This is a genomic window from Dorea sp. BIOML-A1 (assembly GCF_009875615.1).
Classification (GTDB): Bacteria; Bacillota; Clostridia; order Lachnospirales; family Lachnospiraceae; genus Dorea_A; species Dorea_A amylophila.
This window is the reverse complement of the sequence record NZ_WWSA01000005.1, coordinates 1-115,343: the sequence shown is the minus strand read 5'-3', so window position 1 is coordinate 115,343 and position 115,343 is coordinate 1. Positions and strand designations below refer to the sequence as shown.

Annotated in this window: 113 protein-coding genes and 1 pseudogene (1 of these 114 running past the window's edge); 33 read left to right on the top strand and 81 right to left on the bottom strand. The window is 40.7% G+C overall.

Annotated elements, in window-relative coordinates; translation table 11 throughout:
* From GT508_RS03915 to GT508_RS14595, 6 genes are all read left to right on the top strand, one after another.
* Positions 1-570, top strand: the 3' portion of a protein-coding gene (locus tag GT508_RS03915; RefSeq protein ID WP_055181819.1) for a LytR/AlgR family response regulator transcription factor. It extends 147 nt beyond the left edge of the window; the window shows 570 of its 717 coding nt (coding positions 148-717); the start codon falls outside the window, past its left edge; it ends in the stop codon at positions 568-570.
* Positions 567-1,742 carry a sensor histidine kinase gene (locus GT508_RS03910; RefSeq protein WP_055181818.1) on the top strand — a complete coding sequence of 392 codons (1,176 nt, stop codon included), beginning with the start codon at positions 567-569 and terminating at the stop codon, positions 1,740-1,742. The genes GT508_RS03915 and GT508_RS03910 overlap by 4 nt, the downstream gene beginning before the upstream one ends.
* A gap of 2 nt (positions 1,743-1,744) precedes the next feature.
* Positions 1,745-4,423: an FtsX-like permease family protein gene (locus GT508_RS03905; protein WP_161143604.1), complete on the top strand. Its 2,679-nt coding sequence runs from the start codon at positions 1,745-1,747 to the stop codon at positions 4,421-4,423.
* Positions 4,423-5,217, top strand: a complete 795-nt coding sequence (locus GT508_RS03900) for an ABC transporter ATP-binding protein (protein ID WP_161143603.1) — start codon at positions 4,423-4,425, stop codon at positions 5,215-5,217. The genes GT508_RS03905 and GT508_RS03900 overlap by 1 nt, the downstream gene beginning before the upstream one ends.
* A gap of 353 nt (positions 5,218-5,570) precedes the next feature.
* Positions 5,571-5,909, top strand: coding sequence for a hypothetical protein (locus GT508_RS03895; RefSeq protein WP_161143602.1), 339 nt, complete (start codon positions 5,571-5,573; stop codon positions 5,907-5,909).
* Positions 5,910-6,008: 99 nt separating this feature from the next.
* Positions 6,009-6,158, top strand: coding sequence for a hypothetical protein (locus GT508_RS14595; protein WP_243144065.1), 150 nt, complete (start codon positions 6,009-6,011; stop codon positions 6,156-6,158).
* Positions 6,159-6,230: 72 nt separating this feature from the next.
* Here GT508_RS14595 and GT508_RS03885 read toward each other — a convergent pair whose 3' ends face one another.
* Positions 6,231-7,082 (bottom strand): DUF11 domain-containing protein, encoded by an 852-nt coding sequence (locus GT508_RS03885; RefSeq protein ID WP_161143601.1) that lies wholly within the window; start codon positions 7,080-7,082, stop codon positions 6,231-6,233.
* Positions 7,083-7,470: 388 nt separating this feature from the next.
* On the opposite strand from GT508_RS03885, the gene GT508_RS03880 reads away from it, so the two are divergent.
* From GT508_RS03880 to GT508_RS03865, 4 genes and pseudogenes are all read left to right on the top strand, one after another.
* Positions 7,471-8,328, top strand: coding sequence for an Rpn family recombination-promoting nuclease/putative transposase (locus tag GT508_RS03880; RefSeq protein ID WP_243144064.1), 858 nt, complete (start codon positions 7,471-7,473; stop codon positions 8,326-8,328).
* A 288-nt stretch (positions 8,329-8,616) separates the two neighbouring features.
* Positions 8,617-9,765, top strand: coding sequence for a sensor histidine kinase (locus GT508_RS03875; protein WP_243144063.1), 1,149 nt, complete (start codon positions 8,617-8,619; stop codon positions 9,763-9,765).
* Positions 9,766-9,778: 13 nt separating this feature from the next.
* Entirely contained in the window at positions 9,779-12,409 is a 2,631-nt protein-coding gene (locus tag GT508_RS03870; protein ID WP_161143599.1) for a hypothetical protein, read from the top strand.
* Positions 12,402-13,165, top strand: a pseudogene (locus tag GT508_RS03865) (ABC transporter ATP-binding protein). Before GT508_RS03870 ends, GT508_RS03865 begins: the two are co-directional and overlap by 8 nt.
* 54 nt (positions 13,166-13,219) lie before the next feature.
* Here the strand turns inward: GT508_RS03865 and GT508_RS03860 are convergent.
* Genes GT508_RS03860 through GT508_RS03850 form a run of 3 tightly spaced genes read right to left on the bottom strand, consistent with a single transcriptional unit; the run spans position 13,220 to position 15,213 of the window.
* Positions 13,220-14,128, bottom strand: a complete 909-nt coding sequence (locus tag GT508_RS03860; protein WP_161143598.1) for a TlpA disulfide reductase family protein — start codon at positions 14,126-14,128, stop codon at positions 13,220-13,222.
* Positions 14,129-14,168: 40 nt separating this feature from the next.
* Positions 14,169-15,077 (bottom strand): 4Fe-4S binding protein, encoded by a 909-nt coding sequence (locus GT508_RS03855; RefSeq protein ID WP_161143597.1) that lies wholly within the window; start codon positions 15,075-15,077, stop codon positions 14,169-14,171.
* Positions 15,070-15,213, bottom strand: a complete 144-nt coding sequence (locus tag GT508_RS03850; RefSeq protein ID WP_044919706.1) for a CD1871A family CXXC motif-containing protein — start codon at positions 15,211-15,213, stop codon at positions 15,070-15,072. Before GT508_RS03850 ends, GT508_RS03855 begins: the two co-directional genes overlap by 8 nt.
* Before the next feature lie 93 nt (positions 15,214-15,306).
* Between GT508_RS03850 and GT508_RS03845 the strand changes: the two genes are divergently transcribed.
* The 16 genes from GT508_RS03845 (at position 15,307) to rsfS (ending at position 27,734) form a co-directional block, all read left to right on the top strand.
* A complete protein-coding gene (locus GT508_RS03845) occupies positions 15,307-15,990 on the top strand; it encodes a response regulator transcription factor (protein ID WP_006426539.1) in 684 nt (227 codons plus the stop codon).
* Positions 15,990-17,150, top strand: a complete 1,161-nt coding sequence (locus GT508_RS03840) for a HAMP domain-containing sensor histidine kinase (RefSeq protein ID WP_161143596.1) — start codon at positions 15,990-15,992, stop codon at positions 17,148-17,150. The genes GT508_RS03845 and GT508_RS03840 overlap by 1 nt, the downstream gene beginning before the upstream one ends.
* 290 nt (positions 17,151-17,440) lie before the next feature.
* Positions 17,441-19,306: a TIGR03960 family B12-binding radical SAM protein gene (locus GT508_RS03835; protein ID WP_055284219.1), complete on the top strand. Its 1,866-nt coding sequence runs from the start codon at positions 17,441-17,443 to the stop codon at positions 19,304-19,306.
* A gap of 19 nt (positions 19,307-19,325) precedes the next feature.
* Positions 19,326-20,024, top strand: coding sequence for a TIGR03936 family radical SAM-associated protein (locus tag GT508_RS03830; RefSeq protein ID WP_243144068.1), 699 nt, complete (start codon positions 19,326-19,328; stop codon positions 20,022-20,024).
* 42 nt (positions 20,025-20,066) lie between these two features.
* Positions 20,067-20,549, top strand: coding sequence for a Cys-tRNA(Pro) deacylase (ybaK, locus tag GT508_RS03825; RefSeq protein ID WP_028085907.1), 483 nt, complete (start codon positions 20,067-20,069; stop codon positions 20,547-20,549).
* 216 nt (positions 20,550-20,765) lie between these two features.
* On the top strand, positions 20,766-22,097 hold the full coding sequence (locus GT508_RS03820; protein ID WP_161143594.1) for an aspartate kinase: 1,332 nt from the start codon (positions 20,766-20,768) through the stop codon (positions 22,095-22,097).
* 25 nt (positions 22,098-22,122) lie between these two features.
* The gene (locus GT508_RS03815; protein WP_055284222.1) at positions 22,123-22,536 is read left to right on the top strand and encodes a CBS domain-containing protein; all 414 of its coding nucleotides are present in this window, start codon (positions 22,123-22,125) and stop codon (positions 22,534-22,536) included.
* Between the two features lies 1 nt (position 22,537).
* Positions 22,538-23,326, top strand: a complete 789-nt coding sequence (locus GT508_RS03810) for an amidohydrolase family protein (RefSeq protein ID WP_161143593.1) — start codon at positions 22,538-22,540, stop codon at positions 23,324-23,326.
* Between the two features lie 146 nt (positions 23,327-23,472).
* A complete protein-coding gene (gene rplU, locus GT508_RS03805) occupies positions 23,473-23,781 on the top strand; it encodes a 50S ribosomal protein L21 (RefSeq protein ID WP_028085911.1) in 309 nt (102 codons plus the stop codon).
* Positions 23,782-23,796: 15 nt separating this feature from the next.
* Positions 23,797-24,126, top strand: coding sequence for a ribosomal-processing cysteine protease Prp (locus GT508_RS03800; protein WP_161143592.1), 330 nt, complete (start codon positions 23,797-23,799; stop codon positions 24,124-24,126).
* A gap of 5 nt (positions 24,127-24,131) precedes the next feature.
* Complete coding sequence (gene rpmA, locus GT508_RS03795) at positions 24,132-24,413, top strand: 50S ribosomal protein L27 (protein ID WP_006426549.1); 282 nt, start codon at positions 24,132-24,134, stop codon at positions 24,411-24,413.
* A gap of 104 nt (positions 24,414-24,517) precedes the next feature.
* Positions 24,518-25,798 carry a GTPase ObgE gene (gene obgE / locus GT508_RS03790; RefSeq protein ID WP_117597468.1) on the top strand — a complete coding sequence of 427 codons (1,281 nt, stop codon included), beginning with the start codon at positions 24,518-24,520 and terminating at the stop codon, positions 25,796-25,798.
* 44 nt (positions 25,799-25,842) lie between these two features.
* Positions 25,843-26,136: a ribosome assembly RNA-binding protein YhbY gene (yhbY, locus tag GT508_RS03785; protein ID WP_028085914.1), complete on the top strand. Its 294-nt coding sequence runs from the start codon at positions 25,843-25,845 to the stop codon at positions 26,134-26,136.
* Between the two features lie 18 nt (positions 26,137-26,154).
* Positions 26,155-26,760, top strand: a complete 606-nt coding sequence (gene nadD, locus GT508_RS03780) for a nicotinate-nucleotide adenylyltransferase (RefSeq protein ID WP_055284225.1) — start codon at positions 26,155-26,157, stop codon at positions 26,758-26,760.
* 33 nt (positions 26,761-26,793) lie between these two features.
* Positions 26,794-27,378, top strand: a complete 585-nt coding sequence (gene yqeK, locus GT508_RS03775) for a bis(5'-nucleosyl)-tetraphosphatase (symmetrical) YqeK (protein WP_028085916.1) — start codon at positions 26,794-26,796, stop codon at positions 27,376-27,378.
* Positions 27,379-27,380: 2 nt separating this feature from the next.
* Positions 27,381-27,734, top strand: coding sequence for a ribosome silencing factor (gene rsfS, locus GT508_RS03770; protein ID WP_028085917.1), 354 nt, complete (start codon positions 27,381-27,383; stop codon positions 27,732-27,734).
* A 137-nt stretch (positions 27,735-27,871) separates the two neighbouring features.
* On the opposite strand, the gene lexA is transcribed toward rsfS, so the two are convergent.
* On the bottom strand, positions 27,872-28,486 hold the full coding sequence (lexA, locus tag GT508_RS03765; RefSeq protein WP_055284226.1) for a transcriptional repressor LexA: 615 nt from the start codon (positions 28,484-28,486) through the stop codon (positions 27,872-27,874).
* 215 nt (positions 28,487-28,701) lie between these two features.
* On the opposite strand from lexA, the gene GT508_RS03760 reads away from it, so the two are divergent.
* Both GT508_RS03760 and GT508_RS03755 read left to right on the top strand, forming a co-directional pair.
* Positions 28,702-29,094, top strand: a complete 393-nt coding sequence (locus tag GT508_RS03760; protein ID WP_117597469.1) for a LysM peptidoglycan-binding domain-containing protein — start codon at positions 28,702-28,704, stop codon at positions 29,092-29,094.
* Between the two features lie 268 nt (positions 29,095-29,362).
* Entirely contained in the window at positions 29,363-30,463 is a 1,101-nt protein-coding gene (locus tag GT508_RS03755; protein WP_161143591.1) for a tyrosine-type recombinase/integrase, read from the top strand.
* A gap of 93 nt (positions 30,464-30,556) precedes the next feature.
* Here the strand turns inward: GT508_RS03755 and GT508_RS03750 are convergent, their stop codons facing one another.
* From GT508_RS03750 to GT508_RS03715, 8 genes are all read right to left on the bottom strand, one after another.
* Positions 30,557-31,201 carry a cytidylate kinase-like family protein gene (locus GT508_RS03750; RefSeq protein ID WP_055284228.1) on the bottom strand — a complete coding sequence of 215 codons (645 nt, stop codon included), beginning with the start codon at positions 31,199-31,201 and terminating at the stop codon, positions 30,557-30,559.
* 81 nt (positions 31,202-31,282) lie between these two features.
* Positions 31,283-32,203, bottom strand: a complete 921-nt coding sequence (locus tag GT508_RS03745) for an RluA family pseudouridine synthase (RefSeq protein WP_055284229.1) — start codon at positions 32,201-32,203, stop codon at positions 31,283-31,285.
* Positions 32,178-32,690 (bottom strand): signal peptidase II, encoded by a 513-nt coding sequence (lspA, locus tag GT508_RS03740; protein ID WP_161143590.1) that lies wholly within the window; start codon positions 32,688-32,690, stop codon positions 32,178-32,180. The genes GT508_RS03745 and lspA overlap by 26 nt, the downstream gene beginning before the upstream one ends.
* Positions 32,691-32,749: 59 nt before the next feature.
* Positions 32,750-33,505 carry a YlmH family RNA-binding protein gene (locus GT508_RS03735; RefSeq protein ID WP_161143589.1) on the bottom strand — a complete coding sequence of 252 codons (756 nt, stop codon included), beginning with the start codon at positions 33,503-33,505 and terminating at the stop codon, positions 32,750-32,752.
* Between the two features lie 2 nt (positions 33,506-33,507).
* Positions 33,508-34,071, bottom strand: coding sequence for a cell division protein SepF (locus GT508_RS03730; protein WP_161143588.1), 564 nt, complete (start codon positions 34,069-34,071; stop codon positions 33,508-33,510).
* Between the two features lie 25 nt (positions 34,072-34,096).
* Positions 34,097-34,795, bottom strand: coding sequence for a YggS family pyridoxal phosphate-dependent enzyme (locus GT508_RS03725; protein ID WP_161143587.1), 699 nt, complete (start codon positions 34,793-34,795; stop codon positions 34,097-34,099).
* A 30-nt stretch (positions 34,796-34,825) separates the two neighbouring features.
* Positions 34,826-36,202 carry an HlyD family efflux transporter periplasmic adaptor subunit gene (locus tag GT508_RS03720; protein ID WP_161143586.1) on the bottom strand — a complete coding sequence of 459 codons (1,377 nt, stop codon included), beginning with the start codon at positions 36,200-36,202 and terminating at the stop codon, positions 34,826-34,828.
* An 18-nt stretch (positions 36,203-36,220) separates the two neighbouring features.
* Positions 36,221-37,171: a TIGR01212 family radical SAM protein gene (locus GT508_RS03715; RefSeq protein WP_138376874.1), complete on the bottom strand. Its 951-nt coding sequence runs from the start codon at positions 37,169-37,171 to the stop codon at positions 36,221-36,223.
* Between the two features lie 80 nt (positions 37,172-37,251).
* On the opposite strand from GT508_RS03715, the gene GT508_RS03710 reads away from it, so the two are divergent.
* Positions 37,252-37,452 carry a DUF378 domain-containing protein gene (locus GT508_RS03710; RefSeq protein ID WP_028085928.1) on the top strand — a complete coding sequence of 67 codons (201 nt, stop codon included), beginning with the start codon at positions 37,252-37,254 and terminating at the stop codon, positions 37,450-37,452.
* A 46-nt stretch (positions 37,453-37,498) separates the two neighbouring features.
* Here the strand turns inward: GT508_RS03710 and GT508_RS03705 are convergent, their stop codons facing one another.
* From GT508_RS03705 to ppk1, 32 genes are all read right to left on the bottom strand, one after another.
* Entirely contained in the window at positions 37,499-38,479 is a 981-nt protein-coding gene (locus GT508_RS03705; RefSeq protein ID WP_330576878.1) for a D-alanyl-D-alanine carboxypeptidase family protein, read from the bottom strand.
* Positions 38,463-38,858, bottom strand: a complete 396-nt coding sequence (gene mgsA, locus GT508_RS03700; protein ID WP_006426567.1) for a methylglyoxal synthase — start codon at positions 38,856-38,858, stop codon at positions 38,463-38,465. The genes GT508_RS03705 and mgsA overlap by 17 nt, the downstream gene beginning before the upstream one ends.
* A 12-nt stretch (positions 38,859-38,870) precedes the next feature.
* Positions 38,871-39,995 (bottom strand): FtsW/RodA/SpoVE family cell cycle protein, encoded by a 1,125-nt coding sequence (locus GT508_RS03695; RefSeq protein ID WP_161143585.1) that lies wholly within the window; start codon positions 39,993-39,995, stop codon positions 38,871-38,873.
* Complete coding sequence (locus GT508_RS03690; protein WP_028085931.1) at positions 39,992-40,204, bottom strand: cell division topological specificity factor MinE; 213 nt, start codon at positions 40,202-40,204, stop codon at positions 39,992-39,994. The genes GT508_RS03695 and GT508_RS03690 overlap by 4 nt, the downstream gene beginning before the upstream one ends.
* A 12-nt stretch (positions 40,205-40,216) precedes the next feature.
* A complete protein-coding gene (minD, locus tag GT508_RS03685; RefSeq protein ID WP_055284235.1) occupies positions 40,217-41,008 on the bottom strand; it encodes a septum site-determining protein MinD in 792 nt (263 codons plus the stop codon).
* Positions 40,990-41,580 (bottom strand): septum site-determining protein MinC, encoded by a 591-nt coding sequence (locus GT508_RS14895; RefSeq protein WP_161143584.1) that lies wholly within the window; start codon positions 41,578-41,580, stop codon positions 40,990-40,992. The genes minD and GT508_RS14895 overlap by 19 nt, the downstream gene beginning before the upstream one ends.
* A gap of 17 nt (positions 41,581-41,597) precedes the next feature.
* Positions 41,598-44,537 (bottom strand): penicillin-binding transpeptidase domain-containing protein, encoded by a 2,940-nt coding sequence (locus GT508_RS03675; RefSeq protein WP_192934775.1) that lies wholly within the window; start codon positions 44,535-44,537, stop codon positions 41,598-41,600.
* Positions 44,530-45,048 (bottom strand): rod shape-determining protein MreD, encoded by a 519-nt coding sequence (gene mreD / locus GT508_RS03670; protein WP_028085935.1) that lies wholly within the window; start codon positions 45,046-45,048, stop codon positions 44,530-44,532. The genes GT508_RS03675 and mreD overlap by 8 nt, the downstream gene beginning before the upstream one ends.
* A 3-nt stretch (positions 45,049-45,051) precedes the next feature.
* Positions 45,052-45,930, bottom strand: coding sequence for a rod shape-determining protein MreC (gene mreC, locus GT508_RS03665; protein ID WP_161143582.1), 879 nt, complete (start codon positions 45,928-45,930; stop codon positions 45,052-45,054).
* Positions 45,930-46,958, bottom strand: a complete 1,029-nt coding sequence (locus tag GT508_RS03660; RefSeq protein ID WP_055284239.1) for a rod shape-determining protein — start codon at positions 46,956-46,958, stop codon at positions 45,930-45,932. The genes mreC and GT508_RS03660 overlap by 1 nt, the downstream gene beginning before the upstream one ends.
* Before the next feature lie 34 nt (positions 46,959-46,992).
* Positions 46,993-47,685 (bottom strand): RadC family protein, encoded by a 693-nt coding sequence (gene radC / locus GT508_RS03655; protein ID WP_055284240.1) that lies wholly within the window; start codon positions 47,683-47,685, stop codon positions 46,993-46,995.
* Positions 47,686-47,745: 60 nt separating this feature from the next.
* Positions 47,746-48,006, bottom strand: coding sequence for a DUF4321 domain-containing protein (locus GT508_RS03650; RefSeq protein ID WP_028085939.1), 261 nt, complete (start codon positions 48,004-48,006; stop codon positions 47,746-47,748).
* Between the two features lie 142 nt (positions 48,007-48,148).
* On the bottom strand, positions 48,149-49,780 hold the full coding sequence (locus GT508_RS03645; protein WP_161143581.1) for an NAD(P)/FAD-dependent oxidoreductase: 1,632 nt from the start codon (positions 49,778-49,780) through the stop codon (positions 48,149-48,151).
* 24 nt (positions 49,781-49,804) lie between these two features.
* Positions 49,805-51,046, bottom strand: a complete 1,242-nt coding sequence (locus tag GT508_RS03640) for an NAD(P)/FAD-dependent oxidoreductase (protein WP_161143580.1) — start codon at positions 51,044-51,046, stop codon at positions 49,805-49,807.
* 42 nt (positions 51,047-51,088) lie between these two features.
* Entirely contained in the window at positions 51,089-52,372 is a 1,284-nt protein-coding gene (locus tag GT508_RS03635) for a methionine gamma-lyase family protein (RefSeq protein WP_161143579.1), read from the bottom strand.
* A 62-nt stretch (positions 52,373-52,434) separates the two neighbouring features.
* The gene (locus GT508_RS03630) at positions 52,435-52,731 is read right to left on the bottom strand and encodes a hypothetical protein (protein ID WP_161143578.1); all 297 of its coding nucleotides are present in this window, start codon (positions 52,729-52,731) and stop codon (positions 52,435-52,437) included.
* Positions 52,725-53,669 (bottom strand): tRNA (adenosine(37)-N6)-dimethylallyltransferase MiaA, encoded by a 945-nt coding sequence (gene miaA / locus GT508_RS03625; RefSeq protein ID WP_161143577.1) that lies wholly within the window; start codon positions 53,667-53,669, stop codon positions 52,725-52,727. The genes GT508_RS03630 and miaA overlap by 7 nt, the downstream gene beginning before the upstream one ends.
* Position 53,670: 1 nt before the next feature.
* On the bottom strand, positions 53,671-55,662 hold the full coding sequence (gene mutL / locus GT508_RS03620; protein WP_161143576.1) for a DNA mismatch repair endonuclease MutL: 1,992 nt from the start codon (positions 55,660-55,662) through the stop codon (positions 53,671-53,673).
* 3 nt (positions 55,663-55,665) lie between these two features.
* Positions 55,666-58,314 carry a DNA mismatch repair protein MutS gene (gene mutS / locus GT508_RS03615; protein ID WP_330412548.1) on the bottom strand — a complete coding sequence of 883 codons (2,649 nt, stop codon included), beginning with the start codon at positions 58,312-58,314 and terminating at the stop codon, positions 55,666-55,668.
* Between the two features lie 28 nt (positions 58,315-58,342).
* A complete protein-coding gene (locus GT508_RS03610; protein WP_055284247.1) occupies positions 58,343-58,801 on the bottom strand; it encodes a putative ABC transporter permease in 459 nt (152 codons plus the stop codon).
* A 69-nt stretch (positions 58,802-58,870) separates the two neighbouring features.
* Positions 58,871-60,316, bottom strand: a complete 1,446-nt coding sequence (gene miaB, locus GT508_RS03605) for a tRNA (N6-isopentenyl adenosine(37)-C2)-methylthiotransferase MiaB (RefSeq protein WP_161143575.1) — start codon at positions 60,314-60,316, stop codon at positions 58,871-58,873.
* Between the two features lie 81 nt (positions 60,317-60,397).
* Entirely contained in the window at positions 60,398-60,580 is a 183-nt protein-coding gene (locus tag GT508_RS03600; protein ID WP_055284249.1) for a DUF4250 domain-containing protein, read from the bottom strand.
* Between the two features lie 49 nt (positions 60,581-60,629).
* Complete coding sequence (locus GT508_RS03595) at positions 60,630-61,211, bottom strand: 5-formyltetrahydrofolate cyclo-ligase (protein ID WP_226850300.1); 582 nt, start codon at positions 61,209-61,211, stop codon at positions 60,630-60,632.
* On the bottom strand, positions 61,180-61,401 hold the full coding sequence (locus GT508_RS03590) for a DUF896 domain-containing protein (protein WP_028085951.1): 222 nt from the start codon (positions 61,399-61,401) through the stop codon (positions 61,180-61,182). Before GT508_RS03590 ends, GT508_RS03595 begins: the two co-directional genes overlap by 32 nt.
* Before the next feature lie 31 nt (positions 61,402-61,432).
* Complete coding sequence (locus GT508_RS03585; RefSeq protein WP_055284251.1) at positions 61,433-61,801, bottom strand: hypothetical protein; 369 nt, start codon at positions 61,799-61,801, stop codon at positions 61,433-61,435.
* Between the two features lie 47 nt (positions 61,802-61,848).
* On the bottom strand, positions 61,849-62,670 hold the full coding sequence (locus tag GT508_RS03580; RefSeq protein ID WP_118224051.1) for a pyridoxamine kinase: 822 nt from the start codon (positions 62,668-62,670) through the stop codon (positions 61,849-61,851).
* A gap of 2 nt (positions 62,671-62,672) precedes the next feature.
* On the bottom strand, positions 62,673-64,343 hold the full coding sequence (locus GT508_RS03575) for a putative polysaccharide biosynthesis protein (RefSeq protein WP_161143574.1): 1,671 nt from the start codon (positions 64,341-64,343) through the stop codon (positions 62,673-62,675).
* A 46-nt stretch (positions 64,344-64,389) separates the two neighbouring features.
* Entirely contained in the window at positions 64,390-64,884 is a 495-nt protein-coding gene (ybeY, locus tag GT508_RS03570) for an rRNA maturation RNase YbeY (RefSeq protein ID WP_055284254.1), read from the bottom strand.
* Positions 64,881-65,894 carry a PhoH family protein gene (locus tag GT508_RS03565; protein ID WP_118224049.1) on the bottom strand — a complete coding sequence of 338 codons (1,014 nt, stop codon included), beginning with the start codon at positions 65,892-65,894 and terminating at the stop codon, positions 64,881-64,883. Before GT508_RS03565 ends, ybeY begins: the two co-directional genes overlap by 4 nt.
* A gap of 150 nt (positions 65,895-66,044) precedes the next feature.
* The gene (locus tag GT508_RS03560; RefSeq protein WP_161143573.1) at positions 66,045-67,160 is read right to left on the bottom strand and encodes a sporulation protein YqfD; all 1,116 of its coding nucleotides are present in this window, start codon (positions 67,158-67,160) and stop codon (positions 66,045-66,047) included.
* An 11-nt stretch (positions 67,161-67,171) separates the two neighbouring features.
* Positions 67,172-67,444, bottom strand: coding sequence for a YabP/YqfC family sporulation protein (locus tag GT508_RS03555; protein WP_161143572.1), 273 nt, complete (start codon positions 67,442-67,444; stop codon positions 67,172-67,174).
* A 66-nt stretch (positions 67,445-67,510) separates the two neighbouring features.
* Positions 67,511-69,553, bottom strand: a complete 2,043-nt coding sequence (gene ppk1, locus GT508_RS03550) for a polyphosphate kinase 1 (protein WP_161143571.1) — start codon at positions 69,551-69,553, stop codon at positions 67,511-67,513.
* A gap of 168 nt (positions 69,554-69,721) precedes the next feature.
* On the opposite strand from ppk1, the gene GT508_RS03545 reads away from it, so the two are divergent.
* Positions 69,722-70,123, top strand: coding sequence for a hypothetical protein (locus GT508_RS03545; RefSeq protein WP_055284259.1), 402 nt, complete (start codon positions 69,722-69,724; stop codon positions 70,121-70,123).
* Between the two features lie 18 nt (positions 70,124-70,141).
* Here the strand turns inward: GT508_RS03545 and GT508_RS03540 are convergent, their stop codons facing one another.
* The 15 genes from GT508_RS03540 to GT508_RS03470 form a co-directional block, all read right to left on the bottom strand.
* Positions 70,142-71,014 (bottom strand): YitT family protein, encoded by an 873-nt coding sequence (locus GT508_RS03540; protein ID WP_118224041.1) that lies wholly within the window; start codon positions 71,012-71,014, stop codon positions 70,142-70,144.
* A 91-nt stretch (positions 71,015-71,105) separates the two neighbouring features.
* Positions 71,106-71,585, bottom strand: coding sequence for a 23S rRNA (pseudouridine(1915)-N(3))-methyltransferase RlmH (gene rlmH / locus GT508_RS03535; RefSeq protein ID WP_028085962.1), 480 nt, complete (start codon positions 71,583-71,585; stop codon positions 71,106-71,108).
* Positions 71,586-71,605: 20 nt separating this feature from the next.
* Positions 71,606-73,648, bottom strand: a complete 2,043-nt coding sequence (locus tag GT508_RS03530) for a HelD family protein (protein ID WP_161143570.1) — start codon at positions 73,646-73,648, stop codon at positions 71,606-71,608.
* Positions 73,649-73,932: 284 nt separating this feature from the next.
* A complete protein-coding gene (gene gltA, locus GT508_RS03525) occupies positions 73,933-75,327 on the bottom strand; it encodes an NADPH-dependent glutamate synthase (RefSeq protein ID WP_055181773.1) in 1,395 nt (464 codons plus the stop codon).
* Positions 75,327-76,214, bottom strand: coding sequence for a sulfide/dihydroorotate dehydrogenase-like FAD/NAD-binding protein (locus GT508_RS03520; protein ID WP_055181772.1), 888 nt, complete (start codon positions 76,212-76,214; stop codon positions 75,327-75,329). The genes gltA and GT508_RS03520 overlap by 1 nt, the downstream gene beginning before the upstream one ends.
* 210 nt (positions 76,215-76,424) lie before the next feature.
* Positions 76,425-77,606 carry an iron-containing alcohol dehydrogenase gene (locus GT508_RS03515; protein WP_055284264.1) on the bottom strand — a complete coding sequence of 394 codons (1,182 nt, stop codon included), beginning with the start codon at positions 77,604-77,606 and terminating at the stop codon, positions 76,425-76,427.
* Between the two features lie 451 nt (positions 77,607-78,057).
* Positions 78,058-79,365 carry a site-specific integrase gene (locus tag GT508_RS03510; protein ID WP_161143569.1) on the bottom strand — a complete coding sequence of 436 codons (1,308 nt, stop codon included), beginning with the start codon at positions 79,363-79,365 and terminating at the stop codon, positions 78,058-78,060.
* A complete protein-coding gene (locus GT508_RS03505; RefSeq protein ID WP_006426610.1) occupies positions 79,362-79,805 on the bottom strand; it encodes a hypothetical protein in 444 nt (147 codons plus the stop codon). The genes GT508_RS03510 and GT508_RS03505 overlap by 4 nt, the downstream gene beginning before the upstream one ends.
* A gap of 513 nt (positions 79,806-80,318) precedes the next feature.
* Positions 80,319-81,089, bottom strand: coding sequence for an ABC transporter ATP-binding protein (locus GT508_RS03500; protein ID WP_006426611.1), 771 nt, complete (start codon positions 81,087-81,089; stop codon positions 80,319-80,321).
* Between the two features lie 2 nt (positions 81,090-81,091).
* The gene (locus GT508_RS03495) at positions 81,092-82,063 is read right to left on the bottom strand and encodes a hypothetical protein (RefSeq protein WP_161143568.1); all 972 of its coding nucleotides are present in this window, start codon (positions 82,061-82,063) and stop codon (positions 81,092-81,094) included.
* 215 nt (positions 82,064-82,278) lie between these two features.
* Positions 82,279-84,267: an ABC transporter permease gene (locus tag GT508_RS03490; RefSeq protein ID WP_243144062.1), complete on the bottom strand. Its 1,989-nt coding sequence runs from the start codon at positions 84,265-84,267 to the stop codon at positions 82,279-82,281.
* On the bottom strand, positions 84,264-84,938 hold the full coding sequence (locus tag GT508_RS03485) for an ABC transporter ATP-binding protein (RefSeq protein ID WP_055302756.1): 675 nt from the start codon (positions 84,936-84,938) through the stop codon (positions 84,264-84,266). Before GT508_RS03485 ends, GT508_RS03490 begins: the two co-directional genes overlap by 4 nt.
* 165 nt (positions 84,939-85,103) lie before the next feature.
* Positions 85,104-86,024 carry a sensor histidine kinase gene (locus GT508_RS03480; RefSeq protein WP_161143567.1) on the bottom strand — a complete coding sequence of 307 codons (921 nt, stop codon included), beginning with the start codon at positions 86,022-86,024 and terminating at the stop codon, positions 85,104-85,106.
* Complete coding sequence (locus tag GT508_RS03475) at positions 86,021-86,695, bottom strand: response regulator transcription factor (protein ID WP_117597508.1); 675 nt, start codon at positions 86,693-86,695, stop codon at positions 86,021-86,023. The genes GT508_RS03480 and GT508_RS03475 overlap by 4 nt, the downstream gene beginning before the upstream one ends.
* Before the next feature lie 196 nt (positions 86,696-86,891).
* Positions 86,892-87,059, bottom strand: coding sequence for a transposon-encoded TnpW family protein (locus GT508_RS03470; protein ID WP_080656622.1), 168 nt, complete (start codon positions 87,057-87,059; stop codon positions 86,892-86,894).
* A gap of 193 nt (positions 87,060-87,252) precedes the next feature.
* On the opposite strand from GT508_RS03470, the gene GT508_RS03465 reads away from it, so the two are divergent.
* The gene (locus GT508_RS03465) at positions 87,253-87,807 is read left to right on the top strand and encodes a hypothetical protein (RefSeq protein WP_055302749.1); all 555 of its coding nucleotides are present in this window, start codon (positions 87,253-87,255) and stop codon (positions 87,805-87,807) included.
* A gap of 375 nt (positions 87,808-88,182) precedes the next feature.
* Here the strand turns inward: GT508_RS03465 and GT508_RS03460 are convergent, their stop codons facing one another.
* The 12 genes from GT508_RS03460 to GT508_RS03405 all read right to left on the bottom strand — a co-directional run bounded on the left by GT508_RS03460 (position 88,183) and on the right by GT508_RS03405 (position 100,321).
* Positions 88,183-88,494 (bottom strand): type II toxin-antitoxin system RelE/ParE family toxin, encoded by a 312-nt coding sequence (locus tag GT508_RS03460; protein ID WP_028088194.1) that lies wholly within the window; start codon positions 88,492-88,494, stop codon positions 88,183-88,185.
* The gene (locus tag GT508_RS03455) at positions 88,484-88,744 is read right to left on the bottom strand and encodes a type II toxin-antitoxin system Phd/YefM family antitoxin (protein WP_006426651.1); all 261 of its coding nucleotides are present in this window, start codon (positions 88,742-88,744) and stop codon (positions 88,484-88,486) included. Before GT508_RS03455 ends, GT508_RS03460 begins: the two co-directional genes overlap by 11 nt.
* 880 nt (positions 88,745-89,624) lie before the next feature.
* Positions 89,625-89,816 carry a hypothetical protein gene (locus GT508_RS14590; RefSeq protein WP_242853886.1) on the bottom strand — a complete coding sequence of 64 codons (192 nt, stop codon included), beginning with the start codon at positions 89,814-89,816 and terminating at the stop codon, positions 89,625-89,627.
* A 377-nt stretch (positions 89,817-90,193) separates the two neighbouring features.
* On the bottom strand, positions 90,194-91,441 hold the full coding sequence (locus GT508_RS03445) for a chitobiase/beta-hexosaminidase C-terminal domain-containing protein (RefSeq protein ID WP_022414943.1): 1,248 nt from the start codon (positions 91,439-91,441) through the stop codon (positions 90,194-90,196).
* Positions 91,442-91,474: 33 nt separating this feature from the next.
* On the bottom strand, positions 91,475-93,994 hold the full coding sequence (locus GT508_RS03440) for an FtsK/SpoIIIE family DNA translocase (protein ID WP_055181756.1): 2,520 nt from the start codon (positions 93,992-93,994) through the stop codon (positions 91,475-91,477).
* A 63-nt stretch (positions 93,995-94,057) separates the two neighbouring features.
* Complete coding sequence (locus tag GT508_RS03435; RefSeq protein WP_022414945.1) at positions 94,058-94,768, bottom strand: ClpP family protease; 711 nt, start codon at positions 94,766-94,768, stop codon at positions 94,058-94,060.
* Between the two features lie 47 nt (positions 94,769-94,815).
* Positions 94,816-95,547 (bottom strand): YebC/PmpR family DNA-binding transcriptional regulator, encoded by a 732-nt coding sequence (locus GT508_RS03430; RefSeq protein ID WP_006426657.1) that lies wholly within the window; start codon positions 95,545-95,547, stop codon positions 94,816-94,818.
* A gap of 74 nt (positions 95,548-95,621) precedes the next feature.
* A complete protein-coding gene (locus tag GT508_RS03425) occupies positions 95,622-96,413 on the bottom strand; it encodes a hemolysin family protein (RefSeq protein WP_022414947.1) in 792 nt (263 codons plus the stop codon).
* Between the two features lie 25 nt (positions 96,414-96,438).
* Entirely contained in the window at positions 96,439-96,786 is a 348-nt protein-coding gene (locus GT508_RS03420; protein WP_022414948.1) for a type II toxin-antitoxin system PemK/MazF family toxin, read from the bottom strand.
* Between the two features lie 123 nt (positions 96,787-96,909).
* A complete protein-coding gene (gene alr / locus GT508_RS03415; protein ID WP_022414949.1) occupies positions 96,910-98,073 on the bottom strand; it encodes an alanine racemase in 1,164 nt (387 codons plus the stop codon).
* Between the two features lie 2 nt (positions 98,074-98,075).
* Complete coding sequence (locus GT508_RS03410) at positions 98,076-99,578, bottom strand: NAD(P)H-hydrate dehydratase (protein WP_055181755.1); 1,503 nt, start codon at positions 99,576-99,578, stop codon at positions 98,076-98,078.
* A gap of 101 nt (positions 99,579-99,679) precedes the next feature.
* Positions 99,680-100,321 carry a redox-sensing transcriptional repressor Rex gene (locus GT508_RS03405; protein ID WP_044919602.1) on the bottom strand — a complete coding sequence of 214 codons (642 nt, stop codon included), beginning with the start codon at positions 100,319-100,321 and terminating at the stop codon, positions 99,680-99,682.
* A 165-nt stretch (positions 100,322-100,486) separates the two neighbouring features.
* On the opposite strand from GT508_RS03405, the gene abc-f reads away from it, so the two are divergent.
* Positions 100,487-102,421: a ribosomal protection-like ABC-F family protein gene (abc-f, locus tag GT508_RS03400; protein ID WP_161143566.1), complete on the top strand. Its 1,935-nt coding sequence runs from the start codon at positions 100,487-100,489 to the stop codon at positions 102,419-102,421.
* A 111-nt stretch (positions 102,422-102,532) separates the two neighbouring features.
* Here abc-f and GT508_RS03395 read toward each other — a convergent pair whose 3' ends face one another.
* From GT508_RS03395 to plsX, 9 genes are all read right to left on the bottom strand, one after another.
* Complete coding sequence (locus GT508_RS03395; protein WP_055181060.1) at positions 102,533-103,732, bottom strand: NADP-dependent isocitrate dehydrogenase; 1,200 nt, start codon at positions 103,730-103,732, stop codon at positions 102,533-102,535.
* Positions 103,733-103,771: 39 nt separating this feature from the next.
* Entirely contained in the window at positions 103,772-104,425 is a 654-nt protein-coding gene (locus GT508_RS03390) for a GntR family transcriptional regulator (protein WP_006426665.1), read from the bottom strand.
* A gap of 14 nt (positions 104,426-104,439) precedes the next feature.
* Complete coding sequence (locus tag GT508_RS03385; RefSeq protein ID WP_006426666.1) at positions 104,440-105,831, bottom strand: 2-isopropylmalate synthase; 1,392 nt, start codon at positions 105,829-105,831, stop codon at positions 104,440-104,442.
* Positions 105,832-105,988: 157 nt separating this feature from the next.
* The gene (gene ilvA / locus GT508_RS03380) at positions 105,989-107,203 is read right to left on the bottom strand and encodes a threonine ammonia-lyase (RefSeq protein ID WP_006426667.1); all 1,215 of its coding nucleotides are present in this window, start codon (positions 107,201-107,203) and stop codon (positions 105,989-105,991) included.
* A gap of 21 nt (positions 107,204-107,224) precedes the next feature.
* Entirely contained in the window at positions 107,225-108,178 is a 954-nt protein-coding gene (gene ftsY / locus GT508_RS03375; protein WP_161143565.1) for a signal recognition particle-docking protein FtsY, read from the bottom strand.
* A 9-nt stretch (positions 108,179-108,187) separates the two neighbouring features.
* A complete protein-coding gene (smc, locus tag GT508_RS03370) occupies positions 108,188-111,748 on the bottom strand; it encodes a chromosome segregation protein SMC (RefSeq protein ID WP_055193920.1) in 3,561 nt (1,186 codons plus the stop codon).
* Between the two features lie 7 nt (positions 111,749-111,755).
* Positions 111,756-112,451: a ribonuclease III gene (gene rnc, locus GT508_RS03365; protein ID WP_022415977.1), complete on the bottom strand. Its 696-nt coding sequence runs from the start codon at positions 112,449-112,451 to the stop codon at positions 111,756-111,758.
* A gap of 66 nt (positions 112,452-112,517) precedes the next feature.
* Positions 112,518-112,754: an acyl carrier protein gene (acpP, locus tag GT508_RS03360; protein WP_006426671.1), complete on the bottom strand. Its 237-nt coding sequence runs from the start codon at positions 112,752-112,754 to the stop codon at positions 112,518-112,520.
* A gap of 36 nt (positions 112,755-112,790) precedes the next feature.
* A complete protein-coding gene (gene plsX, locus GT508_RS03355; RefSeq protein WP_243144061.1) occupies positions 112,791-113,813 on the bottom strand; it encodes a phosphate acyltransferase PlsX in 1,023 nt (340 codons plus the stop codon).
* 165 nt (positions 113,814-113,978) lie between these two features.
* On the opposite strand from plsX, the gene GT508_RS03350 reads away from it, so the two are divergent.
* Positions 113,979-115,145, top strand: a complete 1,167-nt coding sequence (locus tag GT508_RS03350) for a M20 family metallopeptidase (RefSeq protein ID WP_161143563.1) — start codon at positions 113,979-113,981, stop codon at positions 115,143-115,145.
* Positions 115,146-115,343 lie beyond the last annotated feature (198 nt).

Sequence of the window (115,343 nt, the reverse complement as noted above, 5' to 3'; positions counted from 1 at the left end):
CACTACGATGTAGTTATCTCAGATATTGATCTTCCGGGGAAAAGCGGGATCGATTTGGGAAGAATTTTAAAGGCAGAACAAAAAGATATCTGCCTGGTATTCCTGACATCGTATGCCGAATTTGCAGTGGATAGTTATGTCCTCGAGGCATATCAGTATATTTTGAAAAGAGATATGAAAGAGCGTTTGCCGGCAGTATTACAGAAAATTTATCAGGAAAAGCAAAAAGAGAGCCAGAATTTCTTCTGGATCGGTGGGGTGACGGACCAGAGAAAATTATATCATAAAGACATTATCTGTATCCGCAAGGTCAAAGGGCAGAAGTATGTTGAATTTGTAATGGTAAATGGCGCATACAAAGAACGTCTGGCACTGCATCAGATTTTTGAAGATTTGAAAAGCCCGGCTTTTATATTTGCCGGAAGAAGTTATATTATCAATATCGATCATGTGGATCGGATCACGACGGCTGCCATCTATCTGGAAGACGGGATTAAGATTCAGGCAGGGGCAGAGACTATTCAGGATGTGAAGACACAGATCATGGAATACTGGAGAAATGTAGAATGAAAGAATGGACGAGAAAGCGAAAAGCAGATGTTTGTATGGGGATTCTGCTGCAAATATATTTCTTCTTTCCATGGATCCGTATAGACGGAGGGTATCACACGATTCACGTGTATCTGATCGAGATATTCCGGAAAGAAAGCTGCATCAAGGCATATAATTATATTTTCTTATCTGGGCATCCAATCTTATGGAAATATTCCGGTTTTGCGGCAGTGACATTTACCATGATCATAGCATTTATGATTGTGATGCAGATGATCGAACTATGGCAATTGTACAGACATATGAAAGGGATCAAAACGTTTGATATACACAGGTATGTCTGGGTTCTTGCCATCGTTCTTTTTTTCTTATATCTTGATGCTTCATACATCTATCTGGATGACAGTGCGCTGTTCAAGCTTAGAATCTATATGTATATGGTGATATTCATAGGTATTATTGGAATCTGGATGTTTCTGGATATTGAGGCGGCTGCATGGGATACGGAGACGGCAAAGCATAAGACAGAACTGAAAGAGCGGGACGAACAGTTGCTGCAGGTAAAAGTGAAAGCGCTGGAAGAAAAATATCAGGAAATGTTAAAGAGCCGGAAGGTTGTACATGATATGAAAAATCACCTGCTTGCATTGAAAAAATACGATCAGGAGAGAGACTGGGAAGGACTGCACCAGTATCTGAATGAATTAAGTGATGATATGCTGGATGACAGCTATCAGATCTGGACGGGTAACCGCATGCTGGATATGATCCTCAATCAAAAGACGAAAGATGCAAAAGAGAAAGAGACGGATATGCAGATTGAGACAGAAGTATTTGCAACCCTTCCGTTTTCAGACAGGGAGATTATTTCACTTTTTGGAAACGTTCTAGATAATGCGCTGGAAGCCTGTGAACGGATCCAAGATAAAAAGCGCTGGATAAAAATTAAGATAAAAAAGAAGAATCATTTATTATATATTGAGACCTCAAATGCAATTAAAGAAATGCCGGTGCAGAATCAGAAAGGATTTGTATCAGTAAAAGAAGATGAGATACTTCATGGATATGGAATGAAGAACATACAGGATATTGTCAGAAAATATGACGGCATATTCCGATATAAAATTTACGGAGAGTATCTGGTCTGTATCATCTCGATATATGATATAAGAGGGGCGGAAGAGGAATGAGAATGGAAGAGAAAAAGAGACGGATGAATATTATTCTGGGGATCATACTTCAGATATATTTTCTGTTTCCGTGGATGAATATAACGGGAGAACGGAAGAATTTTATTATGTATGTAATTGCTGTGTTGAGAAATCACAGTTGTGCAGATACATATAACACGACGTTTTTAGACGGAGCAGCAGATGCATTACCACTGGATATTCATACACTGGCAAAAACATTCACGGTATGTGTTATGCTGTATGTCGTTCTTGAAGTAATCGAAACAATACGGCTTATCTGTAACATCAAGGGATGGGAAATAAAATTTTTATCTATCATAGAACTTATCGGATTATTTGCAATGCTGTCGGTAGTGGCCGAGATTGGACTTAACAGTTCATGGAGCAGTGCGGGTACGATACAGGTGTTCCCGATGTATCTACTTGGGTATCTGGCAGTATTTCCGATATGGACGGGGATACGGTTACTGATGCATAAATCCATGGAAGAATGGGAAGAATCCGGTGAACAGATCCTGAAAACTCAGGAAAATGATAAGCATTATAAACAGGAACGGAAAAGAAGATTATATTTTCCAGGGAAATATTCGAAGCTTTATTACCATGTGCTGTGGGAGAATTTTAAATATCACTGGAGAGATTTTTCTTTTTTATTTGTATCGGTTCTGTTATCGGCAGCATTTCTGTTCATTGGATTTGGAATGAGAGAGGCATTTTCCGGAAGCTATGGATATGATAATGAATTACTAGGGCTTGGGCTGACTGAGATTATGAAGGACTGCCTGATCGTGATCGTACTGATATCATTGTTTTTGATTACGGTTGTCATGGTATTCTACCGGAAAAAACGGATGGCGGATGATGGGATTTTCCGGACACTTGGCATGCGGAGCAATGCCGTGTTCTGGTCCTGGATCGGAGAATTACTTGCCGGATTTGCGGTGGCACTGGTGACGGCATTTGTGATTGGAAGAGCCATTTTGTTTGGCATATATGCCGCTGTTATACAGCATTTTCCTAAAATCGATATGAAATCAGAGGTATCGTGGAAGGTGTATCTGATCACGGCAATCGTGATAGCTGTTATCTGTTTGTTTGCTTTTGGTATCTCTGGGGATATCCATGCAGGAGAACGTTCCGCCGATGCCAGAAATGCAGCGGTGAAAAGTGAGAAGATTCCGGGAATATACAGAAAAGCAGGGGCGTTGATCAGCGGGCTGCTGGGAGTAATCGTCCTGTATCTGTATACACAGAGAAGATTTTCAGAGAGTATCTTTCTTTTGTGTGGGTTCTTCCTGTGTTTGTATGTTTTTCTGTATAATATAGGTGCCATGATCCTGCGTAAAAAAGAAACGTCTATGGATCAATACCTGCGAACCATTCCGGAAGAACATATGATACGACACAGATACCAGACAACTGTAAAGTATCTGACACTTATGATCGTGATACATGTATGTGTGATGTCCTTTTTCTCGGTAAAAATTGTATCTAACAGAATCGCAGATAAGACGGATACGCTGTACCCATACGACTATGTATGGCTTGCGAATAGTAATGATACAGGGATTATCGAAAAGCTTAAGCAAGAATGCAAAGCAGAAGTGACCAGTATTCCGATGGTCCGGGCAACAACGATTGATAATACAGAACGTCTGGAAGGACCATTTGATCTTGTCTGGCAGCAAGGCCAGAATATCGGTATATCAGAGAGCAGTTATCGAAAGTTAAAGAAGGCAGTCGGAGAAAAACCGAAAAAGCATCTGAATCTTGACAAGAACGGAAAGAAAATTTATGTCGTGTATCAGCAAGATCAGGGAACAAAGGCGAAACCAATTGATCACTATCAGTTGATGATACATCCGAATCTGCATATCGGACAGCCATTGTTTGGCTTTGATACAATGGAGCACCAGACTTATTATCCGGTACGGACGATTACAGGCTCCGAGACTTCGAGTCTGATCGGCGCATTCAAACAGGGAAAATACGAGAATCTTATTGTATTCGCTGATGCATATTTTGACAAAATAAAAGACTATTGGAAAACGACAGACATGAATACGGGAGAAAAAATAAAAACGTCGGATGCGGTATTGGAAGAAAATATCCATGAATGGCCGACGAAACTTGTCCTTGCAAATGTACCGGAAAAATACCAGAAAAAAGCAGATCAGTTGACAATAGATTTTGCAAAGCAACATGCATATGATGAGTCATTTGATTCGCTTGTAAAAAGTACATATACGAAGACAGAAGCAGCGAAAAAGCGGCAGATGGAGCGAATCCTTGAATGTGTGATGAATGGATTTGTGCTTATTATTTTATCTGTGATCAGTATGCTCCTACTTCATATGAAGGTTCAGATGGAACTGCCGGATATGCGGAAACGGTATCAGTTCATGAACCGTCTGGGAATGAATCGCAGGGAACGGATCTGCATCGAGAAAAAGGAAATCAGCCGGTTTGTGACGATCCCATCTGTTATTGCCGTTATAGTTACGGTACTGTATTCTGGAATTGTATTTGAACTCAGGGATTATCATCTGAATGATGTGAAGAATTATGTGATAAATGCAGGTGTACTCTGGATTATATATTTCATATTACAGTGGCTGAATCTGAAGTGGCTGGAAGATATGATTGTGAAAAAGATTGAAAAGGGAGCAGATTTGTAATGAATGAAAAATTAGAAAAGAATGAAAATAAAAAAACGACAGACGTATTAAGAGCAGAGAATCTGGTCCGTGATTATGTGCAGTATGGAGAAGATGGTGAAAAGAAGAAAGAAATCCACGTCCTGAAGGGATTAAATTTTTCTATCCAGAGACAGGAGTTTGTCGGAATTATGGGAAGATCCGGATGTGGAAAGACGACACTTTTGAAACTATTGGGTATGATAGACCGTCAGACCGGAGGAAAGCTGTTCTTTGAAGAACATGATACGGAAGATTTGTGGAAGGATGAATTTGCGGACATACGACGGAGAAAGATCGGATTCGTGTTCCAGGACTTCTATTTGATGGACAGTCTGTCCGTCAGGGAAAATATCATGCTTCCGAAGATCCTGGATAAGAAGAGTGCGAAAGAGTGTATGGAAGAATCGCAGAAATATGCAGAACAGTTCGGAATTACACATCTGATGAACAAGAAGCCGTATGAATTATCCGGAGGTGAAAAGCAGCGAGTGGCGATATCCAGAGCATTGATCAACAATCCGGATCTGATACTTGCGGATGAGCCGACCGGAAACCTCGATTCTAAGTCCGGTGATGTGGTAATCCATACACTGAGTCATATCAATCGGGAACTTGGCAAGACAATTGTTATGGTAACCCATGATCCGAAGATGGCAAGTTATTGCAGCAGGCTGATTCTTCTGAAAGATGGAATGATTCTGGAAGATATGAGAAATGGCGTGGATCAGGAAGCGTTTTATCAGGAGATTCTTGGGAAGATGAAGGAGTTGTAGAAAGTTCACAAAAAATCAGTATTTCTAGAAATTGCATTGAAAATAAAAATCAGGCATGTTATTCTAGCGGCACGCAGATAAATTCTAGCATCTGCAACGTATCTATATTTATCAATTCATTTACTTCAAGCCCAGATATTCGGGCATTAATCAAAAATGAAAACCACAGAAAACAGATAAATACATGCCTGATAAAGAAAGTTGTTCATATATACTGGTATATATATATAAAATGTATGCTATGATATTCATAAAAATAAGCAGTTTTTCTTTTAAAGGAGTTATATCTGTATAAGAAAGGAGAGCTGTTTATGAACAAATGAAAATCATTAAAAGAATTAAAAGAATTAAACTTGCTGGACAAATTTCTATTCGATGAAGCAATGGATGACCCTGAAAATGTAAAGACGATGTTAGACATCATATTAAGTAAAAAGACGAATCTGAAGCATCCACCGCAGACAGAGAAGGAACAGAGAACGTCTACGGATAATCGGCAGATCCGGTTAGATGTCTATGCTATGGATGAAGACGATGTGATATACGAAGTGGAGGCGCAGAAAGAAAATACGCATAATCTTCTGAAAAGAAGTCGTTTGTATCAGGGAATCATCGACAGTAAACTGCTGCCGCCAGGTGGTATCCCAAGAACTGATAGAACTTTTGAAATATATGGAACACAGTACAGATGAAGTGTCAGAACAGTGCAAAAGTGAACGGATTCAAAAGATGCGTAGACGAGTTTGTCGGATTAAAGCAAGTGAAAAAACAGAGGTGAAGTATATGCAGGCATGGGAAGAAATATTGCTGGAAAGACAAAAAGAGAATTGCTCAGAAAAATGAATCATAAGATGTCCATTGAGAAAATTGCAGATGTATTGGATATGGATGTTTCAGAGGTGAAACATATCATTGAGGAACAATATGATACAGAAGATTAAATCGGAAAATAATCGCAACGGGAGAGACCATCTGACATTATTCAGATGGCCTCTCCTGCCATTTTTTAATGCTTATACTGTTCCGGTAATTGTCAGAGTGCTAAATCCCGGATTAGAACTCCATTCACCGGTAGTCTCGTTGACGGTAAATGTTGCTGCAGGAACAGTAACTTTTCCGGAACCGGTAGCAAAAGTACCGGTAGTTTTATCATAAGTGTAGTCTTCACCTTCTGTCCATGTGCTTCCGTTAAAGGTGACAGTCAGATTAGAAAGTATTGGATTAAACGTATCGGTAACGATTACGGCCGTGGCTTCATTTGCAGGAACGTTTCCTTCATTCTGAATCAGGAACGTGTAGGTCAGGCTTCCGTTTTCAGTAACAGGTACCGGACTGATAGATTTTGTGATACCTAAGAGCGGCAAGGCTTCTGCATTTACCGTTTCCTTAGCGGTGATAGAAGTAATGCCGTCTCCACTTGCAGTAACCGTGTTGGTAATGAATGATTCATTGGTGAGAGGAGCGTATTGATTTACAGCTGTTTCATAGACCAGTGTCAGATTACCATTTGCAGGAACAGTTAATCCAGAGAAGACAAGCGGAGGACCTGCGGTTACAGCAGGTACAGCCTGTAACGTTCCGTTTGTATAGTATTTTACCGTGTTATCCAGATACGTTAACGGTGTCAGTGAAGTAGTAGAAAATGCATACGCACCAAGGTCATCTGTGAGTGTAAGTCCTGTAATAGGAGTGGTACCGGAGTTAACAATACTTATAATATAGGTGACAGTACCTCCCGGATGATAGGTATTTTTTACTGCAGTTTTCGAGATTGACAATACTTCGAGAATCTCACCGACGGCAATATTTGAATTAGTAACAGAATTTCCGTAACGGAGTTGTGCCTGGTTTGTAAATTGAGCCATATTTTTAACCTTCCTTTCATATATGTGTCTACAATATAATATATGTCTGTGGAGTAAAATTGCCCGGGGATAATTTGTAGAAGATTTACAAAAATTGAGCATTTCTAAAATATATATTGAAAGCATGAATAGAGCATGTTATCCTATCAACACGCAGATGAATTCTAATATCTGCAACGCATCTATATTTACCAATTCATTTATTTCAAGCCCAAACAATCGGGTAAGAATCCAAGATGAAAATCATAAAAAACAGATAAATACATGTCTGATAAAAGAAGATAACGGTATATACTGGTATATATATAAATTCTGTGTTATCATATGCATAAAGCTAAACAGTTCTTCTTTGCAGGTATTATATCTGTACAAGAGAGGAGAACTGCTTATGAACCAAAGAAAATCATTAAAAGAATTAAACTTGCTGGATAAATTTCTGTTCGATGAAGCGATGGATGATCCGGAAAATGTAAAGACGATGTTGGATATCATACTGAGTCAGAATACGAATCTAAAACATCCGCCACAGACCGAAAAAGAGCAGAGAACGTCTATAGATAATCGGCAGATCCGGCTGGATGTCTATGCGATAGATGAAGATGATGTGATATATGAAGTAGAGGCACAAAAAGAGAATACACATAATCTTCCGAAAAGAAGTCGACTCTATCAGGGAATCATCGACAGTAAGCTGCTGCCACCAGGAGTTGCTGACTTTAACTTACTGAACGAAGTACTGATTGTGCTGATCACACCATTTGATTTATTTGGATATGGTTTATATCGTTACACGTTTCAGATGAGATGTGAGGAAGTCCCCGAACTAAAGCTGGATGATGGAGCAACGAGGATATTTCTGAATACCAGGGGCAAACATCCCGAGCTGGTGTCACCAGAATTGATAGAATTGTTGAAGTATATGGAACGTAGTACGGATGAAGTGTCAGGGAAGTGTAAAAGTAAGCGGATCCAAGAGATGCATAGACGAGTTTGTCAGATCAAAGCAAGTGAAAAGACAGAGGTGAAGTATATGCAGACATGGGAAGAACAGATAATGATAAAGCAGGAGGGAATTACTGAGGGAAGAATAGAAGGCGAGAAAATTAGACGATTAAGAGGAAAAAGCGAACTCTTAGAAAAATTGTCTGATAAATTTTCGATTGAGCAAATTTCAGAAATGTTAGAGATCGATATTTCAGAATTAAAGAATATTATGAAAGAGATACAGAACGAAAAGTATCTGTAAGAAATTGTTAGTGGCAGGTTCTGTGGGTAGCAGCTTTATACTAATGCATGGTCATATTATAAGAACGGTCAGATATGTTTATCAAGACATGTCTGACCGTTCTTCGTATAGCAGAGGATGAAAGAAAACATGCGGTTTTTCTGTGTGTAATTACCACGGTAGATCCATATTTTTAAAATTTCATGGTCAGAAAACCCGCTATTCATGGCCATTATAAGGCGGAAGAAGAAAAGGCATGGTACAATAACTATAAAGATTTCATGTGAAAATAAGATGGAGACCGATAAAATGAATGGATGGACAAAAAAGAGAAAAGTAGATACTTTTATGGGGATTTTATTGCAAGTGTACTGTTTCTTTCCGTGGATGCGCATAAATAGAAAATGGAATACGATTCACATGTATGTAATTAAGACCTTTCAGGAAAATGATTACATCAAGATGTATAATCATACATTTTTAAAACAGCATATGTGGAAATGGAAACATTCACAGGTAGTTGCGTTTATATTTTTACTGATGTTAATATTCCTGATTTTGCTTCAGAGTATAGAATTGTATGAATTATACCAGTGCATAAAAAACGGGAATCAATCAACAAATTATCATGTATTTGTTTGGATTACTTATCTTGCAGCATTTTACATCTTTATGGCTATAGCATCTACCGGATTTGTAGAATTTTATTCTATGCCGATGTTTTGTTATATGATGCTGTTTCTGGCTGTCATAGGAATCTGGATATTTCTTGATATTCAGGCAGAAGCATGGGACGTTGAGACAGAACAGCACAGAGCTGAACTGGAAGAGCAGGATAAGAAGATGCTCCAGATGAAAGTAAAGGCGATGGAAGAACAATATAGGGAAATGTTAAAGAGCCGGAAGATTGTTCATGATATGAAGAATCATTTGCTTGCATTAAAGAAATATACGCAGGAACAGGACTGGAAGGGATTGGAAGAATATCTGAACGAACTCAGCCGGGACATGTTGGATTACAATTACCAGATTTGGACAGGAAACCATATGCTGGATATGATTCTTAACCAGAAAGAGAAGGAGGCAGAGAAGCAAAAGACGCAGATGCAGATCAGTACGGAAGTATTCACAACGCTTCCGTTTTCTGACAGAGAGATCATTTCACTTTTTGGAAATCTTTTGGACAATGCGTTGGAAGCATGTGAGCAGATCAAAGAAGGAGAACGCTGGATACATATAAAAATGAAAAAGAAGAATCAGCTCTTATACATCGAGATTGTAAATGCGGCTAAAAATACGGGAATACAGACAGATGAAAATTTTGTATCAAAAAAGGATGGAACGTTACATGGTTATGGAATGAAAAATATCCGGGATATTGTAGAACAATACAATGGAATGTTTCAGTGTAAAAGCCAGGAGGATCGGTTTGAGGTTGTGATTACTATTTACGGATAGGAGGCAGGTGAATATGAAAGAAACAAAGAAAAGAAGATATATTGTATCGACAATTATGTACGGTATGATTTTGATTTTTATTCAGCTTCCGTGGGTGGTTTTGAAAGGGAAGAATTACAGTATATATGCAGCATATTTCCGAATCAAAGCAAAAGGAATAAAAGCACTTTCGGAGATGGCAGCGTCTGACTGGGATGGGAATATTACGATAATCAGGATACAGTTAATACTGCTTATTGTATTTCAGATCGTGATTGTATTACATATAGTGACGCAGTGGCTGCATAAGGAATATTATCTGAATATCGCTGCGTTAGTTGTTCTAGGTGTATATATTGTGGTGAATGAATCTGGATTTGGAATGCTTGTGGATAATTCAACAAAAACGATTCTGATTTCTGCAATCATCATGATATTTGTTATGGCAGAAGTGCTGATCAGTAAAATGCTTGATGTATGGAAAGATGCCAAGGAATCAGCAGAAATATTTGCGGAAAAGGAACGGGAAGAAAAAGAAGAAGAGCGCAGGAGATTATATTTTCCGGGAAATTATACCAAACTTTTTTATCAGATGGTCTGGCACAATTTTAAATATGACTGGAAAGATTACGGCCTCCTGCTGTTCTGTGGTGTAATCGTTTCTGCATTCTCCTTTGCAGGACTTGGAATATATCAGATGATGGCGAAGGCTCACCGGGCAGAGAATTTCCTGCTGGGTGAAGGACTTGGAAGGATATTGCTGAATGCAATGCTTCCGATGGCGGTATGTGCCATCTTTTTGATGGTGTTTGTTCTCGTATTTTACATGAAAAAATGGACGCAGAATTACAGTGTATTCGTGACGCTGGGAATTCGAAAAAAAGCGTTGTATACGATTATTGGGATAGAGATCGTAGTCGCTTTTTTGTGTTCGCTGATTGCCGGCGGTCTATTGGGAAATATGATCATGTTTCTGTTCCGGAAAGTGATTTTCTCAATGCTGGCAAAAGGAATTGTTCTGTCAAAGGTGACGTGGCTTACTTATGTGAAAGGTACGTTGGTGGTGTTGGCAGTGTATATAATTGCATTGATGGCGACCAGGGATATCGTATCGGATTTCAATCTGGTCAGGGCATCGATTAGAAACATTGCAAAAGAACCTATGCCGCAGAGGAGGACAAAGTTATTCATAACAGCCGGAATCATAATCTGTATGATCGCTATATTCGAATACCGGCAGTTGAGAAATCATGAAAGTATGTATCTGCTCTTTGCATTCTTTGCGGGTATATTTTTACTGATTCGTTTTGTAGGAGCCGGATATTTGAGACGTGCAAAAAAGACACCGGTATATCTGCCACAGATGCTGAACCGGAATCATTTGTATTATAAATCAAAGACAACTGCAAGGTATGTGCTGGCACTTACAATATTGAACGTATGCGCAGTGTTTTACTTTCTGTTTCAGGTAGTTTCGGTAACGATTGCAGAGAAGCCGGAAAGTCTGTATCCGTATGATTTTGTCTGTATTGCAGATGATGGAGATGATGCGATTTTTGATAGGATAAAGAACGGTTATCAGGCAAAAATCATAGAATATCCGATGGTGCGTGTGGCAAATGCAGATAAGACAGAACAAAACGAAGGCGTGCAACAAGGAAAAAGACCGCAGGGACAACAGATCGGGATTTCTGAATCGACATACAAACAATTGAAAAAATATGTAGATCCATCGTATAAGGAAGAAGCAATGCATCTTGATCGAAATGGAAAGAAGGTATATCTGGTGCACCAACAGGATCGCTCCGTGAAGGCACAGCCGGTGGATTGGACATTTGGAAAGAAGAAACCATTTTTGCATATCGGTCTTCCGTGTGAATATTATACCTTATATTCGCCGAGCAAAGCATATCCGAAAAGAACAATAGAAGGGGAAGAAATTGGAAGTCTGATTGGATGTTTCCGTCAGGGAAAACTGGAAAATATCGTTGTATTCTCGGATGCATATTTCAAGAAAGCACAGGGAATGTGGAAATACACGAACATATTAACCGGAGACAAGATAGAAGAAAAGGCCTTGCGAATAGATGGTGTCACAATTAAGCAGGGTCCGACGAAGCTTGTACTGATCCAGGCAGACCCAAAATACCAGAAAGCAATTGAAAAGAAAATGAAAAAGCTGGAAAAGAATCATACATATGAAGCGCAGTATGATTTCGAAGTACATTGCTGGTATTCAAAAAAGACGGCAGTCAATGATCTGAAGACAGAATATACGATGAAACTGATCATAAATACATTCGTATTGCTTACAATGACCATCTCCGGCCTTTTCCTGATGTATATTAAATCGTTATCAGAAATGAGTGATAAGAAAGTAAGGGCTGACTTTTTGAAATGTATGGGAATGCGAAAGAAAGAACGAGTATCACTCCTGAAAAGAGAACTGTATTACTTTTACTGGCTGCCGGAGCTGATAACGATAGTCGTGACCAGTATCTTTATAGCAGCAACGTTTCATGCTCGGATGTATACGCATGCCGTCAGAATTGCATGGCTGAAACATGCTGTCTGGATATGGCTTATGTATCTGGCAGTACAGTGGGGATTTGCATGGATATTAGGAAGATTTATCATTCGAAAGGTGGAAGGAAAAGATGAATAAACGGGAAGTTATGAAAGTGGAGAACCTTGTCCGAAATTATAAAATGGTTCATTCTGACAGACAGGATGAAGAAGAAATTAAAGTTTTAAAAGGGCTGGATTTTACCATTGAAGAACAGGAATTTGTCGGGATCATGGGAAAATCAGGTTGCGGTAAGACAACACTTTTAAAAGTGCTTGGCTTGATCGACAAACCGACTTCCGGGAAGTTTTCTTTACGGGAAAGGATGCGTCAGAATTATGGAGTGATGAACTGGCGGATATACGAAGAAGAGAGATTGGATTTGTGTTTCAGGATTTTTATCTGTTAAATAGTCTGTCTGTAAAGGAGAACATCATGCTGCCGATGGTGTTGGACAAGGCACCGGTTGATAAGTGTTATAAGAATGTAGAAGCATATGCCGAAAACTTTGGTTTATCACACCTTCTCGAGAAGCAGCCATATGAAGTGCCCGGCGGAGAAAAACAGAGAGTTGCGATTTGCCGTGCGTTGATCAATAATCCAGATTTGATCCTTGCGGATGAGCCGACCGGAAATCTCGATTCCAAGTCCGGAAAGATTGTGATTGATGCATTGAAGGACATTAATGAACATATGGGAAAGACGATTATTATGGTCACACATGATCCGCAGATGGCAAGCTATTGCAGCCGGCTGATCCTGTTGAAAGATGGTGTGATACTGGAAGATCTGAAGAACAGTGGGGATCAGGAGGCATTTTATCAGGAGATTCTTGAGAAAATGAAAGAGTTGTAAAAGATTCACAAAAAGAGCTCTCTGTGGAATACACAGGGAGCCTTTTGCATATTTTTATTTTTTTGTGCTATCAGCATCGATGACAGACTGAATCTGTTTCATCAGAGTATCATAATTGTCTTGATTATCAATCCCGCCGAGCATCGGATCACCTACAATATTACCATTTCTATCGACCAGTATTGTTGTAGGAAATGCCATGATATCGGATGCGTATTTCCCTGCATCTGAAGAAGAGTCAATGGAAAGATTGCGATATTTAGCACCCTGCTTTTCGAGAATAGTCTTTGCTTCTTTTATAGCAGTTTTGTTTCCGTCGAAGGTTTCTGTGTTGATACCTACAACTTCTCCACCCATTGATTTGATTGCATCGTTTAATTCGTTAAGTTTAGATAATTCGGCAACACAAGGTTTGCAGCCGGTGAACCAGAAATTGATGACAGTTACTGCATTTTTGGAAAACAGGCTTTCATCAACAGAATTCCCATCATAATCCTGACCAGAGAAATTCTTGAAAGGAGATGCGTCTTTGGAACTGTTTTTCTGATCAGTCTTATCGGATCCTGTATTTTTCTTTTCAATCTCAGCGATCTGTTCCTCGATTTTTCGGATAGTTTCAATATCAGCGGTAAGTGTTTTCAGCTCGTCATCTGTAAAAGACTCCTTGTTTGATTCAACAGTGTCAGCCAGAGAATCCGCATAATTTCCATTTGGATCCGCAGCACTTTTACTCATCATGCCAAATGCTTTGTTCCATACATCTTCATGATCTGCGAAGATCTGATTTTCCTGCTGATATAAATCATTCAGTTTAGAGTCGGAATCGTCTGCAGATTTTGAGCCGGATTCAGTCTTGGTATTCTGAGATTTTTCTGTGTCTGCAGTTCCTTTCCCGCTACATGCTGTAAATAATAATGCTATGCAAAGTGTTAAAATAGAGAGAAATGTTCTTTTTGTTTTCATAAATAATTGCTCCTTAAAATAATAGTAATAAAATTAATAGTTACCGGTTGGTTATGGTTGATTGCTGCTGTTCTTTTTTGGGGCATGTTTTTCCCAGAAACTGATATTGGATCGCATCTTTTGGACAAGCCTTGATGCAAGCCCCGCATCGTATACATTCTGGATGATTCGGAGTCTTGCACACATCAATATCCATTTTACATGCCTTTGAACATTGATTGCATCCGACACATTTGCTGCCTTCAACTTTAATATTAAGAAAGCTGATCTTATTAAATAATGAATAGATCGCTCCAAGAGGACAGATCCATTTACAGAACGGCCTGTAAAACAAAATACTCAACACAACAACTGTAATTAAAATAAGACATTTAAAAGAAAAAAGTGTTCCAAGTGCAGACCTTATAGCAGTATTTCCAAGTGACAGTGGTATGGCTCCTTCCAAAACACCTTGTGGGCAAATGTATTTACAGAAGAATGGATCCCCCATCCCTATAGAGTTCGTTACAAACAATGGCAGAAGAATAACGAAAACAATGAGGATTATATATTTCAGGTATCTTAGCGGTTTCAGCCGGGCTGTGGAAAATTTTTTCCCGGGGATTTTATGAAGTAAATCCTGAAACCAGCCAAACGGGCATAAAAAACCACAGATAAATCTTCCGAGTGTCACACCAAGCAGAATGAAAAAACCGGTTATGTAATATGAAAATTTAAATCGGGAGGATCCGATAACCGCCTGAAAGGCTCCAATGGGGCAGGCTCCTGTCGCAGCAGGACAGGAATAGCAGTTTAATCCTGGCACACATACTGTTTTAATCTTGCCCTGATATATTTTGCCTTTAAGTAAATTGGGAATATGGATATTGGTAAGTAATGTGGCAATTGCCTGTATCAATCCCCGTATTCTGGCAACTTTTTTTGATAGTAATTTCGTTTTTTTATCCAATTCCAACACACTCCAGACATAATTTTATTGCTTTGCCAAAGACGGCAGCAGCTTCACCTCGGATCACACCATAGCCAATCATGGCTGTACCTGTGATGAATATTACAAATTGAAATATTTTTTTGCACTTCAAGATTTTGTTACTCCTTTCGTTGGTTGTATTTGTTGACCAGCTGACTTCGGTATTATACAATAGTCAGTGTGAAATTTTCGTTAAGAAGAGGGTGGAATGATTTTGAGATTATTAATAGTTGAAGATGAAAAACAAATATGTGATGCGGTTGCGAAAAGTCTGTATGATGCCGGGTACGAGGTGGATACCTGTTATGATGGGGAAGAGGCATTGGAATACATCCTGACAGAAAATTATGATTTGATTGTTCTGGATCTGAATCTGCCCGGCATGGATGGGATGGAAATCCTAAAAGAACTCAGACAGAGCAATGAGGAGACAAAGGTTCTTATATTATCGGCAAGAGGGCAGATTGCAGATAAAGTCGAAGGGTTGGATGCTGGTGCGAATGATTATATGGAAAAGCCGTTTCATCTACAGGAACTTGAGGCTCGTATCAGAAGTCTGACAAGAAGGAAATTTGTACAAAAGGATGTATGTCTGGAAAGTGGCGATATCATGTTCGACACGATAAAACGTGAGGCATATGCAAAGGAAACAAAGATTTCCCTGACAAGAAAAGAAAAAGGAATTTTGGAATATTTGCTTCTTAACCTGGGAAGACCGGTAAGTCAGGAGGAATTGATGGAGCATGTCTGGGATGCATCTGTGGATAGCTTCAGTGGAGCCATCCGGGTGCATATGTCTTCGCTAAGGAGAAAGCTTAAGGCAGTGCTTGGATATGATGCAATTATGAATAAGGTTGGAGAAGGATATAAAATACGAGAGGAGTCTGATTGATGAAAAAAATGTCACTGCAGTGGAGACTTACGTGTATAACTACATTGTGTATTGCGATTATATGTGGGTGCCTGACAATGTTTGTCTATAAAAATGGTGTGTATTATATGGATTCCCTGCAAAAGGCTGTTGACGCTCAGGGAGATGACAGCGGAGGTGGTTCGGAAGAAATATACATCAGCATACCAGAGGATAAGTGGGATGAGTTCTCAAATGATTTTTCTGTTCAAGTGTACAATAATAAAGAAGACTACAAAAGAAACAGTCTGATAGTTTCGGCTTTATTGGCTCTCCTTGGTGGAGTGGCCGCATATTTTATAAGTGGACATGCGCTTAAACCAATTCGTGAGTTTTCTGATAAAATTGAAGAAGTGCAGGCTCAAAACCTGGCAGATTCGGGAATAGAAGAATGTAAGATTAAAGAACTGAATCAGCTTAGTGTTTCGTATAACAAGATGCTTGAACGCCTCTCGGATGCATTTGAGATACAGAGACAATTTACTGCGAGTGCAGCACATGAGCTTCGAACTCCATTATCGTTAATGCAGGTACAGCTTGACTTGTATCATTCCACTCAGCATCCGGGCAGTGATGCAGACACCGTACAGATGATAAAGATGTTGACGGAACAAAATGACAGGCTTGGCAAGATGGTAAAAACACTTCTTGACATGAGTGAGCTTCAGACTGTAGGACGGGATGAAAAAATTATCCTTAATGATCTCGTTGACGAGGTATTGGAAGATTTGGAACCTCTTGCACAGGAAAAGAATATAAAACTTATTGGAAAATATAAGAATATAACGATGATTGGAAGTGATATCCTTATTTATAGGCTGGTATACAATCTTGTTGAGAATGCTATAAAATACAATCATTCAGATGGACAGGTTACAGTAAATGCATACAAAAACCAAAAACATATTTACCTGTTAGTAGAGGATACCGGAAGCGGAATTCCGAAAGAACTCAGGGAACGTGTATTTGAACCATTCTTTCGCGTGGATAAATCCAGAAGCCGAGAGCTTGGTGGTGTAGGACTTGGACTTGCTCTGGTTCATGAGATTGTGAGAGTGCACGATGGCAGTATCAGCATTAAGTCAAACCCTGCAGGTGGAACAATCTTTGAGGTGATTTTTGAACAGAAATCAAAGGAATAGTTATTCAAAAAAAGAACAAAAAAAGATGCTTGTAAATAGGATTGACTCCTAACTGATTACCATATATTATTATATATTGGTAAACATTACTGAACGTTGATAAACGTTAGTCAGCATTTAGTGTTTTACAGGTTTTGTAGTAATTTACGATTTTGATTCCAAAATGCAATGAAAAACAGTAAAAAAACAGGCAGAAAAAAAGCCCCAAAAAAAAGAAAATAATTAAAGATTTATGAAAAAAACAATAAGAAAATTATTGTGCAACATGTACAAAAATACAAGGAGATTTAATGAGAAAGCTTGCGTTAAATGATGAAATATTACTAAAAATAGAGAAACCGGCACGTTATATCGGGAATGAAGTGAATTCGGTCATGAAAGACCCTGAAAAGGTGTCTATTAGATTTGCCATGTGCTTCCCGGATGTCTACGAAATAGGAATGTCGCATCTGGGAATACAGATCCTTTATGACATGTTCAACCGCCGGGATGATGTGTGGTGTGAACGTGTCTATTCGCCGTGGACCGATCTGGATCAGATTATGAGAGAACAGAAGATTCCGCTGTTCGCACTGGAGTCGCAGGATCCGATTAAGGATTTCGATTTTCTTGGAATCACGATCCAGTATGAGATGTGTTACACCAACATTTTACAGGTGCTGGACTTAAGTGGGATTCCGATGCAGGCAGCAGACCGTACCTGGGATGATCCAATTGTGATCGGTGGGGGACCTTGTACGTATAATCCGGAACCGCTGGCGGAGTTTTTTGATCTTTTTTACATGGGGGAAGGCGAGACAGTCTATGATGAACTGCTAAATGTCTACAAAGAGAACAAGAAACGTGGCGGGACGAGAAAAGAATTTCTGGAGATGGCAGCAGAAATCGAAGGAATCTATGTGCCTGCGTTCTATGATGTGACATATAAGGAAGACGGAACGATTGAGAGCTTCCGTCCGAATAATCCACATGCAAAAGAAAAAATCAAAAAGCAGGTGGTTATGGACATGACCAGTGCAACGTATCCGGAGAAACCGGTCGTACCGTTTATCAAGGCAACACAGGATAGAGTTGTTCTTGAGATTCAGAGAGGCTGTATCCGCGGATGCCGTTTCTGCCAGGCCGGAATGTTATATCGTCCGACCCGCGAAAAGGATGTAGAAGTCTTAAAAGATTATGCATATAAGATGTTAAAGAGTACCGGACACGAGGAAATTTCCCTCAGTTCATTAAGCTCCAGTGATTACAGCCATTTAAGAGAACTGGTAACTTTCCTGATCGATGAGTTCAAATCACAGGGAATCAATATCAGTCTTCCGTCTCTACGTATAGATGCATTTTCACTGGATGTGATGGGACAGGTACAGGATATCCGAAAGAGCAGCCTGACATTTGCACCGGAAGCCGGGTCGCAGAGAATGCGTAATGTGATCAACAAAGGCCTTACGGTAGAGGACATCATTGGGGGAGCCGGACAGGCGTTTGACGGTGGCTGGAATAAGGTAAAACTTTACTTTATGCTGGGACTTCCGACTGAAACCGAAGAGGACATGCGGGCAATCCCGGAACTTGCAGATCAGATTGCCAGACGTTACTATGAGATCCCGAAAGAGCAGCGGAATGGAAAATGTCAGATTACAACGAGTACATCATTCTTCATTCCAAAGCCGTTCACACCATTCCAGTGGGCAAGAATGTATACGAATGAAGAATACATTTCCAGAGCAGCGATCGTAAAGCATGCATTTAATGAACAGCTTAACCGAAAGAGCCTGAAGTATCACTGGCACGATGCGGAAGTTACTGTTCTGGAAGGTGTATTTGCAAGAGGTGATAGAAAAACTTCTGAAGTCATCAAAGAAGCTTACCGTCTGGGATGTCTGTATGACTCCTGGAGCGATCAGTTTGATAATGACAAATGGATGCAGGCATTTGAAAATACGGGCATTGATATCGCATTCTATAATCTCAGGGAAAGGCCTTTAGATGAGGTGTTTCCATGGGATTTCATCGATATCGGCGTAACAAAAGAATTCCTGAAACAAGAGTGGAATCATGCAATGAATGCAGAAGTAACACCGAACTGCCGTATGAAATGTTCCGGCTGCGGTGTTGCAAAATGGAAAGGAGGTGTCTGTATTGAAAGTAAGAATTAAATTCCGCAAATATGGAGTCATGCGTTTCATCGGACACCTGGATGTGATGCGTTATTTCCAGAAGGCGATCCGCAGGGCAGAGATTCCGATTGCATTTACAACTGGATACAGCCCGCATATGATCATGTCATTCGCACAGCCGCTCGGAGTCGGTGTGACAAGTGACGGGGAATATTTTGATATCGAGATCACGAAACCGATTTCTTCCGAAAACGCGGTTGCGCAGTTGAATGCAGTGATGGTGGAAGGAATAGAAGTCATAAGCTTCCGTGAGATTTCATCGGATAAGAAAGCCAGTGGTATGACGATCGTTGCTGCCGCAGATTATAAAGTAACATTTCCTGAGACGTTCAGGCATGCAGAAGAGATCCGCGTGCTCCCGGAAAGCTGGAAAGGAAAGGTGGAGGCATTCATGGCGCAGCCGGAGATCGTGGTGTTGAAAAAGACCAAGCGAAGTGAAAAAGAAGTTGATATCAAACCGATGATCTACAAAATGGCTGCACTGGACGATGGCATCTATCTGTATCTTGCAACCGGAAGTGAGCAGAATCTGAAGCCGGATCTGGTGGCAGAAGCGTTCTTGAAATTTGCAGGAGAAGATCCGGAAGAAACACCAGTGCATATTCATAGAATTGATGTGTATGCAAAGAATCCGGACGCAGAAGAAGGAAAGACAGAGTTCATTTCGCTGGATGGACTTGGGAAAGATATTTTATAAAGATATAACGGACTTCCATCAATCTGACAGGAGTGATTAAACATGAGTAAAAAGGAAGTAAAGACAAATGCCATGCGTATGCTGGACCGCGCAAAGGTTTCATATAGTTATGAAGAATATGAATGCGATGATTTTACAGACGGTATCCAGACCGCAGACAAACTTGGATATGACCACAAGCTGGTCTATAAGACGCTGGTAACAACAGGAAAAACAGGGAACCATTATGTATTCGTGATTCCGATCGAAGCCGAGATTGATTTTAAGAAAGCGGCAAAAGTTGTTGGTGAGAAATCACTGGAGATGCTGCATTTAAAGGATCTGACGAAAGTGACCGGATATGTCCGCGGGGGCTGCACGGCGATCGGCATGAAGAAGCAGTTCCCTACCGTGATTCAGGAAGATGCAAAGGAACTGGAATATATGCATGTCAGCGGCGGGAAACTTGGAATGCAGATCCGGCTTGCACCACAGGATCTTCAGAAGGTTGCAAAAGCAGAATTTGCAGATGTAATCCGCCCATAACCGCATGCAGTGATGCTGTGGGGAGAATCAGAGAGTACCTGAAAAGCATGTATATTTATGCAGTAGTTCTAAAAATCAATCGTTATTCCCGCACATATTAACACATTATTGCATTGAAGTGCGCGCAAAAATGATGTAAGATAAATACAGTTACGTTTTTATAGCGAAAGAATATGAATGCATTTCAGAAAATACTTGGTTGGAGGAATACGAAAAGTGAAAAAAGTTGTAAAATTTGGTGGTAGTTCGCTTGCAAGTGCCGAGCAGTTTAAAAAAGTAGGTAACATTATCAGAAAAGAGGAATCCAGAAGATATGTCATTCCGTCTGCACCTGGTAAACGTACGCCGGATGATACAAAAGTAACGGATATGTTATACAGTTGTTATGGACAGGCAATCCTTGGGGAAGATGCGGAAAAAGACTTTGAAGAGCAGTTAGAAGCAATCAAAGAGAGATATAACAGCATTATCAGAGGATTGGATCTGGAACTGAGTCTGGATGAGGAATTTAAGACAATCCGTACAAACTTCAGCAAGAAAATCGGAAGAGATTATGCGGCTTCCCGTGGAGAATATCTGAATGGTATCATTATGGCAGCATATCTTGGATATGAATTTATTGATGCTGCAGAAGTGATCGTATTTGATGAGAATGGTAATTTTGACGGAGATAAGACGCATGAGATCCTGTCTGCAAGACTGGAGAATACGGAACGTGCAGTCATCCCGGGATTCTACGGGGCAAAACCTGACGGAAGTATCCAGACATTTTCCCGTGGCGGATCTGATATTACAGGATCGATCGTTGCAAAGGCTGTGCATGCAGACATGTATGAGAACTGGACCGATGTATCTGGTTTCCTGATCGCTGATCCTAGAATCATCAAGAATCCAAAGCCGATCGATGTGATCACATACAGAGAACTGCGCGAGTTATCTTATATGGGAGCAACCGTACTTCATGAGGATGCGATCTTCCCTGTACGTAAAGAGGGAATACCGATCAATATCCGTAATACAAATGCACCGGAAGATAAGGGAACGCTGATCGTAGAAGACACATGCAGAAAACCTCGTTTTACGATCACAGGTATTGCCGGTAAGAAGGATTTCGCTTCTATCACAATCGAAAAAGCAATGATGAACTCAGAAGTCGGATTCTGCCGCAAGGTATTAGAAGTTTTTGAAAATAATCATATTTCTATTGAACACATGCCGTCAGGAATCGATACTATGACGATCTTCGTTCACAGAGATGAATTTGAAGAAAAAGAACAGGATGTCATTGCGGGAATCCACAGAGCCGTAGAGCCTGACTTTCTGGAACTGGAGTCAGATCTGGCACTGATTGCTGTTGTAGGAAGAGGTATGCGTGCGACCAGGGGAACTTCCGGACGTATATTTGCAGCACTTGCACATGCAAATGTCAATGTCAAGATGATCGATCAGGGTTCCAGTGAGCTGAATATCATCATTGGTGTCAGAAGCCATGATTTTGATGCTGCTATCAATGCGGTTTATGATATTTTTGTAAATACAATAGTTTAATAAATTGGGGAGGCTTTCATTAGCTATGAATATTATGTTTTTTCTGAAGCCGAAAAGTGATCTTGCTTACATTTATGATTATCACACTTTGCGACAGGCTTTGGAGATTATGGAATATCACAAGTATTCCTGTGTACCGATATTAAATAAAGAGGGGAAATATGTCGGTTCTATCACAGAGGGAGATCTTTTATGGTCACTGAAGGAGCTGGATCTATTTAATATTAAAGAGGCAGAATCAATCAGTATCATGAAGATTAAAAGACGTGTGGATTATCAGTGCGTGACAGCAGAATCGAATATGGAAGATCTGATCGGACGCGCAATGGAACAGAATTTTGTTCCAGTGATCGATGATCAGGGACATTTCATCGGAATTATCACTAGAAGAGATATTATAGGTTACTGTTATGACAGATTAAAAGAATGTGGAGAGTAAAATGATCATTGATTTTCATACACACATATTTCCAGATAAGATAGCCGGGCGGACGCTCGACTATCTTTCTGACATTTTTGGAGCAAGTCCGTTTGCAGACGGAACACATATCGGACTTTGTGATTCTATGAAGAAAGCGGGAGTTGATGTTTCTGTTTCACTTCCGGCGGTGACGAAAGTATCGCAGGTAGAATCTATTAACCGTTTTGCGTCTGCTTTTACAGAAGGGGCAGTTATTTCATTCGGAGGAATCCATCCGGAATGTGAAAATTATAAAGAAATATTAAAAGAGATCAAAAATCTGGGATTGAAGGGAATCAAACTTCATCCGGATTATCAGGATATGTATTTTGATGATATCCGCTATGAACATATTGTCGATACAGCATCGGAACTTGGACTTATCACGGTAGTCCATGCCGGAGCGGATCCGAAATGTCCAAAAGATGTACATTGCACGCCAAAGATGGCAAGAAAGCTTCTGGATGATGTAAAGCCGGAAAAACTGGTACTTGCCCATATGGGTGGAAACGAAATGTGGGATGAGGTGGAAAAATATTTGGTAGGGCAGAATGTATATTTTGATACGGGTGTCATTCTGGATAGAATGCCGGAGGAACAGTTCTTGCGGATGGTACATATGCATGGCGCAGACAGGATCCTGTTCGGAACGGATTCTCCATGGGCTGATCAGAAGAAATTTGTGACATTATTCGATCAGATGCCGTTGACAGAGGAAGAGAAGATGGCAGTCTTTTCAGGAAATGCGAAAAAACTGCTTGGAATATAAAAGATTAAAAATATTTCTGATAATGCTTGCATTTTCGAGAAACATATGCTATTATCTTCTAGTATGCCGCACAGTGAGGTTGAAGTTCTGCCGGAATCATCAGTCAGACACCGTAACTGGCGAGTAATGATAATAGGAGGTGCCATATGTACGCAATTATAGCAACAGGTGGTAAACAGTACAAAGTAGCCGAAGGCGATATCATTAAAGTAGAGAAACTTGGCGTAGAGGCTGGAGAGACTTTTACATTTGACCAGGTTCTTGCAGTAAGTGACAACGGATTAAAAGTTGGTAATCCGACAGTTGCAGGTGCAACAGTTGAAGCTTCTGTAGTTGAAAACGGTAAAGCTAGAAAAGTTATCGTTTACAAGTACAAGAGAAAATCTGGATACCACAAGAAAAACGGTCACAGACAGCAGTATACTGCAGTTAAGATTGAAAAAATCAACGCTTAATATTGGAGAGCATCCATGATTCATGTAACGATCTTTCAGAACAAGTATAAAGAGTGTGTAGGTTTTCAGACGGAAGGACATGCCGAATATGCAAGTCCGGGACAGGATATTGTATGTGCCGCTGCTTCTATTCTGGTAATCAACACAATAAATGCAATTGAAGAATTTACGGAAGATGACGCAAGTCTGATTTCGGAAGATGAGACGGGAATGATTTCTTATCATCTGAATCATCCTTCAAAAGATGCAAGGCTTTTGCTGAATGCAATGATTCTTGGCCTGGAACAGATGGTAGATGATGACAACTATGCAGAATATATTGATTTAACATTCGAGGAGGTGTAACAACCATGATGAAATTAAACCTTCAGTTTTTCGCTCATAAAAAAGGTGTAGGTTCTACAAAGAACGGTAGAGATTCTGAGTCTAAAAGACTTGGTGCTAAAAGAGCTGACGGACAGTTTGTAAAAGCTGGTAACATTCTTTACAGACAGCGCGGAACAAAGATTCACCCGGGAATCAATGTAGGACGCGGCGGTGACGATACATTATTCGCACTCGTTGATGGCGTTGTAAGATTTGAAAGAAAAGGAAAAGATAAGAAACAGGTTTCTATCTATCCAGTAGCTTAATTATGAGTTGAAAAAGTGCGTTGCAATGATTAACTTCTTTCGGTTATGATGCAGCGCGCTTTTTTTGACTTCCGTTTATTTATTATAGATGAAAGGAATACAGTATGTTTGCAGACAGAGCAAGGATATTTATTAGAGCAGGAAAAGGCGGAGACGGTCATGTGAGTTTCCGGCGCGAGAAGTATGTAGCGAATGGAGGTCCGGATGGCGGTGACGGCGGACGTGGCGGAGACGTTATATTTGAAGTCGACGAAGGACTGAATACGCTTCAGGACTACAGGCACAAGAGAAAATTTACAGCAAGAGACGGTGAACAGGGCGGTAAGCGCAGATGCCATGGTGCGGACGGTGAAGATATTGTCCTGAAAGTTCCGGAGGGAACGGTTATTAAAGAATCAGAATCCGGTAAAGTCATCGCAGATATGTCCGGAGACAACCGCAGACAGATCATCTTAAAAGGTGGCAAAGGTGGTCTTGGAAACCAGCATTTTGCAACTGCAACCATGCAGGTTCCAAAGTATGCACAGCCGGGACAGCCTGCAAAAGAATTGTATGTTGATCTGGAATTAAAAGTGATCGCTGATGTAGGGCTTGTGGGATTTCCGAATGTCGGAAAGTCTACGTTCTTATCACGCGTAACTAACGCACAGCCGAAGATTGCCAATTATCATTTTACAACACTGAATCCAAATCTTGGTGTTGTAGATCTTCCGGATGCGAATGGATTTGTAATCGCAGATATTCCAGGACTGATCGAAGGAGCATCAGAGGGTGTCGGACTTGGACATCAGTTCCTGCGTCATATCGAACGCACCAAACTGATGATCCATGTAGTAGATGCGGCTGGAACAGAAGGACGGGATCCGGTAGATGATATCTATAAGATCAACAACGAATTAAAGGCATATAATGCTGACATTGCGAACCGTCCACAGGTGATCGCAGCGAATAAGATTGATGCGATCTTTACAGAGGATGATCCGGTACAGCGCCTGAAAGACGAATTCGAACCACAGGGAGTAAAGGTATTTCCGATTTCCGGAGTAACCGGACAGGGAATTAAGGAATTACTTTATTATGTATCGAACGAATTACAGCATCTGGATCAGGAGACAATTGTATTTGAACAGGAATATTTCCCTGAGGAAGAGATTCCTATGAACGATCTTCCGTATACAGTCGAAAAAGAAGACGATATGTACGTGGTAGAAGGGCCGAAGATCGAAAAGATGCTGGGATATACAAATCTGGATTCCGAGAGAGGATTTGCATTTTTCCAGAAATTCCTCAAGGATTCAGGAATTCTGGAGCAGCTTGAAGAAGCTGGTATCCAGGAGGGAGATACAGTACGAATGTATGGCCTGCAGTTTGACTATTACAAATAATAGTTCAGATGCGGTCCGTTGATGGTATAAAGAGGAGATTAAAGATGACAACAAAACAGAGAGCTTATTTAAAAGGTCTTGCTATGAATTTAGATCCAATCTTCCAGATTGGAAAGAACAGCATGACACCGGAAGTTACCAAAGCTATCCAGGAGGCACTGGACGCAAGAGAACTGATCAAAGTCAGTGTACTTAAGAACTGCGCAGATGATCCGCGTGCACTTGCAGAAGTGATCGCAGAACGTACACATTCACAGGTCGTACAGGTAATCGGTAAGAAGATCGTATTATATAAAGAAGGCAAAGACAAACACAAGAAGATAGAGCTGCCAAAATAATACAGGTAGGAGATTCAAATGAAGATAGGGATTATGGGAGGAACCTTTGATCCGGTCCATAACGGGCATCTGATGCTGGGACATGCTGCATATGAAGCATTTTCCCTGGATCAGATCTGGTTTATGCCGAACGGGAATCCTCCGCATAAAAAGAGCGAGACAATAAAATCCACTGCAGAAGACCGGATGAAGATGACCAGTCTTGCGATTGCACCGTTTCCAGAGTTTGTTCTGCAGCCATACGAGGCATTGAGAGCGGAAGTATCCTGTTCTTACCAGACGATGGAACATTTTAGCAAAATATATCCGGACGATGAATTCTATTTTATCATTGGTGCGGACTCTCTTATGGCAATCGAGACGTGGGTACATCCGGAACGAATCTTTCCGACATGTACAATTCTTGCTACCTATCGCAATGAGGTGAAGACAAAAGAGGAGATGAACAGACAGATACAATATTTGTCTGAAAAATATCATGCAAAGATACGTCTGCTGGAGACGCCTCTTATGCCTGTCTCATCTCATGAACTGCGTGCCAGTCTTCAGTCCGGGGATTCCGTCTCGGAATATATGCCGGCTGCTGTATGCAGTTATATAAAGCAGCATCATTTATATCGATAGTATCAGAGAAAAAACAAAAGAAGGAATACGGTAATGGATGAAAGAATCATAAAAATACAGCATGTGCTAAAGAAAGAACTGGACGATAACCGCTACCAGCATACTCTGGGTGTGATGTATACGGCCGCTTCGATGGCTATGCGTTATGATGTGGACGTGCTGAAAGCCCTGTATGCCGGTTTGTTGCATGACTGCGCAAAATGTATCCCAAATGATAAGAAACTGCATCTGTGCGGGAAATACGGCTTTACAGTATCAGACATAGAAAGAGAGAACCCAAGTCTGCTGCATGCAAAACTGGGTGCCTGTCTGGCTCATGAAAAATATGGTGTGACAGATAAAGAGATTATTCATGCGATTGAAAGCCATACAACAGGGTGTCCGGCTATGACGATGCTGGAAAAAATCATATACATTGCGGATTATATCGAGCCGGGCAGAAGAGAACTGCCGAATATGGCGGACGTAAGACGGCTTGCTTTTCAGAATATTGATGAATGTCTGTACCGGATTTTAAAAGATTCACTGGTATACCTGAACAGCAGGAAGATTGCGGTGGATCCTATGACACAAAAAACGTATGATTATTATAAAAAAGAAATGGGAAAGGAGGATTAAGTATGGATCAGGCAAAGGAAATGGCAAAAATCGCATTTGAAGCGTTAGAAGATAAAAAGGGTGAAAATGTATGTGCGATTGATATTTCATCGGTATCTGTTCTTGCAGATTATTTTGTAATTGCAAATGGTAACAGTGACAGTCAGGTACGTGCACTTGTTGAGAATGTAGAAGAAAAGATGCATAAAGCAGGATATGCTGCAAAAGAGACAGAAGGACACAGAAGCGGAGCGTGGGTGTTGATCGACTTCGGTGATGTGATCGTACACATTTTTGACAGAGAAAACCGTCAGTTCTATAATCTGGAGCGTATCTGGAATGATGGAAAGAGAATTGATGATGTAAATGAATTATAAAGTATCATAAAATAAAAGTTTGTTAGTATTTAGTATGTAGAATGAACTTTTGTTAAAGACCCCAGGCAAATATATCATGTAAAACAGAAATCCGTTTTTTGATATATTGCCTGGGGTCTTTTTCTGAAAAATATCGTTTAGAAGAAACGGAAAACTCCGATCACTTTTCCCATAATCTGAAGATCACGGACGATAATTGGTTCCAACGCATCATTTTCCGGTTGTAAACGGAAGATACCTTCTTCTTTGTAAAATCTTTTGACGGTGGCACTGTCTTCAAGCAATGCGACTACAATATCTCCATTATCGGCAACAGCAGACTGTTCGACCAGTACAAAATCTCCATCAAGAATACCAGCATTGATCATACTTTCGCCATGTACTTTGAGCATAAAAGTCTGTTTGTTAGGCATATATTCCATCGGGATAGGGAAGTAGTTCTCTATGTTCTGTTCTGCGAGAAGTGGTTCTCCTGCGGCAACATGTCCGATGACAGGCACATTTACCATTTCGCGGCGGTTAAAATTAAAAGAGTCATCCAGGATCTCAATCGCACGTGGTTTGGTTGGATCCCTTCTGATATATCCATTCTTCTCAAGAGTTTCCAGATGAGAGTGAACAGAAGAAGTAGATTTCAGATGAACTGCTTCACAGATATCTCTGACTGATGGCGGGAAGCCACGCTCCAGTATCTGGGATTTGATATATTCTAATATTTCTTCCTGCTTTGCAGTTATTTTCCCCTGCGCCATATTATGTCCTCCTTAAGATGGATTGTAAATTCGTTAATTATTATATATTTAATGATAACACAGGATATCGGAAAACGCAAACAGATGTTTAGAAAATATGTTCGAAATATATGGCGGAATCTATTGACAAACATTTGTTCGACTTGTATAATAGATGACGTAGAGAACAAATGTTCGTGCAAAACTGTTTTGAAGAATAGATGGAGGGGTACGAGATGGATACAAAGAGAATCTATAGAGAAAGCAGAGGAAGTAATTATACCGGTTACAACAGGGCAAGCAGCCGAAGAAAAAGAAGTGTACATGTAAAGAAGCTATTTGTTGGTATTTTTTCTTTGTTTATGATTCTTGGACTCAGTGCATTTTATGGGAGCGGTCTTGTGAGTGCACATGATAATGTCAAGGATGATCCGGTAAGATGCAAGTACTATAAAAGTATTCAGATTCATTCAGGAGATACTCTTTGGAATATTGCAGAGGAATATATAACTGAAGATTATGAATCTTTCAATGCTTATATTACAGAAGTAAAAAAGATCAATAAGCTTTCATCCGATCAGATTCAGGACAGTCAGTATCTGACCGTTCCATATTACGATTACAGATGATTTTTTAAATCATTCTTTAAAACAGAATCATTCCGATATATATGCTGAAAGGCTTATATATATTATACTCACCCACGGCAATGAATGAAAAATAGTAGTTCATTGCCATTTTGTTATTGGTACATATCTATACGACAAATACCGATTTTTCCAAAAGATATAGACGGAAATAACGAATTCTGCTATAATTATATTGTTTTATGAGGAATTTTTATTATTTTATTGATACTTTTATTCCATCATTTCTATTCAGGAGGTTTTCTATTACATGATTGATTCATCTACCAACCTAACAAACACGGCATCAAACAAACCGCATAATTATCATGAACAGAGTCAGATTGATCAGACGTTACGCCTTCGTGAAGTCTTAAAGACTTTGCCGCCTTTTGCGAAGGACTATTTCCGTGCTATGGAACCAAAATCATCTGCACGTACCCGCATTAACTACGCTTACGATATCCGTGTGTTTTTCCATTTCCTTATGGAAAATAATCCTGTGTATAAGAATTATACGATGGACCGTTTTATGCCCCGGGATCTGGAGAACCTTGAACCTGTAGATATTGAGGAATATCTGGAATACCTGAAAGTATATAAACGCGATGAGGACGGTGAATTGATCACCAATGGGGAAAAAGGGCTGGCACGTAAAATGTCTGCTCTTAGAAGTTTTTACGGATATTATTTCAAACATCAGATCATACAGAAGAATCCGACACTTCTGGTAGATATGCCAAAACTACATGATAAAGCAATTATACGTCTAGATACCGATGAAGTTGCTTTGTTGTTGGATTTTGTGGAATCTGCAGGCGATCACCTGACCGGACAGGCACTGAATTACTATAAGAAAACGCGGGACCGTGATATTGCTATTCTTACGCTGTTATTAGGAACCGGTATCCGTGTGTCCGAATGTGTCGGACTGGATCTCAAGGATGTAGATTTTAAGAACAATGGAATTACGGTTACCAGAAAAGGTGGCAATCAGATGGTTGTGTATTTTGGCGATGAAGTTGCCGGAGCACTTGAAAATTATATAACGGGTGACCGCGAGGCAGCTACTCCCCTCTCCGGCCATGAACAGGCATTGTTCTTATCGACACAGAGAAAGCGTATGGGTGTCCAGGCAGTTGAAAATATGGTGAAAAAGTATGCCAGACAGGTAACGCCGAATAAGAAGATCACACCGCACAAACTTCGCAGTACCTATGGCACATCATTATATAAAGAGACCGGTGATATTTATCTTGTGGCGGATGTTCTGGGACATAAAGATGTAAATACGACGAAAAAGCACTATGCCGCAATAGATGACAACCGCCGCCGTAAAGCAGCTTCAGCAGTTAAATTGCGGGAATTGTAAGATATACAGAATCGAACATTTTCATGCCGTAACATGCAAAAAATCTCTGACATAAAATATACAATTTATATTTATACGTCAGAGATTTTTGATTTACAATTTTCTGTCTGTAACAGTTTCTTTTAATGCTACTAACTGTTCGATTGCCTTTGCTGTCCCGTCAATTCCAAGAAGAGAACTGTCAAGGCAGATATTATAGCTTTCGGCAGCACCCCATTTTTTATTGCTGTAATAGTTATAATAGCTGGAACGTCTCTTATCAGTCTTTTTAATCAGATCTTTGGCTTTTGCATCTGTCAGATCATAGATCCGTGCGATTCTGCGGACTCTTGCGTCCATGTCGGCATGAATGAATACACTTAAGACATTATTAAATTCTTCCAGTGCATAGTCGGCACAACGTCCAACAAGAATACAAGGACCTTCCGATGCGATCTTGCGGATGGTATCAAATTGTGCGAGAAAAATTTTATGATTGATCGGCATGTCTGTATAACTGGATGAAGGATATCCGAATGAGTAGGAATCCATAACCAGAGAATACAGAAAACTGTTCGTAGGTTTTTCATCGTGTGTTTCAAAAAGTTCTTCGCAGATACCACTTTCCTTTGCTGCGCGTTCCAACATTTCTCTGTCGTATAATTTGATTCCGAGATCTTCAGCAACTTTATATCCGATCTGGCGTCCGGCACTACCATATTCACGGCCGATCGTAATGATTGTATTTGTCTTTGCCATATATACCACGCTCCTATACATAAATTAATATAAACATATTATACAGCAAACTCGGAGAAATGTATAGAATTTTCACATAATTTACCTGCAAATATTCCTTAGTCTGTCTAATAGTTCGATAAAATATTCCGGAAGGGGTGCGTTGACTTCCAGGTATTCCCCGGTAGATGGGTGTATGATACCAAGAGTGCGTGCATGTAAAGTCTGTCCCTGCAATCCTTTAAAAGGACACTTTTTCGGCCCATAAACTTCGTCACCGACCAGAGGATGACCGATGCTCGCCATATGGACACGGATCTGATGGGTTCGTCCGGTTTCAAGCTCACATTGGATATAGGTATAATCTCCGAAACGTTCCAGAACTTTGTAGTGGGTAATGGCCTCCCGTCCGTTTTTACAGTGAGTACTCATTTTCTTACGGTCTGTCGGATGACGTCCGACCGGTGCATTAACCGTACCGGAATCTTCTTTGATATTACCATGTACGATTGCAACATAGATACGACGGATAGAGTGTACCTTTAATTGTTCGGAAAGGCTCTGATGAGCTTTATCGTTCTTGCAGATGACCAGTGAACCCGTGGTGTCCATATCAATGCGGTGAACAATTCCGGGACGCATACAGCCGTTGATACCGGACAGTTCATTTCCGCAGTGATACATCAGTGCATTGACCAGTGTTCCGCTGTAATGTCCTGGAGCAGGGTGAACAACCATCTGTTTCGGTTTATTGATCATAATAATATCCTGATCCTCATATAAGATATCCAGTGGAATGTTCTCAGGCACGATATCAGGCTCTTTTGCTTCTGGAAGGGTAACTTCTACCCTGTCATCAAAAGAAAGCCTGTAATTGGATTTTACAGGCTTCTGGTTTACTTTTACATATCCATCTTTGATGATTTTCTGAATATAAGATCTTGATCTGTCTTCGAACTGTTCGGAAAGATAGAGGTCAATCCGCTGGCCTTCGGCATTAAGATCGATGGAAAATTCTTTCAAGGTCTTCCTCCTTATAGTAAACGAGTATTAATATAACTAACAGGAATGCTGCAACGGTAACATAGATATCTGCAACATTAAAAATCGGAAAGTCGATCAGTTTGAAATAAAAGAAATCGACTACATAATTCAGGCGGATACGGTCAATACAGTTACCGAAAGCTCCGCCAACGATCAATACCGCACAGATACGAAGCGGCAGATATTTTTTTCCCATAGGTACTTTGCTGTAGAACCAGATCACAGCTGCGGTAATCAGGAGTACACTGATGTAAAAGAAAACTCTCTGGTTTTGCAGTATACCGAATGCAGCTCCTCTGTTTTCGAGATATTCTAATTGGAATATATTTCTGATCAGCACATAAGCCGGCCGGCCTTTTAAGTGTCCGACAACAAGATATTTTGTAAACTGGTCTATGCATACCAGTACAACAACACTGATCAGTGCTGTGATATAATGTGTGATACGTTTTGTATTTGTATTCATGATACTCCTTGCCGATCATACTATGAATCTATAACTTTTTTGAATTCATAGTACAAAAACTATATATATTTGCATACAGAAATCATATAACGTCCTTTTTTTGTCTCAGACAGGATCCCATTATAGGCAATACGACCCATTTTACGAACGGAAATTATATCATTCTCTTTTAACCGGTATCCGTTACTGGTAATCAGTTTTCCATTCACAAACACTTTTCCGGCTTCAATCTGAGACGTGATCTTACTTCTGGAAAGAGGATATGCCAAAGCGAGAACACTATCGAGACGGATGGATGATACGGTTCCTTTTAATTCTTCGTATCTCGGTTCATAATCAACCTGAAAACCGGTACCGATCGTTGCTTTTACATGAGTATGTCTGATCTGAGTCAGATTATCGGTGACATATTCTGCCATTTCTTCTTTGACAAATATCAGCGCTTTATGATCTTCTGCAATAATATCTCCGATCTTACAACGTTCAATACCAAGATTCATCAGTGCACCAAGATAATCGCGGTGAGTAAGATCTTCGGAAAACTTCTTATTCAGCGGGCTGACTTCTATTGTCTGAATCGGATATTCATACTCATAATAAAGAGCATCAGGTAGAAATACAGCCATCTGACGCTCTGATAAGTCATATCCACCATACGTCTTATACTGGGATAAGAACATGTCTTTCGGTGTCGTATGAAGAATATTCAATTCATTCAAATTAAGAAAGTCAGAAAATACAACAATTCCTCTGTTATATGCAAGTCTGGAAAGTTCAACCAGACGTTTCTGTAACATACTTTCTTCTTTGTTCATAATTAAAATCTTGTCCTCATAGATGAAGAATCCAAAGAAGTGTTCAACAGATCCTGAAGATCTCCCGAAATATCTACATTTGTAGGTGTTACCAGGAATATGTAATTCGAAATCTTCTGCAGGTTACCACTGATTGCAAATGTAGCACCTGAAGTAAAATCAATAATACGCTGTGCAATCTCAAGATCCAGTCCCTCCAGATTAAGGATCACTGTGCGTCCGCTTAACAGAGTCTCTGTGATCTCTCTGGAATCTTCAACAGAAGTTGGCTTAATTACACATACTTCCATATTTACACTGCTTCTTCTTGCAGGCTGACGCATAGGTGTTACTTTATTATTAGAGAATGAAGATTTCTGCTTTACAGGTGCTGTATATTCCTCCTCGTCATTCTCATCAAAATCTTTATCACTATCTTTTGTGCTTTTATGAAAGAGGCTTCTCTTGGGCTTTTCTTCATAATCATCATCATCATATTCGTCATCGTCGAAGAATTCATCATCATCGTATTCATCGTCTCCGTCGTCTAACTTCATGATACTTAAGAACTTATCTAATACTCCCATTTTTAATAAATCTCCTATCTTCCGTTTATACTTGATGAGTATAGTCTCGTGCTCCGAAGATTCCGGTACCAACACGGACCATGGTAGCTCCTTCTTCTATGGCTACCTGATAGTCATTTGTCATACCCATAGAAAGAATACTCATAGTAATATTATCAATGTTTTTCTTTGCGATGTCAACAGATAATTTGCGTAAATGAGCAAAAACAGGGCGATTATCCTCAGGATTTTCTACAAATGGAGCAATTGTCATAAGACCTTTTACACGGATATGTGAAAATTTTGATATCTGCTCTACGAATGCAGGAACTTCTTCCGGCATAAGTCCGAACTTACTTTCTTCTTTCGCAACATTCACTTCGATCAGTATATTGGCTGTAACGTTATGTTTTGCTGCTTCTTTATCAATTGTTTCAGCCAATCGGACAGAATCTACAGAATGAATAAGATCTACTTTATCAATAATATATTTGACCTTATTACGCTGCATATGACCGATCATATGCCAGTGGATGTCTTTTGGCAGAACTTCATATTTGGAAGCGAGTTCCTGTGCTTTGTTCTCTCCATTGATACGAACACCCAGATCATATGCTTCCTGCAGCATCTCTACAGGTTTTGTTTTGCTTACTGCGATCAACGTAACCTCTTCTCTCTTACGGCCGGCGCGGTCGCATGCAGCCTGTATATTTTCTTCTACTTTTGCAAGATTTTCTTTTAACATAATTTCTAGCTCCTTTTCTCTTATATCAAATTAAGAAATGACATCACCCTCATGTACGTCTTTTCCTGTCAGTGCAATGTGGTCATAATTGGACAGACCATAATCATTTCCACTTTGTACAATATAGTAATCATCGCTTTCGCATAAAATCTGTACCTGACGGAATACCGCATACCCCCGGTTGATATTATAAACTCCCTTTAATTGCTTTGTTTCTGATAATTGATAAATATCTGAAGAGCCTGCTTTTTTTAAGGTTGTATTTTTTTCAAAATCATCCGGATTAACATAGACAGAACCGGTCTGTGTATCGCGGTAATAGATATCAACAGCCTGAAATTCTGCATTCTCTTTCCCGGTATCGATCAATACACCGGTACTGTTACTATTTCCGCCCTGAGTAAGATAATCTTCCGGAATTACATAGAAGTCCTTCTTTGTAATCGCTGATTTTGGTATTTTAAGTCCGGACTGATCTTCGAGTATCAGTTCTACGTCAACAAAACGATCCTGGGCATAGCGTACCATCGAAGAATCAAATGCAAGATATCCGAGATAAGACCCTTTTACTTTTTTCATGGAAAATGCAGCGGTCATAGTTTCATTATCTTTCGGAAAACGTACATGGACACTAGAAGAATCTTTCAACTCTTTTGCACACTCTTTGGTTAAAGGAATAACCAAAGTCCAGTCATCATCTTTGATTAATTTGTATACCGGGGTGCCGGATTTAATCCGGGTATTGTTCTTCTGCTCTTTTTTATGATAGCCTTCTTTGCTTAACATATCCGGGGTTACATCATCCGCAGTAGTTTTTTCGAATCCGTCCACATAATAACATATGATACCGTCAGAATCCGCAGAAAACACATGAAGTCCGTCGGTATCTGCATCGGTCAGAGCAGCAAGCTGAGTCTGACGGTTCTGATTTGATTTTCCATCCAGCACATTTGAGATATTACTTTTTAATGTATATACATCTCCGAAACTTTCATCAGAATAATTTTCGCAGAAAGTCTGGGTCTTCTGACGTATATTGTTCTGCTCAACGGAGGTTAATTTCTGACTTTTTCCTGATTTTGATTCAAACTGTAACTTGTGGTCAGAAAGAGAATAAATCTGTGTTTTAGCACCGACTTTACTACCGGCTGAAACAAAGTAATTAACGTATCCATTGTCTTCGGAGCGGATTACTGTTTCATTACGGATGGCAAGACCGGTATAGGAATTGTCTTTGAGAATGGATCCTTCCCGAACCTCATAAACAGAAATATGTTTTTCTGTCAGATACATTAATACAGTTACAACAAGATAAATAAATATAACACCAAAAATGATGATCCCAATATTTAAATGTTTTTTCTTCTGATATACTTTTATATTTGATGATTGCGTGTTTCCAGCCAAATTTCCGGCCTCCTATCTTTATTGCTTTAACATACGTAACGCTGATCCATTTAAATAGTGAAATGCCTTTCCCTGATAACTTTGCCTTTCTGTCATGATTTCAAATAGTTCATCTCTTAACTTCCACCAGCTGGTGTCCCAGTTACAGAATACAGCATCCTTTTCCGGAATACGGCTGAACAGGCGCTCAATTGCAATATCCGGTCTCAGATATTCCAGAAACAGGATGAGGCGGTTCAGGTACTCTTCTTTTTTACATAGAGATATTGTACCATTTTCATACGCTTCGCACAACTTTGTATTCTTAGCAATATAAAGAGAATGTGCCTTTACGATCTGTACCGGAAGTGCAGATAATATTTTTGCCGTTTCAATGCTGTCATCCAGATCATCTCCCGGAAGATTCAGGATTACATGGGTACAGATATCGAAAGAATATTTGTTGATATGCAGGACCGCATCGATAAATTCCGCAAGAGAATGACCTCTTGATATTTGTTTTAAGGTATGATAATTCACTGTTTGAAGTCCGAGTTCGATCGTAATCTGGATTCCGGTTTTTTCCCGGACTGTATGTAATACATCCAGGTAGTCATCCCGTATACAATCCGGACGTGTAGAGACGGCAATTTCAACAATATCAGGAACGCGGGATGCTTCCTCGATATATGAACGGAATATTTCAAGCGGTAAAAATGTATTCGTAAAGTTTTGAAAATACGCAATAAACTTATGCGCATGATAACGTTTCTCAATGTAGTCGCGAGTCCTAAGAAGCTGTTCTGTGACAGATACGGCAGAGTCCATTGCTTCAAATCCGGTTCCCTTTTCTGCACAGAACGAACAGCCGTTTCCGTTAATTCTATTTGGACAGCTGACCGGGAGGTTTACCGGAAGTTTATATACTTTTTCTCCATATCTTTCTTTGAGATATTGTGAATATGGATAATATTTTTCACTTTTATCCATGATAAAAATCCTTTCCGCAATGTATAATTCCACTTTTCCCGGCAATACTATTATCATTCGATAAAAGGAGGATTACTCAGATGAAATGGTTTGATAACACTGCATTGACGCTTGTGATCATCGGTGCACTTAACTGGCTTCTGGTTGGTATATTTAAACTGGACATCGTAGCCGTAATCTTTGGAAATCTCACATGGATTTCCAGAATTATTTATACCATTATCGGTCTATGTGGACTTTATCTCATCAGCCTTTATGGAAGAATCGGAAGTTCATCCTAAAAAAGGGGTATCCGTATTATGGATGCCCCTTCTATATTTTTACATATTATTTTTCAGGAATTGCTTCCACAATTGCTGTCATATCTTTATAAAGCAATGGCTTTGTATCAGCATTCATTACAATAGAGATATATGGATGATTGTTCTCATCTTCTGTAAGAAGGACGAGACAATTCCCGGCCAGCTTGGTTGTTCCTGTTTTTCCGCCGATGACAGTTACATTATCTGGTTTTTCTGCTTCACCGGTAGCATAAAAATTAGTAGGTTCCCAGGTAATACTTCTTACAGCACCACTACTTCCGGTAACCTTTGCGGTATGTGATTTTGATTTGATGATTTTGACAAAATCATCATTTTTAATGCATTCATTAAAAATGAGATAAAGGTCATAAGCAGTTGTATAATGGTCGTCATTATGAAGACCATTAGAATTTACAAAATGTGTGCCTGTTGCCATTAACTTTTTCGCTTCTTTATTCATCATTTTGGCAAATCCATCCATACTTCCGCCCACATATTCTGCAATTGCTGTTGCATTGTCATTTCCGGAATGAAGTAACAGACCATATAATAAATCGGATAATGTAATCTTATCGCCAGCCTGTATTCCGCAAGTTGCTTCGTCAGCAGCAAAGCTGTTCATATCGGCATTCTGAGACACTGTGACAACGTCTGACAGATCAGCGTTTTCCAAAGCAACCAGAGCAGTCATAAGCTTGGTTGTACTTGCCGGATAGATTTTATCAAACATCTGATAGGAAAAGTCAACTTTTTTCCCGTCAACATCAAACAAGGCTGCTGAATGAAGTGTATCTGTTTCGGTAGAGGTAATCCCTTTCAGATTGACATCACCAGATGCAACACACAGATCAGAAGCAAATAAATCACCTGTATACAGATTTGTGTTATAATTTTCGATTTCATAATCTGCTACTACATTCTTTGAACCAAAACCACAACCGGTTGTCACCATTGCCGTCAATGACAGCACAGCTATTAATTTTGAGTATTTACCGATACATTTCACGCCAGTCTAAATCTCCTCTGTCAATTGCTAAGATAATAATTTCTGCTGTTGCAAGATTCGTTGCCAGCGGAATATTATAAGTGTCGCACATACGGATCACATCATTAAGATCCGGGTCGTGAGGTTTTGGATTGGAAGGCTCTCTCAAAAAGATCAGAGCATCAATATCATTCTGCGCAATCTGCGCTCCTAACTGCTGCTTTCCGCCTAAGGGACCGGCCAGATATTTATGAACTTTCAGGTTTGTAACTTCTTCAATTAATCTCCCTGTCGTTCCTGTAGCATAAAGACTGTGTTTGCTTAAAATTCCTCTATATGCGATACAGAAATTTTGCATCAGTGCTTTTTTTGAATCATGTGCTATCAGACCTATATTCATATTATTCACTCCTTACTGGTATTTTTTCGGTTGTAATCCTACGTTCAAGACTAATCCAATTCCAATATATAAACTTACAAGAGATGTCAGTCCATAACTTACAAAAGGTAATGGTACTCCAGTATTAGGTAATATCTTGGTGGCAACACCAATGTTAATAAAACTTTGTATGCCAATCAGTCCCCCAACACCACAGCATATGATTCTTCCTGCAAGGTCTTGCGATCGTATCCCAACTAAAATACATTGTATCATAATTAATAGTAATAACGCAATAATTATACAACCTCCGACAAAACCTAATTCTTCACCAATGATCGCGAAAATGAAATCTGTCTGTGGTTCAAGAATGAAATTACCGTTTTTTACGGATGTGGTCGTGTTATTATCCAGCCCTTTTCCTGTTAGCTGACCGGAACCAATTGCCATGACAGAGTTTTTCTGCTGGTAAGCTTCATCACTTTCATATTTTTCGGGTTCGATAAAAGCAAGGATACGCTTCTGCTGATAATCCTTTAAAAGCTTCTGGTCAGGCTGAACAACGATACTTAAAAAGATGACTGCGACCGGTATTAATATGACAAGGACGGTACCGATGAATTTATAACTTAGTCCGGCTACATAGATCATAAGACAGATCATAAGAGCGGTACAAATGGTTGTGGACAGGTTTGGCTCAATTAAGATCAATACCAGCGGAATACCTGCGAGGACAGCATATTTCAACAGTGTAAATTTATCATTGATATCTTCTTCGTGTTCCATCAAAAATTTTGCAAAAAATATGATCAGTAATATTTTTGCAAGTTCTGAAGGCTGGAATTGGATAAAGCCTACCTTGATCCAGCGGGTTGCACCATTTACATTCTCACCAAATAATTTTACTGCAGTAAGCATAATGATAGAAAGTATATACAATACCCAATAAAAATTTATGATCCACATATAGTCAATCAGTGACACGATGATCATAGCCGCAAGACCTATCACGACACCAAGAATCTGTTTGTTCTGAAGAGATTCTTTTGCACTGCCTACGACTAAGATACCGAAAATGGATAAAATACCTACAAGTGCAACAATTCCGAATTTGTAATTTTTCCAGTTATATGGTTTTGTAAATCTATGTGATCTCACGTTTCTTCTCCTGCTATTCTTATCACTATCTGTGAACGGTTAATCTCTACTTGAAAATCATCTTCTGTAAGTTCCACGTATTTGGAAAGGGTTTGATATAAGTCCCGGCAGATATGATCATAAACGGAAGGCGTACATTGTACCCGATCCGATACGACCAATGCGCGGAGACGGTTTTTTGCAATGGATACGGAAGAGCTTTTCAACATATTCAGGGCCTCCTAATTCTTCTTGAATACATGTGAGATCCTTGAGAAGAATCCCTTTCCGGTATCAAGATTTATATAAGGAACTTCCAATCCCAGAATACGCTTACAAATATTTAAATATCCTTTTCCTGCCGTTGAATCGAGACCAATTACCGGTTCCCCCTGGTTAGTCCCGATAACAACCTGTTCGTCATCAGGAAGGATTCCGATTAAAGGTACCGAGAGGATTTCGGTGACATCATCAACGGACATCATATCTCCCCGCTTCACCATGTCCATCCGGATGCGGTTGATGATCAGGTCAATCTTACGGATCTGATTCTGTTCCAGAAGTCCAATGATACGGTCAGCATCACGAATGGATGATACTTCCGGAGTTGTAACAACTAATGCACGGTCAGCACCGGCAATGGCATTTTGAAAGCCTTGTTCAATACCGGCCGGACAATCCAAAAGTATGTAGTCAAATTCTTCTTTTAATTCAGAAGTGAGCTTTTTCATCTGTTCCGGTGATACCGCCGACTTGTCTTTTGTCTGGGCGGACGGAAGCAGATATAGATTTTCATATCGGCTGTCACGGATCAATGCCTGTTTCAGGCGGCATCCGCCGGTCACAACATCGACCAGATTATATACGACCAGATTTTCCATGCCCATCACAACATCTAGATTCCGGAGCCCTAGATCAGTATCTATGATCACTACCTTTTTGCCAAGCTTCGATAAACCGGCTCCTACATTTGCAGTTGTAGTCGTTTTTCCAACTCCACCTTTTCCTGATGTAATTACGATAACTTCGCCCATGAATAACTTCCTCCTATAACTGGTTTTACTTTTACTTCTCCTATCCGCAGTTTTTTCGGCTGCATACGGAGAGCTGCAATGACAGCATCTCTGCGTCCGGAGGCACCTGCGATCACCGTACCGTATATGGTACCGATTACAATTACATTTCCTTTGGATGCAACGGTAGCACCTTCTTCGATATCACCTATGATCACAATGCTCTGTTCGGACTCAAGAACCTGCCTTCCTCTTAATGTACCCTTATAGAACTGCCCGTCTTTTTCATGGATGGCTTCAAGGCTTTCGTCCAGCATTTTTTTATGGACTTGTTCTGTAACAGTATTTTTCTCAATGATACAAAGTATTTCGATATTGGCAGCTGATTCAATTTCTCTTGTCAGCTGCCGCTCTTCATCTTCTGTGAAAGAACGGCCTTCATATTCCACAGCCATTTTTGCGTGAGCAAAGAACCTGGAAGCAGATTGGAATTTCTTTTTTACGACTTCCAGAAGTTCCTCGAATGAAATGTCTGAATCAAAATAAATAGTGATGCCGTATTTGTTACTCTTGATGAGCACCTGGTCTTTCACATAGAATCATCCTTTCTTTAATCTCCACCATTTGATCCGGTACCAATATCTGATGCAGATCCCGTGATCAATTCATTTTCCGGTGTGACTTTATAGTAGTACTCCATGACATCATTACCGACTTCAGCTGCAAATGTCGAACTGTAGCCGTTGGCAATACGGATTGCAAATGCAATCTGTGGGCTGTCACTAGGAGCAAATCCTACAAACAGACCGTGGTCTGGATGAGTCTGACTTTGCTGTGCAGTTCCGGTTTTACCGGATAATGCAATACCACTCGAATTTAATTTCGTAAAAATATCTTTATCTTCTGAAGTTACAACTGCTCTCATACCTTCATGGACTGCCTGCCATGTAGAGGCGGACACATCGGTAACTTTATTTTTCACTTCAGGAGTATAGTCTTTGATCGTTTTCCCTTTAGGGCTTGTAACCTTATCTAAAAGACTTAAGTTGTATACGGTTCCCTCATTTGCAACTGCTGTGATATATCTTGCAAGCTGACTGGTAGTATAGTTGTTGGTACCCTGTCCGATAGCAGATAATACAGAGTTGTCATCGGATATCTGCGGGTCAGATTCGGGAATTTCCATACCCGAAGTATCTCCAAGACCAAATTCTTCCGCATATTTTTGAAGTTTTGCAATACCACGTTCGCTTGAATAATAATTCTGTGTATTCTTTCCATCTGAGGTATCACTGTCCAGCTTTGAATCACCGGCATTATTGAGCCCTAGTCTGTAACCGACTTCATAGAAAAAGTCATTACAAGAATGCTGAATACCCTGTGATACATTCAGGTTACCATGTGATGACGGATAAATCCAGCATTTTGGATTCGGTGTGACTTTCTTATATACTCCGGCACATGGAAGATATGTGTTAACGTCAATGACACCTTCGGTCAGACCGGCAATTGCAGATAATGGTTTGTAAGTGGAACCAGGTGCTGTCTTTTCCTGTGTTGCATTGTTGTAGAATGGACGGGACTGATTGGTAAGCAGTTTGCTGTAGTAATCAGAATCCATGGTATTTGCAAGACGGTTGTTGTCATATCCGGGATAAGAGACGCATGCAAGTACTTCACCGGTGTTCGGATCTGTTGCAACCAATGAACCGGTACAAGGCTCCAGTCCTAACTGTCCGGGTGTAATCGCCAAAGACTGGATTTTACTCCGCATAAAGTCATATGCACCGACATTTCCTGCTTTCAGACCGTTATACTGCTCATCATCCTGATCCAGTATTCCCTGTTCATAGAGCATCATGCATACCTGCCTGCCGGTAATTGTTCCGGATTTTATCATATAGCGGTAGATCAGTTTGTCAAAACTATTGTCTGAATCAACATAATCCAAAATATAATTAATAATTCCCTGATATACTTCACTGGAATCAGAATACTGTTCATTTGATTTTATATAATCTTTCAATAGTGAAGTATCTATCCAGTTCTTTGAAATAGCATAATTCAGATAGTTATATACATTAATAGATTCATCATCTTTCCAGGCTTTATAAGTATCATCTTTGGTATTGATGGATTTTGACATTACTACACCTGTTCCGTTTGTCAGCACATCCGATACCAGATAGGTGAGGTACGCCTGTATTTCTTTCGGCTGATCTTTATATGCTGCTGCATTGGAATCGCTGAATATTTTCGTAAGAGAATTCTTCACTTCTTCTTTTCTTACGGCGAATGCAGATGCAACCTCTTTTTCGGCTTCACCGGCATTTGCATCTGTAAAATGCGTCATATCAAGTACGTCATTGTTGATCATAGCGTTATATACATCACCAATCGGAATGATAACGTCACTTCCGTCTTCAACTTTGTTACGGTCAAAATCCAGATTGTTTTGTATTTTGGCAAGCAGAACGCCCGCAAGTTCCTGCTCCAGAATGTTATAAGCGGCTTTTTGAAGATTGGCATCAATCGTCAGATACAGGTCATTTCCGGCTTTGGGATTTGTGCCCTTTACGGTTTTTATTACTTTTCCGACGTTATTAACATAAAGCTTCTCACTTCCCTTTTTTCCCTGAAGCTGGGAATCCAGTGCCTTTTCAAGACCAGCTTTACCGACGGTGTCTGTTTTGCTGTATCTTTCCTGATCTGCGTCACTTAATGCATCATACTCTTCCTGAGAAATCTGACCGGTATATCCTATGATGTTTGCAAAGCAGTTACTGTCAGCATATTTTCTCAGTGACTCTTCTTCTACATTGATACCGGACAATTTGTCCAGATTTTCCATGATGTCTGCGACTGTTGCATCACTGACATCTTCGGCAATTGTAGTTGAAATGTATTTCTGATAACTGTTCAGCCAGATCTGATAACGGATATTGATCATTTTTAATACCATGGACTTGTCCATAGATTTTTCATCAATACCGAATTTCTGCTTATTTGTACACAGATAATGAATCAGTTCATCGGCAGTAGTCTCTTTCTGTTTTTTGGAAAGCTTATCAATTGTAGATTTACCGTATACATCAGCGATAAAACGTAATTTCTGCGTTTCATTCTGTGCAACAAACTGATACATATTATTACTGTCCAAAATGATTCCAAAGTTATTGATCACGGTATCGCCATTGGATTCTACCATTTTAATAACAGAAGAAATCGTCTTGTTTAAAACTTTATTCTGCTGTGCAATACTGTCATAAGAACCATTGTCTTCAATTGTGACAGAGTATGCCAGTTCATTATAAGCCAGTAGGTTGCCGTTACGGTCATATATATTACCACGGGTTCCCTGAATCTCTTTTGTTTTCTGAATCTGCAGTTTATAATCGTCAAGGTATTCCTGTCCTTTTACAATCTGAAGATAAAATATCCGCTGTACCAGAATTGCCGATGTAATACAAAAGACAATGATCAGCACGAATATTCGAGATTGTACGAATTCTGCAATGCCGGATTTGATCCGTTCCCATAAACTATACAAATTTACTTGCACTCCTTTGCTCTTCTGCTTCCAGTTTCTTGTTAATGTGTAATATGATCTGATACAGAATCAGTGTGACCAGGATTGTATATACAAGCTCAGGCATAATGATCTGTCTCAGGTATGCTTCAAAAGCAAAATCCCCCCGCAAAAGATACATACAGAAGTATGTAACTAAACCATAGATCAATTCGCTGACTGCGATCAGTGCGATTGGAAGTTTAATGTCATCATCATAAAAAAGTCTTCGGAATGATCCGTTCAGATATCCGATCACTGAGAAAAGTAACGTATAGAATCCAAGTGTATTCCCCCAGAATACATCCGTCAAAAAGCCGGAAAGGAATCCTACGGCAAGCCCCTCTTTCTTTCCACGCATAAATCCGAACGATGAAGTGATGATAATCAGCAGGTTCGGTTTGATGGATGCAAAAGACAATCGGTGGAAGATGGTGCATTCCATTAAAAAGCATATGATGATAATACAAAATGTAATCAACTTTCGTTTCATGAATTACTCTCCCTTTGTATTTGCGGATTCTTGTTTGATCAGGTCGTTTTTCGTTGTGGTAATAACGAGAACCTCCTGCAGTTTAGTGAAATCTACAGCAGGTGTAATATATCCGGACCGGGTCAGGTTATTAGAATCCACTTTCACTTCACTGACGTATCCGACAAAAAGTCCCTGAAGGAACCGGTCACTGACATGAGATGTAACAACCTGTTCTCCGACTTCAATCTTATTATCGTTATTGGCAAGTTTTTCAAACCGGATCCTGCCGTTTTCCATCTGTTTCAAGTCTCCTCTGACTACGCAGGTGTCAGAAGTTGAAAGGAGCATTGCACTGATATTACTTTCGTCGTCAATAATGGAACGTACTCTCGCATAATGCGGGCCAACCTCCGTTACAATTCCGACCAGTCCGCTTCCGGCGAGGACATTACAATTCTTTTTAATGCCGTCCTTCTTTCCTTTGTCGATCGTAAAATCACTGAACCAGTTGGAGCCGTTATTGGAAATGACGTGTGCACCTACTTTTTTGTAATCAGAATAATTTTCATCCAGTTTATATAATTCTCTCAGCCTCTCCAGTTCATATTGATCCTGGCGTAGTCGCGTGTTGTCGATCGTAAGGTCATCTACTTTGGACTGTAATTTTCTATTTTCTTTTTTCATGTCCTGCAGTGTTTCAAAGTTATCGGAAAGATCGCTCATATAGCGTCCAACATATCCGATCCCTTTCTGCATAGGAATGACTGTATAGTTTGCAACGAAACTGATTGGTCCGTTCCCTCCGGTAATACGTTCCACACCCATCAGGATGACACAGATGACGATTACGATGATCAGCCAGTATTTACTTGGAAGGGAAGATTGATTTTTTGTCTTCATTATCTCATCCACCTATAATTATCTTCTATCATTGAAAATGTCAGTTTTCTTAAGTCTTTCGACATAATAATACGTTTCAGGCCATTGACTGCACAGGTATCCGGTTCCAGGGCAGTTCTTGATTTAATGCCTACCATCTGTTCGATATAAATTTCAAGACCGGGCATATTTGCAAGTCCGCCAGTGAGGAAAATACCATTCTCATAGATTGCTTTGCGGACTTCCGGAGGTGTTCTATCAAGAAGGGAATGGATGGCTTTGACGCATTCCAGTAACGGATCTTTCATTGCAGCACGGATCAGCATGATAGAAACCGGCTTCCGCATCGGCACACCTGTGATCAGGTCTCTGCCAGCTACCGATAAGATAGAATCAGAATCTCCGGTAAAGACATTGAAATTCCGTCTCAGTACTTCAGCAGTCTGCCGACCGATCAGGAAGTCGTGACTGTGCTTTACAAGATTGATAATCCCCTGATCAAACGTATGTCCGCCTACTTTTACGAGACGGTTCAGTACCATTCCGCCTCCGGCCAGTACAGACAGTTCGGTAGTTTCACCACCGAAATTCGCGATCATGATTCCTTTTGTATTCTGAATATCCAGATTTAATCCGACTGCATCGGCAATCGAACGTTCTACGATATTTACTTCTTTTGCTTTGGCTGTTGAATGGATCACAAGATCAAAGAACGCCTTCTTTTCTACTTCGGTAACATCTGTTGGAACAGCAATTACATATTCAGAACCACGGGAAAACTGTCTTCCTCTTTTTAATAAGTTCTGAAGAAGAAACTGCATGTCGTTAAATCTGGAAATAACGCCCTCTTTCATCGGAAATGTGATCTCGATGTTTGAGGGAGCTTTCCCATACATACTAAATGCATCATCACCAACCGCAAAAATATCACGGTCACGATTGTCTTTAAATGCGATCACGTTCTTCTCTTTCCAGATCGTGTCTTTTTTCTTATCATAGACCTTGATGTCATAAGACCCAAGATCCAGTCCGTATACATTTCTTGCCATCTGACAGAATCCTTTCTATCTTGGTTGCAGAATTTTACAGCATTCCCTCTTCACGAAAACTTATATAACAATTATTGCCAATTATAATATGGTCTAACAGCTCAATTCCAATTAATGCACCTGCATCCTGAATCCTTTTTGTTGTCAGCATATCTTCCCGGCTTGGAGACGGATCTCCGCTTGGATGATTGTGTAAGATGATAATGGATACTGCATTTTTCTGCAATGCTTCTATAAAAAGCTCTCTTGGCGTGACCAGGGATGCATTCACAGTCCCTTTGGAAATGGTAGTTTCACCAAGCAGCTTTGCCTTCGAGTTTAACATTAATAATTTCATATGTTCCTGTTTCTCATGTCTTAAATCTTCCATATAATATTGCGCAATCGTTTTTGGATCGGTAAAACATACTGTATCCTGATAAGACGCTTTTGCAAGCCTTTTTGCAAGTTCAGATATACATGATATCTGAATTGCTTTTACGTTGCCAATCCCTTTGATCTGCTTCAGACGTTCAGCGTTAAACTGATGAATTCCGAGAATGCCGATTCCGCCGGCATGATAAAGAATTCTTCCTGCAAGTTCCAATGCATTTTCACCGCGGGTACCGGTTCGTAACAGCACTGCCAGCAATTCAACGTCACTTAAATGTTCGGCTCCGAGACGGGAACACTTTTCATATGGTCGCTCGTCTCTCGGCATTTCTCTTATGGTATTTGATTGATTCATATTATTCTTCAGATTCGCACGACATTTTTACAGACTCAGTCAAAAGACAGATTCTGTAAATTATAAGAAACGATATATGATAATGGAAAGAATCACGCCAATGATACTTGCCATGGTTATCTTTATCGATAGACCAAATGTTATGACCATTACTCCGAGATTCAGAACGATCGGATCGTCTATCCCGAAAGATTGTCCATAGCCCAGCCAGGATAAAGCCGGCACCCCTTTTGCCAGTTCACCAATAAAGCCACCAAGAACTACTCCTGCCAGCAGAAGCAGAAATAAAGCCCAGGCGTTTTTACTTCCTGCACCTTTCATATGTACTCCTCCTCGTTTTTCCTATCTAAAAAACTCAATACATTTTATCACATTTCAGAAAAAGTGTATAGGTTTATGATATTAAAAAATTCTTAAACTTCTTTTCATTTTTTTACATAAAATGATCAGATTAGATAAAAAATTAAGATTCCATCTTGAACGGATGATAAACGGAAGCAATCATTTCGGCTGCTTTGATTCCGTCCATAGCCGCAGAGGTAATCCCGCCTGCATAGCCTGCGCCTTCGCCGCAAGGATAGATCCCGCGGATTTCGCTCTGAAGGGATTGGTCTCTTATGAGTCGTACAGGCGAAGAAGTCCGGCTTTCTACTCCCGAGATGACGGCATCGCACCGCGCATATCCGGGAAGCTTGTGGTCAAAGATCTGAATTCCTTCTGTCAGCGACTCTGCAATGAATTCCGGAAAAATATTTCTGACGTTTGCAAGCTGATACATACCTTTTATATGCGGAGTGACTGTACCCAGCTGCACAGAAGGTCTGTTTTCACAGAAATCCCCAAATAACTGTACCGGAACTTTGCCGTTTCCCTCGAGATATGCTGCTTCTTCAAGCTTTCTCTGGAATTCGACACCAGCGAGCGGATGATCACTTCCAAAATCATCGGGTGAAACAGTAACGATCACTGCAGTATTGGCATTCTGGCTATCCCGGCGGCTGTAACTCATTCCGTTAACGGCAAGCCGGTGTTCTTCGGAAGAAGCATTTACGACATATCCGCCCGGACACATACAGAAGGTATATACGCCTCTTCCATTATCGAGGTTAGCGGTCAGTTTATACGGTGCTGCCGGAAGAAAGGAAGGATAATTCTTACCGTATTGATCCTGATTGATCATTTTCTGCGGATGCTCGATTCGTACACCAACAGCAAATGCCTTCGGCTGCATTGGAAGGCCATGCTGATATAACATGGAAAAAGTATCCCGTGCACTGTGACCAATGGCAAAAACTGCAAGATCTGTATCGAGCAGATATGTTTCCTTCTTTTGCGAATCGTAGATTTTAAGTTTGCGGAGAATCTTTTGACCGTTGTCGGAATGTGTCTGAATATCAGTGACTTGTGAGTGAAACCGCACTTCTCCACCATGAGCACAGATATATTTCCGCATTTCTTTTACAACTGCAGAGAGCACATCGGTACCGATATGAGGTTTGCTTTCGTAGGTGATGGATTCCGGAGCACCGTGTTCGGCAAAGATACGTAGTACTTCATGGTTGCGTCCGAATTTGTCTTTTACCAGAGTGTTCAGTTTTCCGTCAGAAAATGTTCCGGCGCCACCCTCACCGAACTGAACATTTGATGAAAGATTCAGCCGCCCGTTTTCCCAGAATGTTTCCACATCTTTTGTACGCTGATCTACATCGGCTCCGCGTTCCAGAAGAATTGGCTGATATCCGTGCGTAGCGAGCATATAACCACAGAACAGTCCGGCAGGACCTGTTCCGATAATGACCGGCCGGTGTGTCAGTTCCTTTGTCCCTTTTACTTCGAAATGGTAGCTGTCCGGCTTAACCTGGAATTGTATCTGATTATTTTTGACCGTTTTCTTAACTTTTGCTTCATCTCTTACCTGGACATCTACAGAATAGACATAGTAAAGAACAGGCTTTTTTCTGGCATCGATCGACTGTTTGCAGATTTGAAAGCCCTGAAGTTCCTCTTTTTTTATGCAAAGTGTTTTTAAAATCTTGCGTTCAAAGTCGTCTGATGTATGTTCAATGTTCAGTTTCATCTGGTTGATCCGAATCATATGTTTTTACTCCTTTACAGTTTGTCATCTATCTGATGATATATCGTTTGCAGCAGCAGTTCCGGCAAGATAACCGGTCGCCCAGGCCCATTGCAGATTGTACCCTCCGCAGATGCCGTCCACATCCAGCAATTCCCCGGCAAGATAAAGGTGCCGGACATAACGGGATTCCATAGTGTCGGGAGTGATTTCTTCTGTTGAGATTCCGCCGGCACAGACTTGTGCATTATCAAAACCATTAGTGGTATCAATTGTTACTACGTTATTCTTAACTACCTGAACAAGACTTTTTATCTGTGTATCCGACAGATCACCTGTCAGTGTATGCATCCGGATGCGTGCCTGCTCTAAAAATCTTGGGATCAGCTTCCGGTGAAAGATTCCAAGAAGATAATCTGCGCAGGTCATCTGCTCTCTTCCGTTTTTACGTTTCAGCAAGAACTCAAAAAATGCCTCTTCCGTAAAAGCGGGCAGAAAATCAATGTTCACTTTTGCATCCTGTTTTAAATACAGAGATTTGGCAATATAGCGGCTGATCTGGAAAACCGGTATTCCGGAAATGCCGTAAGCCGTAAGCTGTAATTCCCCGTGATCGGAAGCTGCCGGTTGTCCATGGCATACTGCAGTTACGACAGCATCCGTACGGACCCCTGCGGCTTTGGCAAACGGATGATTCTTTACTTTTAATTGAACCAGAGCAGGTACGACCGGAACCATCGTATGTCCGAGCTGCTTTGCAAGTGCATAACCACTTCCGTCGGATCCGAGCTTGGAATTCGCTTTCCCGCCGCAGGCAAGGATTACAGCATCTGCCTTTTGCTTTTGATGATCTGTCAGGACCGTAAAACCATGAGATGTTGGACTAATACCCGTCACCGTCACATCAGTGGTTATTTTTACATGCAGACGATCCAGTTCTGATTTCAACAAATCAAGAACGGTGGAAGCCTGGTCGGAATAAGGATAGACGTAATTTCCTCTTGCCTTTGTCAGAAGCCCAAGAGATGTGAAAAACGCAATGGTGTCTTCATAGCCGAATTTCTGTAATACTTCTTCTACAACGGAAAGATTGTCGCTGTGGAAATAAGAGGCGTTCATATCTTTGTTTGTCAGGTTGCATCTCCCGTTTCCGGTTGCAAGGATTTTTTTGCCTGCGCTGTCTTTCTTTTCGTATATCAGGATCTGTGCCTGCGGGTTCGTCCTTGCGGCTGCAATTGCCGCCACAAGACCGGAAGCACCGCCGCCAATGATTGCTATTTTCTTCATATCTATTCTTCCAAATATTACAATGATTATATATATTGAGGGTTACAAAGTTACAATTCCGGCACGTACCAGATACTCTAATGACATCAGTATTCCAAGCTTGGCATGCGGCCAGGTGAGACCTCCCTGAAAATATACGGCATACGGCGGTTTGATCGGTCCGTCTGCGCTCAATTCGATGGATGATCCCTGAACGAAAGCACCTGCTGCCATGATAACGTCAGAATCATATCCCGGCATCGGCCATGGTTCCGGAGTCACATAGGAATCGACCGGTGCTGCTGCCTGAATTCCTTTGCAGAACTCAATGACGCCTTCCGGAATTCCAAATTCTACAGCCTGAATGATATCGTGTCTGCTTTCTGTGCTGTTTGGAATAACAGGGAACCCCAGTTTTTCATAAATATTAGCTGCAAAGATCGCACCTTTTAGTGCAGCTGCTGCCACTGTCGGGGCAAGGAATAATCCCTGGTAAAAATCTTTCATGATACCAAGAGATGCACCAACCTCTCTTCCGAGGCCCGGGGAAGTCAGTCGGTATCCGCATGCATCGATCAGATCTTCGCGACCCGCGATATACCCGCCAATCGGGGCAAGTCCCCCGCCGGGGTTCTTGATCAGTGAGCCGACTGTCATATCTGCACCGACATCACTTGGTTCGATCGTTTCGACAAACTCACCGTAACAGTTGTCCACCATACAGATCAGATCCGGTTTGAGCCGTTTGACAAATGCGATCAGCTCGCCAATCTGCTCAACCGAAAAGCTCGGTCGTGTCTGATAGCCTTTGGAGCGCTGGATTGCAACCATCTTTGTTTTCTCGTTGATTGCTTTTTTGATATTTTCGTAATCAAAGGTTCCGTCTTCCAGAAGATCTACCTGAGAGTAAGTAATGCCATATTCTGCAAGGGATCCATTTGACGGGCGGATACCAATGACTTCTTCCAGTGTATCATATGGTTTTCCGGCAGGTGCCAGAAGCTCATCACCCGGTCTTAGGTTTGCTGCAAGAGCCAGTGCCAGTGCATGTGTTCCGCAAGTGATCTGCGGACGTACCAGAGCGCTTTCGGTATGGAAAATAGACGCATATACTTTTTCGAGGGTATCTCTTCCCTGGTCATCATAACCATAACCGCTGGCATAGTTAAAACATCCTGCGCTGACGCGGTTATCCTGCATTGCTTTTACTACTTTTAACTGATTGTATTCGGCAATCTTATCAATTTTTTCAAAACGGTTTTTCAGGTCTTTTTCTATTGTATTTCCGAACGAAAGGACTGTTTCGCGGATGCCCATTTCGCTGTAAATTGTGTTGATTGGTGTCATAATCTATATTTATCCTTCTTTCTGATTTTTTATTTTGATTTGTCGTAAATATTTTGAGAAAATCACCGGATTTCCAGCAGCTTGAAACGCAGGGATTCACACATAGCATCAAATGTTGGATTAATGGATGGAATCTGTTTCAGAACCGTTTCTGCCTCACGGTATCTTCCCATGTCATATAAAAGAGAAGCTTTATTAAGATCAAACATTGCCTGCTCGCCTTCGTACCGGATCATGGATTCCAGGCCGAGCAGTTCACGGTAAGCAAAAGCAGTGTCCTGATTACGTGAATATATTTCCATCAGTTCATTCATTTTTCTCAAAAATTTGGATTTTCCTCTTAACTTTTTCTTCAGCATATTTTTCCCTCCAGATGCGAGAGCATTGCCTTTAGGATCCTGTCTTCATCATAATCATACGCTTCTTTCTGAATCCACGTCACCTGACGTTCGCGCCGGAACCAGGTGAGCTGACGTTTGGCAAAATGACGGGTGTCACGTTTGATGGTATAGACAGCTGTGTCCAGATCACATTCCCCGTCAAGATATGCCAGGATTTCTTTATAACCGAGCCCCTGCATAGAAACCATCTCTTTCGTACAGCCAAGTTCTTTCAAATGTTTTACTTCGTCAACGAGTCCCTCTTCTATCATCTGGTCTACACGTCTGTCAATTCTTGCATACAGCTGCTCTCTTGGCGCATTCAGAACAAAATAGACGAATTCATACGGGGATTCTTTCCGACGTTCCTCTTCGTTGTGCTCTGACATTTTCTGCCCGGTCTGACGGTAATATTCCAGCGCACGGATCACTCGTTTCACATTATTGGCATGAATATCTTCTGCGGATTTCGGATCAACTTTTCGCAGCATATTATGCAGGTATGCTGCCCCCTTTTCCTTTACAAGATTTTCCAGCTCTGCCCGGTAAGTGTCATCCTGGGCGGTATCGGTGAAATCAATATCGTACAGTAATGCCTGGATATAGAATCCTGTTCCGCCGACAACGATTGGAATATGTCCGTTGGCATAAATCTGTTCCATTGCATTTTTAGCCATCTGTTGAAATCGGACGACATGGAATTCATCCCATGGTTTCAAATCATCTATCAGATAATGAGGAACACCCTGCATCTCTTCCGGGCGTATCTTGGCAGAACCAATATTCATGTATTCGTATACCTGCATGGAATCGGCAGAAATAATCTCCCCGCCAATCACTTTTGCTAGTCCGATCGAAGCTTTTGTCTTCCCGACGGCCGTAGGCCCTGTTAGTACTACTAGTGGTTTCTTCTTCATTTTATACGATCCTCTTGAATTTCTTTTCTAATTCTCTCTTTGTCATTGCGATAATGGTTGGTCTTCCATGCGGGCAATGATAGGGGTTGTCCAATGATAACAGTTCACCGATCAACGCATCAACTTCTTGCACGGATAATTTCATATTTCCTTTTACGGCAGCCTTGCATGACATCGAAGCAATCTTTTCATCAATGAGATCCGGAGACTGATTGCGGGCAATCTCATCCGAAAGGCTGTCCAGCATTTGGATCAGTAGTTCTTTTTTCGCAATACTGAACAGATTATCCGGAACAGCACGGACTGCATAAGAGTCCTGTCCGAACTCTTCAATCTCGAACCCTATCCTTGTAAACCGGTCCATATAAGTGTTCAGCAATTCTGCTTCCCGCATACTTAAATTCAATACAATCGGCGGACTGATCATCTGCGAGGTGAATTCCCTGGTTTGCATAGATTTCAGAGTTTTTTCATACAGAACCCGTTCATGCGCTGCATGCTGATCGATAATATACAGACTGTTATCGTATTCTACCAGCCAGTAGGTTTCGAATACTTGACCGACTATTTTATATTTCTGCATGGCCTCTCTGGTAAGCAGATGATCTTCGAAAAGTTCCATTTGTTTTGGTGGTTCTGGCGCAGTTGTCTGTGTTGATATTTGCGGTCTGACGGCAGTATTCTGCATGTAAAGTGTTTTTTCTTCTGCAATAGTTTGTATCGTATTTACCGGTTGTTTTGTTACAGCCTCTTCTTTTTTCTTCTTTTCTTCATGCTCTGCCAGTACCCGTTCTTTCATTTTGGACATGAAGTATTCCAGATTATGTTCCGGAGCAGATCGGACGGCAGTCTTTGGTTCCGGAGTAGATTGGGCGACAGGCTTTGATTCCGGTGTAGACTGGACGGCTGTCTTTGGTTCCGGAGCAGATTGGACAGCAGGCTTTGGTTCCGGTGTAGACTGGACGGCAGGCTTTGGTTCCGGCATCTCTACATGCGGAATCAGTTCTTTTTCGTGAAGTCCCTGATCAACTGCCGAATAGATAGCGTTATAGACTTCCTGTTGATTGTTAAAGCGTAGTTCCATCTTCGTCGGATGTACATTGACATCTACATGTTCTCCGTCAATCTCTATATGCAGTACCACAAACGGATACTTATGCTGCATGGTAAAATCCTTATATGCATCCTCGATGGCTCTGGAAATGATACTGTTTCTGGCATACCGGCCATTCACATAATAATTTTCAAAATTCCGGTTTCCTCTGGAGATGATTGGTTTTCCTAAAAATCCGGTGATTTTAAGTCCCGGTGTATCGTATTCTGCTTGCAGAAGATTTGAAGCAATTTCGCGTCCGTAAATGTGATAGATGACATCTTTCAACTTTCCGTTACCGGATGTATGTAATTTGGATTGTCCGTTATTAATAAACTGAAACGAAATGTGTGGATGAGAAAGTGCAAGTCGCGTCATCAGGTCTCCGACATGGCTCGCTTCGGTCATCGGTGTTTTCAAAAACTTCCTTCGGGCAGGTGTGTTATAAAACAACTGCCGTATGATAAAGGTTGTTCCATCCGGTGCACCGGTATCTTCCAGAGTTTCTTCTTTGCCGCCTGCAATACGGTATAACGTGCCAAATGTCTGATCTTTTGTTTTTGTGATCAGTTCTACCTGTGCAACTGCCGAGATACTGGAAAGTGCCTCTCCGCGGAATCCCAGTGAACCGATGTGAAGCAGATCATCGACAGAACGGATCTTACTCGTTGAGTGCCGCAAAAACGCAGAGCGTACATCTTCCCGGTCTATTCCGCAGCCATTGTCTGTAATACGCATGAACGAGATTCCGCCATCCTTAATCTCTACGACAACTGCTGTAGCACCGGCATCAATGGCATTTTCCACCAGCTCTTTTACAACAGAAGCCGGTCGTTCGATCACTTCTCCTGCTGCAATCTTATCAATTGTAATCGGGTCTAACACCTGAATTTTACTCATCGTTTACCACCTGTTTTTTAGTTTGTTCTGAAGTTGATATAATGTATTCAATGCATCGATCGGAGTCAGATTGGCAAGATCCAGTTCTTTGATCTCCTTGATGACATCATCATCTTTTACAGTATCAAAAAGTGACATCTGGGCAAGATCTACCTCATCAAAATGCTTTGCCTTTGGTTTGGATGCTTCCTGCCCCTGCACTTCGATCTCTTTGATCTTACCGGTTACATCTGCCTGTACCAGTTCTTCTACGATCTCTTTTGCCCTGTCTGTAACTGACTGCGGAACACCTGCAAGCCTTGCAACCTGGATTCCGTAACTTTTATCCGCACCGCCCTTGACAATCTTACGCAGGAAGATGATATCGTCACCTTTTTCCTTTACTGCAATACAGTAATTGTTAACATTTTCAATTTTTCCTTCCAGTTCAGTCAGCTCATGATAATGTGTTGCAAATAAAGTTTTTGCTCCTAACAATTTGCTGTTACTGATATATTCAATCACTGCCCAGGCGATACTCAAACCGTCAAAGGTACTGGTACCGCGCCCAATCTCATCAAGGATCAGAAGGCTCTTATTCGTCGCATTTCGGAGAATATTGGCCACTTCTGTCATCTCCACCATGAAGGTACTCTGTCCGCTTGCAAGGTCATCTGAAGCACCTACACGGGTAAAGATACGGTCAACCACACCGATATTTGCCGAAGAAGCAGGGACAAACGAACCGATCTGTGCCATCAGGACAATCAGGGCTGTCTGTCTCATGTATGTTGATTTACCGGCCATATTCGGACCCGTAATAATGGAAATCCGTTCCTTTTTGTCATTCAGATATGTATCGTTACAGATGAACATGTCATTGGAGATCATCTTTTCGACTACCGGATGACGGCCGTCTTTGATATCAATGAGTCCTTTGTCATTCATCTTTGGTCTGACATAATTATTTTGTTCTGCAACCAGTGCAAGAGAGGCAAATGCGTCTAATTTTGCAATGGCTTTAGCCGTCTTCTGGATGCGGACAACTTCTTTTCCGATAGTATCTCTGACCTCGGAATAAAGCTGGTATTCAAGAGCATACAACTTATCTTCTGCACCAAGAATCGTATCTTCCAGCTCTTTTAATTCCGGTATGATATAGCGCTCTGCATTGGCAAGCGTCTGTTTTCTTGTGTAATAATCCGGCACCAGATTTTTGAATGAATTGGTAACTTCCAGATAATAGCCGAATACTTTGTTATATTTAATACGCAGGTTCTTGATACCGGTCTTTTCACGTTCTTCTGTTTCCAGCTTTGCCAGCCAGTCTTTCCCGTCAGATTTGGCGTTGCGGAGTTTGTCCACTTCTGCATTGTAACCGTCTTTGATAATGCCGCCTTCTTTCATGGCGATCGGCGGATCTTCTTTGATGGAATCACTGACCAGCTTGCATAGATCTCCGAGCGTATCCAGTTCTTCATTCAATTCCTTTAAAAGAGGTGTCTGCATATCATTCAAGATATATTTTATATGCGGAAGCATTGCAAGAGAACTTTGGAATGCGATCAGATCTCTTGGATTCGCAGACTGATATGTGATCCTGCACACAAGCCGTTCCAGATCATAGACCGGTGAAAGGTATTCACGGATCTCCTCTCTGGAAATTGCATTTTTCACTAATTCATCTACAGCATCCAGTCGTTTTTCAATAGCGCTCTTGTCAATCAACGGCTGTTCAATATATTTGCGCAGGGTTCTTGCACCCATGGCAGTCTTCGTCTTATCCAGCACCCACAGGAGGGAACCTCTTTTCTGTTTGTCACGCAGTGTTTCACACAGCTCCAGATTTCGTCTGGTTGAGCTGTCCAAAAGCATATATTTTCCAGAAGCATAGATTGTCAGGTGGGAAATGTGTGATAAATCTCGTTTTTGTGTCTCCACCAAATACTGCATGAGTGCACCGGCTGCAATTACACCGCAGTCATAATCGGTAAGTCCCAGTCCTTCAATCGTACCGGCATGGAAATGTTCTTTCAAAACACGTTCACAGACTGCATCGTCGAAATACCATGAATCCAGAGAATATACGGTAATTCCAAGCTTTTCTTTTAACAATTCAAAATCCATACCGCTCATATAAAAGGCTTCATTACAGATCAGCTCTGACGGCATGAACTTATAGATCTCGTCAAACAATTTCTCAGAATTTTCAATCTCGGTTACCATGTACTCGCCGGTTGATACATCGGCGACAGATACGCCGTAATGATCCGATGCGTAAGCGATACACATGATATAATTATTCTTTGTTTCATCCAGTGCCTGCGTGTCCAGGTTGGTTCCAGGGGTTACGATTCTTACAACATCTCTTTTTACAATTCCTTTTGCAGCAGCCGGATCTTCCAACTGTTCACAGATGGCCACTTTATAACCTTTGGATACCAGTCTGTTCAGATATCCGTCCACTGCGTGATACGGGACACCGCACATTGGTGCGCGTTCTTTCAGTCCGCAGTTCTTTCCGGTTAATGTAATCTCCAGTTCTTTGGATGCAGTCAACGCATCGTCAAAGAACATTTCATAAAAGTCTCCCAATCTATAAAAGAGGATGCAGTCCGGATATTCTTTTTTCGTCTGCATATATTGCTGCATCATTGGTGTTAATTCTGCCACTTTTTTTACTCCTCTGATCATTTAAATTTTACATTTCATTATAGCATTTATATTTTGAATTTAAAAGGATAGATTTTTTCAAAAACTGAGGCTTTTCTTCATCATACAGAAGATAAAGAATATTGGCGCTCAGATAGATCCCTGCTGCGCAGAGACATGTAAATAGCATGGTGTACGGCAGACATATCTGACCAAACAACTGAAATGGCATACAGCTGTAATCCCATACATGAAGCGCAAACCATTTATTTACGATAATACCTGTAATGAATTCTGCTGCTGTTACAAAGATGCTGCAGCGGAATACCTGCAGAAGAAAATCATCCTGCCAGTGTACCTGCTGTCCCTGATAGGAGAAAAACATCATACAGATCCCGCCCAGCACGAACATGGACCAGTGGGAAAAACCACGGAAAAGAATTTCCAGCGTATAATAGATCCAGCCACCGATCCCCCACAAAAATAAATACTCACTGATTTTTTTCATACAAAAACGCCCTCACTATCTTGTTGATATTACATAGTTTGAGCGTTTTCATGGTTAATTATAATACATTTATTCTGCCAGTTCTCCCAGATAATAGAAACCTTTGCATTCCGTCAGTCTGACATCGGCAAGCCGTCCGATCATTCCCTTATCACCTTTGATGTGTACCAGCAGATTATTACTTAAACGTCCTGTTACCATGGATGGGTCGTGTTCACTTACCGATTCGATCAGAGCGGTCTGAATGCTTCCTTCATGTACAGCGCATACTTCTGCCGCAATCGTATGTACTTCTTTCAGCAGTCGGTCAAAACGGTTTTTGACCACATCTTCCGGTATCTGGTCTTCCATCACGGCGGCAGGTGTTCCGGTACGTTTTGAATAGATGAAAGTGAATACGCTGTCATAACGCACTTTTCTTACAATATCCATAGTTTCTTCGAAGTCTTCTTCTGTCTCTCCCGGGAAACCAACGATGATATCAGTTGTAAGAGACACATCCGGAACATTCTTGCGGATTTTTTCTACCAGTTCCAGATACTGCTCTTTTGTATAATGACGATTCATCTTCTTTAAGATCCTGCTGCTTCCGGACTGTACCGGCAGATGCAGGTGTTTGCAGATCTTTTTGGATCTTCCCATAACTTCAATGAGTTCATCAGATAAATCCTTTGGATGAGACGTCATAAAACGGATACGCTCCAATCCTTCGATCTGCTCGATCTTTTCCAAAAGCTGGGCAAACGTAATCGGATTTTCCAGATTCTTTCCGTATGAATTAACGTTCTGACCAAGCAGCATGACTTCAACCACACCATCTGCAACCAGCTGGCGGATTTCCGATAGGATTGCCTCCGGGTCACGGCTTCTTTCTCTTCCACGTACATATGGGACGATACAGTAACTGCAGAAATTATTGCATCCGAACATGATATTTACTCCGGATTTAAAGGAATATTTGCGGTCATTCGGAAGGTTTTCAACAATCTTGTCGGTATCTTTCCAGATATCGATCACCATACGTTGTGATTCAAACCGTGTCACGATCAGTTCGGCAAATTTGAAAATATTATGTGTTCCGAAGATAATATCCACATAGCGGTAACTTGTTTTCAGCTTTTCTACAACCTCCGGTTCCTGCATCATACAGCCGCAGAGACCGATCATCATATGCGGATTTTTCTTCTTTCTTGGTTTTAACTGTCCGAGACGTCCGTAGACACGCATGTTGGCGTTCTCTCTTACCGTACAGGTGTTGAAAATGATAAAGTCAGCCTCATCTTCAGGCGCTTCTACATAACCGATCTTTTCCAGGATTCCACAGAGTTTTTCGGAATCACGGGCGTTCATCTGACAACCGAATGTTGTGACACAGAATGTCAGCGGACGTCCCAGTTCTTCGGATTCGCGCTGTACATAAGCTTTTGCTTTTTCGATAAAATAATACTGACGGGCAGTATCATCCGCAGGCGGTTCTTTTGTAATATCTATATCGTAATTCATAGTATTAAGCATTCTCTTTGCTCCTTTGTATTATTCATTATTAATCTTTCACAGAAAGTGAAGACAACAGCTTTTTGCAGAATGTATGGCAATCTAGACAAATTGCTGTATGTCTGAATCATATGCATAATCAATCAACTTCAAAGCACTTATAATTTCTTCTTTATTGACATTCATATCGTCACATAAAGCATCCAGGCTGTGATAATAGTCTCTTAGTTTTGTATTGACCACACTGAGTAACAGCATGGGATCTCTGGGTAATCCGTTTGCCATTCTGGCTCACTCCTTTAAGTATTATATTTTTTCATATCTTAATCAGAAATTACAAAAAACATTCACCTGATTCCAATGGATAGATATGCTTTTCTGTAATAACTTTTTCCGGTTTTATATCATGTTCCTCAAAAGGCAGTTCTCTGTACATCTGCAATTCAAAAGCAACTGCAATCGTATGCAGATCCGGATGTTTTTCCAGATATTTGTCATAAAAACCGCCGCCATATCCGATTCGGTGACATTCTTCGTCAAAAGCGACACCCGGCATGATCAGAAGTCCGTCATATCCGTCGGCTTTGTATTCACCTGTCGGTTCCAGAATTCCATATGCACCAGGCTGCAGATCCTCTTTTTGTTCTACCAGATAAAAATTCATCTCGCTGCCCTCGACTCTTGGAAACCATACACTTTTACCCAGTTTCCAGGCTTCCTCCATGATTGCCAAGGTTCCGGTTTCGCCATTGTAATTCGCATAACAGTAGATGTCAGTCGCTTCTAAAAACAGTGGATGATTAATCACTGTTTCCGTGATAGTATTGGTGGCCTGTTGCCACACAAGCGGATCCATCTCTTTTCTGAGACGGATGATCTTATGTCTAATTTCCTTTTTTGTTTCCAAATTTCTCACCCAAATTCGTAATACTTCCGTCTTTTTCCTTTATAGAAATGTTGTTTAGCTGTCCGCGCAGATTTCTTTTGAAAGAATCAATGTATTCTTTTCTCAATATCTGCTGTTCTTTTAATTCCTCCGGTGTCAGACCTTCGGCTTTAGACTTGTGATATAATTCATTGATTCTTGCTACTTTCTTATCATCCATTATCTTTTGTCCTTCCTTAATATACTCAGATTTAACTCGAATAATTCTCGAGAAATCCGTATAGGGCTGCTGATGTCTCAACGTATTTTCCATTATGGATCTCCTGCTGCAGTGTCTCAGGAAGACCATCCAGTGGAATATCTGTGTATTCATATACCGTTTTTTTATCATTCAGATATACGACTACATAGCCATTCAGAGATTTCAGATAGTAACAGTCTTCTTTTAAAGCCTGTCCATCTGCGGCAATAGAAAGATCTTGTGTTTTTTGCTTCTCCGCTGTTTTCTCTGCCTGAATTTCACGTTTTCCCCTGTTTAAGCTAAGCTGATAAGCACAGGTGATTCCGAATACGATGAGGATCAGAAACAGTAAAAAGCCAATACCATACTTGTTTTTCATAATGAAGACTCCTTTTTTGAGTACAGTATTCGCTCAACTCACCCTATTTATACAATTTTCTTCAATGTTCTTTCAATTAAAAGGCCTTCCCGTTCCGGATAGTCATACTTTTCGCTTTCTCTGATACAGGCACAAACAAACGCATGCGAAGCCTGTACACTTTCCAAAAGGGAATTTCCCTGCAGAAGCTTTGCCAGGAACATTCCGTCAAATGCGTCTCCGGCTCCATGAAATTCTTTCAGGTTTTCACCATTTCCGATATAAAGAAATGCATTGTCTTCGTATAACACGATACCCTTTTTACAGTCGTCTTTTGGAACGCTGGTAATGATCATGTTTTTTGCTCCCAATTCACGGAGGATTTCACACAAATGCAGTACATTTCTGTGATTGCCTGTGAGCTGATATTCTTTTCCGGCGAGCAGATACATTTCTGTCAGATTTGGCAGAATTATGTCTGCATACGGAAGGATTTTCCGCATTGCAGCACCATAAGATTCGTCAAAATTTGTATAATAAACTCCGTGATCACCCATGATAGGATCTAAAATAACCTTTGTGTCCGGAAATTGACTAATGAAATAGATGACGGCATCAATTACATCAGCTTTTCCAAGGTATCCGACAAAAATAGCATCAAATGTAATATGTTCTTTCTTGTAATGATCTGCACATGCACGTATATAGTCTCCGGGTACATGGCAGACCGCCGGAGTGCCATAGCCACCGGTATGTGTTGATAACAGTACTGTCGGTACCGGACATACCTCGATTCCCATCATGCTTAAGATCGGTGTCATATTCATCATGGCTGCCTTGCCGACACCGCAGATATCATGTAACAGAGCAATTTTTTTTACTGGTCTCATACTTACTTGTATTCCCCTCTTATCAAATGTAGTCTCCGGCATATTGTCACAAGGGCTGCTCCTTTTGGCATGCCAAGTAATTCTTCTTCCGTAATCCCGCCAAGTGCAACGATAGATACTCCATATGCTGCAACGGCTGCCAGAAGTGCAATGATTGTTGCAATATACGGACCAGCGAATAATTCGAAGATCAGATGAATCACAATTGCGATCACACCCATGATCAGGGAAGCAAGTGTCGGGATTAAGAATGTTTTCTTTTTCTCCTGAACATAACCGATTCTGTCACGAAGTGCTTTCGCGTTCAGTATGCAGATTGCTCCGGAGAATATGATCTTACTTAATACAACCGCATAAATGTTCCATTTTAGTACTACCAGCATCAGGAATAATGTCACGATATGGATCACCAGTGAAATTGCCGCATTTTTTACCGGTGTCATCATATCATCCAGTCCCTGTAATACAGAGTTGGTCACTGTTGACAGACAGAAAAAGACAACTGAAAGCGCCCCCATCTGAAGCATCCGTGCTGCTGTAGTATTATCCTGTGTAAAATATAATAAATTCAGGATCGGTTTTGCAAGTGTGATAAATCCAACTGCACATGGGATTGCGATCAACATGTTGAAACGGCTTACAGTATTAATCTTGTTATGTACCTGCTTACGGTTACCGGTCTGTACAGTGGCAACCAGGCTCGGCACCAGTGAGGCGGCAAGTGCACTTGAAATAGAGAGCGGCACATTGATCATTGTACTGTACTGTCCCTGAAAGATTCCAAGAAGACTTGCGTATTCTTTTTTGCTGAATCCCTGGGCAGCCATGACATTGTTAAAAAGTGCAGTATCTACAAAATCACTGATATTATATACCGTTGCACTTAAAATGACAGGTGCGATGGTCACAAACAACACTTTGTATACGGTTCTGTAACTTTCTCTTTTCCCTGAATGATCGCGTTTCATTTTCTTTTTGAATACTTTGTGGTATGCGAGAAAAATGAATCCGACAAATATCAAGGCGCTCAATGCACCAAGGACTGTTCCGAGTGTTCCGCCTGCTGCCGCATAGGCAGGACCGAAGGATTTATCGCCTCTGGTCTTTCCGACAGCTCTTCCTGCATTGAATAATAAATATGCACCTGCGATCGATACAACAGCATTTACAATCTGCTCGATCACCTGTGAGATTGCTGTCGGGATCATAGATCCCATTCCCTGGAAAAATCCGCGTAACACCCCGAGAAGTGCTACGATCAGGATACACGGTGCGAGAACACGGAGCGCATAGGCACTCATGTCAAGATGCATAATGGTTGTTGCAATAAAATCTGCTCCGAAAAATACCAGAAGAGAGACAATTCCACCGGCAAGAAGTGCAAAGGTCATAGCACCCCGGAAGATTTTGTTTGCATTTTTATATTCGCCGACAGCCACTCTTGCCGATACAAGCTTTGACACAGCTAACGGCAGACTGTACGAAGTCAGCATCAATGCAACTGAATAAATTGAAAATGCAACCGAATAATATCCGTTTCCTTCTGTTCCGATAATATTCAAAAGCGGAATCCGGTAAAAGGCTCCGATCAGCTTTGTGATAACTCCGGCAATTGCAAGAATCGATCCCTGTATCAGGAAATTTTTTTCATTTTTTTTATGTTGTTCCGACATACAGCTTTAACTCCATCGTTTTGTAAAAAATTATTAAGATCAATGATTATCTCAGAATGTCCAGGCGTTCCATGATCTCACGCTGTTTCTGTTCCATTACCTGACGTTCTTCCTCTTCCATATGGTCATAACCTGTTAAGTGTAACACAGAATGGGCAATAAGAAAAGCATATTCTCTCTTTGGACTATGCCCGTACTCTTCTGCCTGCGAAAGAACTTTTTCTTTTGATATCACGATATCCCCCAGCGTCAGTTCTCCGCTTTCCGGATCAAAACAATCTTCTTCCTCTTCCAGAAAATCAAATGTTCCGGGTTCCGGATAGTCGATCATCGGAAAAGACAGTACATCGGTCGCACGGTCAATGCCTCTGAATTCTCTGTTCATTTCATGAATCTGTTCATTTTCTGTCAGTAGCAGATTCACCTGTGCTTCGTACGGACAATTTACATAATCCAATGCTTCTTCTACTACTTTCTTTGCAAGTGTTTCGCATTCCAGAGGAAGCTTTATTTCGCCTTCTTCTTCAAAGTATAATGTCATGATTTTCGCCTCTTATCTTTTCCTTTGTATTTTGCGTCATTACCGCGACGATTTTGTCTGCTTTCGTAATCTTCGTATGCTTTTACGATTTTTTGTACCAGTGGATGACGTACAACGTCCTTGCTGGTAAGGTGACAGATACTGATATCTTCGATATCTTTTATAACTTTTGCCGCCACATCAAGACCGGACACCTGTCCGGACGGAAGGTCTTTTTGTGTTGCGTCACCAGTGATCACGACTTTTGAGCCGAAACCGATTCGGGTAAGAAACATCTTCATCTGTGCCGGTGTTGTGTTCTGTGCTTCATCCAGAATAATAAAGGCATTATCTAATGTACGGCCACGCATGTAAGCAAGCGGAGCAACCTCGATCAGACCTTTTTCCGAATTCTTTATAAAGCTTTCCGCACCCATGATCTGATACAGTGCATCATAGAGGGGACGCAAATAAGGATCGATCTTACTCTGAAGGTCGCCCGGAAGGAATCCAAGCTTCTCTCCTGCTTCGATTGCCGGACGTGTCAGTATGATACGTCCTACTTCATTGTTCTTGAATGCAGTGATCGCCATTGCCATCGCAAGGTAAGTCTTACCGGTACCGGCCGGTCCGAGTCCGAATACGATCATCTGTTTACGGATTGCATCGACGTATTTTTTCTGACCGAGTGTCTTCGGCTTGATCGGTTTTCCCTGTAAGGTATGGCAGATAATATCTTTATCGATCTCCAGTACGTTTTCTTCGCTGTCTTCCATAACCAGTGCCAGAGTGTAATCTACATTCTGTTCCTGGATCGTGTTGCCTCTCTTTGAAAGTTCTACAAGCTGATCCAGCACTTTTTTTGCTTTTTCTACTTTCAAAGCATCTCCCATGATCTTGACACTTTCACCTCTTGCGATCAGTGTTACATGAAGAGCGCGTTCTATTTTTTTTGCATATGCATCGAACTGTCCGAACACATTGGCTTCGTGTTCTGCAGGTATATCGATGACTGTCTCCATTAATCCCATGCATTAGTCTCCATTCTTTGTGTCGTCTTCCGCAATATAGTCCGGCGGAAGCGGTGTGGACGGAACCTGCTTTCCAACGGAGCATCTGACCTTCAGTGTTCCTTTTGCAGAGTACGTCTCAGACCCTGTGTATATTTTAACATCATTTCTTCAAATTTCTACCCCTTTTTTCTTCATTTCTTTACAGTAATTCTGAAAATCTCCGGATAATATCTTCCGGATTTGCGTTTTTGTATAATTCTTATGTCTTTTCCGGTAAGGAGTTACTGTAATTTCTTCGAAGGTAAGAGGGAATATATTCAACGGCCTGAACTGCCACTGGAAGATGTGCTTTTCAAAATAAGGATATGTGTTTTTTACAGAACCTATTCGGATCATATATCTTCCTGCCCGGACTGCATATTCTTTTTTCTGGATAAAATGATATCTTGATTTGTAATATTCTTTTTCGAAATAGTTTTTTGAGAGCGTCTTTTGATACGGAATACAGGTTTCGCCGGATATGTCAGCATCCGATCTGCAGGGTGAGTACCCTGTGATTTCTTTTGCATCATTGCAGATGGGAATCTGTCCTGATACCAGAAGATCACCTTTTTTTACCTGTACACCTTTTTTTACCTGTGCGATGCCGGTTCTGGTAGTAATACTTGTGATGGTGCAGTCAATGTCGGCAATGATATCTGTAGACTGGTCGTTTATCCGGGATATAATGCTGTTATCCGCAAGGCCGTCTTCGTTTTCTTTTATCTGAATGACCAGCCTGCAGCCATCTATGGAAGCAGATACCCATATGATCCCGTCATATGTGCGCCTTAGATCCCGGACAATCTTCTGACAGTCTACATTTGTCTTTTTCATACCATTTTTAATCTGTTCGGATGCCAGAAATTTCTTTAAAGTATCATCCGTATACGACAGGTTCCCGCGGATATCAATTCCCCAGATATAACGTGTCATAAAAAGGATAAGACAAATACAGAGAATAAATCCGGAAAACAGTATATGACGTTTCCGGTAGCGGTGAAAAAGAAAAGGAAGACCGCTGCGGCGGATGATACAAACCTTTGTGCCGGTCTTCCTTATAATTTCCTTCAGTCTGCGATACCCACTGACTGATAGATTCATTTCATATGCTCCACAGACACGTTTTAGATCCCATATATAGATGTTTTTATAACGGCAGGCGTTCAGAAAACGTTCGGGTGAATATCCTGACACACGTATCCGGACATAGCCTTTCAGATACCAGATGAACTGTTCAAACACAGCGGTCCCTCCTATGTTTGGTATTCGATCGTCCTGATGTGACCGTGAATCATCATCTCATCATTGGTGTAATAGATGATTTCCAGTTTCCTGCCGCCGATTTTAATCTGTCCGCATTTGGTCTGCAGCCGGATAATCTGATCTGTATATTCCGTTATTCCTCTGTAATTTTCCACACATAGTTCATCCGTACCGGTAATCGTAAGAATCGGGAGCCCCATTGCTACATCTTTTGGGACTCCCGACATTTCCGCCGCTTTTTCTTTCCATTCCTGACGATTCATATCCATACCACTTCTGTGATTTATATCACTTTATGCATTCCGGCACGGATATATACCTGCCCGGATTTAAGGAATCTCGTGGTATGCCTCAGCGTAAAAATATTCCTGTGCATTTACCGGTGTAAGATCATTACTCACACGGTGATAATTTCCATCTGCTTCCAGTTTTCTTGCTTTCTGATTATCAGAAAGCATAACGTCGAACATTTCCTGTAATTTTGTTTTCAGTTTGTCATTATATACCGGTGCAGCAACCTCTACACGCCGTACAGTATTTCTGGTCATGAAATCTGCAGATGCAATGTAATATTTCCTTCTTTCTTTGCTTCCGAAGATATAGATTCTGGAATGTTCCAGGAATCTTCCGACAATGCTGATGATACGGATGTTTTCTGTCTTTCCTTCCACTCCGGGGATCAGGCAGCAGATACCGCGGATGATCATATTGATCTTGACTCCGGCCTCAGAAGCCTCGATCAGTTTGTCGATGATCTTTTTATCCGTAAGGGAATTCAGTTTGAATCCTGCATAAGCTTCTTCTCCGTTTCTTGCATGTGCGATCTCTTCGTCCAGCATACCCAGCACTTTATTCTGCAGACACTTCGGTGCTACAAGAAGATGCCTAGTATGTTCAACAACTTCTCCCTTCGACAGTGCCTGAAATACATTGGAAGCTTCCAGCCCGATCTCTACATTGGATGTCATCAAAGAGAGATCCGTATATAATCGGGAAGTTTTTTCATTATAATTACCGGTACCAATCCGGGTGATATATTCTACCTGTCCTGCATTTTTTCTAGTGATCAGGCAGAGTTTTGAATGCACTTTATATCCGTCTAATCCATAGATTACCTGACATCCGGCATCTTCCAGACGTCTGGACCATTCAATATTATTTTCTTCATCAAAGCGGGCACGAAGTTCAACTAATACAACGACCTCTTTTCCATTTTCTGCGGCCTCTATCAATGCCTCTACAACTTTACTCTGCTTTGCAACACGGTATAAGGTCATTTTGATCGAGATAACATCCGGGTCTTCGGCAGCTTCTGTCAGCAAATGCAAAAACGGACGGATGGATTCATAAGGATAAGATAACAGTTTATCTTCTTCTTTGATCTGTGCTATAATGCTCTTTCCATCCTGAAACTGATCAGATTTCTGAGGTGTTCTTTTTGGAAAATATAATTCCGGATTTTTTCTCAGTAGATCCTGGATCTGGAATACGAACGAAAGATCCAATGGTGTTGAGGACATGAATACATGATTTTCATCCAGTTCCAGATACTCGCACAATACGGCAATTCCTTTTTTGTCCATATCTCTGGAAAGTTCCAGACGGATCGGAGCCAGTTTCTTACGCTGTTTGATCAGACCTGCCATGAATTCGCGGTAGTCCAGATCTTCATCGTATAAAGCATCCGCATCAATGTCAGCATTTCTTGTGATGCGCAGCAAAGATTTGGATTTGATCTTATACCCTTTGAATACAACCGGTGCAAAATGAAGGATCAGTTCTTCAGCTAGCATATATGTGCCAGGCATACCCGGTACTGCGATCAGACGTCCGAAAATATTGCTTGTACATGGAATGATTCCGAGACGGTCTTTTTTCCCTTTTGCACCGAGTACCGCTACCGCATAGATCTCTTTGTTTTTCAAAAATGGAAATGGCTGTCTCCTTCCGATAACAGTAGGCGAAATAAGCGGTGCGATCTCTGACTTAAAATAACCTTCCAGATAACGGGCACCGTCTTCATCCAGTTCATTAAAACGCAAAATACGGATTCCCTGCTCTGCCACACATGCCATCAGTTCTTCGTATACGGCTTCTTTTCTCTTGTTGATCAATTTAGTCTGCTTTAAAATTGCATCAATCTGTTCCTGCGATGTCATTCCTGTCTTGTTTTCGCAGATCTTCTTATCGAGAAGTGTCTGATCATATAAAGAGCCCACACGCACCATGAAGAATTCATCCAGATTGCTCTGATAAATCGATGCGAATGTCAGTCTTTCGCACAACGGAACTTCCGGGTTCTCTGCCTCCTCAAGAACACGTTCATTAAACTTTAACCAGGAAAGTTCCCGGTTCATATATATCTTACTCATAACTTTTTCACCTTTCTTTGTATTGCATTTTCAATGTTTCTAATGTATCATAGTATTTCCAAACGATTATTAGATTTACGTTAAATCTATGTAAAATCAGCCTGCATCATTGCATCAAGGTCAGATAGTATGGTTTTGAAATCCATATATTTTAAGGAGGTTTTTTCTATGCATACATCATTTCTTGTTTTGATCATATTGGCACTTGTTATTGTTGCATCGATCATCACATCCATTGTTACGTATCTTATCCTTGCGGGGAGAAACAAAAGAATCCGTCTTGCCGAGCAGTACCGGCAGATCGGGATTACCGATGGCTATCTGAGCATTCAGGAAGAGATAGAGAAAAATATCAAATCGGAACACATTAAGTTTACAACAGTTTCTCCTGTAAAAGCTCCGGATTTTGCGGATGAAGAACATACAGAACAGGAATCCGATCCAAAAGATATCTGGGTTGTTGTCCGGGGAAAAGATAGTAATACATCCGAAAAGATCTTTGAATACTGGCATTTTATATATCAGGATTCCAGATGGATCTGTAAAGAACGTAAGAAAAAAGCTGGCTAAAAATACCAGCTTTTTTTCTTATCTTTCTTCCTGTTCTTTTTTATAGACTTTCTGCTGTGAAAATCCTCTTCCTCGTACTTCATTTACATTTCCGATAATCATAAATGCATGTGGATCAGTCTCCTGTACCAGCTGGTTCAGCCGCATCAGTTCGCGGTTGGATACAACGGTAAGGATCATCGGCTGATCATTTTTCAGATATCCGGTCTGTGTGTAGACAAGTGTTGTTCCACGGTCAAGCTGCTCCTGGATCAGACGGTTCAGCTCTTCATATTTTTCTGTCATGATCTCTACTTTTGTACGTGTAGATCCCATCAGAAGCACCTTGTCTAAAATGACTGTGTAAATCAGTACCAACAAGATACCATATACAATCTCTTCTTTATTGGTGAAGAGCATCTGTGAGATTAAGATAACAAAATCAAATGCGTACAGCATCACAGATACCGGAAGACCAAACTTCTTGTTCAGAACCAGCGGCGGAATATCCATTCCTCCGGTAGAGGCTCCGCACCGGATCACGACGCCGATCCCCATCCCGATCATCAGACCACCGCATATAGTAGATAACATCTTATCGTCTGTTACATTCTGAAGTGCAGGCATTTGCTCCAGCACTCCCAGAATAACCGGATAATAAAAGGTACTGACCAATGTTGTAAGTGCAAATTTCATTCCAAGGACAGCCGCTCCGAGCAGGAACATCAGTGTATTGAATAGCAATACAAAACTATGGATTGGAAGTCCGAAATAATGATGGATCGCAATACCAAGCCCTGTTGTCCCGCCTGTGATCATATTATTTGGCAGAATAAACATGACGATTGCAAGTGCATAGATCGTATTCCCAAGTAAGATCATGCACAGATTTTTGAAATTTAAGTGTTTCATAGTTATATCATACCCTCTCCTGACATTTTCATCCATATTAGTATAAAGGATGATGGATTTTGATACAAGATTTTTCTTCTATTTCGGCAGTTTACTTATGATATGGCTCATGGCTGATAATACGGTAGCTTCTGTAAATCTGTTCCAGCAGAATTACCCGCATTAGCTGATGTGGAAATGTCATCTTTGAAAAACTCAGTGCATAGTCTGAACGTTTCAGCACTTCTTTTCCAAGTCCGATCGAACCACCAATGATAAATATAATGTGACTGGATCCCTGGATTCCTAGTGTATCGATCTTTTCTGCCAATTCTTCGGATGTCAACAGTTTTCCCTTGATTTCAAGTGTAATGACATAGGCATCATCTTTGACATATTTGAGAATCCGTTCACCTTCTTTATCACGGATGCCGTCTTCTACAGTCTCACTTGCGTTATCCGGTGTCTTTTCATCTGCTACTTCGATGATCTCTAGTTTGCAGTAACGGCTCAGACGTTTGCTGTATTCTGCAATCGCGTCTTTTAAGTATTTTTCTTTTATTTTTCCTACTGTGATTAATGTTATCTTCATTCTATTGTTCTTTCTATATACTATTCTGTTATCTGATACATATATAATTCATGCAATGCTCTTGTTGCACAGATATATTTTGCCTGGTTCTGCATCGGATTTTCAATATCCCGGAAGATTCCGAATACCTGATCGAATTCCAGTCCTTTCGCAAGATAAAAGGTTGTGACGGTAAGCCCTTTTTTGAATGCAGAACTGTTGCGGTCAATATAGTGCACTTCTTCGCCGCGGGCTTTTAACATCTGATACAATGTGAACGCTTCTGCTTCCGTCATGGTAATAATGGCAGCAGTCTCATACTTGTCTTCTCCAAGTTTTGCTTTTAAAAAGATCTCATCCAGCACAGCATCTTCATTTTGGAAATTCTCTTCAATGACTTCTTTTCCATGACGCTTTAAAAGTTCCACGTCTTTTACACCGGTTAGTTTTTCAGCGTATCTGGCAATCTCCATCGTATTTCTGTAACTTTTATTCATTACAATCTTATGGATCTTCTGATCGAACACCCCCGGAAGGAACTGTAATACATCTCGCATCTGTTCATCCAGTGTCTGGGCCTTATCGCCGAGGATTGTCATCCGGCATTTGAAGATCTGATTCAGGATCACATACTGCAGATAAGAATAATCCTGCATTTCATCAATGACCAGATGCTTGATGTGGTTATGCACAGCTTTTCCGGTCAGACGGTACTTCAGATATAACACCGGAAATACATCTTCGTATTCCAGCTTGCGCTTTTCGTATTCGACATCCGGAAGTGCCGGATAGCCGCATTCTTCCAGAAACCATCCGTAGATCTTATAGATATCTTTTGTCACATACATCTTGTCAAACTTATTCTGCACGATCAGAAGTTCCTCTTCGCTAAGGTCACGTCCAAGTAATGTCTCATATTCATCCACACAATAATCCCGGATCGCATCCATACGGCTAAGCAACGGGGCATTCTGGAACTTGAAATAAAACAGATTAATAAGCTCTTCTTCCGTCTTTTGAATTCCTTTATATTCAATCGTTCGAAAATCCATCAGTTCATCTTCCAGGCTTGCGAGAAATCCTTCCATCATTCCGACAAAGCCTTCCAACTGCTTCTCTTCAAAGCGTTCTGTCAGATACGGGTCCTGAAGCTTCATGGTTCTTTCCAGCTGGTCATAGCGATCTTCACAGTCCGGAACGATACCTTTCAATTCCCGGTATGCGAACAGATCAAAACTCATCTCCTGAATATTTTCCTCGCCCAGTTCCGGAAGAATATGAGAAATATAGTCCGAAAAAACACTGTTGGGAGAAAGGATCAGTATATTAGAGGATTTTAAATGTTCTCTGTCGTGATACAACAGGTATGCGATCCTGTGTAATGCAACGGAAGTCTTGCCGCTTCCGGCCGCCCCCTGAATTGCAAGGATCCGATCCTGTGTATTACGAATGATGGCATTTTGTTCTTTCTGGATCGTACGTACGATATTTTTCAGCTGCACATCACTGTTGGTTCCCAGTTCCTGTTTTAAAATATCGTCATCAATCTTGGTATCGCTTTCAAATGCATAGACCATTTTTCCATTTTTTACTTTATACTGCCATTTGGCGGCAATTTCACCTTCGATCAGTCCGGCTGGTGCCTCATAAGATCCAGGGCCTTTGTCATAATCGTAAAAAAGCCCGCTGACCGGTGCTCTCCAGTCATAGATCAAAGGCAGCATACCCGTACGTTCCGCAAAGTTACCGATGCCGATATAGAATATCTCCGGTTCGTCTTCGCCATCATAGATAAAATCCACACGTCCGAAAAACGGAGCTTCCAACATTTTACGAAGCCGGTGCTGCATCTTCAGTTTTTCCTGATTGTCATTGACCTGGTGTAAAAGAGCTTGCTGGTTGTCATAATTTTCATAGCCGTATTCATCCATCTCGGTGTAATTCTCCCAGTAGTATTCATTCATACTCTGGATGTCTTTCTGTCCGGCTTCGATGGATGCATCTACTTCGGCCAGGCGTGTGCGGATCTTCTCTGTTACTTTATTTAAAAATATCTTTCCGTCTGTTAAATCTAATTCTGTCATAATCTCCAACCTGTCTTTTTTTGTTTTATCCTTACATATCAGCAGGATTGATTTTCAGCTGTTTTCAGTATTAAATGTGTCTTACAATCATACCACATATATATGTTTTTATTCAAGTCCGGATGTACTGTCTGCAGGACCTGCTACTGGCAGCTTTTTGCGAACGCATGGCAAGCAAAAAGAGATATACACCAGAATCATTCTCATGTATATCTCTTATATAATTACGTGTTGTACATATTTATGAATGCTTATAATATCATCTTTTCACTGTGCACAAAGAATTAAGCATTCTTCTTAGACAGATATTCGTGGATACCTTTTGCACCTGCTTTACCTGCACCCATAGCAAGAATTACAGTTGCAGCACCTGTTACGGCATCGCCGCCTGCGAATACGGCAGCTTTTGAAGTCTGTCCGTTCTCTTCTTCTGCTACGATACATTTTCTCTTGTTCGTCTCAAGACCCTTTGTTGTAGAAGAAATCAATGGGTTTGGAGAGGTTCCAAGGGACATGATAACAGTGTCTAATTCAATCTCATATTCAGATCCAGGAATTTCGATCGGACGTCTTCTTCCGGAAGCATCCGGCTCACCAAGTTCCATCTTGATCACTTTCATACCTTTAACCCATCCGTTTTCATCGACAAGGATTTCTTTTGGATTGGTAAGGAGGTCGAACTGAACACCTTCTTCTTTTGCATGATGTACTTCTTCTACTCGTGCAGGAAGTTCTGCTTCGCTTCGACGGTATACGATATGTACTTCCGCACCAAGACGAAGTGCTGTTCTGGCAGCATCCATAGCTACGTTACCACCACCTACAACGGCAACTTTCTTACCTGCTGCGATCGGTGTATCGTAAGAATCATCAAATGCCTTCATCAGGTTACTTCTTGTCAGGTATTCATTTGCTGAGAATACTCCGTTGGCTGTCTCGCCAGGGATTCCCATGAACATCGGAAGACCTGCTCCGGAACCGATGAATACAGCTTCAAAATCTTCCTCTTCCATCAACTGGTCGATGGTTGTAGATTTACCGATAACAACGTTTGTCTCGAATTTAACACCAAGCTCTTTGACTTTTTCGATTTCTTTCTTAACAACTTTCTGCTTTGGAAGACGGAATTCAGGAATACCATATACCAGAACACCGCCAAGTTCATGCAGTGCTTCGAATACAGTTACTTCGTATCCGAGTTTTGCAAGGTCGCCGGCACAGGTAAGTCCTGACGGACCGGAACCGATGACTGCTACTTTATGTCCGTTTGTCTTTTCCGGTTTTTCCGGTTTGATATCATTTTCCAGTGCATAATCTGCGACAAATCTTTCCAGTTTACCGATAGATACTGCATCACCTTTGATACCACGAACACACTTGCTCTCGCACTGTGACTCTTGTGGACATACACGTCCGCAGATAGCAGGAAGTGCAGAAGATTGACCGATCACTTTGTAAGCCTCTTCGATATTGCCTTCTTTGATCTCTGCGATAAATGCAGGAATATTAATGGATACAGGACATCCCTGGATACATCTTGCATTCTTACAGTTCAGACATCTGGTTGCTTCTTCCATTGCTTCTTCTTTATTATATCCGTAACATACTTCTTCAAAATTCGTAGCACGAACCTTTGGCTCCTGTTCTCTTACAGGAACTTTCTTTAATACATCTGCCATTACTCGTCACCTCCGCACTGACCACATCCGCCATGATGTGTGTCACCTTCCTGTAATTTCAGCATTGCACGGCCTTCCTGGGTCTTGTACATCTGCTGTCTCTTCATAGCCTCATCGAAGTTGACAAGGTGTCCGTCAAATTCTGGACCATCTACGCATGCGAACTTGATCTCATCTCCTACATGCAGACGACAGGCTCCGCACATACCCGTTCCATCTACCATGATCGGATTCATACTTACAACAGTAGGGATTTCCAGTTTCTTTGTAAGGAGACATACGAATTTCATCATGATCATTGGTCCGATTGCGATACATACGTCATATTTGTTTCCTTTTTCCACCAGTTCTTCTACCATTGTTGTTACCATTCCGGCATGACCGTAAGAACCATCATCTGTACATGGATAATAATTTCCAGATACTGCTTCCATCTCTTTTTCCAGGATCAGCATGTCCTTTGTCTTGGAACCGATGATAACATCAGCATCAACACCGTGTTCATGGAGCCATTTCACCTGTGGATATACAGGTGCTGCTCCGACACCGCCTCCGACAAACAGGATCTTTTTCTTCTTCAGTTCTTCGATATCTTCCTCTACGAGTTCTGAAGCATTTCCCAACGGACCTGTGAAATCGCGGAAATAATCTCCTGCTTTTAATTCTTTCATCTTGGTTGTGGATGCTCCGACCGGCTGGAATACGATTGTGATCGTTCCGGCTTCTCTGTCATAATCACAGATTGTGAGAGGGATTCTTTCCCCTTTTTCATCCATCTTTACAATGACAAACTGTCCCGGTTCACAATGTCTTGCTACACGAGGAGCTTCTACATCCATCAGAAAGATGTTAGCAGTTAATTGTTCTGCTTTTAAAATTTTGTACATCTTATTTCCTCCTAATTCCCAATATTACTATTATCATAATACGGCTTGTTCTATTTCGCAAGTAAAACCATATTTTTCAAAAAATGTCGATAAAATTGTTCAAGATTCGCTCTGTTGTATATGGAATAGATTTTAATTTTTATACCAAAGTACGCAAAATGGCTGCCACATAAACCTATGTGACAGCCGCCGTTATCTGATTTTTGTTATTTAAAAATCAACTTCTGTTCCATAATATGTACATGTAAATAATTTAGCCATGGTTGCAGGATCAATTGCTCTTGGGTTAGATCCTGTACAGGCATCACCAACTGCAAGTTCTGCAATCTTATCCAGTTTTTCTTTAAACTCATCTTCGTTAATGCCGAACTCTTTCAGAGTCTTAGGAATATTCATCTTCGCATTGAACTCGTCAATCTTTGCACATAAGCTGTTGATCAGAGCTTTTTCAGATGTTCCAGGAAGTCCCATTCTGCGTGCAATCTCTGCATAACGAGATGCAGCTACTTTATCTTTTGCATTGTATTTGATTACATATGGCAGATAGATCGCATTGGCACATCCGTGAGGAATATGTCCGGTTGAGAATGCTGCACCTGTCTTATGAGCCATAGAATGTACGATTCCAAGTAATGCATTCGAGAATGCCATTCCTGCAAGACATTGTGCATAGTGCATCTGCTCTCTTGCTTCCATGTTAAGGTTATAAGATGCTGGCAGATAATCCAGAACCATCTCGATTGCCTGTAATGCAAGTGGATCTGTAAATGGGCAGTTCAGTGTTGATACATAAGCCTCGATTGCATGTGTCAGTGCATCCATTCCTGTATAAGCAACCTGTTTCTGAGGAAGTCCTGCTACCAGTTCCGGATCAACGATTGCAACATCTGGTGTGATATTAAAGTCTGCCAGAGGATATTTGATTCCTGTATTGTAATCTGTGATTACGGAGAATGCTGTTACTTCTGTTGCAGTTCCTGATGTAGATGGGATAGCTGCAAATTTCGCTTTCTGACGAAGTTCAGGGAAACTGAATGGTGTGATAATATTCTCGAATGTCTCATCCGGATACTCATAGAATACCCACATAGCTTTAGCCGCATCGATTGGAGATCCGCCGCCCATTGCTACGATCCAATCAGGCTCGAACTCCTGCATTACTTTTGCACCTTTCATAACAGTCTCTACAGACGGGTCTGGTTCTACACCTTCGATCAGTTTGACTTCCATTCCGCCTTCTTTCAGGTAGTTCACTGCTTTGTCCAGGAATCCTTGACGCTTCATAGATCCGCCGCCGACTACGAGGACAGCTTTTTTACCTTTCAGATTCTTTAATTCGGATAAACATCCTTTTCCGTGATAAACATCTCTTGGTAGTGTAAATCTTGCCATTTCAAACACGCTCCTTTTAAAATATTGTGTTAATCTTTTAACACAATTGTACTACTCGCAAATTTCTTTTTCAAGTCTTTGGGGCGATAAAATTGTAATTTTTTTTAATATTATATTGTATTTCTTCTATCTGTTTGTTACTTCTATATAACAAATGTATATTTAGAAGAATTTTTTTCGATTTATAGCTTTTTGATGTTTGTTAAAATATCTCTTATCTTAACTACTTTTAGTTGTATTTTTGTTGCTTTTCTGTTGTAACAAAATATCTTAGTTTTAAAAATTTTAAAATCTGCAAAAATTCTTTTCTGTTTCAAAAGATTTCGCTTATTTAATAACGATTAAAAATCATTGATAAGCATTAAGTATTACATATTTTTGCTAAAAGCTCTGTTAAAAATGTAACACTAAAATTAAATTAATAAATAAAAATTCGAATTGTCAGAATAGTTTAAAATAAATATTCCTGAATGAACGAAATATCATATACAGGTATGGTTCTTTCTGTTGAATCCAGTTTTAATGACTCAATAAATGAGTTCATTACTTCACTTGTATCATAGATGATGACTTCTGGTTTATGAATGACATAAACTTCATTTGTAAATTCTTCTGAATAATGACCTAATATCTCCGATACTACTTTCATGTTCATATTGTTTTGATCTAACAGTGTTGCATAAGTGTGCCGTAAATCGTGCCATACATGTTTTGTACAATCAATATTACATTTCTTCATCAGTTTCTTAAAATAATAATACGGTCTTGCGATTGCCTTCCCATGATCCCTAAACAAAACAAAATCTAAGTTTTCATCAAATTCCGGATCATTTTTCAGTGTTTCTTCATATCGTGCTCTTGCCAGATACAGCTCATCCATAATAAAATCAGGAAGCGGGACGTATCTTTTACTGTTAAGAGTTTTTAATGTCCTCTTTTGAGAAAGTAACGTATTGTCATCGAACCCCTCATTATCATATCCTCTTCCCAACTGACAGTCGATTAAGAGTTGTTTTTTTTGAAAGTCGATTTTTGAAAAACAGATCGCTCTCGTTTCACTTACACGTGCTCCTGTTGAAGCAGACAGCAGTAAAAATAAATAGAATGTATAATCCATTTTTCTTGCGGTCAATAATAAATTCATAAGTTCGTTCAGCGTAAATGCGTTTTTCTTAGTAGGTGGTTTAGTAATCTTCTTTTCTTTTTTGCAAATTTCTATTGCCAGTGGTGCCGGATTTGATATAATAATCTGCTGATTCTTTGCATATTGAAAAGAATTTTGAATCATTTGCATCATAGCTTTGTATGCGCTAAAAGTTTCGCACTTGTTGATGAAATTTTTTAAATCTGTTGTGGTTATAGAATCCATATAGGTGTCTGGTCTAAAATATTCACAAAACCTTTTAACCGGTGTTGCATAGTATTTAAACGTATTATAAGCATATTTACATCCATCTATAATGTAGTAATATAACCAGTAATTGTAAAATTCCTTTAAAGTAAATCGGTATGGCATATATTGATTTTGGGTAAGTTTTACAATTAGATTGTCACGATATTTCATAGCTTCCTTCGCAGAAGCAAACCCACCCTTTTGACGGTTCAATGTAGAACCATCACCCAAAATCAGAGTAAAACGGATACAGTATTTTCCATGTTGAAAAGTCGGGTTTTGCGGAAAATTCCAGTTAATAATATTTAACTGGTCAAATCGTGAATCATAAGGTGGACGAATAAATTGTTTTTGATTCTTATTCATAGCTTCACCCTGCCTTTCTTGCAAGATGAGTAATCCATTACCTCTGTTGTCATTTTTTTTACTGGATATTTTTTATCTTTTTCATAACAATATGGGCATCTAAAATTGCAATTCATTGTCGGAATTAGAGTCATTGTTAATGCTTTATTCGCACCAAATCTTCCTCTATAATGCATAGATTTAATAACATTAAACTCATCAAAATTCTTAGGAATTATAAAACCGCCTTCCATTAATTGATTAATTATTGCGTTTGGAAGTTCTGCTAACTCTTTCATCGAATCTAATTTTTTAAAATCACATTTATCAAAATTATCTCTATACTCCTCATCAACACTAGCATACCCACCCGTCAATGCGTTATATAGAAATAATTTGCCCGATAATTCTACTTTTTGATTGTACCTTGAAAATTTTAACTCTTGTAATCCACTTTCCATTTGCTTTTCCTCCTATTTTTTTGTATATACCAACAACTCCAAACTCTCTGTATGGTATATACAATTTTTGTAAGTATAATAATATAACATAATCCTACTGTTTTTTTTCACATGTAAAAAAACAGTAGAATTATGTTATATTTTCTCTCTTGATAAAAAAATCCCCCATGAATCTATATGCTCATTACATATAATAATTTGATTCACTCTATATTTTCGATAAATTCTAAAGCTTTATTTATAAACTAGAATATTTAGTCCTATAAAACCAATATCTTATTCATGCTCAAAAAAGAATGGCGTAGCAATTAAACTACTACGCCATAAAACTCTAACTCCCTTAAATTTCTTCACCCATCACAAGCTTTTTTAATTTATATTGATCCGCAAACAATTCGCACCACTCAATAAATGAAATATCATTCTTCGAGTCTAATATATCAAGCCATTATACATATTTCATATATAATTTTATATTAACATAAAATTATTATATCTTATCTTTTGCTTATTTTATAAATTTTTCATCCTCTTTAATATCTCTTGATAAAACATCTCCTTATTATCAGCTCTTTTCAAATTTTCAATTACTTGTCCATCTTTTAAAAAGATAATCCTTTTACAAAAACTAGCAATCATAGGATCGTGAGTTACCAAAAGAATTGTTTTTCCCATTTCTCCATTTATGCTTTCCAAAGTACGCATTACAACTTCTGAAGAATTTGAATCCAAATTTCCAGTAGGTTCGTCTGCTAAAATAATTTGAGGATTATTAATTAATGCTCTGCAAATGGCAACCCTTTGTTTTTCTCCACCAGATAACTCATATGGTTTTTTATTTAGCAATTTATTAATATTAAATTTTTTTGTTAGATTTTCACAAATTTTCTTGCTTTCCTCTATTTCTGCTTCATCTAATATTCGTGGAAGCAAAATATTATCTTTTATCGATAAACTGTCCATAAGACAAAAGTCCTGAAAAATAAAAGAAAGTTCTGTTCGTCTGATTTTTGCCAGTTCTGTTCCATATATTTCTTTTGTATCTTTTCCTTTATAAAACACCGTTCCTTTTTCAGGTTTATCAAGCATCCCTAGAACTTTTAATAATGTTGTTTTTCCACATCCTGAACGTCCCATAATACCAACAAATTCTTTGGGTTCTATCTGAAAAGAAATATTTTCTAATACAGGACAACTCACTTTTTCCCCCTTACTCGATATATAATTATAACCTTTTTCCAAATGATCTACTGCTAAAATGTTTTGATATTCTACCGGCTTCATCTTTACTCCTCTCTTTCAATTCTTATAATATTTCTAATTCCAAAACAAATACTAATAAAAAGAAAAAGAAATATAATTCCAGTTATCGTCCCCATTAATTTCACCGCATATTGCTTGATCCATTCTAGCGATAATTTCTTTAAATATACCTCTGTCCCCATAAAAATAGTTGAAATTACTACTCCAAATATAATTGGAATTCCTCCTGTCCAAAAACTTTCTTTCATAATACTTTTTCTTATATTCCTATGCGTCATGCCTCCTTGAGAATAAAATATATATTTCCCTTTCTGTTCTGGGAAATCACATTCCATCTTAATGCTTAAAACAAAAAAGGAACATATTAAAAGAACGAATATATTAATAATTGCCGCCGATACATTAATAATTTTTGTTTTACTTATTTGTAACAATAAATTTTTTTTCTCGTAAACGATTCCGCTCCCATTTGTATAAGCACATATTTCTTCAATAACCTTCTCATAATTTTTCGGTATCTGCACCATAACTATAAGGTTGGGACCCTCAACCCTATTACATACCTTTTGATAATATGAATCTGAGAACACAATAATATGTTCCGAAATTTTATTTCCAAACACACCTGTAAGAATTTTTTCTTCTTCTCCTACAATATTAAAAGATGTATCAAATTTGTTACTTGGCATAGGGACTCCAGCTACATACTGCCATAGATCATCCTTTGCTTCCCCCATATAAATTCTTGGTTTCTTTGTACCAAAATCAATTCCCAAATAATTTCTTTCTGATCTTTCTCTCTGATAAACAACATATATTTCATTGTCTTTCAAATCTAATGATTCTTTTGTCCATTTTTCATATGCTGAAGCAGAAATTCCCATATGCTCCCCTTGATCAGTTGTTGTCACTCTAATACAAGGTTGTTTTTTTACTTTTATCTCATACTTTTGTTTCAGTTCGTCTATAAATGCTATATCTTTGTCACTTGCCATCCATACTACATCATAAGGATAATTCTGTGGTTCATTAACCGGAATATTATCGAATATAACTATAGAAAACCCATATAATGTAACTATAATAAATTCAGTAATTATAAAAGACATATTAATATTATAAAAAAATCTATGATACCAATTATCTAACCATGTAATTTTTTTATAATATTTATTTTCCTTTTTTCTTAGATAGCACAAATAATATGCCCCTATACACTGTACTCCACCTCCTTTGCCTCTTCCTCATGGTATTCCAAATACTCCTCAGGCGTGGTCTGTTGGTCTGCCCGCTCGCCGGTTCGGCTGTCTATGTCATATCCAATCTGGTAGTTTACGGTATAAGTGTCTCCCAGCTCAGGGTAGTTGTCCAAATTTACTATATTGCCGTAATCGTCTGTGGATACAGCTACAGCGATTGCGTGGCTATCCGGGTCAGATAGTGGCTCCAGGGAGCCTTTTACTACAGTAAGCTTATCAAAAAGTCCATCGTCAAAGCCCTCTATACTGACGTCGACAAGTATGCTGTCACCTTTCTGCTCGTAGTGGGAGATTTCCTCCTGCAGCTCTTTGCCGCTTAGATAGTTTTCTGCCAGTTTACTATACTGGTCTGTCTCCATCCACATCATAGGGGATATGTCTGCCAGGTCATAGCCGCTTCCAGAGACAGTCTCATCTGTGTTTTCCTTTATCTCATCAATGGTATCTGCTCCTATATATTCATCTGCCGTATTATAGCGGAAATAATCTGTACTGCTCACGATAAAGTCTGCACAGGTTGACCTGTCCACATATTTATCCATGTCAAAGCCGTTGACAAGTGAAAAAAGCACATTTAAAAGAGTTACGGAAAGTGTCAGCGAGACTACAACCAGGATAGTTTTCTTCTTATTTCTGCCAAGATTGGCAAAAGCCATCTGATATACCTTAGCCCCACGGCTGTGGCGCTTTTTCTTTTTGCCGGTCATACCTTCTGTATATTTTGCTGCCTCAACAGGCGATACCTTTGCAGCCATTTTGCCGGGCTTCCTGCAGGACAAAAAGACAGTGATAATGGCAAATACAGCAGAACCGATAAAAATAAGCGGCGAGCTGCTGATAGCAGCCTTTGTGCCTATAATACTTGTGGTTTCTAATGCAATAGGAGTTAAAACCGCACCAATGCCATAGCCCAGAAGCAATCCTACAGGAATACCGATAATACACAAAAACAGAGCTTCCTGTGTAATTATGTGCCTTAATTGTCTTGGGGTGGTACCGATTGTCTTTAGCAGGCCATAAAACCTGATGTCCCCAGTCACTGAAATCTGGAATATATTGTATATAATCAGATAGCCTGTAAATATAATAAGCAGGAAAAAAGCAAGGATTGCAGCTACCAGTGAGAAATCTATGTCAGAGCTTACAGATGAGGCAGTAAGTCCCCAGTTCACACCGATTCTGGCGCTGTTCTCCTGGTCTCTTGTATTCCAGTCATAGCCTAAGTCTGTATCTATTTTTTCCATCTGCTCCCTGATATTAAGCTTGGAAGGAAGCATGACATTTAAGTCTATGTCAAGAGCTTCATCACCAGCGGCTATACACTTTTCGTTGATTTTATCTACATAGGCTTTTGATACGTTGATATAGTGAACAGGCATCAAATCGTCATACTCCCAATAGCCGACGAGGATAAAGCTGTCGGTCTGTGGTATCCCGGTGTCTGTTCCATTACCAGCCTGATAAGTAATCGTCACATTTGTTCCCAGCTTCGGTTCTACGCCAAGGAGTCTTAAGGCTGTAGTGTCCATGGCTATTTCATTTTCTTTTTGAGGCTCCTTTCCCGTGGTTGGGGTGGCATAGCTCCACTTGGTACAGTTTTTATCCATGTAGCTTACTTCCGCCGCTACCTTGCCGAATACGTCAGAGGAGCTGAAGCCGCACACGATACGCTCACCAGATGCCTTGATTCCCTTGTGGGCGGCTATTTTATCAGCCTGTTCTCTTGATAAATCCTTAAAGCTGCCATCGCTATAGCCACCTGCCTGTCTGAAATTGTAGGTCTCATAGCTTGAGTTTACAGACAGCATAATGGTAAATAATGATGTAAACATCAAAGTTGTGAGTGCTATAGCACAAATTGCAATAATATTTCTTTTTCTGGATGCCCACAGAGACTTGAAGCTAAGTCTGCGGATACATTTTCTGTTCTTTACTCTCATACTGCTCTCTCCTGAATATGTCCATCCTCAATTCTTATTATGCGATCCGCAAGCTGGGCGATTTCCTCGTTGTGGGTAATCATCACAATCGTCTGCGAGAACTTCTGGCTTGTCACCTTCAGAAGACCCAATACGTCCTGACTTGTACGTCCGTCTAAGTTTCCGGTGGGTTCATCCGCAAGAATTATGGCAGGCTCTGCCGCCAATGCTCTGGCTATGGCAACTCTCTGCTGTTGTCCTCCTGAGAGCTGATTTGGAAGAGCGTCAAGTCTCTGGTCGAGCCCCAGTGTCTCTGTTATTTTTTTTACAAATTCCTTATCGACTTTACCGCCATCCAGTTCGATTGGAAGCACGATGTTTTCGTATACATTTAGTACAGGCACCAGATTATATGCCTGAAATACAAAGCCGATTTTTCTTCGTCTGAAAATGGTAAGTTCCTCATCCTTCAGGGAAAAGATATCTTTGCCATCCACGAATACTTTGCCGGAGCTTGGTCTGTCCAGACCACCCAGCATATGTAAGAGGGTGGATTTGCCACTGCCGCTTGTGCCCACAATAGCCACAAACTCTCCTTTTTCTACATTGAGACTCACGCCATCTAAGGCATGTACACAGGCCTCACCTGTTCCATAGGTTTTCTTCAAATCACATGCTTGTAAAATGTCCATATATCCTCCTTAAAAACGAGATAAAATACGCTTTGCGAATTTGACTCGTTGCCCGCGTAAACTAAAAAAACTGTATGCAGCATTTTTCGCTACATACAGATTATTACACAATATTCTTTCCAGATTCTTTCCGGAACTAATTAAATTATTACAGTTTTGAAAGATTTAAGCCGATTTTGGCAGAAACACAGAAAAAGTACTGCCCTGTCCATATACGGAGGACACCTTTATGTAGCCGCCCTCTTCACTTAGAATCTGCCTGCTTAAATACAGTCCTATGCCCACACCTTCCATATTTTTGGTATCTTCTGAGCGGTAAAATCTTGAAAAGATCTTAGGAAGCTCCTCCTCTTTTATGCCGATTCCGCTGTCTTTTATATCAATTCTTACAAACATTTCATATGCAGTAACAGATAGGCTTATAGTGCCCTCGTTTGTGTATTTTAAAGCATTATCGAGGATATTGCAGATGGCTTCCAAAGTCCACTTGCTGTCAAAATAAGCTTTTTCATCAGTATCATGAAGTATAAGCTCAAGCCCTTTAGCCCTGGCTTTGAACTCTGTCTCTTTTACAGCCAGTGTCAGCATGGACTTAAGAGCTTCTTCCTGTGGGGAGAGCTGCAATATGCCGTTTTCAAGCCTTGACAGCTTCACCAGAGAGGCGATTAAAAACTGCAATTTTTCCGACTGGGCATGAAGCTGGACAATATTTTCACGCATCTGGACTGATAAATTGTCAGTATCATCCTCAAGCAATAGCTCGCTGTATAAGAGCAGATTGGCTATGGGAGTCTTGGTCTGGTGGGAAATATCCGCAATTAACGACTTAATCTTGTCCTTTTCCAGCTCCACATTTCTGGCAGAGACCACAGAAGCACTCAGATAATGGGCGAACCTGGACTCAAGCGAGGACAAGCGTGTCTCGTCAAAGCTTTTTTCAGAAAAATTCCCTTTGGCTGCCTCATTTAACATATTTTCTATTCTATCAATGGTTTTCTTCGTGCGCAGATGGTTGATGAAAATTACAAGTGCTATAATTACAAGGCATATGCCCACGATACAGATGGCTGTATTATAGTTATTCATTCAAATCTATATCCTATTCCATATACTGTTTTAATGCTGTCCGGTGTGCCAAGCTTGTCCCTGAGCCTCTTGACAGACACAGAGAGGGCATTGGCATCCACAAATTCCGCGCTGTCATTCCAGACTCTGTCCAGAAGAAAATCTCTGCGGAGGTTTATGCCCTCATTTTGAACCAGAAGCCTTAAAAGACGCTGCTCAGTCTTACTAAGCTCGATTTCCTGTCCATCTACTAAAAATATCATTCTCTCAAAATCAAATTCATAGCAGCCCTTCTTATATACACTGGCAGAGGTATGTGCCTGTAAGCTTTCCGCCTTTCTAAGCTGGGTATTTACCCTTGCCCTTAATACTGACAGTGAAAAAGGCTTTGTGATGTAGTCATCTGCGCCAAGCTCCAGCCCCTTTACTATATCCATGTCGGTATCGTTTGCGGTCAGGAGAATAACCGGTATAGTTGGATAGTTTCTCTTTAGTTCCTGTAAAAAATCAAGCCCGCTTCCATCCGGCAGATTTATGTCAAGTAATATGAGAGACGGACAGCCGCACAGGAGCTGGTCTCTTGCAGCTTTTATAGTCTCACAGGAGACTATCTTTCTGTTCTCTGTCTTTAATGCCTTGCACAAACCCTGATTTAAGGCTATATCGTCCTCTAGGATTAGTATTTGCTCCATCTGTATTTCCTCATAGTCAATCAATATTTTAGACTATTATAGCACAGGAGAATTTTATCTGCAGTAAAACTTGCTGAAATTACTAATCTTTCAAGTATTCCTTGCTTGATGCCATATTTCCACCTCAAACTCTGATTTAGTGTTCAAATCATATCACATTCCCAAACATATCTCAATTCCAATTGTCTCTGTCCATCTATTGCATTGCCTTTCGGCTTGCTTCTGTAACCAGCATCCGGTTAATCTTCTCCTGCATGGTTTCCTTTGCATCTTCATTAAAATGATAACGGACAACATAGACTGTCTGCCCGATTTTCTTTGTAAATGTGTTCCCCTCTGTTTTTGTATTCATCATTTTTTCCATAATCATTTTTCCTTTCCTTTTGGATCCCCAGCAGAGAGTCATTCCATTGGTCTCTGTCAGGACATTATTCTTTAAATTAGGCCCCAAATGGGCACTTCCAGTTTCGCAGGCTACCTATATATAGCCTTTTCATTTTTGCTTGCAAAAAGCCTTATGATCACAGCACTTTTTTAACGTAAAAAGCGTTTTATATATGATGCAGCCAACGACAAGAAGCATGACTCCCACGGAATTTTGTGATGAACTGCTCTGCTCTATTGGCGGCAGAAAAACTCCAGGTGGACGTCGTCTGTTAAAAGGTGCTGGGATTTATTATCAGCTAACGGGACTTATTGGAACGGCGCTTCTTTCTTTGGTTTTCTTAATTTCTCTATTTTTGACGATTGTGATTCCTTCGGAACTGGGATTGGAAGGGGTAATTCTTCTATTTGTTGCAATAATCGGTCTGATATTTTTTGGGGCATTTTTATTATTTGGAAATATCGCCGAACGCAATTGTGGCGCAACCGAAAAATCTGCACAGCTCGTGAATAATGGGAAGATTTTGTTGGTAACTGCAGTTATCTTCGATATCGTAGTTACTCTTTATATGATTTTTAATGCTGGAGCGTCTGTAGGACATTTTAATTATAAGCTTCCGCTTCTTATGCAGGTTATTATCTTTTTCTCCTGTTATATGCCGGCAATTCTGTATATTATCGGTGCGAAGAGGAATCTGCCACGAGAGTACGTTTTAAATGAGCTATAGTAATACCTAATTATATGTAGAAAAGTCAGGAAGATTAAATATAATCAACCTGACTTTTTTATCAAAGATTATGATCAGTTTCTCTCTTTTCCTGCTGGGCAAAACCTCTCGAATTGCTTTCATGCAATTTGGTCAAAAAGAAAGACCCTGTACAAACAGATTCTCCCTGCATTTTCTTTTGAAAATATGTGTATTCTCTAGCCAAATTGTGGTAAATGCTAAACCCTTATAAAGTTCGTAAGGCACTGACCTCTGGCACAACAAACCTTACTTCTTCGCTTGACAGACACTCAAGTTGTCTGTTGTTATTATTACAATAAATTTCATACAAATTTATGTCAATTGCTCTTTAATATAATACATCATTTTCTTATATTACAATTTGCTTAGATAATTCTCTAATTGATGAAAAATACCAACTATATTTACAATATCTTTTCTTACATCAAATATCACGATATAATTCATTTGTGGAATAACCGCCTCATAATATCCTTTTTTTGCCAAATACATATCCCGACTTTTCGGAAATTGGTATGGATTCTCCACCAATCGGTCATAAATACTTTCTACACTATCTAACAAATGTTTTGCAGCTTCTTTGCTTTTCAGGCGGTAAATCAAATGATACACAAGATTATCAAGTAATTCGTCTGCATGATCTGTAACATTTAATTTATAAACCATACTTTGCCCTCATTTCACCCAGTGCCTTTCTTGCATCTTTTACCTGCCCTGTTTCGATCTGCCTTTCAGATATTTCAATATCGCGATACATTGCAAGCTGTTTCATTGTCGATTCATAATTCTCCATACTCATGATAACCATATCTCCATATCCATTTTTTGTAATATAGATAGGTTCCTCTGTCCTATGACACATCTCAGAAATTTCAGAAGTATTTTTCAATTCTTTTATAGGAATTATTTGTGGCATAACCAGCACCTCCTTTTATGGTTTAATTATACCATAATTATGTCCTTTTTCAATCTTAATATACTATTATATGATAATAATCCAATTCCCCCAATTTTTCGGTTCAATAACAGATTATTTTTCTTGTAAATCTATTTTCTGGTGTAAAAGACTTCTGATCTTATTTCTTAATTGTGTCTATTGTGTATTTCCTTTTTTGGTTCATACAGTTCATATACTTATAGTTAAATACTAAAAAAGACACAAGATTTTACTCTCATGTCATTTTATTGAATTTGATTTTAACTGTTGTTTCAAATATTTTTTGAAGACATCTACAACACTTTTGCAACAAAAATCCAGATTTGCAACCTTATTGATCTTTATTATTCTTTATCAATCCTTCCCAAAAATGTGATTAAATAAGGCTTTTTAATATTCTTTAATAATCTTTAATAGCTAAAAAAAGAAGCCTGAAACATCACGTGGCAGTGTAAATCTTGCCATATCAAACACGCTCCTTTTATTATGTATTGATGCATTGTATAACTTGATAATATTTTTTATCAAGAAAGCATCGTTAATCTTTTAACACAATTGTACTACTAAGGAATTTATTTTTCAAGTGGTTGAAATGTTAAATTTGTGTTTTTTTCTACTTCCCCAGTTGAAATTCATTTATTTGTATGTATTTTTTACAAAAATTCAAAATATGCAGAGCCGATCACAGTATTAATTTTTCTTTTATGCATTTGAAGCTTGTTAAAAACATTATACAATTCGACTTATACTTCTCTTGCATACTTTGACGTCTACAGAACCTAAAATCGGAAGCATCTTTTGAACGCATAACGATAAAAACGATCAGACATATCTTCCGGAATATATCTGACCGCTTTTATTATTTTGCAAGTTCTTTTATTATATTTTCTACTTCAGAAATATCAATTTCCAGCATTTCTGCAATTTGTTCGATTGAGAATTTATTAGACAACTTTCTCATAAGTTCTTGCTTCTCTTCTAATTTTCCTTCTAATATTCCTTCTGCAATACCTTCCTGTTTTATAAGTATCTTTTCTTCCCACGACTGCATATATTTCACCTCTGTCTTTTCACTTGCTTTGATCTGACAAATCCGTCTATGCATCTTTTGAATTCGTTCACTTTTACATACTTCTGACACTTCATCCGTACTATGTTCCATATACTTCAAAAGTTCTATCAATTCTGGTGACACCAGCTCAAAACTTCATTCAATAAATTGAAATCAACAACTCCCGGTGGCAACAATTTACTGTCGATGATTCCCTGATACAGCCGACTCCTTTTCGGAAGATTATATGTATTCTCTTTTTGGGCCTCCACTTCATATATCACATCATCTTCATCTACGGCATAGACATCTAATCGAATCTGTCGGTTGTGTATCTTGATATGTCCCCAGTCTACTTGACCGGGGACATATCGATCTTAATTCAATACATAATTTCTGGTCGTAATTCCGCTCACTCTTCCCTTGGCATTGACCAATACTGCCTTAAAGATGGTCTCTCCTTCCGGCATCTCTACCGGTCCGGTGTACTTCGTAGAAGAAGTCGTCGGTTCTGATTTATCTGTCGTATAATACGCCGTATATCCATCCGGTACTTTAATCTCAATCTCCTGAGCAGTGCTGTACTGTCCGGTTGACGGGGACACTGCCGGTGCATCTTCGATCGGAAGTTCAACGGTATATGATTTTTTCACCGGAAGGCTTGGAATGCCCGCCTTATTTACTGCTATTGCATAGATCGTTGTGTCTCCCTCTTCAATCTGAATCGGACTATTGTACTTATGGCTGCCTGTGGTTGGCTTCTTCTTATTCTTCGTATAATATATCTTATTTCCCGATTCTGCCGTCAGTTTTAACTGCTGAACATCATCATAATCCTCACCGTCATCCAGACTGAATTTCGGAGTCTTCACTACATATTCCGGTAATTCATCTGTGATCGTCGAAGTCGCATTATCCAGAAGCTCCGGAATCTTCTCTTTCTGATCAGAACGGATATAGAATTTGATGCACGCACGATGTAATTCGATATTATCTTCCTGTTTTTTCAGTGCATCCGAGAACAGACGCTCTGCTTTTTCTGTATTATCCTGTGCCTGATAAACTTTTGAAAGGCCTGTGTATGCTTCCGGTCTGGTGTCATCTTTTGCCATGGCATTTCTGAAGCAGTCTTCTGCCTCTGTATAATCATTTCTTTCGAGTGCTTTATTTCCCTTGTTGACCGCACCAATATATGATGTCATATAAGCAAATATTCCAACAATTCCTATGATAAGTAACAGGGACAATGCGAGAAGCAGTGCACGTTTTTTCTTTTTTTTGCGAAGTGCTTTTTGTCTTGCACGCTCACGGTTACGGCGTCTGCGTTCATCCTCATTCATCTGTCTGCTTCTGTTTCTTGTATTATTTCTTGCCACACCTGTACTGCGTCTTTCATTTCCTCTACGACTGCCGGTTGTAGATCTTCCAGCTGCATCTCTGTTACGTGAAGGCCGGGAATAATACATCTCATCCTCATAGCCATCACTGTCTATTGCACCTTTTATCTGTGCTGTAAGCATATCATCTAATGGGTTGTAGTCCGGAACAATGCGGACCTCTTTTCCACAATGTCTGCAATACAATTCCCCTTCAGGTATTCTCTGACCACAATACCTACATCTCATCTTATGCCATCCTCCTACTGTGAATTCTATCTCTTATCCATTCTTCTCATTCAAATATTGTTCAAATTCTTCCGAAGACATCAGAACTTTTCGAGGTTTTGTTCCTTCCTCCGGTCCTACGGCGCCTGCCTCACATAACTGATCCATGATTCTTGCAGCCCTGTTAAATCCTATCTTAAAAGCTCGCTGGAGCATTCCGATAGATGCTTTTTCCTTCTCAATAATCAGTCTTCCGGCATCTGCAAAATATGCATCATTTTCATTACCTTCACTTCCGCCGGATCCTGATGCCGGATTTCCGGTAGGAATGGTATTCATATGCGTCTCTATATCCTGATTGTATGTAACATCGCCGTTATGTTCACGCAGATATTCTACTACCTGCTGTACTTCCTTATCTGTAACAAATGATCCCTGTACTCTGGCCGGTTTCTGATATCCTGACGGATAAAAAAGCATATCTCCTTTTCCCAGAAGCTTCTCTGCACCGTTCATATCTATAATCGTCCGGGAATCTACACCGGATGATACTGAGAATGCGATTCTCGAAGGCATATTCGCCTTAATAAGTCCGGTGATAACGTTAACTGACGGTCTCTGTGTCGCAAGCACCAGGTGGATCCCTGCGGCTCTCGCAAGCTGTGCCAGACGGCAGATTGCTTCCTCTACATCTCCCGGAGCTACCATCATCAAATCCGCAAGCTCATCAACAATAATAATGATCTGTGGCATAGGCTCCAGTTTATCGCCTTCTTCGGTCTGGACTCCAAGACTTTTGATCTTTTCGTTATATCCTTTCATATCTCTGACATTATATTTGGCAAATGCCTGATAACGTCTTGACATCTCTCCCACTGCCCAGTTCAGTGCGCCTGCCGCTTTTTTCGGATCAGTGACTACCGGAATCAGAAGGTGTGGAATACCATTATACACACTCAATTCTACAACCTTCGGATCGATCATGATCAGTTTTACTTCATTAGGGTCTGCCTTATATAAGACACTCATGATCAACGTATTGATACATACGGATTTACCAGATCCGGTAGCGCCGGCGATCAGTACGTGCGGCATCTTGGCAATATCTGCTACCACAGTCTTTCCGCCGATGTCCTTTCCTACTGCGAAAGATATCTTGGAAGAACTGTTCTTAAATTCCGGCGATTCCAGAAGATCACGGAGCATGACTGCACTGTTTTCTTTGTTCGGTACTTCAATCCCTACTGCCGCTTTTCCCGGAATCGGAGCCTCAATACGGATATCTGCCGCTGCAAGATTCAGTTTGATATCATCGGCAAGACCTACGATCTTACTGACTTTGACTCCCATTTCAGGCTGTAATTCATATCTTGTAACCGAAGGTCCACAACTTACATTGGTAATGGTAACTTTTACCCCAAAGTTCTCGAGTGTCTGCTGCAGCTTCATAGCGGTCTCTCTTAAATGCGCATCTGATTCTCCTCCGCCGCGTTTTCCTCTCTGAAGCAGAGATAACGGCGGATACTGATACTCTTTTTTCGGCTTTACAGAATCTGCGGCAACGCTTGCAGCAACATCTGCTACTTCATCTGCCATTCCTGCCGCCCCCATCTTCGGATTCTTACGTCTTGCAGGTTTTTCCTGTGTCTTTGGATCATTTTCAGATTCCGGAGTCTTCTGTTCCGGTTCATTCGTCATGTCTTCTTTTCCATAATCTGCCGGCTCAGGATCCGCACGGTGTATGATAAATTCCGGTTTCTCCGGTCCTTTTGCTGTCTTTGGATCGATTGGAAGTTCTCTTACTTCCGGAGATTTCTTAGCGATAGACGTATCGAAAGATACTCCTTCCACATGCTTGTCTCTCCGCCTGTGCATGCCGCTGTCTGCCGCAGCCGCAGCACGTTCCTTTTCACGTTGTTCACGCTGTTCCATGCGTTCACGTTTTCTGACTTCTGCATGCTCTTTATGTCTTCTTGCATCTTCTTTTGCCCTTGCATATGCTTTATCACTGCCGGCCTTCACACCTTTTAATGCAGACTTTCCTGTAATGATCACCAGACAGATGATCATAAGGATCACTGTGACAACATATGTTCCGGCTACACCGATTGCCGGCGTTAATACAGATGCCAGTCCCTTTCCGATCTTTCCGCCAAGTTCGTCCACGAGCTGCAGCAAAATTTCAGCAAGGAACAGCAAAAGCACTGCAATTACTGTCTTCATGTAAGCATACCGGTTGCCTTTATTAGACACCTGAAAAGATACCAGACCAAACAAAACGAATGGAATGATATAGGCCACGGCCCCGAATATCTCCCACAAAACTCCGGATACGGCATCTCCTAAAAATCCTGCAACACCAAAATTACTGATCAGAAGAATGATACTGACCGCAAGTGTTATCCATATCAGGATTTCATCCATCAGAAAACTATTACCGGACTTTGCGGTTCTGGTAGATCTGGTTGTTTTTTTTGTATTTTTCTTTGTTGTTTTTTTATTAGAAGTCGACTTTTTTGAAGTCGTACCTGTTTTTTTTCTGTTCGTCTTACTCTTTGTAGACTTCGCCGTCATGAAAACTCCCCCTTATGATGGCAATACTAATTATAATTATAGCATTTAGGGGAATTGCTGTCATTACACATTTTCGTTCTTTTTTTGATTTCTGTCACTGATCATTTCGTGCAATTTATTCAATGCATCACTTAATCCGCCTACAGCATCAATGAGTCCCTCTCTTACAGCATCCTTTCCTTCCAGAAGTGTCCCAACATCTTTGACCAGCTCTGTAGGGTTTAACATTAACTCTTCGATCCGCTCCTGCTTCATAGAAGAATGTTCTGACAAAAATCTTGTGATCCGGTCCTGCGTACGTATCATGTTATCGAGACTTTGCTGAACTCCGATAAACATCCCGTTAGACCGCACCGGATGTATCACCATTGTTCCGCTTGGCACGATAAATGAATAGTCGGCCGACACTGCCAGTGGTCCGCCGATCGAATGACTGCCGCCAAGCACCAGGGATACTGTAGGTTTACTCAAAGAAGCGATCATTTCTGCAATCGAAAGTCCCGCCTCTACATCTCCTCCAAGTGTATTCAGAAGAATCAGAAGACCATCAATCTTACTGCTGTCTTCGACTTCGGCCAGCATAGGAAGCAGATGTTCATACTTTGTGGCCTTTGTATTCCCGGATACCGCTTCATGTCCCTCAATTTCACCCACTATCGTAAGAAGTTTGATTCTGTGGTTGTCCCGGCTTCCTTCAAGATTCGCACTACCGGTTTCTTTTAATTCTTCTGTCGGCTCTGCACTTTTTTCTTTTTCTTTTTTCTCTTCGCTCATAAAAACACCTCCATACTTTTTATTAGTATGGAGGTGTTGCATACATTTTATTCATCCCAGTTGTGATATACATCCTGGACATCATCGTCATCATCCAGCATATCCAGCGTCTTCTGGATATTGGCAATGTCTTTTGGATCTGTCAGTTCTACATATGTCTGAGGGATCATTGTTACTTCTGCAGATACCATCGGGATTCCTGCTTCTTCCATTGCAAGACGTACCGCACTGAAATCATCAGGATCTGTCAGTACTTCAAAGCTGTCTTCTTCTTCTACAAAGTCCTCTGCTCCTGCATCCAGTACCTGCATCATCAGTTCATCTGCATCGCCTTCATATTCTTCTTTGTCAATCACGATCTGACCTTTCTTGTCGAACATGAATGATACACATCCAGGTGTTCCTACGTTACCGCTTCCCTTTGTGAATGCATTCTTTACATTAGATGCTGTACGGTTCTTGTTATCTGTAAGAGTTTCTACGATGATAGCTGTACCGTTCGGTCCGTATCCTTCATATGTAATGTGCTCATAGTTTGCTGCACTCATATCTCCGGATGCACGTTTGATATTTCTTTCAATTGTATCGTTTGGCATGTTGTTGGATTTTGCTTTTGCGATTACATCTCTCAATCTGCTGTTATTAGAAGGATCTGAACTTCCGCCTTCTTTTACTGCTACTGCGATCTCTTTACCGATCTTTGTAAAGATCTTTCCTTTGGCAGCATCATTTTTCTCTTTCTTATGCTTAATATTGGCAAATTTTGAATGTCCTGACATGTCTTTTACCTCTCTTTATCTATTTTGTTTTATCTTTTATAAAAATTGTATTATTACACACTTTATCTATTCTATCACGCTTCGGGAAGTTTTTCAATCTTAACTGTCTGAATTATATTATTATCTACCTGTAAAGCGGTAAAACGATATCCTTCATAGTCTACTACGCACTTTTCATCTTCACCCGGAATGTGTTCCAGTTCATCGATCAGAAAACCATTTAACGTCTCATAATCTTCTTTGTCGAATGTAACAGGAATGAGATCCTCCAGATCCTCAAGCTCTGTCAGGCCATTTGCGATCATGCTTCCGTCATTCTGCTTCTGGATCATCTCATCTTCTTCATCATATTCATCCAGGATATTTCCGACGATCTCTTCCAGAATATCCTCCATAGCAACAAGTCCGGACGTCTGGCCGTATTCATCCAGAACAATCACCATATGATTCTTTGTGGACTGCATCTCCTTAAATAAAGTATCGATGCTTTTGGTTTCAGGAATATATGTAACCGGACGGAGATATTCTTTCAATTCTTTCACCGGACAGCCTCTCTTTGATTCATCCAGATAACCGGATGTTGCATCTCTTAAATGGATAATACCTATGATCTCGTCAATATCCTCCTGATATACCGGGAACCTTGAAAATCTTTCATCCAGCATGAATTTTAATGCTTCTTCCAGAGACCAGTCTCCGTCAATTGCAACAATGTTCTTACGGTGGGTCATAATGTCTTTCGCATCTTTATCCATATAGCGGAAAATATTGCGGATCAGCGCTGCAGCTTCTTTCTGCATCTCTTCATCCATTTCATCTTCATGAAATATCTGTTTCATTCGTTGGAACAAACTTCCCTCTTCCATAATTAATTATCCTTAACTCCTTCTTCTATGTATGAAGCTCGAAACTGATTCGGATCGCCTCATCTACTTTGTTCATTATCTCTTCATCCAGATGACATACCAGATCTCTAAGTCTTTGTTTGTCGATCGTGCGGATCTGTTCCAGTAAAACCACTGAATTCTTTACAATATGATATCTTCTTGCATCGATTTCTACATGCGTTGGCAGTTTGGCCTTATTCATCCGGGATGTGATAGCGGCACAGATAACAGTTGGGCTGTGTCTGTTTCCCACATCATTCTGAATGATCAGAACCGGACGGATTCCTCCCTGTTCCGATCCCACCACCGGACTTAAATCTGCATAATAGATATCTCCTCGTTTCACCTGCACTTTGCTTCACACTCCGATTCTTAAGATATACTAAGTATTTCCTTTTTTCTCAGATGTATTCTGCAAAGTTTTACGATATCTACAGAACCTGCCACCGGCAGCTGCTGTACGAATGCACGGCAATTAAAAACTGTCTACCTGTTCTACGACTTCTCCGTGGCGGATATATTCTCTTGGAATACGTTTGTTCAATACACACACGAATTCATAATTAAATCTTCCGGAAAGCTCTCCCAGCGTATCAACTGACAGGAACTCCTTTCCGTCACGTCCGAATATTACAACTTTATCTCCAAATTCCACGTCCTCGATAGCTGTCACATCAACCATGAACTGATCCATACATACACGTCCGATGATCGGTGCTTTCTGCCCGTGGATCAGCACATATCCTTTATTAGACAGACTTCTTGGATATCCGTCTCCATAACCGACCGGAATCGTAGCCACTTTTGTCGGACGGGTTGTAACATACGTTCCGCCATAGCTTACAGGCTTTCCTTCTGTCAGCCATTTTACATGGGCAACATGACTGATAAGTTCCATTGCCGGTTTTAACGGAACCCGTTCTTTCTCTACTTCATCTGACGGATACATGCCATATGTAGTGATACCCGCACGTACAATATCCATATTCGCTTCTTTCAGATCAATGATACCTGCGCTGTTGGAGCAATGATAATACTGGAACGTAACACCTCTTTTTTTCAGTTCTTCTTTCATCCAGAGATATTTATCAAGCTGCTCATTGGTAAATGTCTTATCTGCTTCATCAGACTTGGAAAAATGTGTAAACATTCCTTCCATTACCAGGTTCGGCAGTTTACTGATCTTTGCGATTTCTTCGGCATTCTCCTCTGTAATCTGGAATCCCAGTCTTGCCATTCCAGTGTCAAGCTTAATATGTACATAGACTTTACAGCCCATGGCTTCTGCAAGCTCTGACACTTCTTTTGCCATCTCATAACTATAGACAGTCATACGTACTTCATTGCGGATCATCGTATCCCACTGATCCGGGAAAATGCATCCAAGAACCAATACCGGTTTCTTCAAACATGCATCTTTTAATAAAATAGCTTCATCCAGCGTAGCTACTGCATAACCCCAGATATAATCCTTGGGTTCCAGAAGCTTTGCAATCTGAACGGCACCATGTCCATAACCATCCATCTTGATGACTGCCATCATCTGTGTATCTTTCTGAATATTTTTCTTCATCATCTCTATATTATATTCAACCGCATCTAAATCGACTCTGGCTAAAACTCTTGTATAATGTTTCACTGCTATTCATCCTCCAGTTTCATTAATGCTTTACTGATATATTCTATCAGATCTCTTGCCATTACACTATATACGCCTTTTTCAAATTTTGCAAGGTCACCGGCCAAACCATGTACATATGTACCTAATCTGGCTGCTTTTTTCGTATCTTTTTCCTGCACCATAAAGCCTGCGATCACACCGGCCAGCACATCTCCCGAACCGGCTTTTGCCATCGCACTGTTCCCGGTAAGATTCAGGCAGATTTCATTTGCCTTATCTGCGATCAGTGTTCTGGAATCTTTTAATACACAGGTTACCTGATATCCGTCAGCGAATTTCTTCAGGATCTGTATCCGGTCTTCTCTAAGATCTTCCACAGGGATGCCTGTAAGTCTAGACATCTCTTTCATATGCGGCGTAAATATGAACTTCCGGTCTGCCAGCCGATCAAGAAGATCTTTGTTATCTGACAGAAGATTTAACCCGTCTGCATCGATCAGGCATGGAACATCCACGTACTCTATAACCGTCCGCAATAACTTCTCCGATGTTGTACTTCTTCCAATGCCGGAACCAATACACACACCGTCTGCCCACTTAAGAAGCTTTAGTACTTCTTCTTTATTAAATTCATCATAAGCCGTTATGATTGCTTCCGGCAGAAGTGTCTGCAATATCTCGCGGTTGTCCTTTGGTGTATAGATTCTGACAAGCCCGGCTCCTGTCATATAAGCCGCATGAGCATTCAAATATGCTGCACCTGCCATACCCTTACTTCCAGCGATCACAAGAAGCCTTCCATAACTTCCCTTATTAGAATCTTCCGGTCTTTCCGGAAGCATTCTACGATATTCTTCTCTTCCAAAAGAATGGATCACATCTGCATCCTGTAATAACGGCTCATGCGAAATGCCAATCTCTGCTACTGTCACTCTTCCTGCATATGCTCTGCCCTGCGCCAGCTCAAGGCCGATCTTTTTCACCTCGAATGTCACTGTATCATCTGCGTGGAATGCACAACCAAGCACACATCCCGTAGAGGCTGAAAGTCCTGATGGGATATCTACTGCAAATTTTGTACCCTGCATCTGATTCATACGTTCAATCACCTGACGATATGTACCTTCAATCTTACGGCTCAGTCCGACTCCGAACACGGCGTCTATCACTATGCTGTAGCTGTTATCCTGCGGGATATCTTCCGTGATCTTACCACCACATTCTTTAAGACGTCTTATCTGTTCCCGTGTCTCCGGTGTACAATGCTCTGGATTGCCGACCAGATAAGTATCCACAGAACACCCCATATTCTTCAAGATCCTGGCGATGGCAAATCCATCTCCACCATTATTCCCTGATCCACATACCACACAGACAGAAGAAAGATCCAGATTCTCACTTTGCATCGTCTGTACACAGGCATTTGCTGCACGCTCCATTAATTCCAGTGATGCAATGCCCAGTTCCTGAATCGTGTACTGATCGGCAGCCTTCATCTGCGCAGCATTAACCAGAAGTTTCATATATTCATTCATCTCCCATCAGATATATCTCTGCAACAAAAGAACGTGTAAAAATATGTCCGTATTCCAGACTACTCCTACACGCTTTCTTGTATTATAGTTTATTTATGGTCCTCTTTGTAACGACTGATATTGTATGACAACTGCATCAGACTTTCTGACAGATGCACATTCTCAACAACAACATTATCCGGAAGGTTCAAATCTGTATGTGCAAAGTTCCAGATCGCACGTACTCCGTTCTCAACCAGCATATTCGCAACTTCAATTGCTTTCTCTTTCGGAATCGTCAGAACTGCAATATCAATCTCATTATTCTGAACGAACGTTTTAAGATCATCCATCATACGGATCGGAACTCCACGGATGGATACTCCCTGAAGTCTTGGATTCACATCAAAGATTCCTTTCAGAATGAATCCACGGTTCTCGAAGGCTGCATAATTAGCCAGTGCCTGCCCAAGATTACCTGCACCAATGATAATAATATTGTGGTCTTCTTCCAATCCTAATATCTTTCCAATCTCTGTGTATAAATACTTAACATTATAACCGTATCCCTGTTGTCCGAATCCTCCGAAATTATTAAGATCCTGACGGATCTGGGATGCTGTTACTTTCATCCGCTTACTCAGATCGTTCGAAGAAATCCGCTCTACACCATTTTCCAACAGTTCGCCCAAATATCTGTAATACCTCGGCAATCTTCTTATGACCGCACGAGAAATCTCTCTTTCTTCCAATGTTTTCACCCTTCCAATCATAGTCTAAAATAATTATATAAAATTGAAAGATTATTGTCAAACTATTGTTGAATTTTATGCAATTTCCGTTATAATAAAGTAGCATGTGTAAATGCATTTTGAGAATACCAACGTATCAATTATCCATAACTCAGGAGGAAATATATGATATTAGCATGTCACGGGATCCAGAAATCTTTCGGTGAACACCTCATCGTCAGAGATGGATCCTTCCATATAGAAGATCACGAAAAAGCAGCTCTTGTCGGACCGAACGGTGCCGGTAAGTCCACTCTGCTCAAAATGATTGTAGGCGAATCAGCCCCGGATGACGGCAACGTCATCCTGACAAAAGGTAAGACACTTGGCTATCTTGCCCAGCATCAAGAGATGCAAAGCGGTAATACGATCTATGAAGAAGTCCGCACCGCAAAGGCCGATATAATCGCTATGGAGCGCCGTATCCGCGAGATCGAGATGGAACTTAAGCATCTCTCCGGCGACGCCCTGAACGACCGTCTGGAAACTTACAACCGCCTTACGGCCGCTTTCGAACGTGAGAACGGCTATTCTTGCGAAAGTGAGATCACCGGTGTGTTAAAGGGACTTGGATTTACGGAAAATGATTTCACCAAACCCGTCGACACTCTCTCCGGAGGACAGAAAACCCGTGTATCTCTCGGCAAGCTTCTGTTAACGAAACCAGACATTTTGCTTCTTGATGAGCCAACCAACCATCTGGATCTGAATTCAATTGCATGGCTTGAATCCTATCTTCTAAACTATCAGGGAGCTGTGCTGATCGTGTCTCATGACCGTTATTTTTTGAACAAAGTTGTCACTAAAGTTCTTGAAATCGAGCTTGGAGAACTTCGTACTTATATGGGAAATTACAGCGACTATGCAGCAAAGAAGCAGCAGCTTCGCGACATACGCCTGAAGGAATATCTTAACCAGCAGCAGGAAATCAAGCATCAGGAAGCGGTTATCGAAAAGCTTCGTTCTTTCAACCGCGAAAAATCCATCAAACGTGCCGAAAGCCGCGAAAAGATGTTGGAAAAGATGCAGACCATCGAAAAACCGATAGAAGTTAATACAGATATACATCTGAAACTGGAACCATCCTGTGTAAGCGGCAATGATGTTCTGACTATTGAACATTTAAGCAAATCTTTCCCCGGACAGGAACTTTTTACAGACGTTAATCTCGAGATCAAACGTGGTGAACATGTCGCAGTAATCGGTGATAACGGAACAGGAAAGACTACGCTTCTTAAGATCTTAAACCGAGTGGTATCTGCTGATTCCGGTACTTATACACTTGGCTCCAATGTTAAGATTGGCTACTACGATCAGGAACATCATGTCCTTCATATGGAGAAAACAATTTTTGACGAGATTTCCGATGATTATCCGACTCTTACGAATACGGAAATCCGGAATGTGCTTGCAGCATTTCTTTTTACCGGTGATGATGTCTTCAAACAGATCAGTTCTTTGAGCGGTGGGGAACGCGGACGTGTATCTCTTGCGAAACTGATGCTCTCTGAAGCAAATTTCCTGATCCTCGACGAGCCGACCAACCACTTGGACATCGCATCCAAAGAAATCCTTGAGAATGCTTTGAATGATTATACCGGCACTGTACTTTATGTCTCTCATGACCGTTATTTCATCAATCAGACTGCATCACGGATTCTGGATCTTGTCAATCATACATTTGTAAATTATATCGGAAATTATGACTATTATCTGGAGAAAAAAGAAGAACTCACTACTGCATATGCCGGAGAAGCCTCTACACCTTCATCCGTTTCAGATAACAGTACAGACAAGAATGTATCCGAGTCAAAACTCAGCTGGCAGGAGCAAAAGGAAGCCCAGGCAAGACTTCGCAAACGTCAGAATGAACTAAAAAAGACTGAAGAACGTATCGGCGAACTGGAAGACCGTGATAGTGAGATCGATGCCCTGATGATTCAGGAAGATATCTTCACCAACTCTGTAAAATGCCAGGAACTTGCAAAAGAAAAAGCCGCAATAGCGGAAGAATTAGAAGAATTATACATGAAATGGGAGGAATTAGCGGAAGACGCTTAAACGCCTGATTTATAACTTTTTAACCCGCTCCAGAAGCTTCTGGGGCGGGCTTTTATATTGCCATGCATTCGTAAGGAGCTGCCGGTGGCAGGTCCTGTAGATATATATTATCTATTTTAATTTTTCAGCAATTGCCTTAATAAATCCTTCGCTGTTCAATACGGTTGGATTTTCCAGTGTCGTGATCAATGCCAAATCTTTCGTCATCTTACCTTCTTCAATGGTATCAATGGTTGCTTTTTCAAGCTTATCTGCGAATGCTGCCAATTCGGCATTTCCATCCATCTCACCACGTTTTCTAAGAGCACCTGTCCATGCAAAAATTGTAGCTACAGAGTTTGTAGAAGTCTCTTCCCCTTTCAGATGCTTGTAATAATGACGTTGTACAGTTCCATGAGCTGCCTCATATTCATAATTTCCATCCGGTGATACCAGAACAGATGTCATCATTGCAAGAGAACCAAATGCGGAAGAAACCATATCACTCATTACATCTCCGTCATAGTTCTTACATGCCCAGATATATCCGCCTTCTGATTTCATAACTCTTGCAACCGCATCATCGATCAAAGTATAGAAATATGTAATTCCGGCTTCTTTGAACTTCTCGGCATAATCTTTGTCAAAGATTTCCTGGAAAATATCTTTGAATGTATGGTCATACTTCTTAGAGATCGTATCTTTTGTTGCGAACCACAGATCCTGCTTTGTATCCAATGCATAATTAAAGCAGCTTCTCGCAAAGCTTTCAATAGATCCGCATAAGTTATGCATTCCCTGTGCAACACCCGGTCCTGCATAGTTGTGTACCAGTTCCCTGGTCTCTGTGCCGTCTTCTGCCGTGTATACCAGTTCTACTTTTCCAGGTCCAGGAATCTTCATCTCTGTATTTTTATATACATCTCCATATGCATGTCTTGCAATAGTGATTGGTTTTTTCCAGTTTTTTACACATGGCTCAATGCCTTTTACAACAATCGGTGCACGAAATACAGTTCCGTCAAGTATTGCACGGATCGTTCCGTTCGGACTCTTCCACATTTCTTTCAAATCATACTCTTTCATACGTGCCGCATTCGGTGTGATTGTTGCACATTTTACTGCAACTTTATATTTCTTGGTTGCATTAGCAGCATCGATTGTTACCTGATCATCTGTCTCATTTCTATGTTCCAGACCCAGATCATAATATTCTGTGTTCAGTTCAATATATGGCTCCAGAAGATCTTCTTTGATCATCTTCCAGAGAATTCTTGTCATCTCGTCTCCGTCCATCTCTACGATCGGTGTTGTCATTTTAATTTTTGCCATGGTATTTGTCTCCTTTCTATCTGTTCGCGGCATCTTTTATTATTCTTCCAGATGCAGATTTTCCATCACGTGTAATATATGTTCATTTGCAAGCTGTTCTGCTTTTGCCGCATCTTTTGCCTTGATTGCTTCCAGGATTTCTCTGTGTTCTTCTATTGATTTCTCGGCACGCTCCGGTGCTTCAATAGACATCGTCCTGGCAAGCTGTACATACTTGTGAAAATCTGTTAATACATGTTCCAGGATCCTGCTGTTGGATGCCTCATACAATATCTTATGAAACTTACCATCCATTTCTGACATCTGTTCAATCTGTCCGGATCCCTTCTTATGCAAATGAAATTCTGACAGAAGAATCACTTCTTCCAGTTCTTCAATCTGCGCATCCGTAATATATTTCGTTGCCCAGTTGGCACACAGCCCTTCCAGTTGCGAACGTATCTTATAGATATCTTTCACATCTTTTCTGGTAATGGCTGTCACATACGCACCTTTATTCGGAATGATCGTAACCAGTCCTTCTAACTCCAATTGTCTTAAGGCTTCTCTTACCGGTGTTCTGCTTACCCCCAGTTCTTCACCGATTGTTACTTCCCTTAATTCTTCATGATTTTTATATACCCCATTCAGAATATCTTCCCGCAGATGCCGGAACACTCTTCCTCGTAAGGATCTGTCCTGATATTCTTCCATTAAAAACACCTCTGCTATATCAATTCCACACCAATTCTCTTACAGTTTTCGTCGATAACTCTGATCAACTCATCGTCTGTAAGAACGGTTACTCGTCCTTCTTCATACTGCTTATCTACCCATTCTTTTACAGAACTTACAAGTTCTGAGTTCTTATCTACTTTCTTGTCCTCCGGCAGCTTAAAATATGTATTGATCCAGTGTGCAATACCTGCAAGTCCGGATGTGTTAGATATTGCAACAAGCGGAGGACGGTTCAGGAATTTTCCGGTATCAAATACGTTGTAGATCTCTTCATTCTTCAATAAACCATCTGCATGGATTCCAGCCCTTGTTACATTAAAGTTCTTACCAACAAAAGGTGTTCTTGAAGGAATATGATATCCGATCTCTTTCTCATAATAATCTGCAAGCTCTGTGATAACTGTTGTATCCATCCCATCCAGTGTGCCACGAAGCTGTGCATATTCGAACACCATCGCTTCCAGTGGTGTATTACCGGTACGCTCTCCGATTCCAAAAAGTGAACAGTTCACACCGCACGCACCATAAAGCCATGCTGTCGATGAATTGCTGACTGCCTTATAGAAATCATTATGTCCGTGAAATTCGATCAGTTCGCTTGGAACACCGGCATGTACTCTGAGTCCATAGATGATTCCCGGAATAGATCTTGGTATTACAGCTCCCGGATAGTTGACCCCGTATCCCATGGTATCACAGACACGGATCTTGACCGGAATCTTATACTCATCCATCAATTTCATAAGTTCCAGACAGAATGGAATGACGAATCCATAGATGTCGGAACGTGTGATATCTTCCAGATGACATCTCGGGCTGATTCCTGTCTCAAGACATTCTCTTACGATAGACAGATAATGTTCCATTGCCTCACGTCTTGTCATCTTTAGTTTATAGAATATATGATAGTCCGAACAGCTTACCAGAATACCAGTCTCTTTCATTCCGATCTCTTTCACCAGTTCGAAATCTTTCTTGCTCGCACGGATCCAGCTTGTTATCTCCGGGAATTTATAATCCTTTTCCATGCATTTGTAGACTGCGTCTCTGTCCTTTTTACTATAGAGGAAGAATTCACACTGTCTGATCTTTCCCTTCGGACCACCCAGACGATGAAAATAATCATATAATGTTACGATCTGCTCAGTACTGTACGGGGCACGTGATTGTTGGCCATCTCTGAATGTTGTATCTGTGATCCAGATCTCATCCGGCATACAATGCGGAACAATTCGGTCATTGAATGCGATTTTCGGAATCTCGTCATAATGGAACAGATTACGAAATACATTCGGTGTCTTCACATCCACCAACGGGTACATGTGCTCTTCCAGTTGCAATAAATTTGTATGATCATCCAGGTATACTTTCCTGTTTTCCATTTTCCATCGCCTGCTTTCTAAAATATTTTTTCGTAGTAAAGTACTAAATTCAACATGTATAATTGTATACAATAATACATGTGTTGTCAAGTTCTATTATGGATATTTATTCAAAAAAAATGATTATGGGGATTCCATAATCATTTTTTATATATTATTAATAAAGTTTTGCGTTAACTTCTCTTGGACTTAAGCCCTCGTCTTCTAAGGCTTTCATAATCTGGTGTTTGTGTTCGGTTCCGAATGCTTCCAGAGTGATTCGAAGTTCTACTGCTGCGTTTCGGTTGGTACTTACGAACTGGTTATGCTCCAGTTTGATTACATTACCATTTGCTTTGGCGATTGTAGCTGCAACGCGTACCAGTTCACCCGGCTTGTCCGGAAGAAGTACAGATACAGAGAAGATTCTGTCTCTCTGGATCAGTCCGTGCTGTACGATCGAGGACATTGTAATCACATCCATATTACCACCACTTAAGATGGATACGACTTTCTTTCCTTTCAGATCAAGCTGTCTGAGCGCCGCTACTGTCAGAAGGCCTGAATTTTCTACGATCATCTTGTGATTCTCTACTACATCGAGGAATGCACCGATCAGATCATCATCTGCAACTGTAATAACTTCATCTATATTCTTTTCTGCATATGGGAAGATCTTTTCTCCGACACGTTTTACAGCTGTACCATCAGCGATCGTATTGGCACTTGCAAGTGTTACCGGATGTCTTTCTTTCAATGCCTCTGTCATGCTTGCAGCGGCAGCCGGTTCTACACCGATTACTTTGACATTCGGATTCAGCATCTTGGTAAGTGTCGAAACTCCTGTGATCAGACCGCCGCCACCGATTGGTGCGAGAATATAATCTACGTCCGGAAGTTCTTCAAAGATTTCCATTGCAATACTTCCCTGTCCCGTTGCAACATCCAGATCATCGAAAGGATGTACGAATGTGTATCCTTCTTCTTCTGCAAGTTTCATTGCATATGCACAGGCATCATCATAGACATCTCCGTGTAATACGACTTCTGCTCCATAGCTCTTTGTACGATTTACTTTGATCAATGGTGTAACTGTCGGCATAACTACCGTTGCCTTGCAGCCGAATTTCTTTGCTGCATATGCCACGCCCTGTGCATGGTTACCTGCAGACGCAGTTACAAGACCTTTCTTTCTGTCTTCTTCGCTCATTGTACTGATCTTGTAATATGCACCACGTACTTTATAAGCACCTGTATACTGCATATTCTCTGGTTTCAGATAGACATCAGCACCTGTCTGTTTGCTTAAGTATTCACTGTATACCAGCTTAGTTGGCAGGGTTACTTCTTTTACGATTGCACTCGCCTGTTTGAATTTTTCTAATGTTAACATCTCGTACTTCCTCTCTTCCTCTTATTCGTTTTCTGAAACCTCTTCTGAAGCCTCATCATCTTTCGGTCTTTCGAATAACGCATTCACGAAATCATCTGCATCAAATTTCTGCAAATCGTCAATAGTCTCTCCCACACCGATATATTTTACCGGAACGCCCAGCTCTGCATGGATGGCAACTGCGATTCCTCCTTTTGCGGTTCCATCCATCTTTGTCAAAACGATCCCTGTAATCTCTGCCACATCGTTGAATTCCTTCGCCTGCTGCAGGGCATTCTGTCCTGTTGTTGCATCCAGAACAACCAATGTCTCTCTGTATGCCTCAGGGAATTCCCGGTCAATGATCTTATTCATCTTTCTGAGTTCTTCCATCAGATTCTTTTTATTGTGCAGACGTCCGGCTGTATCGATCATCAGCACATCTGCATGCCGCGCCTTTGCTGCCGCAACAGCATCAAACACAACCGATGCCGGATCAGATCCCTCCTGTCCGCCGATCAGCTCTGCCTGCGAACGGTTCGCCCATTCTTTTAACTGTTCTCCGGCCGCCGCACGGAATGTATCGGCCGCTGCAATTACAACTTTCTTATTCTCTGCACGAAGCTTTCCTGCAAGCTTTCCGATCGTTGTAGTCTTTCCTACACCATTGACACCGATTACCATCACTACGGATGTGCGGTTTTCAAATTCATATGCTGTTTCTCCGATGTCCATCTGTTCTTTGATACTTTCGATCAGAAGTTCCCGGCATTCCATTGGTTCTTTGATGTGTTTTTCTTTTACTTTTGCCTTCAGATCATCCAGAATATCATATGTTGCCTGTACACCAAGATCTCCCATGATCAGAACCTCTTCCAGCTCCTCGTAAAAGTCATCATCGATACGGGAGAATCCGTGAAAGATGCTGTCCATTCCTGATACAATATTGTCTCTGGTCTTACCAAGACCGGCAACCAGTTTTTCAAAAAATCCCATATCTTCCTCCTATTTATCCAGTTCATTTTCAAGCAGGCTGACAGATACCAGTGTAGATACACCTTTTTCCTGCATAGTGATACCATACAGTCTGTCTGCCGCCGTCATTGTTCCACGTCGATGTGTGATTACTATGAACTGCGTATACTTTGTTAACTTGTGCAAATATTGTGCAAAACGGTCTACGTTATTATCATCCAGTGCCGCTTCGATCTCATCCAGCAGACAGAACGGTGACGGCTTCAGATTCTGGATCGCAAAAAGAAGTGCTATCGCTGTCAATGCTTTTTCTCCACCGGACAACTGCATCATATTCTGCAGCTTCTTTCCAGGCGGCTGGGCAATGATCCGGATACCCGCCTCCAGAATATCCTCATCTTCCATAAGTTCCAGCGTTCCTTTTCCGCCTCCGAACATTTCCTTGAATACCTGATCGAACTCGGCTGCAATTCTGGCGAACTGCTCTTTGAACTGCTTACGCATGGCATTATCAAGTTCCTCGATAATCTGTTCCAGTGTTTCGGCTGCTTCTACCAGATCATCATGCTGGCCTTTCAGGAATTCATAACGCTCGGATACACTTTTATATTCTTCTATCGCATTAACATTGACATTACCCAGTGCACGGATCTCACCTTTTAACTCCTGGATCCGTCTCTTCATATCTGCAAGATCGGTCAGGTTCGGATTCCTAAGTTCTTTTGCGTGATTCAGTGTGAGTTCATATTCCTCCCACATATAATTAATCTGCTTTTCAGAAGCTTCTTCGTACCCTTCCCTCTGACTTTCCAGACGATAAACCTCTTTATCAAGATCTGTCATATGTTTTGAGATCTCTTCACGTTTTTCGAAAAATGATTTGTGCCGTTTATTCAATTCCTCACGTTCTCTTTTTGAACGTTCAATCTGAAGTTTGATTTCATCAAACAGATCCCCGGAATTATCAATTGTTGTTTTCAATTCCTGGATCTTCTTCTCTTTTTCGGCAATTTCCTGAGAATTTCCACCCTTATTCTTTGTCAGTTCTTCCAATTCTGCCCGGAATTTATCCATCTCTTCACGGATACGGATAATATTTTCCGTAATAAATGTATACTTCTGCTCTAATCCTGCATATTCCAGATGAATCTGTTCTGATTTTCTGGTCTTAAAGCTTTCCTTTGCGTGGATCTCTTCCAGCTCTTTTTGTTCTTTCTCAATGTTGATATTCAGATCATTTTCCAGACTTTCTGACGTATCCAGTTCTATATTAATAGACTCCTGATTGTCCATTATCTCGTTGATCTGTGTATCCAGTTTTGCAGCTTCATTTCGCAGATTATCGAATTGTTGTTTGAAGCTCTGGATCTTTGCAGATGACTGATCTGCATTCATCTTTGCGGTATTCTGTACGACATACGCTTTCTGAAGCTCTGCACTGATTGCGTCAGTCTTTTCATAATACCCTGCGCGTTCATCTTTCAGGCCACAGATCTGCTGTTCCGTCTCCGTCATCTCCTGTTTTAATTTCTGAACGGTCTTTTCAAACTCTTCGATTTCTCTTCGTCTGCTCAGAAGATTACTGGAATTCTTAAATGCTCCACCGGTCATGGAACCACCCGGATTGATCAGTTCCCCTTCCAGTGTAACGATACGGATTGACTGGTGGTATTTTCTTGCGATCATTGTTGCATGATCAATATGATCTACTACCAGTGTTCTTCCCAGCAGATAATCTGCGAGAGTTTTATATTTATTCTCTACCTGAACCAGTTTGTTGGCTGTTCCGACAACTCCCGGTTCTTTAAGTGCTTCCGGACGATTGATCCCGGAATTCGCACGGATTGATGTTAAAGGCAGGAATGTTGCACGGCCGAACTTATTCTTCTTCAGGAAATTGATCATACGTTTTGCCGTATCTTCATCCTCGGTTACGATATTCTGGATATTACCGCCAAGTGCGGTCTCAATAGCAATCTCATAGTCTTTTTCAACCTTTACGATATCTGCTACTACACCCAGAAGTCCCTTCTCACGGTCCTTATTATCCATAACTTTACGAATACTGTTACCGTATCCGTCATAACGTTCTGTAATATTCTTAAGGGATTCCAGTCTTGACTGCTCCCGGTGGAAAGCAGACTGACCAATCTGTAATTTCTGAGACTCTCTGGATATCTGCGCCTGTAACGTCTTAATGTTACTTTCATATTCTTTATTTTCATTGTTCAGGGCTATGATCTTGTCTGAGATAACTTTTAATTCCATCTGATACTTGTTCAGATTTTCATTTTCTTCTGCAATCTCACTGTCATTAGCAAGGATCTCTCGGTTGATCTGCGACTTTCTAACCTGGATCTGTTCCATCATCGTATCAAATTTCTGGATCTGAGCTTTCGTAGATGCTCTGTTATTCAGTATCTCCATGATATGATTCTTCTTTTCATCAACGGATCCGGTAATCTGCGCTATCTTCGCCTGTAATTCCGTCAGTTCATTCTTAATCTGATCTTCTTCCGACTGTTTTTCTTCCATCTGTTTTACAATGGAAACTTTCTCCGTCTGAAGTTCTTTCATCTGTCCTTCACGGACATCCATCTCGGAATCAATCACGCTGGCCCGCTGTTCGAAATGTTCATCGTTCATCCGTGCACTGTGAATCTGTTCCTTTAACAGTGCGATCTGGTTCTCTAACTGCTGCTTCAGAATCGTCGTCTCATTTAATTGACGGTTAGCCTTTTCGACAGAAGCGTCAATCACTTCCACCTGTTCTTCAATCGCCTCATATTCCGTCTTCGTATCCGCATATTGTCTGGTTGCTTCTTCAAGCTCCCCTTTTGTAATACGAAGCTTCTCTTCCAGCCCCCGAATCTGATCTCGGATACGTTCCATTTCCAGCAGGAACATGTTGATATCGTATGTTTTTAATTCTTCCTTCCGTTTCAGATACTCCCTCGCCTTTTCAGACTGACGTTCTAACGGCCCAACCTGCTTTTCCAGCTCAGACAGAATATCATTGACACGGACCAGATTCTGGCGTTCATCTTCTAACTTTTTGACCGACATACTTTTTCTTCGTTTGAATTTGACAATTCCTGCTGCTTCATCAAAAAGCTCTCGCCTTTCATCCGGCTTACCACTTAAGATCTTATCAATCTGTCCCTGTCCGATAATCGAATACCCTTCTTTTCCGATACCTGTATCATAGAAAAGTTCATTTACATCTTTTAATCTGCATGCTCTTCCATTGATCAGATATTCGCTTTCTCCGGAACGGTATAGCTTTCTTGCTACCGTAACTTCTTCGTAATCAACCGGAAGCTTATGGTCTGAATTGTCCAGAGTGATCGCCACCGATGCATAACTAAGCGGCTTTCTGTTCTCAGTACCGGAAAAAATAACATCCTGCATGTTGCCGCCTCTTAACTGCTTCACACGCTGTTCCCCAAGCACCCATCTGACCGCATCTGCTACGTTACTTTTTCCACTTCCGTTCGGACCGACAATGCCGGTGATTCCATTATGGAATTCGAATTTAATTTTATTGGCAAATGATTTAAATCCCTGCACTTCTATGCTTTTTAAATACATTCCACACCTACTTTATATTCTTTTCATGCAGTTTCAAAATGCTGATATATGCAGCCTCCTGCTCTGCTGCTTTCTTCGTCCGGCCTTCTCCGACTCCGTATTCTTCTTCTCCGATATGTACCGCAACACGGAAAATCTTATTATGATCCGGTCCCTCTTCACCAATCAGATGATACGAGATTACTTCTTTAAAATTCGCCTGCACGATTTCCTGCAGGATAGTCTTGCTATCAAAAAAGAGTTTCTTGTTCTCCAAATCTTTCAAAATAAATCGATGTATAAACTCTTTTGCATTAGCAAAACCACCATCAAGATAAATTGCTCCGATCAGAGCCTCCATTGCATCCGATGTTACAGATTCTCTCTTTCGTCCTCCGGTAGCATCTTCTCCTTTACCAAGCAAAAGGTATTCGCCAAGATCCAGATCTCTTGCACAGAATGCCAACGCCGGTTCACATACCATACTTGCCCTCGTCTTCGTAAGTTCCCCTTCCGGAAGCTTCGGATTATTGTGAAACAGGAATTCGCTGGACACCAGTTCAAGGACCGCATCTCCCAGAAATTCCAGACGTTCATTACACTCATACTTTGGCAGATGCTTTTCGTTGGCATAAGAGCTGTGAATCATCGCCTTTGTAAACAGGGTAAAGTCATCAAATTTGTAACCAATCTTTCCTTCTAATTCTTTAAGGTCTTTGCTCATTGTAAACTCCATCCTAAAGAACGAAAAAAGCCCCTGGCAGGGCTCTTTCGTTCTTTTTATATCTGCCTAGTTATTATTTGTTGCATTCTTGATCTGCTCAACAGCATCTCCAACTGTAGAGATCTGCTCAGCGTCATCATTATCAATCTCAATGTCAAATGTTTCTTCTATTCCCATAATAATCTGGAAGATATCAAGGGAGTCTGCTCCCAGATCATCTACAAATGTTGTGTCCTCTGTAATATCATTCACTTCTACATTTAATACATCAGCGATGATTTCTTTTAATTTTTCAAGTTCCATATCAAATCTCCTTTTCTCATCATAATTAGTAATATATTATTCAGCGGATTTTTGCTCCGATTGAATACTTTCTTTGATCTTTTCATTAATTTTCTGCTTTTTAAATGTCACACATTGGATCAGTGTATTGCTGACTTCTTTTGCTTTCGAGCTTCCATGTGTCTTTACGACCAGACCGTTTAATCCAAGCAATGGTGCACCGCCATACTCACTTGCATCAAATGACTTTAAAGTTGTTTTTAACGCCGGTTTGATAAGCAATGCTCCGATCTTGCTTCTGAGTGTGGACATCAGTCCTTCTTTTACCTTACTGATCAGTACCGCTCCGACACCTTCATATAGCTTAAGGATTACATTGCCCGAAAATGCTTCTGTCACAATGACATCAGCCTGTCCATGCGGAATCTCTCTTGCTTCTACACTTCCGATAAAATTCAGTTCTTTTTCTTCTTTTAAAAGAGGGAACGTCTCCTTTACCAGTGCATTACCTTTTTCTTCTTCTGCTCCGATATTTACAATCCCAACTTTCGGATTCTTAATACCAACTACATGTTCCATATAGATAGAACCCATCTTAGCAAACTGAACCAGATGTGAGGCTCTGGCATCTACATTCGCTCCACAGTCGATCAGAAGTGCTACACCCTTCTCTGTCGGGATCAGTGACGCAAGTGGTGGCCGCTCTACACCTTTGATCCTTCCAACGATTACCTGTCCACCTACCAGAATTGCTCCGGAACTTCCGGCAGATACAAATGCATCAGCCTTTCCTTCCTTTACCATCTTCATTCCGACTACGATGGAAGAGTCTTTCTTTCTTCTGATCGCATTCACCGGAGGTTCGGCAGTTTCTATAACTTCGGTTGTATTCACAACTTCCAGTCTGTTCTTATCATAAGTGTACTTCTGTAATTCAGCATTCACCATATCTTCTTTGCCAAGCAGATATACTTTTATGTCCTGTTCACGTCCAAGGGCATCGACTGCCCCTTTTACCATCTCACCCGGTGCATTGTCCCCGCCCATAGCGTCCAATGCGATCACCGTAATTTCTGACATATTTCTTCCTCCTAATATTACTGAATTTATTCTACTAAACATCCATGCAAAAATCAATATTTTCAAAAATATTTATCAGAAGTTTGATAATATATGATCCGGTTGGTATAATACCTTTTATCATCAAAATTAGATATGGAATTATAGAAAGAAAGGGATCAATAAATGGATTATTATAAGAGAGCTCTTGAACTCAACGATGAAACCATAAAAAACAGACGTTACTTTCATATGAATGCAGAGGCCGGTCTTCATATGCCAATGGCCTGCGTATATGTAATGGACAAATTAACCGAATATGGATTGGTGCCTTCGAGGTGCGGAGAAGGTGTGACTGCTACTGTCGGAAATGGCGGTAAAGTCTTATTATTACGTGCGGACATGGATGCCCTCCCAATGCCGGAAGAAAGTGGACTTCCATTTGCCTGCCCGACCGGAAAAGAAGCACATGCCTGCGGACATGATTTTCACGCTGCCATGTTACTGACCGCTGCAAAAATGCTAAAAGAAAATGAGGCCGAGTTAAAAGGCACAGTCAAATTTATGTTCCAGCCTGCGGAAGAAACATTCGAAGGCAGTAAAAATATGATAGAACATGGTATCCTGGAGAATCCGAAAGTAGATGCGGCACTGGCCTATCATGTATCTCCAGGGCAGATGCCGGTTGGAATCTACATGTATAACAGTACAGGAACTATGATGTACTCCGTTGACGGTTTTCATATCGAAATCAAAGGAAAGGGAGCACATGGTGCCTATCCTCAGAATTCCGTTGATCCGATCAATATTGCAGCCCATGTATATTTTGCACTGCAGTCTGTAATCGCCCGTGAGACAGATCCTTCCAAAGCCTGTCTTATGACCGTCGGTAAATTCCAGGCCGGAACCGTCGCCAATATCATTCCTGATACTGCCGTTCTCGAAGGAACTATTCGAACGAACGATAAAAATTCCAGAGAACTTCTGGTACGAAGAATGAAGGAAACGGCAATCCGGACAGCCGAAACTTTCGGAGGAACAGCCAAAATCACTATGATCTCGGAAGTACCGCCTCTGATCTGCAATCCGGAATTTACCGAACAGATCGTCGGCTTCATGAAGGAACTGGATATTCCGAAACTAACCCCTTACCCAGGCATATCCGCAAGTGCTTCTGAAGATTTTGCAAATATTGCAGAACAGGTACCATCCGCTTTCATGTATCTGTCTGCCGGATATATGGATGATCGCGGGAAGTATTCTGCACATAACCCAAAGGTACAGTTTAATGAGGATGTGTGTCCGATCGGGGCTGCGTGTCTGGCACACTGTGCGACCCGTTATTTAAATTGATTTGGGATTTAATTTAGAAGGCATGACTACCCGGACCTGCATAAAAAGTAGAAAGCCGTTCCTGTTCAGGTTCCGTCGGTGGGAAATACTAAAGCGTCAAAATTATGCTAAAAACGGGCTCCCGAAATTTGCAACTCGCCATTCGGCTCAAACAGGCAAATTTCGAAAACCCAACGCATAATTTTGACGCTTAACTAT

Bases quoted from the DNA above. Each gene is read 5' to 3' on its own strand.
- GT508_RS03910 (WP_055181818.1), top strand. From the start codon at position 567: ATGAAAGAATGGACGAGAAAGCGAAAAGCAGATGTTTGTATGGGGATT.
- GT508_RS03905 (WP_161143604.1), top strand. From the start codon at position 1,745: ATGGAAGAGAAAAAGAGACGGATGAATATTATTCTGGGGATCATACTT.
- GT508_RS03900 (WP_161143603.1), top strand. From the start codon at position 4,423: ATGAATGAAAAATTAGAAAAGAATGAAAATAAAAAAACGACAGACGTA.
- GT508_RS14595 (WP_243144065.1), top strand. From the start codon at position 6,009: ATGGGAAGAAATATTGCTGGAAAGACAAAAAGAGAATTGCTCAGAAAA.
- GT508_RS03885 (WP_161143601.1), bottom strand. From the start codon at position 7,082: ATGGCTCAATTTACAAACCAGGCACAACTCCGTTACGGAAATTCTGTT.
- GT508_RS03880 (WP_243144064.1), top strand. From the start codon at position 7,471: ATGAACCAAAGAAAATCATTAAAAGAATTAAACTTGCTGGATAAATTT.
- GT508_RS03875 (WP_243144063.1), top strand. From the start codon at position 8,617: ATGAATGGATGGACAAAAAAGAGAAAAGTAGATACTTTTATGGGGATT.
- GT508_RS03870 (WP_161143599.1), top strand. From the start codon at position 9,779: ATGAAAGAAACAAAGAAAAGAAGATATATTGTATCGACAATTATGTAC.
- GT508_RS03860 (WP_161143598.1), bottom strand. From the start codon at position 14,128: ATGAAAACAAAAAGAACATTTCTCTCTATTTTAACACTTTGCATAGCA.
- GT508_RS03845 (WP_006426539.1), top strand. From the start codon at position 15,307: ATGATTTTGAGATTATTAATAGTTGAAGATGAAAAACAAATATGTGAT.
- GT508_RS03840 (WP_161143596.1), top strand. From the start codon at position 15,990: ATGAAAAAAATGTCACTGCAGTGGAGACTTACGTGTATAACTACATTG.
- GT508_RS03835 (WP_055284219.1), top strand. From the start codon at position 17,441: ATGAGAAAGCTTGCGTTAAATGATGAAATATTACTAAAAATAGAGAAA.
- GT508_RS03830 (WP_243144068.1), top strand. From the start codon at position 19,326: ATGCGTTTCATCGGACACCTGGATGTGATGCGTTATTTCCAGAAGGCG.
- ybaK (WP_028085907.1), top strand. From the start codon at position 20,067: ATGAGTAAAAAGGAAGTAAAGACAAATGCCATGCGTATGCTGGACCGC.
- GT508_RS03815 (WP_055284222.1), top strand. From the start codon at position 22,123: ATGAATATTATGTTTTTTCTGAAGCCGAAAAGTGATCTTGCTTACATT.
- GT508_RS03810 (WP_161143593.1), top strand. From the start codon at position 22,538: ATGATCATTGATTTTCATACACACATATTTCCAGATAAGATAGCCGGG.
- rplU (WP_028085911.1), top strand. From the start codon at position 23,473: ATGTACGCAATTATAGCAACAGGTGGTAAACAGTACAAAGTAGCCGAA.
- GT508_RS03800 (WP_161143592.1), top strand. From the start codon at position 23,797: ATGATTCATGTAACGATCTTTCAGAACAAGTATAAAGAGTGTGTAGGT.
- rpmA (WP_006426549.1), top strand. From the start codon at position 24,132: ATGATGAAATTAAACCTTCAGTTTTTCGCTCATAAAAAAGGTGTAGGT.
- obgE (WP_117597468.1), top strand. From the start codon at position 24,518: ATGTTTGCAGACAGAGCAAGGATATTTATTAGAGCAGGAAAAGGCGGA.
- yhbY (WP_028085914.1), top strand. From the start codon at position 25,843: ATGACAACAAAACAGAGAGCTTATTTAAAAGGTCTTGCTATGAATTTA.
- nadD (WP_055284225.1), top strand. From the start codon at position 26,155: ATGAAGATAGGGATTATGGGAGGAACCTTTGATCCGGTCCATAACGGG.
- yqeK (WP_028085916.1), top strand. From the start codon at position 26,794: ATGGATGAAAGAATCATAAAAATACAGCATGTGCTAAAGAAAGAACTG.
- rsfS (WP_028085917.1), top strand. From the start codon at position 27,381: ATGGATCAGGCAAAGGAAATGGCAAAAATCGCATTTGAAGCGTTAGAA.
- lexA (WP_055284226.1), bottom strand. From the start codon at position 28,486: ATGGCGCAGGGGAAAATAACTGCAAAGCAGGAAGAAATATTAGAATAT.
- GT508_RS03760 (WP_117597469.1), top strand. From the start codon at position 28,702: ATGGATACAAAGAGAATCTATAGAGAAAGCAGAGGAAGTAATTATACC.
- GT508_RS03755 (WP_161143591.1), top strand. From the start codon at position 29,363: ATGATTGATTCATCTACCAACCTAACAAACACGGCATCAAACAAACCG.
- GT508_RS03750 (WP_055284228.1), bottom strand. From the start codon at position 31,201: ATGGCAAAGACAAATACAATCATTACGATCGGCCGTGAATATGGTAGT.
- lspA (WP_161143590.1), bottom strand. From the start codon at position 32,690: ATGAATACAAATACAAAACGTATCACACATTATATCACAGCACTGATC.
- GT508_RS03735 (WP_161143589.1), bottom strand. From the start codon at position 33,505: ATGAACAAAGAAGAAAGTATGTTACAGAAACGTCTGGTTGAACTTTCC.
- GT508_RS03730 (WP_161143588.1), bottom strand. From the start codon at position 34,071: ATGGGAGTATTAGATAAGTTCTTAAGTATCATGAAGTTAGACGACGGA.
- GT508_RS03725 (WP_161143587.1), bottom strand. From the start codon at position 34,795: ATGTTAAAAGAAAATCTTGCAAAAGTAGAAGAAAATATACAGGCTGCA.
- GT508_RS03715 (WP_138376874.1), bottom strand. From the start codon at position 37,171: ATGGATAAAAGTGAAAAATATTATCCATATTCACAATATCTCAAAGAA.
- GT508_RS03710 (WP_028085928.1), top strand. From the start codon at position 37,252: ATGAAATGGTTTGATAACACTGCATTGACGCTTGTGATCATCGGTGCA.
- mgsA (WP_006426567.1), bottom strand. From the start codon at position 38,858: ATGAATATAGGTCTGATAGCACATGATTCAAAAAAAGCACTGATGCAA.
- GT508_RS03690 (WP_028085931.1), bottom strand. From the start codon at position 40,204: ATGTTGAAAAGCTCTTCCGTATCCATTGCAAAAAACCGTCTCCGCGCA.
- minD (WP_055284235.1), bottom strand. From the start codon at position 41,008: ATGGGCGAAGTTATCGTAATTACATCAGGAAAAGGTGGAGTTGGAAAA.
- mreD (WP_028085935.1), bottom strand. From the start codon at position 45,048: ATGAAACGAAAGTTGATTACATTTTGTATTATCATCATATGCTTTTTA.
- mreC (WP_161143582.1), bottom strand. From the start codon at position 45,930: ATGAAGACAAAAAATCAATCTTCCCTTCCAAGTAAATACTGGCTGATC.
- GT508_RS03660 (WP_055284239.1), bottom strand. From the start codon at position 46,958: ATGGCAAGAAATGTATACGGACTGGATCTTGGGTCTTATGACATCAAG.
- radC (WP_055284240.1), bottom strand. From the start codon at position 47,685: ATGAATCAATCAAATACCATAAGAGAAATGCCGAGAGACGAGCGACCA.
- GT508_RS03650 (WP_028085939.1), bottom strand. From the start codon at position 48,006: ATGAAAGGTGCAGGAAGTAAAAACGCCTGGGCTTTATTTCTGCTTCTG.
- GT508_RS03645 (WP_161143581.1), bottom strand. From the start codon at position 49,780: ATGATTCGGATCAACCAGATGAAACTGAACATTGAACATACATCAGAC.
- GT508_RS03640 (WP_161143580.1), bottom strand. From the start codon at position 51,046: ATGAAGAAAATAGCAATCATTGGCGGCGGTGCTTCCGGTCTTGTGGCG.
- GT508_RS03635 (WP_161143579.1), bottom strand. From the start codon at position 52,372: ATGACACCAATCAACACAATTTACAGCGAAATGGGCATCCGCGAAACA.
- GT508_RS03630 (WP_161143578.1), bottom strand. From the start codon at position 52,731: ATGCTGAAGAAAAAGTTAAGAGGAAAATCCAAATTTTTGAGAAAAATG.
- miaA (WP_161143577.1), bottom strand. From the start codon at position 53,669: ATGAAGAAGAAACCACTAGTAGTACTAACAGGGCCTACGGCCGTCGGG.
- mutL (WP_161143576.1), bottom strand. From the start codon at position 55,662: ATGAGTAAAATTCAGGTGTTAGACCCGATTACAATTGATAAGATTGCA.
- GT508_RS03610 (WP_055284247.1), bottom strand. From the start codon at position 58,801: ATGAAAAAAATCAGTGAGTATTTATTTTTGTGGGGGATCGGTGGCTGG.
- miaB (WP_161143575.1), bottom strand. From the start codon at position 60,316: ATGCTTAATACTATGAATTACGATATAGATATTACAAAAGAACCGCCT.
- GT508_RS03600 (WP_055284249.1), bottom strand. From the start codon at position 60,580: ATGGCAAACGGATTACCCAGAGATCCCATGCTGTTACTCAGTGTGGTC.
- GT508_RS03590 (WP_028085951.1), bottom strand. From the start codon at position 61,401: ATGGATGATAAGAAAGTAGCAAGAATCAATGAATTATATCACAAGTCT.
- GT508_RS03585 (WP_055284251.1), bottom strand. From the start codon at position 61,801: ATGAAAAACAAGTATGGTATTGGCTTTTTACTGTTTCTGATCCTCATC.
- GT508_RS03580 (WP_118224051.1), bottom strand. From the start codon at position 62,670: ATGAGACCAGTAAAAAAAATTGCTCTGTTACATGATATCTGCGGTGTC.
- GT508_RS03575 (WP_161143574.1), bottom strand. From the start codon at position 64,343: ATGTCGGAACAACATAAAAAAAATGAAAAAAATTTCCTGATACAGGGA.
- ybeY (WP_055284254.1), bottom strand. From the start codon at position 64,884: ATGACATTATACTTTGAAGAAGAAGGCGAAATAAAGCTTCCTCTGGAA.
- GT508_RS03565 (WP_118224049.1), bottom strand. From the start codon at position 65,894: ATGGGATTAATGGAGACAGTCATCGATATACCTGCAGAACACGAAGCC.
- GT508_RS03555 (WP_161143572.1), bottom strand. From the start codon at position 67,444: ATGAATCGTCAGGAATGGAAAGAAAAAGCGGCGGAAATGTCGGGAGTC.
- ppk1 (WP_161143571.1), bottom strand. From the start codon at position 69,553: ATGAGTAAGATATATATGAACCGGGAACTTTCCTGGTTAAAGTTTAAT.
- GT508_RS03545 (WP_055284259.1), top strand. From the start codon at position 69,722: ATGCATACATCATTTCTTGTTTTGATCATATTGGCACTTGTTATTGTT.
- GT508_RS03540 (WP_118224041.1), bottom strand. From the start codon at position 71,014: ATGAAACACTTAAATTTCAAAAATCTGTGCATGATCTTACTTGGGAAT.
- rlmH (WP_028085962.1), bottom strand. From the start codon at position 71,585: ATGAAGATAACATTAATCACAGTAGGAAAAATAAAAGAAAAATACTTA.
- GT508_RS03530 (WP_161143570.1), bottom strand. From the start codon at position 73,648: ATGACAGAATTAGATTTAACAGACGGAAAGATATTTTTAAATAAAGTA.
- gltA (WP_055181773.1), bottom strand. From the start codon at position 75,327: ATGGCAGATGTATTAAAGAAAGTTCCTGTAAGAGAACAGGAGCCAAAG.
- GT508_RS03520 (WP_055181772.1), bottom strand. From the start codon at position 76,214: ATGTACAAAATTTTAAAAGCAGAACAATTAACTGCTAACATCTTTCTG.
- GT508_RS03515 (WP_055284264.1), bottom strand. From the start codon at position 77,606: ATGGCAAGATTTACACTACCAAGAGATGTTTATCACGGAAAAGGATGT.
- GT508_RS03510 (WP_161143569.1), bottom strand. From the start codon at position 79,365: ATGAATAAGAATCAAAAACAATTTATTCGTCCACCTTATGATTCACGA.
- GT508_RS03505 (WP_006426610.1), bottom strand. From the start codon at position 79,805: ATGGAAAGTGGATTACAAGAGTTAAAATTTTCAAGGTACAATCAAAAA.
- GT508_RS03500 (WP_006426611.1), bottom strand. From the start codon at position 81,089: ATGAAGCCGGTAGAATATCAAAACATTTTAGCAGTAGATCATTTGGAA.
- GT508_RS03495 (WP_161143568.1), bottom strand. From the start codon at position 82,063: ATGGCAAGTGACAAAGATATAGCATTTATAGACGAACTGAAACAAAAG.
- GT508_RS03490 (WP_243144062.1), bottom strand. From the start codon at position 84,267: ATGAGAGTAAAGAACAGAAAATGTATCCGCAGACTTAGCTTCAAGTCT.
- GT508_RS03485 (WP_055302756.1), bottom strand. From the start codon at position 84,938: ATGGACATTTTACAAGCATGTGATTTGAAGAAAACCTATGGAACAGGT.
- GT508_RS03480 (WP_161143567.1), bottom strand. From the start codon at position 86,024: ATGAATAACTATAATACAGCCATCTGTATCGTGGGCATATGCCTTGTA.
- GT508_RS03475 (WP_117597508.1), bottom strand. From the start codon at position 86,695: ATGGAGCAAATACTAATCCTAGAGGACGATATAGCCTTAAATCAGGGT.
- GT508_RS03470 (WP_080656622.1), bottom strand. From the start codon at position 87,059: ATGGAAAAAATGATGAATACAAAAACAGAGGGGAACACATTTACAAAG.
- GT508_RS03465 (WP_055302749.1), top strand. From the start codon at position 87,253: ATGATGCAGCCAACGACAAGAAGCATGACTCCCACGGAATTTTGTGAT.
- GT508_RS03460 (WP_028088194.1), bottom strand. From the start codon at position 88,494: ATGGTTTATAAATTAAATGTTACAGATCATGCAGACGAATTACTTGAT.
- GT508_RS03455 (WP_006426651.1), bottom strand. From the start codon at position 88,744: ATGCCACAAATAATTCCTATAAAAGAATTGAAAAATACTTCTGAAATT.
- GT508_RS14590 (WP_242853886.1), bottom strand. From the start codon at position 89,816: ATGCAGTCGTGGGAAGAAAAGATACTTATAAAACAGGAAGGTATTGCA.
- GT508_RS03445 (WP_022414943.1), bottom strand. From the start codon at position 91,441: ATGAGATGTAGGTATTGTGGTCAGAGAATACCTGAAGGGGAATTGTAT.
- GT508_RS03440 (WP_055181756.1), bottom strand. From the start codon at position 93,994: ATGACGGCGAAGTCTACAAAGAGTAAGACGAACAGAAAAAAAACAGGT.
- GT508_RS03435 (WP_022414945.1), bottom strand. From the start codon at position 94,768: ATGAGCGAAGAGAAAAAAGAAAAAGAAAAAAGTGCAGAGCCGACAGAA.
- GT508_RS03430 (WP_006426657.1), bottom strand. From the start codon at position 95,547: ATGTCAGGACATTCAAAATTTGCCAATATTAAGCATAAGAAAGAGAAA.
- GT508_RS03425 (WP_022414947.1), bottom strand. From the start codon at position 96,413: ATGGAAGAGGGAAGTTTGTTCCAACGAATGAAACAGATATTTCATGAA.
- GT508_RS03410 (WP_055181755.1), bottom strand. From the start codon at position 99,578: ATGAAACTTCTGGTTAATGCTGCGCAGATGAAGGCTGCCGATCAGTAC.
- abc-f (WP_161143566.1), top strand. From the start codon at position 100,487: ATGATATTAGCATGTCACGGGATCCAGAAATCTTTCGGTGAACACCTC.
- GT508_RS03395 (WP_055181060.1), bottom strand. From the start codon at position 103,732: ATGGCAAAAATTAAAATGACAACACCGATCGTAGAGATGGACGGAGAC.
- GT508_RS03390 (WP_006426665.1), bottom strand. From the start codon at position 104,425: ATGGAAGAATATCAGGACAGATCCTTACGAGGAAGAGTGTTCCGGCAT.
- GT508_RS03385 (WP_006426666.1), bottom strand. From the start codon at position 105,831: ATGGAAAACAGGAAAGTATACCTGGATGATCATACAAATTTATTGCAA.
- ilvA (WP_006426667.1), bottom strand. From the start codon at position 107,203: ATGTTAACATTAGAAAAATTCAAACAGGCGAGTGCAATCGTAAAAGAA.
- ftsY (WP_161143565.1), bottom strand. From the start codon at position 108,178: ATGGGATTTTTTGAAAAACTGGTTGCCGGTCTTGGTAAGACCAGAGAC.
- smc (WP_055193920.1), bottom strand. From the start codon at position 111,748: ATGTATTTAAAAAGCATAGAAGTGCAGGGATTTAAATCATTTGCCAAT.
- rnc (WP_022415977.1), bottom strand. From the start codon at position 112,451: ATGAGCAAAGACCTTAAAGAATTAGAAGGAAAGATTGGTTACAAATTT.
- acpP (WP_006426671.1), bottom strand. From the start codon at position 112,754: ATGGAACTTGAAAAATTAAAAGAAATCATCGCTGATGTATTAAATGTA.
- plsX (WP_243144061.1), bottom strand. From the start codon at position 113,813: ATGTCAGAAATTACGGTGATCGCATTGGACGCTATGGGCGGGGACAAT.
- GT508_RS03350 (WP_161143563.1), top strand. From the start codon at position 113,979: ATGGATTATTATAAGAGAGCTCTTGAACTCAACGATGAAACCATAAAA.